Source organism: Gilvibacter sp. CC01 (assembly GCF_055755295.1).
The window spans coordinates 1611863-1727205 of sequence record NZ_CM146909.1; the positions used below are offsets into that span (position 1 = coordinate 1611863).

The window sequence follows — 115343 nt, forward strand, 5'->3', positions numbered from 1 at the left end:
TTTACGACCGCCTCAAAACGGTTTCTAAAGGATATGCTTCCTTTGATTACGCACCTATTGGAATGCGCACCTCTAATCTTGTAAAAGTAGACGTGCTTCTAAACGGAAATACTGTTGATGCCCTTTCGGCTCTCTTGCACAAAGACAACGCCTATGACATTGGGAAAAAGATGTGTGAGAAGCTTAAGGAACTTATTCCAAGACAACAATTCGACATACCAATTCAAGCCGCTATCGGAGCCAAAATCATTGCTCGTGAGACGGTGAAAGCGCTTAGAAAAGACGTTACTGCCAAATGTTATGGCGGTGATATCTCCCGTAAAAGAAAGCTTTTAGAAAAGCAGAAAAAAGGAAAGAAGCGTATGCGTCAGGTGGGTAATGTAGAAATTCCTCAGGAAGCCTTTATGGCAGTATTGAAGCTCAACGACTAGTTGCAGCTCGTTCCCTGTTGCGTTAGATTCGATAAGTAAACATCGTAATCGGTGTCGGTATCTTGACCGTTAACCGAAGCGTCTCCATTTGCCTCTCGACAAAGAGTAAAACTTTGTGTTAGTTCATTATCACAAGTTACACAGGCCACATCGTCGTCTTTACAAGATCCGAGGCTTAAGGCAGCTGCAAAAAAGAAGACGTATTTCATAACAGATGGCTTTGTGATTTGGAGCGTTAGTTTTAAAGGTTTATTTTCTGCGGATGCACTTCTGATTACTCTACCCGTTTTTAAGTACACTTTCCACATCGATGGTCTTTCCTAAATAGGCGAGTTGTGAACCTTCTTCCACCTCCATCTCAGAAGGATTAGTAATAAAGCTCAACTCTCCGTCCGGAGCTTTTAAGAACAAAGCCACCATATCTTTGTGGTCATATATATAATCTAATAAGCGCTGGAAAACAGCGGCAGAATCTATGTCTATCTCTTGAATAGAAGGAAACTCATTAGCCACTCTTGTAAGGTCCGCATAGTCATGAGTAGTAGAAAGTACTTCGCTTGGAGCACTTCCGTTTTGCAAACCGTTTTTGCGTTCTTCATCGCTCATAAGTCGGAAGGAACCATTCTCACCCAAAGTTGCGCTATACTTGTTTAGTGCATATTTATTGATCTCGTCATTCCCGGTCATGGCAATGAGATAGCCTACGTCATTAAATTCGATATTGTCGGTTAGATCGCCTTCGTAAATGTTGGCATTTAAAGAATCCAACCCAAGTTCCCGCGCCAAGTTGATATTGTTCGCGTTGGTGTCAATCAATACAACCTCGCGCTTGTTCTTTTTGAGGTATTTCCCGATCACTCGAGACGGCTTAGAGGCCCCGACTATAATAATCGAGTCCGAAGTAGTTAAAAACACCCCTACCAATCGGGCAAAGAGGCGGGCGGTTGCCGCATTGAGCAATACCGTGGCTAAAACCACAGCAAAGACAAGTGGCGTGATATATTCAGCCCCGCGAATTCCTTGTTCTACCAATTTGGTTCCAAAAAGCGAAGCGATACCCGCTGCTACAATACCACGAGGCCCTACCCATGAGATAAAGAGTTTTTCGTTGGTCTTTAAACTGCTGCCTATAGTAGACATGAAAACGCCTACCGGGCGCAACACAAAGACGATCACTGCCAAAAGGGCTGCCGTTTCCCAAGTGTATACCAACAAGAGGTCGTCCAATGAAATATTGGCTGCCAATAAAATGAATAGAATAGAGATCAGTAAAACGCTGAGTGATTCTTTAAAATAAAGCAGTTCCTTGAGGTTGGGCAAATCACTATTACCCAAGAACATTCCCATTACCACTACAGCCAATAGTCCTGATTCGTGGGCAAAAACGTCACTCTCCACAAAAATGAGCAGCACCACAGAAAGAGCCACCACATTGAGCAAGTAGTGCGGAATAAATTTCTTTTTAATGGCATAGTACAGTGCATATCCGCCAGAAATACCAAAGGCAAAACCAATGAGCACGATCTTCCCGAATTCTACCAAAGCTTGCTTGGTGTAACCGGCATCTCCTCCCACGCTAATGAACTCAAAGACCAATACAGCCACCAAGGCACCTATAGGGTCGATCAAGATTCCCTCCCATTTCAACACTGCAGAAACGTCCTTTTTTAATGGAATGTTTCTTAAGATGGGAGTGATCACTGTTGGTCCCGTAACGATAATCAGAGAAGAGAATAAAAAGCTAATGCGCCAGTCTAATCCAAAGATATAATGAGCCGCGAAACCAGCTCCCGCAAAGGTCACAATAGAGCCCAAACTTATTAGCTTTCCAATAACCGGACCTATTTTTGAAACCTCTCCGCGCTTTAAGGTCAAGCCACCTTCAAAGAGAATGATACCAATAGCCAAAGACACAAAATTGAACAAATGCTGATTGGGGAATAGCCCTTTGTCGCCATTGTAAATAGGCTGAATCCACTGGGTGCCGTCTTCGGAAATCAGGGTAGAGATCGGCCCCACAAAAAGTCCGATCAGGATCAATGGTAAAATGGCTGGAATCTTAAATTTCCAGGCCACCCATTGGGCCAAAATCCCTAAAACGATTATCCCTGCTAATTCGATCATGTGCTGCGGTTTGGTTTTTAAAAATAACAAGATTTGATCGCATTGAACCCATAAGTGCTAAAATTGTTAAAATACTTAGTTAACAATTCCAAAAATCTGGGCTTTAATCTCACAAGAGTCTTTGGCATTTAGTATTTTGCATAACTATTAATTACTGATGACCCTCTACCCTATTGAATCCGGAAATTTTAAGTTAGATGGTGGCGCTATGTTCGGCGTGGTGCCCAAGTCGCTTTGGACGCGAACCAACCCCGCCGACGCCAACAATATGATCGACATGGCCGCCCGCTGTTTACTTATCGAAGATGGCGATCGTCTTATACTTATCGATACCGGTATGGGTAATAAACAGTCGGAGAAATTCTTTGGCTATTATTATCTCTGGGGCGATTATAGTTTAGAAAAATCTTTGGCCAAGTACGGTTTTCATCCGGAGGACATTACCGATGTATTCATGACGCATTTGCACTTTGATCACTGCGGAGGTTCGGTGGTCTGGAACGCAGACAAGAGCGGATACCGACCAGCATTTAAAAATGCCAAATACTGGACCAACAGATCACATTGGGATTGGGCGGTGCATCCAAACGCAAGAGAGAAAGCCTCGTTTTTAAAGGAGAACATCATGCCGTTAGAAGAGAGCGGGCAGTTGCACTTTATAGACCCTCAAGATTTGCCTTATGCCCAGTCAAGTGAATTGGGCTTTGGAATACTTTTTGCCGATGGACATACGGAAAAGCAAATGATTCCGCACATTCAATACAAAGGAAAGACCTTGGTGTTTATGGCAGACCTCTTACCAACGGCGGGGCATGTGCCGCTACCCTATGTAATGGGTTATGACACCCGACCACTGTTGACCTTAGATGAAAAAGCGGCCTTTTTAGACAAAGCCGCAACAGAAGAATTCTATTTGTTCCTAGAACACGACCCTTATAACGAAATTATTACGGTTAAACACACCGAAAAAGGTGTGCGTTTTGACCAAGCCTATACATTTAACAATCTATTTAATTAATGATATTTATGAATATGAAGAAGATGATCCTGCCAGCACTATGTTCGTCGCTGTTTTTGGTTGCCTGTGGCGGACCTGCCCCATTGGTTTCCACTCCAATTGGAAATATCGATGCCGTGCCTTTAAAAGTGGAGCCGCTTACAGAAGCCCAAATGAAGGCTTGGGGTGCTGCTGACCTTGTTGCAGACACCATCCCTGGAATGAGCGTAGATAAAGCCTATGCAGAATTACTCAACAAGAAAAAGGGGCAAACGGTGATCGTTGCTGTGATCGATAGCGGAACCGATATTGAACACGAAGACCTGGACGATGTGATCTGGGTGAACAAAGATGAGATCCCTAACAACGGTAAGGATGACGACAACAACGGTTATGTTGACGACATTCACGGTTGGAACTTCTTAGGCGATATCATTGGCGAGAACATGGAATATGTACGCTATCTGCGCAAACTAGGCCCTAAGTTCGAAGGTAAATCCGAAGCAGCCATCAGTGCGGCAGATCGCGCCGATTATGCTATCTATCAAAAAGCCAAGGCAGAGTACGATAAAGAACTAGCCGATGTACAGGCCGGTTTGAACCAATACAATGCCATTATGGGGCAAGTAAAACCCGCTCACGAAGCTATTGCTAAGCGTTTAGGCAAAGAGGACTACAACGCTAAAGACCTTCAGGGTATTTCAAACCCGGACGCAGCAACGCAGCAGCAAATTGGCATGCTGACCCAAATGCTCAACTATGGTGATTCAGTGCCAGATGTAATTGAGCAATTGGAGGGAGGAATCGAGTATTTCTCTGGCCGTTTGGAAACGCATTTCAACATGACTGAGGATTTTAGAGTTGTTTTGGGTGATAACCCAGACGACTGGAACGACAAATCTTACGGAAATAACGATGTAGACGGTCCGTCTGAAGACAAAGAAGATGTGTCTCACGGAACGCATGTGGCTGGTATCATTGCTGCAGAGCGCAACAACGGCCTCGGGATGAACGGGGTTGCTAACAATGTTGAGATCATGGTGCTGCGCGCAGTGCCAGACGGTGACGAGTACGACAAAGACATCGCTTTAGCGATCCGCTACGCGGCAGACAATGGTGCAAAGGTGATCAACACTAGTTTTGGTAAGTACTATTCTCCACACCCAGAATGGGTTTGGGACGCCATTAAATATGCAGCTAGCAAAGATGTGTTGATCGTTAATGCAGCTGGTAATGAGGCCTTCGATCTAGATGGAATTCAAGTATACCCGAACGATCAGGAATTAGACGGTTCTGAGATCGCAGACAACTTTATCACCATTGGGGCGTTGCACCACGACTACGGAAGTGAAATGGTTGCCTCCTTTTCTAACTACGGAAATACTTCTGTTGATGTGTTTGCGCCTGGAACCAAGATCTGGTCAACTATGCCAAACAGCACTTACGAGTATCAGCAAGGAACTTCTATGGCGGCGCCAGCTGTTGCCGGAGTTGCTGCGGTTATTCGCTCCTATTACCCAAGCCTATCGGCTGCTCAAGTAAAAGATATCTTGATGAAAAGCGGTTTGAGCTCTTCACAAAATGTAGTTCTTGGAGGAGACAGCTCAAACGCTCAGGCCTTTGGAGAGATCTCCAAATCTGGGAATATGGTAAACATGTATAACGCCATTCTTATGGCAGATAAAATGGCTCGATAATGAGAAATTTAGTTTTATTGCTGCTGACTTGCTTTGCGCTAGGCAGCTATGCGCAGAACAACACTTCCTATTGGCAGCAAAAGGCCGATTATACTATGGACATCGACTTTGATGTTGAAACCCATCAGTATAAAGGAAAGCAAACCATTGAATACACTAACAATTCGCCAGACACGCTTAATCGTGTATTCTATCATTTGTACTTCAATGCGTTTCAACCAGGCAGCGAAATGGACGTTCGTTCCAGAACCATTGCCGATGCAGATCCGCGAGTAAAAGATCGTATATCTAAATTGAACCCAGAAGAGATTGGTTACATCAAACCCTTGAAACTGACTCAAAACGGTATGGACCTCAACTATGAGGTTGTGGGCACGGTTATGGAGGTTGATCTAGCAGAGGCCATCTTGCCTGGAGCCAGTACCACTTTTTATATGGAATGGGATGCGCAAGTACCTGTACAGATCCGCAGAAGTGGGCGCTATAATGCAGAAGGTGTAGCCTACTCCATGACGCAGTGGTACCCAAAATTAGCGGAATACGATTTTCAAGGCTGGCATGCTCATCCTTACATTGGACGCGAATTTCATGGTGTTTGGGGAGACTGGAAAGTCACTTTGAGTATCGATAAAGATTTCGTTGTAGGCGGTACGGGATACTTGGTCGGTGAACCTAAAACCAAGCGCGGCAAAACGACTTATGTTTTCGACGCTCCTATGGTTCATGACTTTACTTGGGCAGCAGATCCGGATTATATCCACGATACTTATCAAGGAGCTAATGGAGTAACATTGAACTTCTACTACAAGAAGACCATGAACGAACAGAGTTTAAAGAATTGGAAAGAATTGCAACCTAAAACTGCGGAGCTTTTAGAATACTTCAACACCCATATTGGAACCTATCCTTACAAGCAGTATTCTGTGATCCAAGGAGGAGACGGAGGAATGGAATACGCCATGAGCACTTTGATCACCGGAGAGCGTAAATTCGGCTCTTTAGTTGGTGTGACAGCTCACGAAATGGCGCACAGTTGGTTTCAATTCTTACTAGCAACCAACGAATCTATTCACGAATGGATGGATGAGGGCTTTACCTCTTACATTTCCAGCGAGGCGATGAACGAGATCATGGGAGAGAATTCCGAAAACCCACATTCAGGTTCGTACCGCGGTTATATTTACCTAGCCAACAGCGGGAAGGAACAACCCTTGACCACCCATGCGGATCGTTATGACATTAACATGGCTTACGGTATTGCTGCTTACAGCAAAGGTGCTGTGTTTATGGCGCAGTTGGGTTATGTGATCGGGAAGGAAAACCTGGCCAAGACCATTAAGCGTTATTACACCGATTTTGTGTTCAAGCATCCTACGCCTAACGACTTTATTCGTGTAGCCGAGAAGGTTTCTGGTTTAGAGTTAGATTGGTACTTGCAAGACTTTGGACAAACTACCAACACTATAGATTACGGTATCGAAAATGTGGTTGCTACAGACAGCGGAACACAAGTAACCCTTAAACGCACTGGGCTAATGCCAATGCCAATAGATCTAATGGTAACTTATGCCAATGGTTCTAAAGAGTCATTCTATATTCCATTGCGCATAATGCGAGGCACGAAAGACAACCCATACTCTGGGGTGAATCGCACGATATTGGAAGGCTGGGCTTGGGCGTACCCAACCTACGATTTCGAGATTCCTAACAACGGTAAGAGCATTCAGAGCATCGAGATCGATCCGTCTAAATTAATGGCGGACGTGAGTCCAGACGACAATGTGAAGAAGCTTTAATTGGCCCGCATAAAAGTTCTAAAAGTCCCGCAATGGCGGGACTTTTTTTGTTTTTAGAAATAATTGGGATTTCTGAGCCTCTTAATTGGTTACATTTAACCTATGCTAAAATTTCCTGCTTCGGAGCGATTAAAGAGCAGTAAACAGATTGAGGCCTTATTTACCGAAGGTAAAAGTGCTAAGTCGTTTCCGCTGCTGATGCGTTTTATGCCTGCTGAGCTGCAAGCGCATAAAGCGGCCTTTGCCGTTTCTAAGCGAAATTTTAAGAGCGCTGTAGACCGCAATCGTGTTAAACGCTTGATGCGAGAAGCCTATAGATTGGAGAAAAGCCAATTCCAAAAGACTTCTGCACGGTATTTGATACTCTTTGTTTACACGGGCAAGAATCTTCCAACTTTAAATGAATTACGCCTGTTAATGGTTAAACTTTTAAAACAATTGGAATGATGAAAACCTTATTTATTACCCTTTTTGGGACTTTTTTAGCCTGTTCTGACGGCGGAAATTCTTCTGCGAAATACGCCGCAGCCGATGAGGCAGGTTGGAGTGAAATGGAAGAATTTGTTGTGGAGAGCAACTACTCCGAAGATCAGGATGTGAAAACCGATGACACCAAGATCATCAAAACGGCAGACATTGAATTCGCTACGCGAGACATGGACGCTACTTATTTACGCGTTCGAAAAGCCATCGCTGCAACGGGCGGAAACTTGCAAGACGACAATACCGGAAAATCATACAACCAAGTCTATCGAAACTTGGTGATCCGCGTACCTTCGGCAAATTTTGAGACCCTAGTGGATTCTATCGGTCAAGGCGTGGATTATTTTGACACCAAACGGATCTCGCGCAGAGATATGGGCGAAGAATTTGTCGATCTCCAAGCCCGACTCAAAGCCAAACGCAAATTAGAGGAGCGCTATCTGCAACTGCTCAGCAAGGCTAAGAACGTAAAAGAAATGTTGGAGATAGAACGCGAACTGGCCAGTATCCGCGAAGAGATAGAAGCTAAACAAGGACGATTGAACTACCTGCAAAGTCAGGTGAGCATGAGCACGATTAGCCTTCGCTTTTACAAAGAGACTGTGGAGGCTCAGGCTCAGGTGTCTTTTGGCAGCAAGATCGCCAATGCTTTAAAAGGCGGGTGGAACGGACTGTTGACCTTTTTTATAGGAGTGCTATACCTCTGGCCCTTCTTATTGGTTGTTAGCCTGGTGTTCTTTATTATTAGAAGCTATTTGAAAAGATCTAAAAGATCTGCGAACTCATAAAAAATCGAGCTATGCTTAAACGCGTAAAACGTATCGGAATCCCTATGGTTTTAGGGCTGATTTTGATCAGCACCACAGCTTTTAAAAACGACTTCTTTGAAATTGCAAAACAGGTGGAGATTTTCACCACCTTGTTCAAAGAACTCAATATGAATTATGTAGACGAGACCACTCCAGCAGAACTGATGGACAAAGCCATCACCGGAATGTTGGACGACTTGGACCCATATACGGTTTACTGGAATGAACAGGAGGTAGAAGACGCGCGCATCAATAATTCTGGAGAATATACCGGAATTGGTGCTTCGGCACGCACAGCAAAAGGCAAGATCATTGTAATGGAGCCTTTTAAAGACTATCCGGCCGACAAGGCTGGACTCAAGGCTGGCGACGAAATTATTAAGATAGACAACATCTCCTTAAGTGATTTTACCGATGATGCCGGAGACCTCTTAAAAGGGGCTCCTGGCACTACGGTTTCGTTAACATATTTGCGTCAAGGTAAAGAATACACCACACAGTTGACCCGCGAAGCAGTAGGCATTAAAGCGGTGCCTTTCTCTAAATTGATTGGAGGTGATACTGGCTATATCGTGCTGAGTAAATTCAATGCTAAGACCACTATAGAAACCCATAAGGCTTTAGAAGATCTGAAAGAAGATGGGGCTAAAAAAATCATTTTGGACCTTAGGGGTAACCCTGGGGGCTTGCTCAATGAAGCCATTAATGTGGTGAACTTATTTGTCAATAAGGGAGAGGTAATTACCACAACAAAATCCGTCATTAAAAAATACAACCGCACCTATATGACCCAACAAGACCCAGTGGATACAGAGATCCCATTGGTGGTTTTGGTCAATGGTCGATCAGCCTCAGCAAGTGAGATCGTTTCTGGAGCCATTCAAGATCTGGATCGCGGGGTGGTAATTGGTGCCCGCAGTTTTGGAAAGGGCTTGGTACAGCGCCCAAAAAAACTCACTTATGGGACCCAGCTTAAGATCACTATTTCCAGATATTACACGCCAAGCGGTCGATGTATTCAAGCCTTGGATTATTGGAACAGGGACGAGAACGGAGATCCGGTTCGCGCCGAGCCAGACGAGTATAACGCCTTTAAAACGCGTGGCGGCAGAACTGTTTACGACGGAGGGGGAATTCTTCCAGACATAGTCTTAGAGTCTTCTAAGTACAGCCCTATAACCACAGCCTTGCTTAGAGATAATGCCATATTTAATTTCGCCACGGACTACTATTACAAGAAAAAGCTAGACTCTTGGGCTAATTTTGAGTTTACCGATGCAGATTTTGAGGCCTTTTTAAAGTTTCTCGACAAGGATGGATTCGAATACGAGACTGAAACGGAAAAAGCTTTTGAAGCCGCCTTTAATAAAGCAAAAAGTGACGAACTGCAGGGCAAGATTGATAAGGCCTACGGACAATTGAGAGCTGCCATAAACGAGGTTAAGCAAGACGAATTGCGCGACAAAAAGGTAGAAATCAAATCTCTTTTAGAGCAAGAGATCTTAAAGCGCTATTTCTATCGCGAAGGTTTGTACGAATATCAAGTCGTGAACAACCCGGAGATCTTAGAAGCCCTTGCGGTGCTTAATGATCCGCAGCGTTATGCTAAGATCCTAAAGTAATTTGGAGAAACACAGGCTCTCTGCCACACCCTTATAAGGGCCATAATTTTCTACCATACGTTGGTAGCCAGTTTTCTGGTAAAGCGCAATTGCCGAGTGTTGACGCACGCCAGTTTCTAAGACCAAGCGTTCAAAACCCTCTTGCTTAGCCCAAAGTTCAACCTCTTGTAAAACGGCTCTTGCAAGGCCTTTTCCACGAGCTTCTTGGGCAGTGTACATGCGTTTTACTTCAGCCGTGGCGTTATCTATGGCTTTGAAACCGCCGCACGCGGTCGCGCGATTTTCAGTATAGGCCAAAAGTAGATGCTTAATGTCTTCCAGACCATTGTACTGGTCGTAAAAGTCATGATCGTCTCCATCGGTGATCTTGAGTTCCTCATCCAACTGCTGCACCAACTTTAAAAGGTCTGGATGTTTATTATCGACTCTTTGGAGTAAGATTCTCATTAGGCTTTGATCATTGCGATATGCGGAATTCCATCTTCTAGATAAGATTCCCCAGTTGTTTTAAAACCGTGGCTGTTGTAAAAATCGATCAAATAGGTCTGCGCAGAAAGTTTAATAATATTGGTTTTGTAGTGTTCTGATATTGCAGCTACAGAGGCTTTCATGATTTGATGTCCGTAACCGTCTTTGCGAAATTCTTCTGCCACCACTACCCTACCAATGGCCGCTTCTGCAAAATAATCTCCGGGCTTAAAGCAGCGGGTATAAGCCACTATCTTTCCGTTGCGCGTACCAATAATGTGCAGCGCCTTCTGATCTTTTCCGTCCAGATCCTGATAAACACAATCTTGTTCTACCACGAAAACCTCACTGCGCAGTTGCAGCAACTCGTAGAGCTCCCTGATGTTGAGATCTTCAAAGGTTTTAATTGTAATGGTAAGATCAGTCTTGGACAATGACATCTTTGGCGTCGTTTTTATTGAATTCTGGTTGAATATTTACGTGATTGATTCCGTACTCTTTTTTAAGATACGCTTCTATTTTAAGTAAAAGTGTGTCGAACTCAGAAATTCGGATATCCTCGTGTAGATCTAAATGGGCTTCCAGATGCGTCTCGTCTTCATTGGCCTGCCATACATGTACATGATGCATGGCCTGAACACTTGGAAATTCGTTGATGGTTTTTATGATGTTCTCAATCTCTATTCCTGCCGGCGTAAACAACATTAGTACTTTGAGTGATTGTTTGAAAAGATTATATCCCATAAAGATCAGATACAAGGCAATGGCCATGGTAAGGACGCTATCTACCCACCAAAGCTGATAGTATTTCATAAGTAAACCGCCAATGAGTACCGCAACCGAGGCGGCCATATCGGTTAGTAAGTGTAAATAGGCAGAGCGCATATTCATGTTGCTGCCGGCTTCCTTCCGCAGTAAAAGAACACTTAAGCCGTTTCCAACTATAGCAATTGCAGACAGCCAGATCACTAAATTGCTTTCAATTTCTTGAGGATTTAGAAAACGCTCTACAGACTCCACAATTAAGATCACCGCTACAATGAGCAAAGTGCTGGAGTTTATAAAAGCAGCGATAATTTCGGCCCGCTTGTATCCGAATGTTTTTGTTATAGAAGCAGAACGTTTGGAAAGTCGCTCTGCGATATAACTTATAAGCAATGATAGTACATCGCTAAAATTATGTAGTGCATCAGAAAGTAAAGCAAGACTGCCGGAGATAACTCCTCCAATAACCTGAGAAGCGGTAATAATCACATTGAGCAAGATAGACACCACTAATTTGGCGCCCTTGGTATCGTGATGATGATGATTCCCGCCCATAAGATCGGTATTACATACAAGCAATTTTATTCACGCGATTAGCGTGTCTACCCCCCTCGAATTCCGTGTTTAAAAAAACATCTACCATAGCAACAGCCTGTGGTAAAGAGGTGAAACGAGCTGGAATACTAAGTACGTTTGCGTCATTATGTAATCTGGCTAGCTCTGTGATTTCTTTAGTCCAACACAAGGCAGCTCTTACTTGTTGGTGCTTATTTGCTGTCATGGCAGCTCCGTTTCCACTTCCGCAAATAATGATCCCTAAGTCTGCAGCGCCATTTTCTACATCTGTAGCAACTGGATGAATAAAGTCAGGATAATCAACACTGGAACTATCGTCGGTCCCGTGATTACTCACTTTATGACCCTGGGCTTCTAGATGCGCCTTTATAGCAGCTTTGTATTCGGTACCGGCGTGGTCGTTTCCTATGGAGATATTCATAATGTGGTGTTTAAGGTTTCGCGCTTATACTTATATCAATATTGATTCAAATACGGAGGAGTAATTAGCTATAGGCTGTAGATTATATGTTTATAAATTGTTACTGCCTATCGATAAATAAATTTGGTTTTTCAATTAAAAAAGCTCCTTATAAAATAATTGTAGCAAACCAATTTTAATTATTCCATGTTATAATGAACTTATTACAAAAATACAGGAAGTTTCTAACAGCCGTTGTGAAATTCACTTATTAAAAATTCACTTTTTATTAGAGTTATTCACAGTTGTGAACTTAAATTCTCAATCCTTTATAAATCAATCTACAAGATCTGTAATTAGTTGTTAAGAACACGTCAATAAACTACTTTTTAAACGCCTTCAAAATTTATTGAAAAGAAGTTTTACTAGTTGTCAACACCCTATAATAAGCATCAATAATTCAATTTAAAAAAAAGAAAAAAAGAGATAATTATATATGTTGTTAAAAACTGTTTAGACTATTTGAAGTCTGCCTGAGGATTTTAGATCTTCGATGATCTGGATAGCTGTTTCTTTGTCCTGCTGATGTACTTTAAGTCTGATTCCGCCTATGGCGTTGGAGTGAAAAGGAAGGACAGAGATCATGGTCTCGTTCTGAAAAACATAGCGAATAGCCTGCTGCTGAAGCAGATGCTCTAGTACAGTATATTCTGAAGGATAGGTGAATATGGCTATAGTTTCAAATCGCTCCATGAGTCTAATTTACCAAATCTTTTAGGCTTAAAAAATGCATTCTCGCTTTATTGGTCTACTTTTGTCGCTTAAAGTTTCTAATGGGGAAGAAAAAAAGAAAGAAAAAAGGAACAACTAATATTCAGCAGCTTAGCCGAAGCATACTCAGTATCCTGAAAAAAGATCCTTCCAGGAGTTTCAATTACAAACAAATTGCAGCCAAATTACAAGTTACAGATCCAAGTGGTCGCAATCAGATCATAAAAAAACTCAGACAATTACAGTCTAAAGGACAAGTGGAGGAGATCGATAGAGGGAAATTCAAGATAGTTGCTAAATCCTTCTATCACGAGGGTACTATAGATGTTACTAGCAGAGGGCAAGGCTATGTTATTGTAGAAGGCATGCAAGAAGATGTCTTTATAAAACAAAGCAATCTCAATAGAGCTTTAAACGGAGACAAAGTAGAGGTTTATATATTCAAAAGAAGAAAAGGTGGAAAATTAGAAGGGGAGATCACCAGAGTGATCGAGCGCAAACGCACAGAGTTTGTCGGAACCATTCAAATCCAAAAGAATTTCGCTTTTGTAGATACTTCTGCTTCTAAATTGTCGGTAGATATTTTTGTTCCAAAGAACAAGATCGGGAAAGCACAAGATGGTGATAAAGTACTGGTTAAGTTAGAAGACTGGCCAGAATCTGCAGACTCTCCGTTTGGTAGTATTATAAAGAGCTTTGGTCCTGAAGGTGAGCACAATACAGAGATCCATGCTATTTTAGCGCAATACGGATTACCGTATGAATTTCCTCATGAGGTGCAAGCTTTTGCAGATCAGTTAGATACTTCTATCACTCAAAAAGAGATCGAAAAAAGGCGCGATATGCGTGAGGTTTTAACCTTTACTATCGACCCTAAAGATGCTAAGGATTTTGACGATGCACTCTCTTTCCAGGTCTTGGAAAATGGCAATTATGAAATTGGTATTCACATTGCGGATGTGTCTCATTATTTACAAGAAGGAACCATTTTAGATGAAGAAGCTTTTGAGCGCGCCACCTCTGTTTATTTAGTGGATAGAGTAGTGCCTATGTTGCCGGAAGTGCTTTCTAACAATGCTTGTTCTTTACGTCCTAATGAGGAGAAGTATACCTTTTCTGCAGTATTTGAAATCAGTAAGGATGCGCAGATCCAGTCGCAGTGGTTTGGTAGAACAGTAACCTATTCTGATGCGCGTTTTGCTTATGAAGAAGCTCAAGTAGTTATAGAAGCTAAACAACAAGCTCCTTTTACTGAAGTTGAAATTCCGGAAGATATTTCTATTCGTGAAGGTGCTTACAAGGTTCCTGCTCCAATAGTTGAGGCTATTTCAACTTTAGATTTTCTAGCGAAGATCATGCGTAAAAAACGCATGCAAGCTGGAGCCATCTCTTTTGATAAAGTGGAAACCAAATTCCATCTAGATAAAGACAATAATCCAGAAGGGATCTTCTTTAAAACTTCTAAAGACGCCAACAAACTTATAGAAGAGTTTATGCTTTTAGCTAACAGAAGAGTGGCAGAATTCATAGGAAAACAAAATCCTCCAAAGACCTTTGTTTATCGAATCCACGACGAGCCTGACGATGAAAAACTGGCACAACTCGGAAACATAGCCTATCAGTTTGGACACCGTTTTTCTGTAAAAGACAGAAAGTCTACCACCGCCGCCTTGAATCAGCTTTTAAAAGATGTACAAGGAGCAAAAGAACAAAACTTGGTAGACACTTTAGCGATCAGATCCATGAGTAAAGCTATTTATAGCACGGAGAATATTGGTCACTACGGTTTGGCGTTTGATTATTATACTCACTTTACTTCACCGATTCGCCGTTATCCGGATGTTATGGTGCATCGTTTGTTGCAGCATTATTTAGACGGAGGGAAGAGTGCAGACAAAGACCAATTCGAAAGAGATTGTGGTCATTGCAGTGATATGGAATATACAGCTTCTACTGCAGAACGCGACAGCATTAAATACATGCAGGTCAAGTACATGAGTCAATACAAAGACGAGGTATTCTTAGGTGTTATTTCTGGAGTCACTGAATGGGGAATCTATGTGGAGATCATAAGTAATCGATGTGAAGGAATGGTTTCCTTAAGAGATCTTAAAGAAGACCATTTTGATTTTGACCGCGACCAAATGGCTGTAGTTGGAGTCAACACAAAAATAATGTATCAGCTTGGAGATGAAGTATATATCACTTTAAAGAATGCCGATTTGGTTAAAAAACAGTTGGATTACAACCTGCTCGGACACAAAGAAGATCACAATTATCCCAATGCACTGTAACATTTTGCGATAGTGCGACTCCTTAGTGTAGCAATCTAAAAGAAATATGAAGCAGATAATTACACTTATAGCCCTAGTCTTTACAAGTCAACTTTTTGCCCAAGAGATCAATAAAGAGGTTGGAGATTTTGATACCCTTAAGGTTTTTGACTTAATTGAGGTGAATATGATCCCTGCCGATGAGAATCGGGTAGTGGTCAAAGGCCGTGATGTAGATTACGTAAAGATTATCAATGACAATGGCAAGCTCAAGATCCGTATGGAGATTGACAAGCGTTTCAATGGCGACGATACCTTTGTAGCCGTTTACTTTAAAAGCATTGCAACTATCGATGCCAACGAGGGTTCTTATATCACTGTCAATGAAACTTTAATTCAAGACGACTTGGAGTTGAGAGCTCAAGAAGGAGGTACCATTAAAGTTGGTTTAGATGTAAAACGTCTTAAAGCACGCGCGGTTACCGGTGGAATTTTAGAAACCTCTGGCAAGACCGAGTGGCAAGAAGTAACCTTGAATACTGGAGGAATTTATGAGGGTCAAGACCTAATTACCTCTTATACTAAAGTAACAATAGCTGCCGGAGGAGAAGCAGAGATCCACGCCAAAGACAAAGCAGAGCTGAAGGTCACTGCTGGTGGCGATATCTACGTATATGGAGAACCAGCCGAACTCAAAAAGAAAACCTTTGCCGGCGGCCGAATAGAACGCATGTACTAAAGGCACAACCAAACAATTTTAAAGCTCGTAATTATTCTTAATTATGAGCTTTTTTTATGACTTCTCTGAAGCAACCAAGGTTTCTCTAATTTTGACTTTTTACCCCTGTAAATATTCGTATTTTTATGGGGTATGACAGACGGCTTATTATATGCGGCAGTTTATGGTTTCTTATTAGCTTTTGCTTTAGGGCCTGTCTTTTTTACGCTTATAGAAACCGCTATTTCTAAGGGATTTAAGGCGGCTTTATTCTTTAATATCGGAGCTTTTACTGCAGATATACTCTTTATTGTCTTTGTCTATTTCAGTACAGAAAAGATCTTAGAAAAACTGCAAAACGACCCGAATCTAATCATTTTTGGAGGTGCTATTTTAGTGATCTATGGGATCATTTCTTACATCCGCATCTCTAAATCCTTTATAAAAATTGTACGCGAACACTATTCGGTCAGTGTTAAAAAGAACCTACCTGGCTTGTTCTTAAAAGGCTTCCTTTTAAACTTTGTGAACTTTGGTGTTCTTGCCGGTTGGATGGGAACCATGATCATGGCTAATGCACTTACCTCTTCTAAAGAAGGAGTTATCCTTTTTCTAAGTACCGTCTTAATTGTCTTCTTTTCTACGGATCTAGTAAAGATCACCTTAGCTAAAAAATTGCGCTCTAAACTGACGCCGCGCTTTATTTTTAGAACCAAGCGTTGGGTGAGTATTCTTATTATAGGATTTGGCTTGATCTTACTCTACCAAGGATTCTTCCCAAACCAATCCATTAAACAGGGTATACAGGAACTACAGAGCGAACAAACTGAGACTACAGAATAAAAAAACCCGCTAAGATCTAGCGGGTTTTCTTTTGTTGAGGCATCGAGCGGATTCGAACCGCTGTACAAGCTTTTGCAGAGCTGTGCCTAGCCACTCGGCCACGATGCCATTGTGGAGGGCAAATGTAAAAAAATTCGTTGTAAATCGGGAAGTTTCCCTTGATTTTAGCGTTGGTCTTCTAAACAAACTTCTACCGAGGCTACATCGCCATCAATTGGCGGGTTGATCTTTGCCACGCAAACCTTGGTATAACTTACCATAGGCAGCTCCTCTAAAATGCGCGTATTGATCTTTTTAGCTACAACTTCTAGCAGTTTACTCGGTACCGCCATTTCTTCTTTAATGATGCGGTTTAGGTGCACGTAATCCACAGTATCGTTGAGATCGTCAGTAGCAGCGGCATTTTGAAGATCTGCCTTAACTTCTAATTGTACCAGATAATCGGAACCAATAATGGTTTCTTCTTTTAAACAGCCGTGTGAGGCGTATACTCTAACGTTATGTAAGCGAATGATTCCCACCTAAAAAAATTTTCCGCTAAGATAGATTATTCTTGGGTTTTGGTATCTTTGTCAGTCATTAAAAACAAAGGCTGTGAGCGACGATAAATCCTTGAATTTCATAGAGCGAATCATTGAAGACGATCTTTCAAAATCGTATTCAAACCAGCAACTTCGCTTTAGATTTCCACCAGAGCCCAATGGCTATTTGCACTTGGGGCACGCTTCTGCCATTTGTTTGAATTTTGGTTTGGGTCAGCGTTATAATGCACCTGTAAATTTGCGCTTTGACGACACCAATCCAGCCAAAGAAGAACAAGAATTCGTAGACGCCATTAAGCGCGATATCGAATGGTTGGGATACGAGTGGGACCGGGAATGTTATGCTTCGGATTATTTCCAGGAGTTGTATAACTGGACAGTAGAACTTATCAAAGCCGGAAAGGCCTATGTGGATTCTCAAAGCTCAGAAGCTATAGCAGAACAAAAAGGAACACCTAATGAGCCTGGTGTGGCCAGCCCATACCGCGATCGTTCTGTAGCAGAGAATTTAGAGCTTTTTGCTAAAATGAAAGCGGGCGAAATGCCAGAAGGCCAACACGTAGTGCGCGCCAAAATAGATATGAGTTCCCCGAACATGCTTATGCGCGACCCGGTCATGTATCGTGTCTTGCACAAGCATCACCACAGAACAGGATCGGACTGGAGCATATTCCCCATGTACGATTGGGCCCACGGAGAAAGCGACTACGTAGAGCAAGTCTCTCACTCGCTTTGTACTTTGGAGTTCTTACCCCACCGCGAACTATACGATTGGTTCTTAGACCAGATCCACGACCCGGCAAAATTACGCCCAAAACAGCGTGAATTTGCGCGTAGAAATATCTCACACACGGTTGTGAGTAAGCGCAAATTGGCTCAATTGGTGGCAGAAGGCGTAGTTTCTGGTTGGGATGATCCGCGTATGCCGACCATTTCTGGAATGCGCCGCAGAGGCTATACGCCCGATTCTATCAAGAATTTTGCAGACAGTGTGGGGATCGCTAAGCGTGAGAACTTAGTTGATGTTTCACACTTGGAATACTGTGTACGCGAGGACTTGAATAAAGTAGCTAATCGCGTGATGGCTGTCTTGGACCCAGTTAAACTGGTGATTACTAATTATCCTAAAGGGCAAGAGGAATGGTTGGAAACAGAAAACAATCCAGAAGATCCGAATGCCGGCAACAGAGAAATCCCTTTTTCAGGAACACTTTATATAGAGCGTGAAGACTTTAAAGAAGAAGCTGGGCGCAAATTCTTTAGGCTGACCTTAGGCGGAGAAGTTCGTTTAAAGAGCGCTTATATTATTAAGGCGGAATCTGTAGAGAAAGATGCTGCAGGCAATATCACACAGATCAACTGTAGTTATGATCCTGACAGTCTGAGCGGTAGTGGAACCGAGGCGAGTTTGCGCAAAGTTAAAGGTACTTTGCACTGGGTTTCTGCGGATCATGCCATAGAGGCAGAGGTACGTGAATACGACCGTTTGTTTTTGGATGAATCGCCAGACACGCACAAAGACAAAAGCTTTATGGAGTTTGTGAACCCAGATTCCTTAAAGATCCGCAAGGCGAGTTTAGAGCCTTCTTTGGCAGACGCAAAACCTTTAGAACATTTCCAGTTTCAACGTTTGGGCTATTTCAATGTAGACCCGGACAGTAAGCCTGGGGCTCTGGTCTTTAACAAGACCGTTGGCCTGCGCGATACTTGGGCAAAACAGAAACCCCAAGTTCCGCAGCAAAACAAACCCAAACAACAAGCTCCTGAGCGCGCTGCGATAGATCTAATTAAGCAATTAGGAAAGAAGTACACCAATCTACCAGAAGACAAGAGAAACGCCACTAGAGGCCGTATAATTGAGTTGGCAGAGAAGGTGTCTTATGAGGAATTGGAACCCTTGTTTGCAACCGCTGCAAAAAAGGCAGGTACCCGAATTGCTGCGATGTTGGTGTTAGGCGTGCTGCTTAAAAAGGATCAGGAAAATACACCTGAAGCGACAGAATTTATAAGCAAAGCTTTAGAAGACCGCAACGACTTGCTGGTCAAAGAAGCTCAAGAACTTGCATAAAAAAAGCCCCTCATACAGGGGCTTTATTTAGTTGTCTATCATTGTTCTTTCATCTGGAGGGACGTTTAATGCCGTTTTAAGATCTGGCAAGATCATCCCTATAACCGCCTCATTGTTGAGTTGTGCGCCCTCGATAAAATACCAACGGTTTAGTTCGGGTTTATAGATTCCGAACATATGAGAAATGGACTGGGTCGATTGCTCCGGGCTCATCCTTACCACCACCTTGTTCTTTATCACACAGCGATACTGGTCTTGTTCAAACGCAAAGCCTGTCATTTCAATAACTTCACTGCTGGTGATACTAAAACCTTGACTTTCCATGTTTTTCATGGTTTCGGCCATCATGCCTAAAGCGCTTTCGCGGCCGCCCATTAGTTCTAAAACCTCAGGCATAGTATAGTCAAAGAGGGTTTCATAGTCCGAATTCTCTGTGGCTTCACAAGCAATTTTGGCTTGGGCAATAGCTAGGGCTTTAAGTTCGTCTTCGGTTTGGGCCGATGTTGTAAACCCAATGCCTAAGAACAACAGGATTAGAATGGATCTCATGATTTATTCCGATTTATTTTTCCCCACACCACGAGCCGCGTTCTGCTTTTTCATCTCCTCACCGATCTGGTTACTGGCTGTGAATGAAGCGATCATATTGTTGAGCATATCACTTCCTGCTTGTGGAGAGTTAGGCAATAAGATCAAGTTGGTATTGGTCTCTTCGCCAATAGACTGTAGGGTGTCGTAATGTTGCGTTACCACAATTAAGGCAGAGGCCTCCTGAGAGTTGATACCAACATTGTTAAGCACATCTACAGACTCTTCCAGACCGCGGGCTATCTCGCGTCGCTGATCTGCAATACCTTGACCTTGTAAGCGCTTGCTTTCTGCTTCTGCACGAGCCTTGGCAACGATCTTGATACGCTCTGCTTCTGCCTCGTATTCGGCAGCAACTTTTTCACGCTCCGCAGCGTTGATTCGGTTCATTGCAGCTTTTACCTGTACGTCCGGATCAATATCGGTAACCAGGGTTTTAATAATATCGTAGCCGTAATCAAGCATAGCCTCATTGAGCTCACGCTTTACAGCAATAGCAATGTCGTCTTTACGCTCAAAAACGTAGTCAAGCTTCATTTTAGGTACTTCTGCACGCACCACATCGAACACATAACTAGTGATCTGATCGTGTGGGTTTTCTAGCTTGTAAAAGGCTTCGTATACCTTTTCTTTGATTACCTGAAACTGTACAGAGATCTTAAGACGCACAAACACGTCGTCTTTGGTTTTGGTCTCAACTATTACATCCAGCTGTTGGATTTTTAGGTTGATGCGCCCAGCAATTCTGTCGACTAAGGGAATTTTGAGTTGAATTCCGGAGTTACGAATGCCAATAAAACGTCCAAAACGCTCTATTACAGCGGCAGTCTGTTGCTTGACTATAAAGAAAGCCGACACAACGATCAGTAAACTGAACAAGAGGGCAGGACCAATAAGAATATACTCCATGGGTTGATTTTTAAGTTATAAAATGACTAAGAGAAGATAAGAAAAATGCAATACATTTGCAGCTTTCAGCTATACTATGAGGCATATATTCCCCCTAATTGTTACAGTCCTGCTCCTAAATTTTTCTGCGGCAGCACAAGGAATCGATAGAAATTACAACAAAATTGGCGTCTCCGGAGGTTATTTGTTCTCCGATATAGATACAGACGATCTCCCTTTAAGCAGCTCCAATGGCTTCACTTTAGGCCTTGAGACACGTGGGTCCTATAGCAAGACCATGGACTTTATCTATGCCGTGACCTTTTACAACCAACAAGTTGACCTGCAAACCGTTGGTATCAATGGTGACGAACTAGTGAACATGAGCCAACAATCGGTTCAATTACAGTTCCTGGCCAGTTACAATATCTTTAGACATCACCTCAGCGTGGAGGCTGGTCCGGCCATTGCAGTTCAAGGTAAATTTAAACCAGCAGAAGAGAGTCAGCAGAACAACCTAGTGGCGGGTTATACACTAACTCGAGTACAAGACCTTAGAGATCTTTCTACTATCGATTTTAGAATCGTTGGGGGCTTGACCTTCGGAATAGAACCCTTTAGAATCAGCCTGCTTTATATGCGCGGGCTAACCAATACGTTGAATGCGCTTAACGGAACCAATCCGGAGTTGAGCGATCTTAAAGGAAACAACAACCTCTTGGCTGTAAGAGGGATTATTTATTTCTAGGACATATAGGCTATAGCCACTTCAATACGTTTGATGGTTTCCGCTTTACCGAGCAGTGCGGCAATTTCAAAGACATCCGGGCCTTGCAGGGAACCTACCAAGCTCAGGCGTAAAGGCATCATTACTTTGCCAAAGCCCATTTCTTGACTTTGGATCCAGCCTTTTACAGTAGCAGCGGCATTCTCGGCAGTAAAATCTTCTATTTGATTTAGTAGCCCGACCACCTTTTGCATAATGGCTGGCGTGTCTTCTTTAAAGGCCTTTTTAGCCGCTTTTTCATCGTAAGCATCCGGAGCAACAAAAAAGAAGGAACCTAGGGTCCATAGATCTTCTGTAAAAGTGATGCGTTCTTTTAAGGAAGCCACCACAGGAGTTAGGTCCATGGCAGTGCTAATATTCTTGGCGGCTAGGAATTCTCCAAAGGCCGCGGCCAATTGCTCGTCAGAGCGTTGTTGAATATAATGGGTTTGAAACCATTTGGTTTTTTCCGGATCGAATTTAGCACCAGCTTTGTTTACGCGCCCTAAGTCAAAGGCAGCCACTAGCTCCTCCAAAGAGAAGATCTCTTGCTCGGTGCCTGGGTTCCACCCTAAAAGGGCCAACATATTTACTACTGCCTCTGGTAAATAGCCGTCTTCTCTGTAACCAGCAGAAGGGGCTCCTTCTTGTGGATTCCACTGGAGTGGGAACACCGGGAAGCCCATTTTGTCACCGTCGCGCTTAGAGAGTTTTCCTTTTCCAACAGGCTTCATAATAAGGGGTAAGTGGGCAAATTCTGGCGCATCCCAACCCATAGAGCGGTATAACAAAGAGTGTAAGGCTAAAGAAGGCAACCATTCTTCACCTCGAATTACATGTGTGATCTCCATTAAATGGTCGTCTACTATATTGGCTAAGTGATAGGTTGGCATTCCGTCGCTTTTAAAAAGTACTTTATCGTCTAGGGTGGAGGTATGCACCTTTACTTCTCCGCGGATAATATCCTTAAGTGTAAGCGTTTCGTCTGCGGGCGTTTTAAAACGGATCACAAACGGAAGACCAGATGCCAGACGTTCTTGCAATTCGGCCTCAGAAAGCCCTAAACTGTTGTCTAGGTTGTCGCGATTTGCCCAACCGTAGCTAAAGGTTTCTTTGTTGGCTTCGGCTTGCGCTCGTAAATCACTTAGTGCTTCTGGAGTGTCAAAAGCGTAATAGGCGTGTCCTGAAGCAATGAGCTGATCTGCATATTGCTTGTAGTTTGCTTTGCGTTCACTTTGTCTGTAAGGGCCAAAGCCACCATCTTTTCCTGGGCCTTCGTCAAAAGGTATATTGAGCCAGTTCAATGCCTCGATAATATAATCTTCTGCGCCCGGCACATAACGAGTTTGGTCGGTATCTTCTATGCGGAGCACAAAGGTCCCGCCGTGTTTTTTAGCGAACAAATAGTTGAATAGGGCGGTGCGGACACCTCCAATATGTAGAGGGCCTGTAGGGCTTGGTGCAAAACGTACGCGTACAGCATTACTCATAACTGGCAAAATTTGGTCGCAAATTTACGTTTAATTGCTCGAATGACTATGGCAGACTACAGTAAATCTAAACGCTTAAGCGGCTGTTTGCAGCGCCACCATTTCTTTGGGAACGCGTTTGTTCATGATGGAGAACCACAGCGGCGGAACCATAGCTAAGACCATAGAGGTTGGGTAGCCGAATGGCAACTGCGGACTTACTTCGTGATACTCCAATACTTGGTACTTTTTACTGGCTTTGTAGTGGTGGTCGCTGTGACGGGTGAGTTCATAAAGAATAACACGACCCAACACGTGGTTTGAATTCCAGGAGTGGATCTCTGACACCCTTTCGTAGCGACCGCTTTTGGTTTTGGTGCGACGCAATCCGTAATGTTCAATATAGTTGATGGTTTCTAAGAGAAGTATCCCAACGAGGGCTATAACGGCTGCCAGCAAGAGTCCCATCAACCCAAAAAAGGCAAAGCACACACCAAAATAGGCTAGCTGCAGTAGCAAATACCAGAACATATCGTTCTTGAGGCTAAAAAAGCTCAAATTGTCTGCTTTAAGCAGGCGCTTTTGAATTTGCCAAGCGTTGCGATATTGCCTTGTTGTAGAGGTGAACCAAAAAGAGTATACCGATTGGTTGTAGGCTGCAGATGCAGGATCATTTTCTGTAGCTGCATGCAGGTGATGTCCAAAATTGTGTTCTATGTAAAAGTGCATATACTGGGCCGGCAACAAGAGTATTTTACTTAAACTACGCTCCCAAGCTGTTTTTCTGTGGCCCAGCTCATGGGCTACATTAATGCCATTGGCACCCAGCACAATCCCCACAGAGAAGGTATAACCAATAATGGCAGAGGTGCTGTAGTCGGCCCAAGATAAACTCCACAAGAAATATCCGATTATTCCGTAAACGATAGGCAGGTTCAGATATAAGAGCACATCAAAGAACTTGTTCTTTAACTTGGAATCGGCGGTTTCTTTATCTAGATTTTCGGTGTTTACGGGTAGTAATAATTCCATGATAGGGATAAGCACAAAGGCAAAAACGGGTGTAAAGTAGGCCCAGCTTTCTCCCATCCAAAGAGAAAATATAGCCACTGCCGGAATAGAAAATGCAGAGAGGTATTTGAGGTCTTGTAACATAAGTTGTGGGTTTGTCTTGCTTACTGCGGATTGGGTACGGTCTTTGCAGCTTCCTTAAACGACTGTTAAATCAGATCGATCTGGCAAATAAAATCGTAATTTAGAAGTTTACAAGCCTGTAATAGCGCCTTATGAGCACCTTTGTGATCATCCAGCAAAAGCTGGAACAATTTATTAAAAAATACTACACCAATGCCCTTATAAAGGGTAGTTTGTTGTTTCTAGCGGCGGGTTTACTCTACTTGTTAGTCACACTTTTGGTGGAGCATTTCTTATGGTTGGACTCTGCGGGACGCGCTATTTTATTCTGGGCTTTTGTGGCCGTAGAGGTAATGCTTTTTGTGCGATTCATCGCAATTCCGCTAGCGCGCTTGTTTCAATTGCAAAAAGGGATCAGCCACGAAGAGGCTTCTAAGATTATCGGGAATCACTTCCCGGAGGTGAGTGATAAATTACTCAACGTGATTCAACTCAATCAAAACCAAAGGGAGTCCGAACTCCTGGCGGCGAGTATAGACCAGAAAGCGGCAGAGTTAGAACCCATACCCTTTAAACGCGCCATAAATTACGCAGGAAATTTACCTTACTTGAAATACGTTGCCATTCCCGTTTTACTCTTTTTGGTGATCAGTGTTTTGGGCGGGAAGGATCTTTTCACAGATTCTTATAAGCGCGTGGTCAATTACGATACAGCCTATGAGCCACCGGCACCCTTTGCCTTCTTTTTAGAGAACGAATCCTTAGAGGCTATACAGCACCAGCCCTTTGTGTTGCGCGTAGCGACCTCTGGCGATGTGATGCCAGAAACTGCCTATTTGACCTATAATGGCCAACGTTTTTTAATGAAACCCGTAGGCCCCGGCCTTTTTCAATACGAGTTTAAAAGACCCAATACAGACATTGAGTTTCGCCTTAGCGCAAATTCCGTGAACTCCATTCCTTTCACCTTAAAAGTGGTGGAGGTTCCCACTTTGGTTGCCATGGAGATGGCCTTGGATTATCCCGCTTACACGGGCAAGGCAGACGAGGTTTTAAATAATTCCGGGAACGCGACCGTACCAGAAGGAACTACTGTAAGTTGGAAATTACAAACGGTTAAGACAGAACAGGCCCTGCTTAAAACCAAGGACAGTACCTATGTTTTTGAGGGTGAGTCTGACGCCTTTAGCAAGGATTTACGACTGTTTGACGATTTAGATTACGCCATTACCACTTCTAACGCAAGACTCAAAGAATACGAGAATCTGAATTTCAACATAAGCGTTGTTAAGGACGAATACCCCAACATACAACTCAGCACCCAAAAAGACAGTATAGATGATCAGATCGCCTATTTTTTAGGACGTATTTCTGATGACTATGGCCTAAAGAAACTGGAATTGGTCTACTATCCCAGTGGTGAAGAAAACATGGCTGTTCGAGAGGATCTGCCTATTAACAAAGGCACATTTGACCAATTTGTAGCGACCTTTCCCGGACAATTGAATTTAGAAAAAGGCGTGGCCTACGAATATTATTTCGAGGTTTTTGACAACGATGGTTTGCGTGGAGGCAAAAGTAGCAAGAGCGGCATATATTCTTATCGTGTTTTGACAGATTCGGAGTCCGAAGACAAGCAGCTCGAACAGCAAGAAGAGACCATAGACAATCTAGACGAGACTCTTAAAGACATGAAAGAGCGCGAGGCGCTGCTCAAAGAATTGGCTAAAACCCAAAAGGAAAAGGCCAACTTGAACTGGAATGACAAGAAGAAGCTGGAGAATTTCTTTAAGCGGCAGGAGCAGCAAGACGAGCTCATGAAAAAGTTCTCGAAGCAATTGGAAAACAATCTCGAGGATTTTCAAAAGGACGAAGAAGATCCCTTTAAAGAACAGCTTAAAGAACGCCTCAAGGAAAATGAGGAGATGTTAGAGAAGAACGAAGAGCTTCTCAAGGAGCTGCAAGAGCTTCAAGACAAGATCAACAAAGAAGAACTGTCTGAAAAATTAGAGCGTTTAGCCAAGAACAATAAGAATCAGGAGAAGAATCTGGAACAGCTCTTAGAGTTGACCAAGCGTTATTACGTATCTCAGAAAGCGCAGAAAATAGCTAACGATCTGCAAGAGCTGGGTAAGAAACAAGAGGAGTTGAGCCAAGCTCCCTCCGAAGAGAACACCCAAGAGGAGCAAGAGAAACTCAACGAGGCCTTTGAAGAACTCAAAAAGCAATTAGAAGACCTCAGAAAGGAGAACGAGGAGCTTAAGGAGCCGATGCCAATTCCTCAAGATAAAACCGGAGAGAAGCAGGTACAAGAGGACCAGCAGAACGCTACAGAAGACTTAAAGAACAACGATCAGGAGCAGGCCAGTCCGAAGCAACAGAAAGCAGGGCAGAAAATGCAAGAAATGGGTCAGCAAATGCAACAGCAAATGGCGGGTGCCTCTATGGAAGGCATGGAAGAAGACATTGATATGTTGCGGCAGATCTTAGATAATTTGGTGTTGTTTTCCTTTGAACAGGAGGCCTTGATGGAAGACTTTAAACGCATTGATTACAACAGTGCTATTTTCTCCACCAAGCTTAAAATGCAGAACAATTTAAAGCAGCACTTTGAGCATATAGACGACTCTATTTTTGCCTTGGCGCTGCGACAACCCATGATAGGCAATAGCATAAATGAGTTACTTACCGATGTCTCTTTCAACATAGAAAAGTCGCTAGAGCGTTTGGCCGAGAACCGCGTAATGATGGGAGTGACTAGTCAGCAGTATACAGTTACAGGTGCTAATGACCTGGCGGTACTTTTAAGCGATGCTTTAAACAGCATGCAGAATCAGATGATGATGGGTGCAGGCTCGGGTTCGGGTAGCCAAGGAAGAGGCTTCCAATTACCTGATATTATTAAGACACAGGAAAGTCTGAATGAGCAAATGCAACAAGGCATGAAACAAGGTCAAGAAGGTGAGGGTGAAGGTGAAGGCCAGGGGCAAGGAGAAGGCGAAGGCCAAGGAGAAGGTGAAGGTCAAGGCGAAGGTCAAGGCTCTAATAATGGAAACGGAGAAAGTAATGGTAGCTCAGACGAGGACTTAAATGGTGAGTTGTTTAGAATCTATCAGGAACAACAAATGCTGCGCAAGCAGTTAGAGGATAAAATGGGAGAGGAGGGCCTGAAAGGCTCCGGAGGAGATATTCTCAAGAAAATGGAAGAGATAGAAGAGGAGCTTTTGGAAAAAGGTTTCAATGAGCGAACTTTGCAAAAAATGACAGAACTCAAGTACGAGATGCTTAAGTTAGATGAGGCGACTTTTGAGCAGGGACAGGAACAGCGCAGAGAGTCTGAGACCAATAAAAGGGATTATACAAACCCCTTGTTACCTTCTAGTCTGGATGTTAAGAAATACTTCAATACTACAGAAATTCTTAACCGAGAAGCCCTGCCGATGAAGCGCGATTATAAAAAGCGCGTACAAGAGTACTTTAAAGGAAACGATGGATAACATCAACTTTGAGAACAGAACCGACCATGAGATCCTGTCTTGGGAAAAGGTCACGTCTTGGTTAGAAGAATTGTGTGCAAAGCACGGTTATGATGCTGGTGATATTTCTTATCTATTTTGCGATGATGATTATTTACTGGAGATCAATCAGCAGTATTTGAATCATGACACCCTTACGGATATAATCACGTTCGACTACACCTTAGGTAAGAAGGTCTGCGCAGATATTCTTATATCGTTAGAGCGCATAGAGGATAATGCCAAGGATTTCAATGTTACTTATGATCAGGAATTATGCAGAGTAATGGCGCATGGAGTCCTACACTGCATTGGTTTTAAGGATAAAACAGAATCTGAAGCGAAAAAGATGCGTCTAGCTGAGGAAGAAGCCATTCAACTGTTTGAAAATCAGTAATATATAGTCTAAAATCTTACTTTTTCGGTAATCTTTTATGTAGTATCTTTGCCGCGTAGAAATTTAATGTTCCACGTGGAACAATGTAGCGCTTATGTTTGCTGAATCGTATGATGTAATTGTTGTTGGTGCAGGGCATGCCGGATCTGAGGCTGCCGCCGCTGCCGCGAATATGGGATCAAAGACTTTATTGATCACCATGAATTTGCAGAATATAGCTCAGATGAGTTGCAACCCCGCTATGGGCGGTATAGCTAAAGGGCAAATTGTTCGAGAGATAGATGCGCTTGGTGGTTACAGCGGGATTGTAAGTGATAAGACGGCGATCCAGTTTAAAATGCTCAATAAATCAAAGGGCCCTGCCATGTGGAGTCCGAGAGTTCAGAGTGATCGCATGCTGTTTGCTGCGGAATGGAGAGCGCTATTGGAACAAACCCCGAATCTGGATTTCTATCAGGAAATGGTTTCTGGGCTTATTGTCGAGGGTGATAGAATAGCTGGCGTAAAAACCAGTTTAGGAATCGAGGTGCGAGCAAAAGCGGTAGTGTTAACTAACGGTACTTTTCTCAACGGCCTAATTCATATTGGCGAGAAACAATTTGGAGGGGGTCGAGCAGGTGAACGCGCTGCAGTTGGAATAACAAAAGATCTGGTTGATCTCGGTTTCGACGCAGGTCGAATGAAGACCGGAACACCGCCTCGAGTTGACGGTCGATCTTTGGATTTTTCAAAAATGCTTGAGCAGCCAGGAGATGATGATCCAGCCAAGTTTTCTTATTTACCGGAGATCAAGCCGCTGACAAAACAACGTTCTTGCCATATGACGTACACCAGTAATTTGGTGCACGATTTGTTGCGTGAAGGCTTTGACCGCTCACCTATGTTCAATGGTAGAATAAAAAGTATTGGCCCTAGATATTGTCCGTCTATAGAAGACAAGATCCACCGATTTGCAGATAAAGATAGACACCAACTTTTTGTAGAACCAGAAGGATGGCATACGGTAGAATATTATGTAAATGGTTTCTCTACTTCCTTGCCAGAAGAAGTACAATTTAAAGCCTTGCGTTCTGTGGCTGGTTTTGAAAATGTGAAGTTCTTTAGACCAGGTTATGCCATCGAGTATGATTATTTTCCACCTACGCAATTAAAGCATACCCTAGAGACAAAATTGGTTTCAGGCTTGTTCTTTGCTGGCCAGATCAACGGAACAACTGGTTATGAAGAAGCGGGTTCACAAGGTTTAATGGCGGGTATAAATGCACACCTAAAAGTGCACGAAAAAGATCCTTTTATTCTTAAAAGAAGTGAAGCCTATATTGGTGTATTGATTGACGATTTGATCACCAAAGGAACAGAAGAGCCTTATCGTATGTTTACCTCTAGAGCAGAATACAGAACCTTGCTTAGACAAGATAATGCCGACTTTAGGCTTACTCCAAAATCATACGAGATAGGATTGGCGTCCAAAGAGCGCTTGGTGAATATGGAGAAGAAACAGGCCGAGGCAGACGCCTTTATTCATTTCTTTAAAACAACTAGCGTAAGTCCGGAATTAGCCAACCCGATCTTGGAATCTAAAGACAGTGCTACCGTTAAGCAAAGCGATAAAATGGTGCGTATGTTCTCGCGCCCTAGGATTACTATGGACGATATGAAAAAGATCCCTGCGGTCTTTGATTATATCCACGACAATCAACTTAGCGATGAGGTTTTGGAGCAAACCGAGATACAAGTAAAGTATGCAGGCTATATCGAAAAAGAGAAAAGCAATGCAGACAAACTTAATCGCTTAGAAGGAATTAGCATTCCAGATAATTTCGATTATTCTAAACTCAAGTCTTTGTCGTTTGAGGCTAAAGAAAAGCTTTCTACAATTCGCCCAACAACCATTTCTCAGGCATCTCGAATAAGCGGAGTTTCTCCGAATGATATTTCGGTTTTACTCGTTTATATGGGCCGATAATTTTAAATGTTCCACGTGGAACATCTGCACATGAACAAAAACAGATCGGACTTAAAAACCCACTTGCAAGTCAAAGATCACTTCTTAAGTGGAGAGTTATTTAGTTTGCTTTATGATGCGGAGCTGGACATGTTATATACCGATCCTATTCCGGAAGAGCTAGCAAAATATTATGAGAGCGAGGACTATATTTCGCACACTGATGCTAAAAGATCTTTTGTGGATAGGGTCTACCAAATGGTCAAATTTTGGTCTGTGCGCTCTAAGTTGAACTTAGTAGAATCTCACGTTGTTGGCAAAAAAGTGCTCTTAGATATTGGCGCCGGTACAGGAGGCTTTTTGCTGTATGCCAAAACTCGTGGTTGGTCAGTTTCAGGAATCGAAACCAATTCGGCAGCGAGAGCTTTAGCGAAAGTAAAAGATCTGGATCTTTTTAAGGAACGCCCTGACGGTTTGATACCAAAACCAACTGCAATTAGCCTGTGGCATGTTCTAGAACATTTGCCAGACCCTAAAGAATATCTCAAGTGGATTCATACCCAACTCGAAGAGCAGGGAATTTTAATAATTGCTGTTCCTAATTTTAAAAGCTGGGATGCTAAACACTACCAATCCGATTGGGCGGCTTACGATGCGCCTAGACATTTATGGCACTTTTCAAAAAAGAGCATTTTAGAATTGACCAATCAACATTTCTTTGTCGAGGATATTAAACCTATGGTCTTCGATTCATTTTATGTGAGTTTGCTTTCAGAGAAATACCGAAATGGAAAATCTAATTTGATCCGAGCTTTCTTTAATGGTTTACGCTCCAATATGTCTGCTTGGAGCAGTGGAGAGTATTCTTCTCTCATTTATGTGCTCCGAAAGCGCTAATTTACCTATAGATTGCCGCTAAATAGCTTTCGTCATTATAAATACCCATGTACTAGGCCAAAACTTAAAACGCGCTTAAAACGGCTTATTTGAGGCCATTATTTATAAGCTCGAACTATGAAGGGTTAAAAAAGCAATAAGTTTTACTTATGATGCTTTTTTGTGGATTAAACGAGTAAGAGAAATGGCCAGATCGGAAAAGATGATCTTCGGATTTCCGTTGCGCTCAATATGATATAAAGCAGAAGAAATATTGGCAATTATTTCTTGAATATTGCCTTCGTGAATAAAAGGAGCGAATTTGTGAAGATCAAAGTCGGGACTCTCCGGAATATAGTATACAATTTCTTGTGCGCCGTAATTGATCAGCATCGCATCTCTAAAGAATTCTGTGCAAAAGGCCAGAAATTGTTTTTGAGTTTCTCTACCGCTGGCTGCAACTTCTTCGCTCCAGGCAAGCAGATCATTGATGGCCATTTTATTTCCTTTTGCTTTAAAGGCTGTTCGAACCCAATACAAGAACCACCGCTCAAAAGTGACATTATCGCCGTCGTGAAGATGAAGATGTACGGCCTTGCTAAAATCACCCTCAGCGCGTTTAGCCAGAGCTTGAGCTGTAGCAGTATCAAGATCAAACTTGTTTTGTAAACCTGTTGCTATGGCTTCTTGCGGAAGTAAAGGGAAGTTCAATTTTTGACAGCGTGAACGTATGGTACCAATAATCTGTTCGTCGTTCTCGGTAATCAAGATCAGTACAGAATCTGCAGGAGGCTCTTCTACCAACTTAAGGATCTTGTTGGCACATTCCGTGTTCATCTTTTCGGCCATCCAAACGATCATAACCTTATAGCCCCCTTGGTGCGCCTTTAAAGAAAGTTTTTTGACCATATCTTGGGCTTCGTCTACGCCAATGCGCCCCTGCTTATTTTCGATCCCAATGTGTTGATACCATTCGAACAGACTGCCGTAAGGGTTCTCAGCGACAAAACTCCGCCATGAATCTAAAAACAGATCGGAAACAGGATGCTTTTTTACCTCCGCAGTAGTTGCTACAGGAAACACAAAATGCAGGTCTGGGTGCTGCAGCCGTCTAACGCGCTCAACTACAGTGTTTTGGCTGTCTAAGTTGCTCATTGACAATAACTTAGCGGCATATTCTAAAGCTATGGGCAAGACACCTACACCGCTGGGACCAACAAATAATTGGGCGTGCGGCACCCGACCTTGCTCCGCAGAAACTTGCAAATGAGAGACTAGGTGATTCTGACCCAAAACATCTTTAAAAAGCATGGCCTAAAGATAAACGTTTTGACAGGATATAAACACCTCAAAATCTGCTATATTTACAGCCGTAAAAGAGGCAATCTTCCCTATGCCTTGCCCGCGTTTCAAACTATTAATTAATCTAAAGACACAGTCCTTTTGAAAACATTAGCCGACATTAATTTTAGTAACAAAAAAGCGGTGATCCGCGTAGATTTTAACGTACCGCTAAACGATGAATTCCAAGTTACCGATACTACTCGGATAGAAGCTGCTAAACCTACCATTATTGAAATATTGGAGGCTGGTGGCAGCTGTATACTGATGTCACATTTGGGACGACCCAAAGGCCGTCAAGAAGAATTCTCATTAAAACATATAGTTGGAACTGCGAGTGATTTACTCGGAGTTAATGTAAAATTTGTTGACGATTGCGTTGGGTCTGCTGCAGAGGCCGCAGCTGCTGAGCTGCAGCCTGGAGAGATTTTGCTTTTGGAGAATTTGAGATATCACGCAGAAGAGACAGCGGGAGATGAGGCTTTTGCCAAAGCGCTTGCTGGCTTAGGAGATGTCTATGTGAACGATGCTTTCGGAACTGCGCATAGAGCGCACGCGTCCACTGCGGTAATTGCGCAATTCTTTCCAGAGCAAAAGTGCTTTGGGCATCTTTTGGCCAAGGAAATAGCCAGTGTAGACAAGGTTTTAAACAACTCAGAAAAGCCGGTAACGGCTATTTTAGGAGGGGCAAAAGTATCGTCAAAAATCACTATCATAGAAAATATTCTAGACAAGGTTGACCACCTGATCATTGGCGGAGGAATGACCTTTACTTTCATCAAGGCCCAAGGAGGTTCTATTGGGGATTCCTTGGTAGAAGACGACAAAATGGAGCTCGCTCTTGAGATCCTAAAACAAGCAGAGGCCAAAGGGGTTCATGTTCATTTGCCTACGGATGTATTAGCTGCGGATGGATTTGCGAACGACGCCAATACTCAGGTTTGTCCTATCGATCAAATACCAGACAACTGGATGGGCTTGGATGCTGGGCCCGAAACACGCGAAGCTTTTGCTAAAGTAGTGTCTCAATCTAGAACCATACTTTGGAATGGCCCGGTTGGAGTCTTTGAAATGGAAAGCTTTGCAAATGGCACTATTTCCCTTGGAGAGGCTATAGTTTCGGCGACTGAAAACGGAGCTTTTTCTCTTGTTGGCGGTGGAGATTCTGTGGCGGCAGCCAAGCAATTTGGATTGGCAGAAGGCATGAGCTACGTCTCTACTGGCGGGGGCGCAATGTTAGAAATGCTGGAAGGCAAGACCCTTCCTGGAGTTGCCGCGATTTTAGATTAACTATTTAAGCAACCTTATATTATATCTTGACACTATATAATAGTAACCAATTTTTAAAAAGATGAAAAAAGCACTACTATTTTTTTCTGCAATTGCGGCTGTAAACCTTTCAACTGCACAAGTTGAATTATTAAGTAACGGCAGTTTTGAAGATGGGACTTTGGCGCCTTGGGCCATAGATGCTGTTAATGGCGTGGATGCAGGCGCTACTTCTTGTACAGAAAACTGGCGGGTACAGTCGGATTCCGTGGACCTTTGCTGTTGTCTGGCTGAGATAGGACCGTCCGACGGTTCTTTTGCAGCCTTTTCTTCTTTCGATTCAAATATTGACAATACCGAGTGGATATTGGAGCAGGTGGTCAGTATTCCGAGCACTATTGTCGCTGCAAGCTTTTCTTTTGACTTTACTGCGGAGTTTGATTTTGGTTTAGGAAATCCAATCACTGTGCCGCGCGAATTGCGCATTGACGTTTACAGAATGGACGGCACACCCTTATCTAATATCTGGACAGACACCTTTATTGGATCTGGCTTGTTAAGTGTCAACTATTCGGAAACCATTGATGTTAGCGGATTACTCTCTGGTGTAGAGGGCATGGATGCACGCATTAGAGTTACTGCAGTAATTCCTGAACCGGGAACAGGTCCGGGAAAGACCATGATAGATAATATGTCTTTTATTGTTGACGATGGTCTTAATGTAGACGAATTCGATCTTGAAAATGGCCTAATCATAAGCCCAAATCCATCTCACGGAGAATTTACACTTGATTATCAAGGGCGTGAGCAGCTGCAATCGGCAGTAATCTATGATATAACTGGAAAGCAGGTTGCTTCTTTTGATCTATCAGGAAGTGCTGGTCCTAAAGCGTTAAGTGCCGACTTACCGTCTGGGATGTATCTACTTAAGGTAGTCTCTGATAGCAGTTCAGCTACGCGGAAACTGATTATCAGATAAACACAAAAACCTATCAAAAACCCGCCTAATTGGCGGGTTTTATATTATAGGGCAGCAAAGAAACGTTAAACAATTGTGTTTGCCAGCGCGAATACTTATTTTGCACGATGATATGAGAGCCCTTATTCTATCTTTTTTGTTGCTGATTTTGGGCGCCGATGCTAGACTGAGCGCACAAGAGAATAGCGGTGTTCAAGGCCAGTTGCCACGAGACACCATTCAAGTTGTAGACACCCTGGTAACTGCAGTGAATCAGGGAGATTTTAGTAGCGTGGAATTCGCCACGGTTACAAAAGATTCTGTTATTTTCGACCTAAAGGACGACCCTTTAGCCAGTAAAATGGACAGTCTATGGTTGAGCGAACTGTCTAACAACACGCTTTACGAAGAGCTTTATACCACCATTACCGACCTCGACTACGAACCTGTCGAATACGAAGAGCTTCCCACAGAATTACTTAAAGAACGCCTAAAGGCCATAGACGCCAAAACGCCGTTCAATGTAGAATACAATCCGCAGCTAGAGAGCGTAATCAAATACTATTTGAAGAACAGGCGCAGATCTATGGGCAAACTCATGGCGCGTAGCAATTATTACTTCCCGATGTTTGAGGAGGCACTGAATCGTCATGAAATCCCCCTAGAACTCAAGTATCTTGCCATCGTAGAATCTGCCTTAGACCCTACCGCAAAATCTCGTGTTGGAGCCACTGGCTTGTGGCAATTCATGTTCACAACCGGCAAGATTTACGGTTTAGATGTGAGTTCCTATGTAGACGAACGTTCAGATCCTTTAATGGCCACAGAAGCGGCTTGTAAATACCTGAAGAGTCTTTATAATTCCTTTGAGGATTGGGACTTGGCGCTGGCAGCGTACAATTCTGGCCCTGGTAACGTATCTAAGGCCATCCGCAGATCAGGAGGTTATACCAATTATTGGAATATCAGAAATAATTTGCCACGAGAAACTGCAGGTTATCTGCCGAGCTTTTTAGCAACAATGTATCTGTTTGAATATGCCGAAGAGCACGGATTTAAACCGACTTTGCCAAGCACGCCCTATATTGCCACAGATACTATAAAGGTGAAGCAGCTCATTACTTTGGAGCAAGTATCTCGATACACCAATGTTCCCGTGGAACAATTGCAGTTCCTAAATCCGAGCTATTTTTTAGGCATTATTCCCGTGGTAAAGGATGAAAACTACGTTTTGCGATTGCCCGTTCAGGCAGTGGGTCCATTTGTTGCGAACGAAGACGCCATTTATGGTCTAGCAACCCAAGAGATCGCTCAGAGAGAAAAGCCCTTGCCGCAATTCGTAGCACAAGATGCGAAGATCCGATATCGTGTCCGCAGCGGTGATTATTTAGGAAAAATTGCAAAAAAATACGGGGTAGGTGTTTCGCAAATAAAGCGCTGGAACAACCTTAGAGGAGATAATTTAAGGGTAGGGCAAAGACTTACCATTTACCCCAGAAACCCAGGCAGATCAAGGGCTACGTCGACCACCACTACCCAGACCAATAGTCAAGGAGCAAAGGTCTACACCGTAAAGCAAGGAGACTCGCTTTGGAGTATAGCTCAAAAATTTCCTGGCGTTAGCGTGGAAAACATAAAATCTTGGAACGATATTAGCGGTAATGCTTTAAAACCCGGAATGAAACTTAAGGTCTCCAAGGGGTAAAAAAATCAAACAATGAAAATACGATACTTTTTAGCATTAGTGGGGCTGTTGGTTTTAGCCTCTTGCACAGATTCCAATAAGGAATCAGCCCGCATATACGCAGAATCTAACGGAAATATCAACAACCTACAGATCGTGATGTCTAACGAGCTTTGGGAAGGCCGAGTAGGGGAAGCAGTACGTTCGGTATTTGCTGCACCTGTAGATGGACTCCCTCAAGATGAACCGATGTTCAACATGAATCAGATCCCACCATCTGCTTTTTCAGGTTTTGCCAAGTACAACCGCACCTTTGTGCAGTTCACGCAATCTGACAGCACTTATGTGCGCTACGCCAAAAACCCATATGCCAAGCCACAACTCGGTGTTTTTGTTGGAGCTCCGGATAAGGATGCCCTCATTGCCCAGCTCAACGAAAAATCAGGAGACATCATTGCTGCTATAAAGGCGACCGAGATCACGGAAAAGCAGCGAAGAATCAATAAATCCCTTATGAACACGGCTCCATTGCAAGAAAAGATGGGGGTTAATATGCTAATTCCTACTGCCTACCGCTTGGCCAAACAAGAAGACAATTTCTTTTGGATCCGCAAGGACATTCGAACAGGCAGTTTGAATATCATAGCATATGAAGTAGGCTTAGACGCTATAGATCCGCAGGGAGAAGTGATCAACGACATTATAAAACTGCGCGATTCAATCGGCGGCGATAATGTTACTGTAGATGAAGGCGGACGTTTTATTACCGAAGAGGCCTATTCACCTTTTATTTTCGAAGCAGAGATCGATGGCCGATTTGCCTATGAGACCAAGGGAACATGGGAAGTACGCGATAAATGGATGGCCGGACCATTTGTAAACTACGCCATTAGAGATGAAGCGAACAATCGTTATCTGATCGTTGAAGGTTTCACCTTTGCCCCCTCTATAGATAAACGAGATTACCAGTTTGAACTTGAGGCGATATTAAAGTCGCTGAAGTTTGCCGACAAGTCATAAAAAAAGCCGCTTTAAAGCGGCTTTTCTATATATTTTCTCGGGATTATTCTTCTATCTTTTTATTGGAATCGTCCTCTTTGGAGGCGTCCTTGAATTCTTTGATTCCGCTTCCTAATCCACGCATGAGTTCTGGGATCTTACGGCCACCAAAAAGCAGCAATACCACTACTGCAATCAAAACTATTTGAGGCCAACCGATTGCCATTGGAATGAAAAGTGCGTTCATAGTCTTTGTATTATTGAACAAATGTAACAAGAATTCGTTAGAAAAAACGTTTTTATACCAACTTTAGCACTGGCTAGCACTGTTTAATTATCTTTGTCGGTAAGGGTCCGATTTATGAATAAGAAAGAATCAAGAAGACAACGAATTTCGCGCAAGTTGTTGTACAAATACCGACTGGTAGTGCTCAACGACGACACCTTTGAAGAACGATTCTCTTTTAAACTGAATCGGCTAAACGTCTTTGTTTTCTCAACTTTATTTGCGGTTTTTCTCATTGGGATCACCACTTTGATCATTGCATTTACACCCTTGCGGGAGTATATTCCGGGTTATTCGTCAACCTCACTGAAGAACAAGGCGACGTCTTTGGCGTATACCACAGACTCCTTGCAACAGGTAGTTTCTATGAACCAGCAGTATATTGCTTCTATAAGACGCGTGTTGAGTGGCGATGTATCTACGGTAGATTTTAATAGGGATTCTATTATTGAAGCGGCCAAAATAGACCTCTCAGAGGTGAACTTACACGCTTCTAAGGCAGATTCACTGCTACGCGATCAAGTAGAGCAAGAAGACAAGTACAACATTTTTGAGGCAGACAACAAAAAGAACTTTGTGCTCTTCCCTCCAGTGAACGGAACCCTCACAGATGCTTATGATCCTAATGCCAAGCATTTTGCTGTAGATATCGTTGCCGCCAAAGATGCTCCTGTTAAGGCGGTTGCAGACGGCACCGTGATCTTTGCCAGTTGGACAACAGATACAGGATATGTAATGATAATCGATCACGGAAACAATTTGATCTCCGCCTATAAACACAACTCCTCTTTGAGTAAGCAGCAGGGAGACCTGGTTAGTTCTGGTGAAGTAATTGGAATAGTGGGTAATACCGGAGAACTCTCTACAGGACCGCATTTACATTTTGAACTTTGGAGTGATGGATACCCCATTGATCCTTCGCAATTCATAGACTTTGACTAAGGCCCTATGTCGCTAAAATCATTTGCAGCAAAATTACTTGCCAAAAAGGTAAAACGAGACATAAACCGATGGTCTGCGGCACCAAGGCAGTATCAAATGGAGGTTTTGAAAAACCTATTGGAAACTGCCAAGGGAACAGTTTTTGGACGCGATCACGATTTTGAGAACATAAACAATCACCGCGAATTCGCTGCCAAGGTACCCGTTAGAGACTATGAAGCCCTGCGGACTTATGTAGACCGAGTAGTGGCCGGTGAGGCAGATGTACTCTGGCCAGGGAAACCCCTCTATTTTGCCAAGACCTCTGGAACCACCTCCGGAGCAAAGTATATTCCTATTACCGAAGTCTCTATGCCCGAGCACATCAAGGCAGCAAGAAACGCCATTCTTTGTTATATCGCAGAGACCGGAAAAGCAGACTTTGTGGATGGCAAAATGATCTTTTTGCAGGGCAGCCCAGAAATGGCAACCAAGAACGGTATACAAACAGGACGACTTTCGGGCATTGTGGCCCATTATGTGCCGTCTTATTTACAAAAGAACCGCATGCCAAGCTGGGAGACCAATTGCATAGACGACTGGGAAACCAAGGTCGATGCCATAGTTGCGGAAACCCTACCCGAAGATATGCGCGTTATAAGCGGTATTCCATCTTGGGTACAGATGTATTTTGAACGTTTGATCGCTAAAGGCGGAAAGCCAGTTGGCGAGCTCTTCCCGAATTTCAAGCTCTTTATTTACGGCGGAGTAAATTTTGCTCCCTACAAGGCGCGTTTTGAAGAACTTATTGGCAGAAAAGTGCCCAGTATAGAGCTGTATCCGGCTTCGGAAGGGTTTTTTGCCTATCAGGATAGTCAAGACCAGCAGGGAATGCTGTTACTGCTAAATGCTGGGATATTCTACGAGTTTATTAAAGCGGAGGAGTTCTTCGAAGACAACCCCAAGCGCGTTCCCGTGTGGGAAGTTGAATTGGGAGTGAACTATGTGATGATTATCTCTACTACCGCTGGACTTTGGGCGTATAATTTAGGTGATACGGTACAATTCACCAGCCTTAAACCTTATCGTGTCATAGTTTCCGGACGCATCAAACACTTTATTTCGGCCTTTGGCGAACACGTTATTGGTAAAGAGGTGGAACAGGCCATGAAGGTGGCCATAGACACTTTTGGCCTTAAGATCAACGAGTTCACCGTTGCGCCACAGATCAATCCAGATTCTGGTCTGCCGTATCACGAGTGGTTGGTAGAGGCAGAATCCTTACCGGACGATCTGCAGGCCGTTGCGCGCTGTCTGGACAAAGAACTACAAGCACAGAACACCTATTATGCGGATCTTTTAGAAGGTTCAATTTTAAGAACCCTGGTTATTACTCCCTTAAAACCGGGAAGTTTTAATGCTCACATGAAGCAAGAAGGGAAATTAGGAGGTCAGAATAAGATCCCTCGCCTATCGAATGACCGTAAAATAGCAGACGCCTTATTGAGGCTGCAAGGCTAATTTCTGTATCTTTGGCCCAAAATCGGTATGGCAGTTAACCCAACGCTAGAACGTACAAGAGCCCAAGAAAGTACAGCGGCAATAGAGCGCATGTATATTACCATGCGTCACTTATTTAACCGTGGTTTCTACAAACCCATGGGCGTTTCTGGAGAAACACTTCGCGATTCCTTATTGACCTTACAACCGGAGATCTATGGCTCCATCGCAGATGAGAAAATAGAGCTCAATGGCTTGTTGTATGTTATGGATAGGCTTCCCTATGGGATAGAAGAATGTAGCTACATCAACTTAACCAGTAATGAGGGCTATGCGAACTCGCACTTTAAACCTATAGTTCCGGCAAAACGCCGCAGAAACTGTTATCGTATAGATAAAGAGCAAATGAATATCGAGGTTACTCGAGGCCGCTCAGAGATCTACGATATCTTGACGCACCTAACCTTCTTGTATATAGAATCACACAAGATCATGGAGCGCGTCCTAATTGACGATGAGGGCGAATACATCCGCGATTGGAAAAAGGTGGAAGAAGCCGTGGCTAAGAATGCAAAATTGAGCCAGGTAGATAAAGAGATAGCCATTACACATATTGCGAATATCCTTGGACGTACTTTCGAAGAGGTGAACAATATTTACAGCAGTTTTAGCTGTAAGGAGAATCCGAACAGATTCATCAGCATCATTTATCACCTCGGTAAATTGGCCTTGGACGAACATCTGAATAAAACCAAGCGCCTAATCACTTTTTCACCTGTTTTACGAGAAAGACTCGGACATCACATTCACGGAGAAAGGTGGGCAGATAATATTAAAAAAGAACTCTTTAGTCGCGATTGGCTCAAGCGTCCAATTCACATTATAAGCGCTAATATGCACTCGGTTATGAATACGCTTTACGCCAAACGTGCTTTACCTGCTGAATTCGCTAAAAAATCTGCCTTAGAGGTCTATCAGTCCCTCAGCAAAGAAGAAAGTAAAACCTCAAGGGCAAAGGTTTACAAAAAGGCACAGCAGGAAGGTATGATCTATCTTAAGGACAGCAGTGGCACCAATATCGATGTGCAGATCTTTGATCTGGAGTCTTATCCAGACTACACTCCTGCCGCGACAGACGCAACCTCAGCAGAAAAGCTGCATCCAATAATCGTGGTTATGGATTACGCCTTTGGCGAACAGGCTTACGAAACCATGGACGAGCTTCTAAAACCCTACAAATGTGAGCAAGGCAAAAAGCACTTCTTAAACGTAGAATCCGTATCCATTATGGGGAAAGCGGGGATTTTAGAAGGTGACAAAGGCGATATTATGATTCCTTCTGCACACATTTTTGAAGGAACAGCAGACAATTATCCCTTTAAAAACCGTTTAAAGAAGGCCATGTTTGCAGACGACGATGTCAAAGTATGTACCGGGGCTATGATCACAGTTTTAGGAACATCCTTGCAGAATAAAGATATTTTGCAGTTCTTTTACGAATCAACTTGGAATGTGATCGGCCTGGAAATGGAAGGTGCGCATTATCAGAAAGCCATTCAATCTGCATCTAAAATAAGAGGCAGTATAGGCAAAAAAGTAAAGGTGAATTACGCGTATTACGCTTCAGATAATCCACTAAAAACAGGAAGCACTTTGGCTTCTGGCGGTTTGGGAACAACGGGAGTAAAACCCACTTATCTGATCACAGAAAAAATATTGGAACAAATATTAAGCTAACTAACAATGAGTAACAACCAACACCTGTCTGACGAAATAGATCTGGGATATCTATTCAACGCTGTTGGAAAGTCTTATCGAAACACAGTTCGATTAGGTTTTTCGGCCATAGATTTCTTGTTGAAGTACTGGTATATTGCATTGATTTTAATTGTGGGAGGAGCCGCTGGAGGCTATTTCTGGCAACAATCTGAGGCTCGAGGGAAAACAGCGAAAGTCTTGGTACGAGTTAATTTTGACGGCGCAGGGTATTTGTACCAGACCGTTGAACTGATGCAGAAAAAGATAGACCAAAGCGATAAGGCCTTTATGGAGGCTGTGGGTCTTGATATGGAAGATCCTGAGTTAATAAGCATCGCTGTGACCCCAGTGGTCAGAATGCAAGACATAGTGAGTCGTTTCGAAGATAGCAACCGCAGCTTGGAGTCTGTTTTAAAGAATGTTGAGTTTGAAGAAGATGACGAGTTTGCACTTTACAAAACATTCGATACGGATTATCGATACCACAACCTTGAAGTTGGTTTTAAAGCGAACGGAAAAGAGCAGATCATCAGCGCTCTTCTCGCGTATATAAACAATAATCCTGCCATTGAGCAAATGCGTGAGATGTCTGTAAACAATTTGCAGGATCAATTGCGCTCTAAGCAAGAAACGGTTATGCAAATAGACACGCTGATCAAAGAGCTTAGAGACGCCACCAAGAAACAAACCTCTGGTAGCGGAACGCTGATCGTTGAAAAAGATGACGATTTTGACCAACTGATACGCTCTAAGGTGGAAATCCAAAATGAAATAAAATTGCTAAGAGAGGAGCTCATTTTAACCGAGCAGACGGTGGTGCCTATGTCTAACTTGGCGGTATATCCGGCAGATCGCAGTTTTGCTGAACGCAGAATGATCATGCTTCCAGTTGTATTGTTCGGTGGTTTTTGCTTGCTAGCATTTTTCAGATTCATGTATGTTCGATTAAGACGCATTGCCGATGCCCCAGAACAGTAAAGCCATACTGGTTACTGGTGGCGCAGGATTCATTGGGTCGAATTACATTAAAATGCTGCTCGAGACTACGGACTTAACTGTGGTCAACTTAGACAAACTAACCTATGCAGGAGATCTAAGAAACCTCGAATTTGCCGAATCTAATCCTAATTATCACTTTGTAGAAGGTGACATCTGTGATGCCACTTTGGTTGATTCCTTATTCTCAGAATACGGTTTTGCGTGGGTAGTTCATTTTGCCGCGGAGTCTCATGTAGATAACTCCATTTCTAATCCGGATGCCTTTGTACAAACCAATGTGGTAGGCACACATCGCTTGTTGCAAGTTGCTTTCAAGCATTGGATGGATGCGCCCAACAAGTTCAAGTCGGGCTGTGAGAACGCTCGTTTTTTACACGTTTCTACCGATGAGGTTTACGGAACCTTAGGCGCAGAAGGCTTGTTTACCGAACAAACACCTTACGCCCCCAACAGTCCCTACAGTGCTTCAAAAGCCGCTTCTGATATGTTGGTGCGCAGCTATTTTCACACCTATGGTTTCCCAGCGGTTACAACCAATTGTTCTAACAATTACGGACCCCATCAGCACAGTGAAAAACTCATCCCAACTATAATTCGTTCTGCTATTTCAGGGAAGAATATCCCAATCTACGGAGACGGTCAAAACATTCGCGATTGGCTTTATGTGGCGGACCATTGCAGCGGCGTACATCGGGCCTTAGAAAATGGTAGACTCGGTGAAACTTACAATATTGGCGGCAAGAACGAAAGAAACAATTTGTATATCGCCAATTATATCTGTGAACTGCTGGATCAAAAAGTTCCACGAGAGGACGGGCAGTCGTACAAATCGCAGATCAGTTTTGTGACTGACAGACCAGGACATGATTTTAGATATGCCATAGACGCCTCCAAAATAACAACAGAGTTGGGTTGGGAAGCACAAGAGCATTTTGAATCGGGTATGGACAAAACCTTGAACTGGTATTTAAACCACAAAAACAGACTTGGACTATGAAAGGGATTATATTAGCCGGAGGCTCCGGTACGCGCTTACATCCACTAACCATAGCGGTGAGTAAGCAACTTATGCCGGTTTATGACAAGCCCATGATCTACTATCCGCTGAGCACTTTGATGTACGCGGGGATTTGTGAGATTTTGATCATTTCAACTCCGAAAGACCTTCCGCTATTCAAGACCCTTTTGGGAGATGGTAAACAACTCGGTTGTTCTTTTAGTTATGCCACACAGGCGGAACCCAAAGGTTTGGCAGAAGCGTTTATAATCGGCGAACAGTTTATTGGCGATGACAAGGTAGCCCTTATTTTGGGTGATAACATATTTTACGGCAGCGGCCTTAAAGAACTCTTACAGGCCAATAATGATCCGCAGGGAGGAATTATATACGCCTATCACGTGAACGATCCGCAGCGTTACGGAGTGGTCGATTTTGATGTAGCTGGCAAAGCTGTGAGCATAGAAGAAAAACCGGCAAAACCTAAATCTAACTACGCCGTTCCTGGAATCTATTTCTACGATAATCGCGTGGTAGAAATTGCAAAGAATATTCAGCCAAGTGCGCGCGGCGAATTGGAGATCACAGACGTGAACAATGTGTATTTACAAGATGGGCAATTGCAAGTTGCGGTATTGGACAAAGGAACCGCTTGGTTAGATACTGGAACCTTCGAATCGCTTATGCAGGCAAGTCAGTTCGTTGAGGTTATTGAACAGCGACAAGGCCTTAAAATTGGGGCCATAGAAGAGGCGGCTTACCAGATGAAATACATCGATAAGGCGCAATTGCAAAAATTGGCCGAACCCTTGGTAAAAAGTGGTTACGGAAATTATCTAATGCAGCTGGACTAGAATGAAAGTTGATAAGACTCCAATAAAAGACTGTTTTTTGATCACTCCTGAGGTTTATGAGGATGAGCGCGGTTATTTCTGCGAAACCTTTCACCAAGAGAAATTTCAGGCCCAAACAGGGATTCAAACCTCCTTTGTACAAGACAATCAATCACGATCTACTAAGGGTGTGCTGCGTGGATTGCATTTTCAAAATGCTCCCCATCAGCAAGCCAAATTGGTACGCGTTGTCAAAGGCCAAGTATTAGATGTTGTGGTAGATCTGCGCAAAGACTCGCCGAGTTTTGGACAGCATTACAGTGCAATTCTGGATCAAGAAAACAAGCAACAGCTTTATATCCCACGAGGCTGTGCTCATGGGTTCATTACCTTATCAGATAGCTCGATATTTGCCTATAAGTGCGATGCCTTTTACAATCGTGAAGCAGATTCAGGAATTCGATATGATGACGCAACCTTAGGCATAGATTGGCGTCTACCCAAAGACGAAATGATCATTTCTGAGAAAGATCAGAATTTGCCTTATTTCGACCCGACTAACTTCTAATTCCAAAATGACAGCAAAGCGCATACTTGTTACTGGAGCTTCTGGTCAACTTGGCCGATGTTTACAGGCCACTGTGACAAAGGATTTGGCTTCTAAAGTGCTGTGGACGGATCGCGACCAGCTTGACCTTACAAAATCCGAAGAGATAGCGAAGCTTTTCAAACAGCATAAATTTGATTACTGCATTAATACAGCAGCTTACACGGCGGTAGATAAAGCCGAATCCGAACGGGATGCTGCCTTTGCAGTGAACGCCTTTGCTGTGGCTAAACTGGGAGAAATTTGTGCCGCACATAACACAACGCTAATACATCCTTCTACGGACTATGTTTTTGGGGGAACCGCTTCGGCACCTTATCGAGAAGATCAGTCGGTAGCACCCATCAATGTTTATGGGGCTTCTAAAGAAGCAGGCGAATCTGCTATTCGTTCAAAATTACCAGAGCATTTTATAGTCAGAACCTCTTGGCTTTACAGCCCTTATGGACATAACTTTTACCGATCTATTAGACAAAAACTAGAGGACGGACAAACCTTAAGCATAACCACAGATCAAACAGGGACTCCGACCAACGGTTTAGACTTTGCAGGTTTTATCTGGACCTTAATTAGCGAGAATCACAAGCAATACGGAACTTATCATTACAGCAATACCGGTCAGGCCACCTGGTATGAATTTGCCTCGGCTATCGCTGCCGGCTTATCAAAAAAGCACGAGAATCAAGTTGGGGCAACGGCGCATTATGCTACATTTGCAGCGCGCCCAGCCTACAGCGTTTTAAGCAAGGAAAAGATCAAAGAGGTCTTTGGCGTGAATCCCCCGGAGTGGAAAGCCAGTCTGCATCAACTAATGAACCATGACTAAAAGCCGTCATTTAATTGTTTTTGGAACCCGTCCGGAGGCCATAAAAATGGCTCCCTTGGTACACCACGCCCTTGGCCAGACCAATTGGGAGGTAAAAGTGTGCGTGACAGGACAACACCGCGAGATGTTAGATCAGGTACTTGACTTCTTTGCTATAAGCCCTGATTTTGACCTGAACCTAATGCGCCCGAATCAGAATTTGTATAGCCTTACTGCGGATATAATCACGAGTTTAAAACCGGTTTTGGAAAAGTTTAATCCGGATTACGTTTACGTACACGGTGATACAACAACATCAACGGCTGCAGGAATAGCAGCCTTTTACAGTGGGGCTAAAGTTTGTCACGTGGAAGCAGGCCTGAGAACCTTTAACAGGCAATATCCTTTTCCAGAGGAGTTCAACAGGACCCTAACAGGCAAGATTGCAGATTATCATTTTGCGCCTACACCAACCTCTGCAGCAAACTTAAAAAGAGAAAACACAGCCGAATCTGCCATTTGTATTACCGGAAATACGGTGATAGACGCTTTGTTCAAAGGTTTGGAAATTGTGGAACAACCCAATTATTCCAACTCGGAAATTGAACAGCTTAAAGGGCTGCTGGATCCGCAGAAACGCTTGATACTGATCACTGGCCACCGTAGAGAAAATCACGGAGATGGTCTGGAGGCCATTTGTAAATCCTTAAGTCAGATCGCTTCGGCCAATGCGGATGTAGAGCTGATCTATCCGGTACATTTGAACCCGAACGTAAAAGGCCCTGTTAATGAATACCTCCAAGATATTTCTAATATTCATTTGGTAGATCCTTTGGCATATCCTGCCTTTATTTGGCTGATGAAGCGTTCGCATATCATCATTACCGACAGCGGAGGAATCCAAGAAGAGGCCCCGAGTTTGGGCAAACCGGTCTTAGTGACTCGCACCACAACCGAACGCCCTGAGGCTGTAGAGGCTGGTACGGTATTGTTGGTCGGTACCGATGTGAATCTTATCGTTGCTGAAACGCAGAAGCTCTTAGACGATCCGCAGCAATACAAGAAGTTAAGCCAATTGCACAACCCTTACGGAGACGGAAAGGCCTGTGAAAGAATTGTTAGTTTTATGAACCAAATATAACATGGCACATAAACCAAAAGTAGTAATGATGGGCTTGGGCTATATTGGCCTGCCTACCGCCGCACTAATTGCCAGCCGAGGCTTGGAAGTGATAGGCGTAGATATACATCAGCACGTGGTAGACACCATTAACCGCGGGCAGATTCATATTGTAGAACCAGACCTAGACGGTTTGGTGCATCATGTAGTGCACAAAGGACATTTGCGTGCTACAACCCAACCAGAAGAGGCAGATGTCTATTTAATTGCCGTTCCTACGCCATTTAAAGACGATCACGTGCCCGATCTTAGTTTTGTGACCGCTGCCACCGAAAAGATAATTCCAACGCTTAAAAAGGGCGCTCTAGTGATTTTAGAGTCTACTTCTCCGGTTGGAACCACGGAGAAGATGCGAGCCTTGATCCATGACAGACGTCCGGAACTAAATGGCGATGTCTATATGGCCTATTGTCCGGAGCGTGTATTACCTGGAAATGTTTTACACGAACTCAAGCACAACGACCGCGCAATTGGCGGAATTGACGAGCAGTCTACCCAAAAGGCAATTGCCTTTTACAAACACTTTGTGGTAGGAGACCTGCACCCGACCAATGCCAAGACCGCAGAGATGGTTAAGTTGGTGGAGAATGCCTCTAGGGATAACCAGATCGCTTTTGCCAATGAACTTTCTATGATCTGTGATAAGGCTGGGATTGATGTTTGGGAGATGATCGCTTTGGCAAATAAACACCCAAGGGTGAACATTTTACGCCCAGGAACGGGAGTAGGAGGGCACTGTATTGCTGTAGACCCTTGGTTTATTGTTTCGGAATTCCCAGAGGAGAGTAAGATAATTCGCAAGTCTCGCGAGGTGAATAATTACAAGACTGAGTGGGTTATTGAGAAAATAAAGAACAAAGCGCTCGCCTTTAAAATTGAGCATAAACGCGAACCAGTCATTGCCTGTATGGGCTTGGCTTTTAAACCCGATATTGACGATCTAAGAGAGTCGCCCGCACTTTATGTGACCGATACACTTATAGCCGAAGGTCACCAGGTCTTACAAGTAGAACCGAATTTGCAAAACAGTCATGGGCGTGAGCTCACTGAAGCATCTGATGCAGTCAAGCAAGCCGATATTATTGTTTTCTTGGTTGGGCATAAAGGGTTTCGATCTCTGCAAATTGTAGATAAAAAGCAGAAACTAGACTTTGTAGGCATGCTCTAAAATTTACCAGCGCCCGTGTTATTCAATTCAATTGACTTTGCCATTTTCTTTCCAGTATTCTTTGTGCTGTACTGGTTGGTCGCCAAGCAATTGACCTTGAGAAATATCTTGATCCTCGGAGCCAGCTATCTCTTTTACGGCTGGTGGGATTGGCGCTTTTTGTTCCTGATCATTTTTAGCTCTTTTGTCGATTTTTTTGTTGGCAAAGCCCTGGGTGAATCCGTAAAAAAACCCAAAAGAAAAGCCCTGCTCTTAGTTAGTTTGGTCTCTAACTTAGGACTGCTGGTCTACTTCAAGTACGCCAATTTCTTTATCGATTCTTTTGTGCAGAGCTTTCGCTTTTTTGGAGGCGAGATTCAAGCGACAACCCTAGACATAATTTTACCGGTTGGTATAAGTTTCTACACCTTTCAAACCCTGAGCTACACCATCGACATCTATTACGGGAAGATCAAACCGACGCGGAACATATTGGCTTTCTTCTCTTTTGTGGCCTTCTTTCCACAATTGGTGGCCGGGCCTATTGAACGTGCAAAACACCTGTTGCCACAATTTTTTGTGACCCATAAATTCAATTATAAATATGCGCGCACTGGCCTACTATTGATGGCTTTCGGACTGTTCAAAAAAATGGTCATTGCAGATCGTTTGGGTATTTTGGTAAATCAGGTTTATAATGATCCGGAGAGCTATGGTGGAGGCGCATTAGTAGTGGCCACTATAGCTTTTGCATTTCAGATCTACTGCGATTTCTCTGGTTACAGTGATATTGCAATTGGAGCAGCGCGCACGCTAGGTTTTGATTTAATGAAGAACTTTGACGCCCCATATTTTTCTAAATCGATCACAGAATTCTGGAGGCGTTGGCACATTTCACTTTCGACATGGTTTAGAGACTATGTTTACATTCCGCTAGGCGGAAGTCGTAAGAAAGAGTTGCGTGTGTACACCAATTTATTCATAGTGTTTTTGGTCAGTGGACTTTGGCACGGAGCAGCTATTACTTTTATTATCTGGGGAGCTATTCACGGACTCTTCATTGTTTTGGAAAAGGCCATGAGTAATCACGGCTTAAAGCTAAGTCGCAAGGGCATTGTTGGCACCTTAGTGTTCATTCCACTCACTTTTGTAATAGCCACCTTTGCCTGGATATTCTTTAGGGCCAACAGCACGGCGGATGCGCTTTATGTGGCTGGGGGAATCTTCGACTGGTCCAAGGAGACCAATTATTTTGACTTAGGGTTGATAAAGCCTGAATTTTATGCTGGCCTTATAGCGATTGTGTTACTGTTGATTTTCGATGCTGTCCATCGCAGATTTAACGCAGTCAAGATCTTAGACAAGCTGCCATTTTTTATTCGTCCTGTTTTCTACGCCATAGTTGTGTTTGTCATATTGATTTTTGGGATTTACGGGGAAGACGGAGTATCTGAATTCATCTATTTTCAGTTCTGATGGGAGTTAGATCTATAATAAATAGCGCCATTTTTATTATCCTACTATGTGTAGGGTTTAGGTATTTGGATCAGGTTTTTGCTTCTAAACATAAGTTGAATAATACCGCAGAAGCATTTGAATCATTTTCAAAGAACAGCGAAATAGATTTACTTTTCGTTGGTAGCTCTCATGTTTTTACCTCTACAATACCCGCAGTAGTTGACAAGCAAACCAAGAGCCGAAGTTTTAGTTTTGGTAGTGATGGTCTTCGCCTTGAACTATCTAGCATTATCATAGAAGAAGCACTTAAGTCTTGCAAACCAAAGCTCGTAGCTGTCGAGATTTTTCGCGGGTCGGTTGCAAAGATTGAGACTGATATTTCCAAAGGCTTTCAATTACGAGCTTTGGACTTTGCATCCCATGCTTCTTTGCAAAAACTCAAGCGAGTCCGAGAAATCTATTCGAGTGAGGAGATCTTGGGAGTGTATTCTACACTTATCAGAAATCACAAGAATTGGCCTACTCTAAATTATAAAAGTTTGTATAGGGGATTGGAGATAGATCCTAGGAAAAACTTCTTTGATCGTGGTTATATGGGAGTTTATAGCTCAATCCATGATAGTTTGGCTGAGGATTTTAAATTTTTTAGAGATGTGCTTCCTCAATCAAGTAAGGCAGACCCATATTTCAGGGCAATTCACATCGAGGAGATCAAATACTTAAAAGAACTGTCCGAAAATCATGATTTTGAATTGCTTTTTTACACGGCTCCAGATCTGTGGTATCCGTGGGTTAATAAGCAGTTATATTTAGAACTAGATAGCCTGGTGAATCAATATAATATTCCTTACCTAAATGAGAACGAGTATTATGAGCAAATGGATTTAAAGATTCAAGACTTTAAGGATGCTAGTCACTTGAATTTTTACGGGGCTATCAAATCATCGAAATTATTGGGGGATTTTATTTATGAGAACTTTGATTTGCCAGACCGTTCAGCAGATTCGGAGTGGCAGCATATACAGCGGGATTTTACGAACCGTAAGCTACAGGCGATAGAGGGTAAGTTAATGCTTAGGGACTCGGCTATGAGATACCTTTTGCCTGAACTGAGTTTTAGTAATTTTGAGGTAAGACAAATTCTAGGCAGACTTCAATTTAGCTTTCATTTTAATGATAACAGCTCTAAGTATAATGGAAAATACAATTTGGGAATTCAAGTTTTTCCAAAGAAAGGGTATGAGTATCAACGCGCTCTACAAAGTAAAGGAAAGAATAGAGGGTTCGATAATTTCTCCTTTGAGCTTAAAAATATAACTAGACCGTTTGTAAAGGTCTTAAATTCTGAAATTTCTCAGATTGAACGTGTGAGAATTTTTCTGTTCGATGCCAACGGATACAACGGAGTAATTGGAAATCCAGTGATCATCGATGATTTCTGAAATTATTGATAGGAAAATGGACACATCAAACACCAACTTTGTCGCCTTGCAATATTAATTACCTTCACCTAATGAAATAATGGGTAAACAGTCCAAAATCAATGTCTTCATTTTAATTTTTTTACTCTGCGGAGGCTTTTGGTATTTCAATAAGATTTTCATAACAGTAATTGATTACATGAACACCAGGCAGGAGTTTGAATGGGTTAGCTCTAGAACAAATGTTGATATTCTCTTATTGGGTAGTTCTCATATGTACGCAAGCATCAATCCTGCGGTCTTAGACAGCCTTACCAATACCGTGTCCTTTAATAAGGGAACTGCATTAATGAAGTTTGATTTTACTTCCATGGCACTAGATCACGCTTTGAAAAGCACTAGTCCAAAATTAGTGGTGGTTGAACTCTACAGAGGCTCTTTTTCTGAATTGAACACGAAAGAGAAAGGGTTGCAATTGCGACTAATGGATGAACAAACCATTTTTTCCTCACAAAAATTAAAAAAAGCACTTTCCACCTATTCTATAAGGGAGTTGCCCAGCGTATATTCTCCTTTAATCAGAAATCATCAGGATTGGTTCACCTTTGATTATTTATCGCTTAACAGAACAAGAGGTACTATCCCCAATAGGGCTTTTAGGTATAATGGTTACGTAGGTGCTTTAGAATCATTGCCAGAAGAACAGGCTAAAAAGTATGTGAATTTTAAAACCTTGACCCCACCGTTAGACACCACAAAGGTGTTTTTTGAGCAAAGGCATCTCAAGGAGCTAGAGCAAATCCTGGAAATGTCAGAAAAGCACGATTTTGAGCTATTGATCATCACGGCTCCAGATTTACCTGCTAGCCGACGCAATTATCAGGTACACCGAGAAATTCAAAGGTATTGCGAGAAATACGGAGTTAACTATTTGAATTTCAATGATCTGTATGATACTTTGAAACTTGATGTACATGACTTTAAGGACCCCTATCATTTAACATTGTCCGGGGGAATAAAAGTCACTGAGTATCTGGCTTCATACATTAATAAAAATTATGACCTGCCTGATAGGTCAAAGGATGAATTCTGGGTTAGCCAAAGGGATTCCGTAAAGTATTTTAAGGCCGATTATCTTTACGGGAGTGATTTGTTGCCACTCAAGCGACGAGATTCGCTTTTTGAGGAAATTGTAATTAATAATATAGCCACTAGGAAATTTGAAGGCCGGTTTGAATTCACAATAATCTTCGACAGTATAGCCCACCCAAAAGTTAATGGTAAATACAAGTTGGCTGTTCAGATTTTTCCAAAACCCAGCTCTAAACACCAATTGTCCAATGTGAGTAAGTCAAAAAAGAGATCATTTGATACGTACGCTAAAGTTATAGATGATATAAATTTACCTTTTGATATGGTATTCAGGACCAGAATTGATAATATAGAAAGGATACGATTCTTTCTTGTCAGCAATGGCGAGTATTCTGGAACAATTGGAAATTCGGTTAGCATTGATGGCAGCGCATTTGAGCTCAATAACAGATAAATCCCTTGTAAACATGGAATACTCATGCTGCATTTAACCAGTTAAAAATGACTTACATTTCAGTCAAACATATTGTCATCAAAGCTTCTGTCTTTATTTTTTTGGCCCATTGTCAGATCGGTTATGCGCAAGACACCTTAACCTTTAAAAAGACAGCTGATGGGGAGGCCTTAAGAATATTAAGTATGAAGGTAAATGACCGAATCCCCAAAAAAGAAAAGGCGCCGGCGTTTGTGTTGCTTTGCGGGGGCGGATGGATTGACTTTACCTGGTTTCAATTAAAAGACCTCGCCCGTGATTTGTCTTCCTCTGGGGCTCAAGCCTACGTGGTTGAATACCGCACTTCTAAAACATTTCCGGGTGCCAGCCCAATGGATGCCCTTGATGATGTTCACGATGCTATTTACTATTTAAGGGAACATGCCAATGAACTCCATCTAGACCCGGATCAAATTGTGGTGATAGGCAATTCTGTAGGGGGCCAAATGGCATTTGCCTCCACTCTGGCCAATCCTAGGAAATTGGCACCGTTTTCAAAATACAGACCCAACTATATCGTTGCCTATTCTCCGGTACTTCGCAATGACAGTCTGGGCTATGGTTTTGATAGAATAGGGGCCGAGAATGCCGAGTGGTTCTCGCCTTGGAATGTCTACACGGAAACTCCTGCTCGTATGGTTCCTAGCTTGATCTTTTCCGGAGACCAAGACCATCATATAAAAATTGACGATCTAAAAACTTTTGAGGCAAAAGCGAGAGAGAAAGGAGATGATATAGCGTTGGTGGTGATCCCAGATGTGGGTCATTCCATGATCAAACAACGCCCAGATATTTATGAGTATACTGCGCCTCAGATATTGAGCTTTTTAGAGCAACAAAAAATGCAGTTTAGCCCTCTTAAAAGATCTATGCTATATTTTATTCTTGGGATAGTCATAGGAATTGGCATGTTTATTTATTTGGTTAGAAGAAGACGAATTAATGCAAGAAGATCATGAAAAGAAAAGTAACAAATTGTCTGTTGTCCATTCTGGTTTTGACTTGCGTATTAGCTTGTAAGAACGACCAATTGGAAGATGTTCAATTAAACTACAGTCCGGAAAGTAATTATCCGGAGTATCTGCGAGAAGACTCCTTTGAAAATGATTTTGCAGGCTTCTGGCGATTCCAGAAAGCAGCTCCTGAGCGAATTGCAATTTCTGCAGATCCCACAAATCCAAATAACCAAGTTCTCCGTGTGGAACTCCACCCTGACGAACGTACCCATGGTGGGAACCGAACCGAGCTGGTCATTGCAGGGCACGATTCCTTGGGATACAGAAGCACCTATGGATTTAAATTCATGCTACCAGATTCGTTCTTTAAAGCAGAGGATTCTAATATTTGGTTCTTGATCCACCAATGGCATGATGAGCCACAAGCAGGTTACAATTGGAAGACCAATAAGCACAAAACCAAACCGCCAGCCTCTTTAATTGTTCAATATACAAAGGACCAAGGGTATCAGCTGGTCTACGTTACTGGTTTACAAACAGGCGATCTTAAAGAGGCAAAGATTCTCAGATCACCAATTCAATTAGAACCTAATCTCTGGTACGAATTTGCCAATGAAATCCTCTGGAGTGTATATGATATAGACGGATATTCAAAACCTAGCATAAATGGTGAGGTATTCCTAAAAGACGATGAACCCACTGTCTATGCCAGAGGTAGGAATATGTATAATACCGAGGGTAGTTATTATAAATTTGGACTGTATAGTTCCGGACAACAAAAAAATAGCAGAACGCTCTATTTTGACGATTTTTACATTCGCTCAAAAAGGGTAGGCTATGCACCTATTAAATTAGATTAACTCCATCAAGAACATCAAATTAAATACAGACTATAAAGAGATCCTGGCCAAAGGTGGCAAGGCCTTGGCAATTCGAATGCTTGGGTTTTTGAGTGGTTATCTTTTCATATACTTTGTTGTTAAGTATTTTGGGGCTGAGACTCAAGGGCGCTTGTCGCTCAGTTTTTCGGTCATGATTTTGAGCTCCCTAGTATGTCGCCTGGGAATAGACACCCATTTTGTCAAAGTATTTGCCTTAGCAGACAATATCAACAATGCAAGAGGCATATATTTCAAGCTTTTACCCTATCTCTTTCTAGCAACCTTGTTGGTAAGTGCAGGGATCTTTTTTACTGCGGATTTAATAAGTGTGGCGATTTTCAATGATCCCGAACTAACACCTTTTCTAAAATGGACTGCGCCCTGCGTGATGTTGTTTTCGTTTGTGCTTTTACACGCTGCTATTTTTCGAGGCCTGCGCATGAACAGTCTGTATGCCTTCTTGTTTAATGGTGGCCGTTTTCTGTTCAGCCTGATCTTCTTTTTTGCGCTTCTTTGGGCGGTTGATATAAACGAACCCATAGCAGCTGCTATGGCTCATACTGCTGCTGTATTGGCTCTAGTACTCATAAGTCTTGCGTATTTGAGAAAGACGGTGTTTCCGGTTGTTAAAGAGAGTATTTACAGAACACGACACTTTGTTAAACAGTCCTTGCCCATGTTGCTTAGCGCCTCCTTGATTGTGTTCTTAGGGTGGGCAGATAGTATCATATTGGGAATCTTTAAAGACAGTGCTGAGGTAGGTATTTACAGCGTGCTTATCAAAGTAGCTGCTGTTGTGAGCTTCGCCATGCAAGCTACAGATTCTATTTTGGCGCCTAAAATCGCCGCAGCCTACGCCACCAATCAGATCGCATTATTCAAAAAAATGATTCGCTTTACTGTAGTTGTGAACACTGTTGTGGCTTCGGGCCTGTTTTTAGGAATATTCTTGTTTAAAAACTTCATTTTAGGCCTTTTTGGAGAAGAATTCATTCCCTTTGCCTGGGCCTTGATCATTCTAGCCGCAGGGCAATTGGTTAATGCTATACTTGGGCCAGTCAGTGCAATGTTCCAAATGACAGGTTATCAAGTTTACTGGCAAAACATACTTTTCATTGCCTTTGTGGTCAATGTTATATTGAATCTGAGTTTGGTTCAGTCTTATGGAATATATGGAGTGGCTACCGCAACAGCTGTAAGCGTTGTCTTGTCTAAATTGATCGGGGCCTATTATATTCGTAAAAAAGTGTGGCAACCCTAAGGGAATTTTTGCATCTTATAGTCGATCATGAGCGAAAGCCGACCAAAAATCATAAGAATAGATCACACCTTGGTAAAAACCTTGGTGATCTTGCTGGTGCTTAAACTGATTTTCTCTTATTTGCTGGTTGAGGTTGGTTGGTGGCAACGCCATTTAACACCCAACGATATAAAATTCAACCCGCTAGGGATTCCCAAAGAAATCGGCCGAATGCTGGAGTATTTGATGCTCCCGCTTATGCTGCTATATTTAGCAAAGAACTTAAAGTACGCCAGAGGACTTTTGCTTAGCTTGGGTCTAATAGGGGCCATGCTGCTTTTCAATATTGCCACGGCTATCTACAACGGCGTCGGGCTTTTGGACAGCATGGAGTATACCTTAAAACTCGCCGCTCCGGTCTTGTTCTTTTGCGTGTTAATGGTTCAGCATCGCAAACACGGCTATAATCTCAAAACATTATTGCTGGGCCTGTGTTGGCTTTGTGTTGCCCTTACCCTAGTTGGCATTGCTTTGTTTGACCCTTCATACAATCACTGGCGCAATTGGCTTCCGGTATACTTTACAGGATTACACACTCACAATTATCTATTAGTAGGGGTCTTTATAGGGTTCAGTTATTGGTTGTACCTAAAACGGCAGTATCTCTCTGTGATAGCCCTTCTCACCGGCGGATTCTTGTTTTTGAACTTCGGATACCAGATTCGTTCGGCCTTGGTATTTCTATTGGTTTTTATGGGAGCGATGCTGTTTAGCATGCACAAAACCTTTCAGCGCTTAATACTCCGCTTGGTAATACTTATCCCTTTCGGATTATTGGCCTTTGTAACACTATCTCCAAGCTTCGATTGGAACAAATACTCCTCTGGCCGTATAACAATGTACGAGGAGAAATACGAGATGTTGCAGGACTACACAGTAGCCGATTTTGCCTTTGGTAAAGGGAAGGGAGCCGACTTTATTACTACACGCGATTGGTGGTACGACGAAAAGAACTCCCATAACGATCTACTTACCTTTTTGGTCGAAAACGGACTGCCTTACACCCTACTTTTTTTAGGGCTTCTACTGTCGTTAGTCATACAACAGCGCCGACCCAGGATGCTGGTTATCGGCGTGGTTCTGGGGTATTTGGCAACTTCGCTGCTCAGTAATGGGATAACCCTACGGCCATTGGCTGGCTATATAGTCTTTACGGCCTTGGCCTTTATTCAAGCTTACCCTACTTTAGAAACAGTTCCCAAATCTGGACGGATAAGATTTGTTATTTCCAAACGCAAGCTGAGTCCAAGCAATGAGTAAACGAAAGGTCCTTATCGTATCCAATATGTACCCGAGTGCTACTAAGAAGTATTCGGGCATCTTTGTTAAGAATCAGTACGAAGCCTTGACGAATATGGCTGGAGATGATCTGGAATTTGAACTCTATACTATGAAGCGCTCCATGACTGGGCCTTTAGGTTCTGCCTGGAAATACCTTAAGTTCTTTGTTGGCTTTGTTCCGTTCTTATTTCGGTCTTATAAGGTTGTTCACCTGCATTATTTTGTCCCTTTGATCGGCATGGTCTGGCTTTATAAGATATTCCATCCCAAGACTAAGTTGATGGTAACCTTCCATGGAGGAGATATTAACGCAGATGTAACTGCAAAGAACCAATGGCTGTATCGGCCATTGGCTAGAAAAGTAGATCTTGCTATTCCCGTGGGGCAGCATGTGGCGAAGAAAGTAAAAGGAAAATTGCAGATTGAGAATCAACTCGTACTTCCCGTAGGTGTTGACAATAGGGTGTTTTACCCAGAACCAGACGCACAGCGTATCTATGATTTTATATATGTCGGCTCGTTTTTTCATGTAAAAGGGATAGACATCTTTTTCCAGGCCTTGCAAAAGCTAGGCAAGGAGCTGCGTTTTTGTGTAGTGGGAAAGGGGGAGCAGTATCAAAAAGAATTTGAGTCTTTAGTTGCAGAAGGATATCAAATTGACCTCAAAATAGACCAAAGTCACACACAACTTAGGGGGCTTTACAATCAAGCTCGATTTTTAGTCTTACCTTCAAGGTCAGAGGGCTTTCCAACAGTAACCGTTGAGGCTATGTTTTGCGGAACTCCAGTGATCACTAGTGACATCCCACAATTTTTGGAACAGGTAAGGGATACTGAGAACGGCTTTGTTTTCCCTCTGGATCAACCTGAAAAACTGGTTGGGGTTATGCAGAAAGCCATAGCAATATCGCCAGCCCAATATAAGAACATGCAAGAAGCAGCGATAAATTCGTTTAAAGATTTGGCCCTAGATCATGTTTGTCAACGCTTGATAAAAGAATACCAATGCTGAGAAAAATCTTCTTTTTTATCTACGTAGTGTTTTTTAAGAACACGCCAGAAGACTACCGCCCTTATGCCTTGTTCTTTCCGGCTTTGAGGGCTTTTTTGGTGCGCAATTATCTAAAGAGTTGCGGTAAAAAATTACGCGTAAAAACGGGCGCAGAGATTTCGCCCAACAGCAGTGTGGGTTATGATTCGGAGTTGGGAACTCGCAGCATGATACAGGCCAATGTTACTATTGGAGACCATGTGATTATGGGGCCCGATATCAAGATCTATTCTAGAAACCACAAAGATGACCGCCTGGATATTCCGATACAAAAACAGGGCAAGCACTATTTAAGCACCCAGATCGGAAACGACGTTTGGATAGGTGCCAACGCGATAGTAACAGCGGGTGTAAAAGTTGGAAACCATGTGATCATTGCCGCAGGAGCCGTTGTGACCAAAGATGTGGCAGATTACAGTGTGGTTGGAGGCGTGCCAGCTAAAGTTATTCGAATGCGCAACTAAATACACAATACCCGAACTTTTGGCATTTACAATTGATAATAAACCCTTTTTTGAGCGCTTAACGGCCGGTTCAATGTTGCTCTTGGGAATCACACTGCCTTTCCAAGATCAGTTCAGTACAATTGCTATGGTACTAGTTCTTGCCTGCGGATTATTGCAATACTTTTTTGGAGCTGCTCCTGTGCAAAAAAAACAGCTCGGCTCTTTATTGTTGGTGGCCTTTTTGATAGTGTTACCGCGCATAACGGGACTTTTCTACGGACAATGGGACAACGCTACCAAGGAATTGCTCAGATCGGTTCCCTTACTGATCATGCCACTGGCGTTTTTACTACTGAGCGGGCATAAGCAAGTACATAAATTACGATGCTGGTTCTTTTGGGGCTTAGTTGGCGGAATTACGCTTTTGGCAATTGTCTGTTATTATCCGGTTATAAAGACGATGATTGCCGAAAAACAACCATTGAGCTATCTGCTGCGTTGGCGCTATATGAATTTTAATTTCACCACACCTTTAGAAGATGGACACCCTGCATATCTCGGTTTACTGATCTGCTGGATCATAGGCCATGTCTTTTTCACAGATTTTATAAGAGCAAAATGGCGATTATTAATTGGGCTCTTATTCACAGTACTGCTGTTCCAATTAGTGGCCAGAAATGCCTTAATTGTTGCCGGAATTTTATGGCTGATCTATATAGTAAAAAGCAACTTACGCTGGTTACAACTCGGTGCCGCTGCAGTTCTACTTATTGTGGTAGGTCTTGTGATTTTTCATCCTTCAAAGTATTTACAAGACAAGTTCTTTTATGTATTTTCTCAGGAGGCTAAAGAGCGTGAGAACACCAGATTTGAACGATTAGAGGCTTCTTATGAGGTGTTCAAACAAGCACCTTTATTTGGCCCAGGCCCAGGAGAAGATAACGAGCTACGTATGCAGGCTTATAAGCAAATGGGTGAAGAGGTTGCCTTTAGAAACAATTATAACGCCCACAATCAATACATGGAATTTTTAAGCACTTTTGGCTTATATGGTGCGCTCTGTTTTATTCTGGCAATACTCCTGGTTACGCGTATGCTTTTAAGGTCTTCCAAGCGTGTTGATCTGTTTTTGTGGGGCGGATTTTTACTGGCTATGATCACCGAAAGTATGCTGGAACGCTCGCTTGGTGTGAAATACATGAGTATCTTGCTAGCCTTTATTTTGTTGAACCAATTAATCTCCAGGCGTGAAGATAATCTACCTGATGGGCGCAGGCCGTAGCGGAACAACTTTGCTAGCCACCTTACTTGGCAATGCTGAAGGCATTACCACCTTGGGAGAGATGCATCAATTTTTAGATTATTATCTCGACAAGAAGCCTTGTAGCTGCGGAGCTGATCTGGACCAGTGCGAGTTCTGGTCTAAAGTGATTAAGCGTTTGGAGCAGAACTACAGCTGTCAAGAACTAATCGAGATGAATCAACTTCGAGACCGCGTAGAAGGCCACGGACATATCATAAAGTCGCTGTTTGGCTCTAATAGGGTATACCAAGACTTTCAGAAACAACTATTTGAACACGTCGTGGCAGCGCATCCCAATGAAGCACTTTTAGATTCTGCCAAGTATATCTCCCGCGGCTTGCAATTGGCCCGACTCAAAGAAACTGAGGTTAAAGTAGTTTATGTAGTACGCGATGTTAGAGGGGTAATCTTTTCATTTGGTAAAAAGGTTCAGACGCAGAAATCGCCATTGTCTGCAATGATCTATTATAAGCTTATCAATTTTTTTGGATTACTCGCACAGTGGACTTTGGGGAAAGAAAAGGTAATGCGTTTGCGTTATGAATCGCTGGTGGCATCGCCAGAGAGAAGCTTGTCCGATCTCAAAACATTTTTAGATCACGATTTGAGCGCGGTAAATAGTAAGCTCAAAGAAAAAGAACCCTTTCAAATGCCTCATATTATTGCAGGTAATCGCTTGGTGTCTGCGAAACAGATTGAGCTAAAACCAGATTTCGCCTGGAAACAGGTTCAGCCTAGAGCTATGCAGATCCTGTATTATTTGCTTAATTTACCCCTGCAATTAATCTTTAAATATCGCATCTAGTGAACATTTACATTACGCTCGACTACGAACTATTTTTCGGAAAACAAACCGGAACAGTATCCCAATGCGTTATCGAGCCTACAAGACAATTGCTAGCAATTCTAGACCCTTTGTCGATTAAAGCAACTTTCTATGTCGATGCGGGGTATTTAATGGCTTTACAGCGTCAAAAAGATGACGTTCCACAATTGCAGTCAGATTATGATCTCATTGCCGGACAGATTCGAGAACTGGCACAAGCGGGTCACGCCATCCAATTACACATACACCCACATTGGGAAGATTCCTTTTTTAAAGACAGTAGCTGGCACATCGACACTTCCAGATATAGGCTTGCTGATTTTTCAGAAGCCGAGGTTATGGAGCTTGTGACACGTTATCACGAGGTATTGAGGGGTATTAGCGGTGTAGCTTGCAGTTCTTACAGGGCGGGTGGTTGGAGTGCCCAACCCTTTGAAGCTATTGGGAAAGCGCTATTGGCCAATAATATACAACGCGACAGCACTGCATTTCCCGGAGGCTATTACAATTCAGACGATCAGTTCTACGATTTTAGGTCGATCCAAGACTTTACAACGTACTACCGCTTTACTGAAGATCCGAATCAACCCGAGAAAGAAGGGGTGTTTGAAGAGATACCCATTAGCGCCCATAGGGTTTCACCTTTGTTTTTCTGGCGATTCGTTTGGGTAAAGTTATTCGGGGGAAAAAGTCATGAGGCTTATGGAGATGGGCAAGCGATCACGAAAGAAAAATCGGATGTATTGCGCCTGCTTACTAGATATTCTCGCTCTGTTGTTAGTATGGATGGATATAAAGCCAGCTATTTGCGAGAGGCGTTTAATCGCTATGCAAAACACGCTGATCATGCTACAAACTTTGTGATAATTGGTCATCCAAAAGCCTTTACGCCCTATTCCTTAAAGCAATTAAAAGGGTTTATATCCAGAACTGATCCGGTTCAATACCAACTGCTCTAATGATGGAGGGTCCTAGTACATTTAATACCAGATTAACCAAAGGCCTTGAGACCTATTTGGCTCCGATTTTACTCCTGGTGTTTTTGGCAATAGAGTTTTACGCCAAGTTCCAACGGTATGCAGCGGAGACCACAAACCTCCAACAAATTATAAAAGGGATTGCGTTTATAGGACTTGGGTCATTGCTGCTCTTGCATTTTAAAAGGACCAAAAAACTACTTTTCGCAGTACTACTGTTAGCTGTGATTTTTGTTATTGGACAGTTGAGCTTAGATCCTAAATTCAGTAAAGAGAATCTAGTAGTTTTTAGTCGTTTCCTTTTTCCTCTTGTTCTGTTCGGATGCTTTAATGTTTACAAACCTAATGCGCGAGGAAGAGCGCTACTTTTTAGTTGCTTTGAAGGGTTCTTGCTGGTTAATTTTGTGCTTCTTCTATTGGGTTTGTTTACGCAAACATATGTACTGAAAACCTATCTGGGAGATCGCTTTGGCTTTAATGGTCTTTTGGTCACTTCTGCAACCAGCACCTACGTTTACCTTTGTGCGCTAGGTTACTTCTATTTTAAAAATCCAGACTCTTTTTACAAAAAGCTTCTTTTTTGGGTTATAGTCTGCAGTTGCCTAATAGTGGGGACTAAAACACTGTATTTGGGAGTCTTGCTGTTCTCCTTATTGGTATTTGTAAACGGAAGATTTCGTTATAAGAGACCACTTACCCTCGTTGGGATCTCGGCTTTGGTCGTTGGCGTTTATTTTCTTTTCTACAAGGTTCCAATATTTCGCGAAATTCAAGAGCAAGAGGGCCTTATGACCGCGGCACTCTCGTACCGAGATCAGCTATTGTTGAATCAGACGTTTCCCTACATTCAAGAGAATTGGAGCTTTCTAAACTACCTCTTTGGCGGCACCTCAGATTTTAGTCTTCGCTCTCAAATGGACCTATTTGATGTACTTTACTTTTGGGGAATCGTAGGTGCGCTGCTGTATTTTTGGTGTTACTATAGAGCTTATTTTACCTTTAGAGTAAATCGCAGCACTTTATTTTTCCTGCTTCTTTTTGCCTTTGCTGTATTGCTCTCTGGAAATTTTTTCACCTATACCAGTATCCCGATTTATTTGGTCATTTTAAGAGAAGCCCTTATTAGTCAGCGACTTGATTGATAGAATTTTTCTAACTTAGTATGGATAGCTACCATTGTGTGGGTTTATTTTTCAAGTCATCACTAAGGTTTTCTCTATGGGCGCCAAACATATCACTCTAATCGATCTAAATAATTTCTCCTACTACCCGACCATTTCTATGGGTTTGGTGGCTCGATATATTCGCGATGCTGGATTTTCACTAAATGTGATCAGCCCGCTTAGTAATGGTATCAAAAGCAGGAGTAGAGAAAAGGTAGAAGGTAAAATAGATTATTACCGCAGCCGTATTGTATTCAGCCAATCTAGAGCTGTGCGTAGTATGATTCAGCAGGCAGAAAAATTGCCTTATATCAAAGAGCGATTTTTAAAAAAGCGCAAACTAGCTTCAACGGTGATCAATTCCATTCCGGCCGAGACGGATCTGGTGCTTATTTCTACCTATACCGAAAATTACACTATTTGTAAACGGGTTGTATCTCATTTGAAGTCTCTTGGAGTGCCGGTCATAATTGGTGGCCCGGCTTTTAACGATCTCAATCATGTTGCTCAGTTCGTGGCGATTGATGGTGTAAATTATGTTGTTGGAAGCGAGATCGACGCGTATTTAGGAGACTTACTAAAGGATTTTTTTGCGAGAGAGGATGTGTTCAAATACCCCGGAGTTTACAGCAAAGACAAACACAATACAGTGAATGAATACATCTTTAAAAAGATGGATGAATTGCCGGTGCCTGATTATTCTGATTTTCCATGGGACAAATACCCAAACCGCATCATTCCATACATGACTGGTAGAGGTTGTAGCTGGGGCAAATGTAATTTTTGTACCGATGTGGTCCTTGTAAACGGGCGTTCATATCGTTCTCAATCCAAAGAAAAAGTACTGTCCGACCTCAAAGCACTTTCAGAACAAGTCAAAACATACATATTTGCATTTACAGATTTAAAACTCAACAGCAATGTTGAGGTTTGGAACAGTATTATCGACGGTTTACCCAGAATAGTTGACAATCCTATTTGGTTCTGTGCGGTTCATGTTGATAATCGCAAGCGAAATGGTCTGGATAGAGAAACTTTAATTCGGGCAAAACAAGCAGGTTTAACACGAATCTCATTTGGGTTGGAAACAGCATCTCAGCGTCTTTTAGACGATATGCAGAAAGGTACAACCGTTGCGCGTTTGGACCAATTTGTAAACGATGTTAAAGCTGCTGGGATTAGTCTTAGGGCAACCATGTTTATCGGTTATCGTGACGAGAATGCAGATGATCTGCGTCAAACACATGAATTTTTGCTAAAGAATCAGGACTGTTTCGAGCGAATCAAATTGTGCCGTTTTCAGATTTACGACTTAACGCCGATCAAATCAGAATTGAGTCCGCAGGAACAACAGAACCTGCATGCTCGGCAAATAAATCACAAATATTTGAACAGTGACTACCTCCGCGAAAAGAAAAACATACTGCGTATTGTCAATAAAATCAATTCCAAAAGACTCAATGAGGACGCCCGAGCCTTCGATGGCGTAATGTAGTCTTTAAAAGGCTAAACAAGCCGTTAAACTAAGGTTTTGCCATGCTCTTGCGCCCTATCTACAACTCCTTCTGATTTATACCGCTCAGCTACCGCTGTTTTCGTATTTTTGCCGGCGAGCCCACAAGAGAACTGCATGACTGCCAGAAAAATCCACATGCTTAATACGCAGATCCACGATCTGGATATGGACCAGACCATTGCCTTGGTGGATGAGGCTATCAGTGCTCAGAAACAGATTCATCATGTGGCCGTGAACGCAGGTAAGATCGTAAAGATGCAATCCGACCCTGAACTGCGGGAGAGTGTGAATAATTCAGATCTTATCAATGCAGATGGACAGGCGGTAATTTGGGCTTCCAAGTTCCTGAACCAACCGCTAAAAGAGCGAGTAGCGGGTATAGATCTAATGGCAAATCTAGTGGCTCTGGCCCATCAGAAGCAATACAAGATATATCTCTTTGGAGCCAAAGAAGAAGTGGTAAGTAAGGTAGCTGCTATTTATAAGCAACAGTATGGCGAAAGTCTGGTAGCAGGTTATAGAAATGGGTATTTTACTAAAGATGAGGAGGCTCAAATTGCAAAAGATATTGCGGCAAGTGGAGCACAGATCTTATTTGTGGCCATTACTTCTCCGATCAAGGAAAATTTCTTATACCAGAACCGCGAAGCTTTGGCTAATGTGAATATGATCATGGGTGTTGGAGGTAGTTTTGATGTTGTTGCCGGGATAACCAAGCGAGCGCCACTTTGGATGCAAAGATCTGGCCTAGAATGGTTCTATAGATTTTTGCAAGAACCAGGCCGGATGTGGAAACGTTATCTGCTAGGTAATTTTAAGTTTATTGTATTAGTTTTAACCGAAAAATTCAAGGCCCCCCAAAAAAATAAATAATTAAATGAAGATAGCTGTAGTTGGAACAGGATATGTAGGATTGGTTACCGGAACTTGTTTGGCAGAGACCGGAAACGATGTTTTTTGCGTGGATATCGATGTGGATAAGGTAAATCGTATGCGCAACGGAGAGGTTCCTATCTATGAACCACATTTGGATGTGATCTTTGACAGAAACATTAAAGCTGGACGCTTGCGTTTTACTACAGAACTCAGCGAAGGTCTTGATTATGCAGATATAGTATTTTTAGCTTTGCCTACTCCTGAAGACGAAGACGGTTCAGCCGATCTTTCTTATGTTTTACGCGTTGCGGAAGATATTGGAAAACAGCTTAAGTCTTATAAGATCATAGTTGATAAAAGCACGGTGCCGGTAGGTACTGCAGAATTGGTTGAGAAAACAATCGCCGCCCAAACAGAAATTCCTTTTGCGGTTGTTTCTAATCCTGAGTTCTTAAGAGAAGGTTTTGCGGTTGACGATTTCATGAAGCCAGAACGTATTGTTGTTGGTGTGACAGATGAAACAGCAATAAAAGAAATGAAGCGCTTGTATGCTCCTTTTGTGCGTTCGGGTAATCCGATTATTGTGATGGACGAGAAGTCAGCAGAGTTGACCAAGTACGCGGCAAACTCCTTTTTGGCAACCAAGATCACTTTTATGAATGAGGTGGCAAATTATTGTGAGCTAGTTGGTGCTGATGTAGACAAGGTCCGCGCCGGAATGGGATCAGATTCTCGTATTGGAAATCGCTTCCTTTTCCCGGGTATAGGCTATGGTGGTTCTTGTTTCCCTAAAGATGTTAAGGCACTTCATAAAGCGGGTAAAGACGCTGGCTACAACTTTGAGATACTTGAGGCCGTGATCGGCGTGAACAATGCACAAAAGGTGTCTATGGTACCTAAGATCAAGCGCTATTTTAAGGATCAAGTGGCTGGAAAACACTTTGCTTTCTGGGGCTTAGCTTTTAAACCAGAGACCGACGATATTCGAGAAGCTCCATCTTTATATATGATAGAGGCGCTTTTGGAATTGGGCGCAACAATTACTGCTTACGATCCGGAGGCGATGCCGAATGTAAAAGCTAAAGTAGGCGACAGCATTAATTTTGCTAGATCCATGTATGAGGCTACAGAAAATGCTGATGCTCTTGTGATCAATACGGAGTGGAGTATTTTTAGAACGCCCAACTTAGAAACCCTAAAAACCAATCTCAATCAAGCAGTGATCTTTGACGGACGCAATTTGTACGATGTCAATGAAATGGCTCTTGAAGGATTTCACTATATTTCGGTGGGCCGAAAAGAAATCAGTTAATGGCGAAACGCGTTTTAATTACTGGCGCTGCCGGGTTTATAGGTTCCCATCTGTGCGACCGCTTTATAGCAGAAGGTTATAGAGTAGTAGCCATGGATAATCTTATAACCGGCGACCTCAAGAACATAGAACACCTCTTTGGTAAGGAACGTTTTGAGTTCTACCATCACGATGTGACCACCTTTGTTTATGTGCCAGGACAATTGGATTACATTCTGCATTTTGCTTCTCCAGCTAGTCCGATTGATTATCTTAAGATCCCTATTCAAACCTTGAAAGTTGGATCTTTAGGGACTCACAATCTATTGGGATTGGCCAAAGAGAAGAATGCCCGCATCCTCATCGCTTCGACCAGTGAAGTGTATGGAGATCCCTTAGTACATCCGCAATCAGAAGAATATTACGGCAACGTAAATACCATCGGACCAAGAGGCGTTTACGACGAGGCCAAGCGCTTTCAGGAATCTATCACTATGGCCTACCACCGCTTTCACGGCTTAGAAACTAGAATCGCTCGCATATTCAACACCTATGGTCCTCGAATGCGACTCAATGACGGGCGCGTGATTCCCGCATTCATAGGTCAGGCCTTGCGCGGAGAAGACCTCACAGTCTTCGGCGACGGTCACCAAACGCGTTCGTTTTGTTATGTGAACGATCAGGTCGAAGGTCTGTATCGCCTTTTACTCAGCGATTTCAGCTTGCCCGTGAATATTGGTAACCCTGATGAGATCAGTATTCTTGACTTTGCCCAAGAGATCATCAAGCTAACGGGTACCGAGCAAAAAATTGTTTTTAAGCCGCTACCTAAGGACGATCCCTTACAACGACAGCCAGACATTTCCAGAGCTCGTGAAATACTGGGATGGGAGCCCAAAATAGATCGTGCCACTGGCATGGCTAAGACCTATGAATATTTTAAGAACTTAAGTCCGGAAGAATTGCTGAAAAGCGAACACAAAGACTTCTCAAAGCACATTCGCAAGTAATGGTATTTGCAAAACGCGGACGATATTCCGGTTACATAAGACCCATACAGTATGCTATAGATCTGGCAACAATCCATTTCTTGGCACAGGGATTCTTTTCAGTTAATTCTGCCTACTATTCGTATATCATATTTGTATCCCTCGCCTGGATAGTACTCTCGGTAAAATCAAATTTCTATGAGATCTACCGCTTTACCAAAGTGGTAAAGATCTTATCCTTGATAGGACTGCAATCCATTCTATTTACCTTACTTGTATTTGCCTTTTTTGGAATCTACAACGAAATGGATCAAGACCCTGTAGAAGTACTGGTCTATATCGCCAAGGTATTTGGAGTGATTGGGGCTTTTAAGCTTGCGATCTACTACTTGCTTAAGCGATACCGACTAGTAGGAGGTAACTACAGGAACGTGATCATTTTAGGGCTTAACCAAAAAACAGAACAGCTGCGCAAGTTCTTTACCGATAATCCGGAATACGGTTATCAGCTTATTAAGACCTATGATTTCAGCGCCAGAGAAGAACTAGAAATGCAAGAGGTTTTCGATTTCGTTCTGGCCAACAATATCGATGAGATCTACTCTTCTATTGCAGAATTAGACAACGACCAGTTGGGCAGTTTGGTCGATTTTGCAGATAACAACCTCAAGATCTTAAAGTTTGTTCCAGATAATAAAGAGATTTATTCCAGACGCTTGGAGTACAATTACTACGGATATTTGCCAGTGCTTTCCTTAAGACGAATCCCAATCTTAGAGCCGTTCAATCTGTTCATCAAGCGTAGCTTTGACATCATATTGGCCTTAATTATCATTGTTGGATTGCTGAGCTGGCTTACCCCGCTACTGGCAATTATTATCAAGCTAGAATCCAAAGGCCCTGTTTTCTTTAAGCAAAAACGCAATGGCTTAGATTACAAAGAATTCTTCTGTTATAAGTTCCGCTCCATGCGTCCAAATCCTATGGCGGATTTGCACCAGGTCACCCGTGGAGATCAGCGTATTACTCGTGTAGGACGCATCATTAGAAAAACCAGTATAGACGAACTACCGCAATTCATCAATGTGTTAAAAGGTGAAATGTCTGTTGTTGGCCCTAGACCACATATGGTTAGTCATACCCATATGTATGCTGAGCGTATCGATAAATTCATGGTACGCCATTTCATTAAACCAGGAATCACAGGTTTAGCTCAGGTAACTGGTTACCGCGGAGAAGTTGAGACAGACGAAGACATCATCAATCGGGTAAAATTCGACATTTTCTACTTGGAGAATTGGTCCATGCTTTTAGACCTTAAGATCATCGTACAAACGGTCTACAATGCCATCCGCGGAGACGAAAAAGCCTACTGATCTAAAAGGGCTACCAATCGTTCCATTTGTGGCTCTGGAACAAAATTTTCACGTGCAGTTTGCTGTAATTCCTCTGGTTTAGGCCATTGACTTTTGTCGCCGTCTAATTCCAGAATTAGCGCGTTCATCGCATTCCAATCGGAACCAGGAACACTCCAACCGAGCTTGTATTGTTGTACCACCTGCGCTCCTTCTCCAGCACCTAGATAGAGGACCGGCAAGCCAAAATGAGGCAGTTCGAACAATTTAGACGGTACAGAGCCATAAATACGTGTTTTAAGCGGTGCCAGGGCCAGGTGATAATCAGAAAGCTTGCCGTGCAGCTCTTCTTTGGTTAGCGAACCCGTATAAATGATAGATTTTGAGTTGGCGTTCAGGTAAGATACTATAGCTTCTTGTTCGTTCCCCTGTCCGTAAATATGGAATTCCCAATTAGCAGGTAATTCGATCTGTTTGCACAATTCTAAGATCCCTTGAGCGGCACCTAGCAAGCCTGCATAGACCACTTTCACATCTTTTCCGGGCGTTTTACACAAAGAAGCTGTATTCGCCCTCGGATAGTTTCTGTAAAGCAAGAGCGGTGCTGTAGCGCCCTCTTTTTGCACATGGGTAAGTATTTCTTCGGATTGGCCCAGTATGGCGTCTGCATGGCGGTAAATGAATTTTTCCATCTTACGCATCCAAGCGTAAATGAGTCCCTTGCGCATGGCTCCGAGCTCCACTGCTGCAAGCGGCCAAATGTCAGAGATATTTATCACTGCTTTTAACCCTAACTTTTTCGCAGTTCTAAGACTGTGATAACCCACAAGCAAAGGCGAACACTGTATGATCACTGTATCGTAGGGATGCTGCTGCCGCAATTGCTTGCTCACACTTTTTGCAAAGGCACCCATGGCCTTAAAGCGTAACCAAGGCTTGGTTGATTTGGTTGCGAAAGTGCTCAATCGAATGGTCTGGATACCGTTTATTTGCTCGGTGTAGGGCCCAGTTTTAGGGTAGCCCTCAAACAGTTCTCCAAAAGGGTAATTGGGCAGCGGACAAAGCACGGTAACCTGCATCCCTTTGGCCTGTAGCGATTCGGCTAATATCTGGATACGATTAGCTGCAGCCCCCATTTCTGGAGGATAATAATTACTTACTATACAGATGTGTTTAGCCATTGTATTCGCTGCTGAATTGTTTTAGTTTCCCTCGAGCCGATCGGACTATGGTCTGGCAGTGTTCAAATTCTAAGATCAGGCCGGGCTCTAAATAGGTTTCTAGCGCCTTTTCCATGGTTTTCTTTTCTGCTTCGGATAGTGGCTGGGGGCTTACATATCGTATTTTAAAGCGGTTGAGGTCTTGTTGCACTACCACAAATTCCTTGACCTTGCCAGAATCTTCAATAACGCTCTTGGTTACATAATAGAAGGTGAGCCCTGGGACCGTTTTCCCGCTTGGTAAGTGCGCAATATCATTAGTGCGACCAATAAGCTCTTTGAGATAAGGTTGCCCGTTATCATCGGCAGCAATCACGCCCAGATCACCAATATCATAACGAATAAAGGGGTGTGCCTTGTTGTAAAGCGAAGTAATTATTAGCCGACCGGGAATTCCCATAGGAACAGCTTTGTCGTTATCGTCCACCACTTCTACATACAGGGTGTCCGTGTTTAAACCAAAATTGCCATCGGGAGTAGTAAAGGCAATAAGGTCTAATTCTGAGGCACCATATTCGTTGACTACAGGAACCCCAAACTGCTTTTCCATTAAGGCTTTGTCAGATTTGAAAAGCATTTCTGAGGTAACCATACAAAGCCGTAGACTCGGACAAACCGAGGTGAGCACTATGTCTTTGGCTTTAAGGTATTTTGCAAAAAGCACTATTGAGCTGGTATACCCATTGATATACTCGAAGCGCTTGTTTTTAAAGTGTTTTAGGATCTTATCCAACTCCTTCTCTTGGAGGTCGAATATCGGAAAGCGATAGCGCTTGCTGAGCAGATCTTTGAGCCGCTCTTTGTGATAACCCGGAAATTTAAGCGGAATGCCATAGAATCGGGCCTGATACGAACGGTTGAAATCGAGCTGGTATAAACCAAAACGATCTATGATATAGGCCCAAGTCAGGGCGTGGCAAAATTTGTCTTTCGCAAAAATGAACGGATGCCCGCTAGATCCAGACGTTTTGTTTATGTAAACATTCTTGGTCTTGTATTGACTGCTGAGACGATCTGCTAAAGGCTGTTGCAGATCTGACTTTGTGAGCAAGGGTAAATTGCTAAAATCCACTACGGAATCCTTACCAACTAACGCCTTGTAAAACGGAGTGTTTGCCAGGTGATAATTTGCGATCTCCAAACACTTTTGGGCTTGGTAATCTGCTTTTACGTCAATTGGGATCGATTGAATTTGCTGCAAGCTTTTACGAGCTTTCTCTAGCGGAAAACCTTTGATTTTTAGTGTAAAATCGAACAAATTCAAATCGAAAAATTAGTAGGTCAATTTACAAACAATTATTTTTGTCCCTCGGTCAAAATCAGCAAAAATGAACATCCTTATCATCGGATCCGGAGGTAGAGAACACGCCTTAGCCCACAAGATAGTCCAAAGTCCAAAATGCGAACACTTGTTTGTGGCACCCGGAAATGCCGGAACCGCGACAATTGCAACCAATGTAGCTTTAGGTGTCAGCGACTTTGAAGGTATCAAAGCCTTGGTTTTAAAAGAAGGCATTGGCTTAGTGGTTGTGGGCCCAGAAGCACCTTTGGTAGATGGGATTTACGATTTTTTCAAAGCCGATGAGCAGTTAAAAGAGGTAGCCGTCGTAGGGCCGTCTCAAGAAGCTGCACAATTAGAAGGCAGTAAGGACTACGCGAAACGATTTATGGCACGTCACAACATACCAACGGCTGCCTATAAGAGTTTTAACGCAGATACCCTGGAAGCCGGAAAGCAGTTCTTAGAGACCCTAAATGCACCTTATGTGCTGAAGGCAGACGGATTGGCCGCCGGAAAGGGTGTTTTGATTTTAGAAGACTTAGACGAAGCCAAGCGAGAATTGGAAAATATGTTGGCCAATCAAAAATTTGGTGCGGCTAGCAGTACTGTGGTCATCGAAGAGTTCTTAGATGGAATTGAGCTTAGTGTTTTTGTCCTGACCGATGGAAAAGACTACAAGATCTTACCCAACGCCAAAGACTATAAGCGTATAGGCGAAGGCGACACCGGCCTGAATACTGGAGGGATGGGAGCCGTGTCTCCTGTACCATTTGCAGACGATGCTTTTCTTAAGAAGGTAGAGCAGCAGGTGGTGATTCCAACCGTTAATGGCCTAAAGGAAGAAGGTTTGACCTATCGTGGTTTTATTTTCTTAGGATTGATCAAAGTTGGCGATTCCCCAAAAGTGATTGAATACAATGTACGCATGGGCGATCCGGAGACCGAAGTGGTTATTCCAAGAATTCAATCGGATCTGGTGGACTTACTAGTAGCGACAGATAAACAAACTTTAGGCACTACTGCTTTTGAAGTGAATCCGCAGGCAGCTACTACAGTGATGTTGGTTTCAGGAGGATATCCGGAAGCCTATGAAAAAGGAAAGACCATTACAGGTATAGAGTCGGTAGAAGATGCGATAGTGTTTCACGCAGGGACAGCAGAAAAAGACGGGCAAGTGGTGACCAATGGAGGCCGTGTTATCGCAGTAACAGCCTTGGCAGATGATTACAAACAGGCACTAAAAAAATCGTACCAAAATGCAGCTAAGCTACAGTTTGATACGATGTATTATAGAACCGATATCGGTTTTGACTTATCCTAAGAATGAGTGAGAAACCTGGCTGCGGTCTTCTTCGTTGTTCTGATTGAAGATCTGCAATTGCTTCATCCAGTAGAAGAAAGCAACAAATCCTACCAAAATGAATAGCCAAGTAACTGTATTGGCTAACCACCAGTTTTCAAGCTCTAAAGCGCGCAACCATTCGTACGGTGCAAACGCTACGTTTTCAAAAAATGATTGAATTCCTTCAAAAAAACCTCTCCAACTCATATTTTTATATTTACTTGACAAAATTACAAATTCTCTAGATGCTCACAAGGATTTTCGCAACTTCTAAACCGTTAAATTTTCTGTGGGTTTCACTGTATTTACTGCTGATTTTTACCTTGGATTGGTTCTATACCTGTAATCGGGGTTATGACGTCTGGGCTATTTTGGAATTCTTGGGAATGTCCGGATTGCTGATATTCAGTGTTTTACTTGTCGATTTTATCGTCAGAAAGAACGAATTATCTAAGAAGAATTCCTTTGTAGTTCTTGGCTACGTATGTTTATTATCCATGCTGGCTATATCGAAGCTCGAACTCACGGGAGTGATCGCATATGTGCTTGTTTTAATGGCAATTCGACGCTTGATCAGCCTGCAAAGTCAAAAATCGGTCAAGAAAAAGCTCTTCGATGCCGCCTTTTGGATAGCCATTGCTTCATTGGCCTGGTATGGGGCAGGAGGCAACTTGCTTTTGGTATTTTTAAGTGTTTTGCTCTTTGACGCTTCAGATTACCGCAATTGGTTGGTTCCTTTTTTCGCTCTTTTGACCGTTGGGATGATCTATTTAGCAGGCTTCTTGTTGGTGAACGATCAATTTCCGCAGTATTTCCAATTACAAGATTGGCGTTTTGACCTTTCGGAGTGGAGGAATATGCAAACTGCCTGGCCTACGGTTTATTTGCTGATTTTGACAGTTATTATGATTCCAGTTTATTGGCTTGGTTATCGAAAGATAATGCTTATCCGCAAAAAGAGACCCTTGTTTATCGTTCTGGCTGCAGCAGTTGCTTGGATCATTGCTTTAGGTGTACAGCCGGCCACCAACAATTCAGTAGTGTTCTTAGTTTTTCCGTTAGCAGTAGCTTTGGCTAGTCTCACAGAACGCAATCAGCAGCGACCTATCACAGAAATCCTGTTATGGGCTTTTCTTTTGCTGCCCATTGCAGCTAGAATGGTCATTTAGTGTATCTTTGTCGCCATAAAATTAAACTATGTTTTCTGCCAAGGCCAATCCTATTTTTCAAGAAGTAATCAAGCAGTATCACGTGTTAGATAATGTGGACCAAGAATTCCACAATCCTTACGATGAAAAAGATGATCTACTGGCTCATTTGCTCTACCATAAATGCTGGATAGACACTGTTCAGTGGCACTACGAAGACATAATTCGCGATCCGAATATCGACCCTGTTGCGGCCTTGGAGCTCAAGCGTAAGATCGATGCCTCTAACCAAGACAGAACCGATATGGTGGAGTACATAGACAGCTATTTTTTGGACAAGTACAAGGAGGTAGACCCTAAGCCCGATGCGCGTATCAACACAGAGAGTCCGGCTTGGGGAGTTGATAGACTTTCTATTTTGGCCTTAAAGATCTATCATATGAACGAGGAGGCCGAACGCGTAGACGCCTCGGCAGAACACCGAGCTGCCTGTCAAAAGAAGCTAGACGTTTTACTGGAGCAACGCGTTGACCTTTCAACGGCGATTGACCAGTTGCTAGAAGATATCGCTGCAGGAGACAAGTACATGAAAGTCTACAAACAGATGAAAATGTACAACGACGACGAACTCAATCCGGTTCTTCGCGGACAGAAGTAAGCTTCAATTCACTTTTTTGGAAAAGAACATGCATATCGCCATTATTCGCCTTTCGGCTATGGGAGATGTAGCCATGTTGGTTCCCGCGCTGCAAGTTTTACGGCAAACCTATCCAAATGTGCAGATCACGGTTGTCTCTAAGGCATTTCACCAACCTATTTTTAATGGGATAGCGGAAGTAAATTTTAAAGCTGCCGAAGTAAAAGGTAGCCATAAAGGGGTGCTCGGCATGCGCCGATTGGCTTCTGAGCTTAAAGGGCTAGGAGTAACCCACCTTGCCGATTGTCACAATGTTTTACGCTCCAAATTACTACGGACTTTTTTGAGTTTCAGCGCAGTTGCACTCGCAGCCATAGATAAAGATCGCACTGCAAAGAAAGCCCTTTGTAAGCCCACAAATAAGACTTGGACACAATTAAAGACATCGCAACAGCGCTATGCTGATGTTTTTAACGCCTTAGGATTTCCAGTATCGCTAGAGGACTTTTCTTCTTTAGATCGCTTACCCATGCCCAAGCCCCCTCTAGAATTGCTGGCGATATGGAAAGGAAAGATCGTTGGGGTGGCTCCCTTTGCGGCCTTTGCGGCAAAGACCTATAGTTCTGACCAAATGCGCGAAGTCTTGTCAGGGCTAAATGCTACGGGCAAAAGCAAAATATTACTTTTTGGGGCTCCCAATGAGCGAGATTTTCTATTGGAATTAGCTTCTGGTTTGGAACATGTTTTAGTAGTTGCAGGTCTCTTGAAATTTCGAGATGAACTGGCACTGATATCTAATTTAGATCTAATGCTAGCCATGGATAGTGGCAACGGACATTTGGCAGCAAATTATGGGGTTCCAGTGGTCACGCTCTGGGGAGTAACGCATCCGTATTTAGGCTTTGCTCCTTTTGGTCAAAGTGATGCGCATAGTCTGCTTCCAGATCTGGAAAAGTTCCCGGCAATTCCAACCTCAGTTTATGGAAAAACTCATCCTGCTGGCTACGAAAATGCCATAAACTCTATTCCCGCAACGGCTGTGGTAGACTTAATCAACAAAGTTATTTAAACAACTAATAATCAATTGGTTGTGTTATTTCGGAATGTTTGTTCCGAGCAAATTAATTACGGAACAATCGTTCCATAATGCCTGTTTTCTAAGCAGATTCCGGAAGTTTTGCCTTCATCTTACATCGCTGTTTGCCAACAAGGTTAAATAACAGAAAATCAGCAAGTTAAAATTAATTGGAACAAATGTTCCGATAAATTACTACCTTTGAAATACCGCTAAAAACCCCCGTTTTTCAAGCAACGCATTCGCAAATGGCGAGAACCAAACAATTTGAGGTAGAAAATGTACTGGATGCAGCCGTTGGGCTTTTCTGGAAGAAGGGATATCACGCCACTTCCGCCAACGATCTTGTGGAACATTTAGGGGTGAGCAGATCGAGTTTGTATGACACCTTCGGTGACAAGCGCAATTTGTATTTAAAAGCCTTGCATCAATACCGAAAAAGAGTGATTGGCAGACAACTCGATCTGATAGAAACTGCAGCCGATATCAAAGAGACCTTGGAAGCTATTTTTTCATTGATAATTGAGCAAGATATAGATGATTTTCACCCCAGGGGATGCATGCTGGTGAATGCTGCAACAGAAATGGCTGCCGTAGATGAAGATGTTGCTGCCATAGTGAGAGGGAATCAATGGGATCTGCAAAAGGCATGGGAAATGGCCATTAAAAAAGCGCAATACCAGAACGAGTTACGCGCTGATCTGAATCCAAAAGCAACAGCAGCTGCAATTTACAATGCCTTAATTGGAATGCGTGTAGCCTTAAAGACCGAACAGGAACAAGAAACTTTGGACGCTATTGTGCGCCAGACCTTGAGGCTATTGGACTAAACGTCGTCGTAATCGACAGTTAATTGAGCAGAGGTTGCATGCGCCTGACAGGTAAGGATCAAACCTTCGGCAACTTCACTATCGGTCAAGATTTGGTTTTTGCGCATTTCTGCAGAACCAGAAGTCACTCGAGCAATACACGAACTACAGATTCCTCCTTGACAAGAATAAGGAGCATCCAGATCATTTTTTAGAGCCACATCAAGTACGGAGATCGAATTTGGTGCTGTAATGGTGTTGCTTTCGTCGTCAATAACGAAAGTGATGGCCGCATTTCCATCTGGAACTTCGGTAGTGGTAGCTTCTTTATCATCCGCAGAAACGGTAAAGCGCTCAAAGTGAATTTTTTCTTGTGGCATGCCGAAATCTGCTAAAGCTTCAATTACAGTATCGATCATGTCGCCAGGTCCGCAAACAAAGGCTTCATCGAATTTTTGGTCTTGATATTTGTTGTTCATCACATAACCAACCTTACTGCGATCTATGCGTCCAAAGTGGAAACTGTCTCCATCTTGGCGGCTGTATATCCATTCGATCTGCAGCCTTTCGGGAAATTGAGCTTGTAAGTTTTCTAGTTCAGCCTTGAAGATAGTACCGTCTTGATTTCTATTACCGTAAACCAGCACCAGCTTGGTGTTTGGACGATTTTGCAAGCAATCAGTTATCATAGAAAGCACTGGTGTGATTCCACTTCCTGCGGCTACAAATAAATAGTGACCCGATTCGGCCTGAGGAAGCACGAATCTACCTTCTGGTGTAGCCACTTTTAAGAGATCTCCGGCCTGAAGCTCCTCATTGGCGAAGCTAGAGAACACCCCATTTTCAACTTTCTTGACCAGCACTGTCAAATCTCCGCTACTGGGAGCACTACAAATGGAATAGGCGCGTCTAACCTCTTTTCCGTTGATCACGGCACTTAGGTTAACGTACTGACCTGCAACAAATTGATAAGCTTCACTTAAAGTGCTGGGTACTTGAAATTTTAGACTTACTGCCGTGCTTGTTTGTGGTTCAACGGCCGCTATTTTGAGTTCGTGAAAGTCTGCCATGGCAAATTTTTTTGCAAAAGTACGAACGATTCTGCCAAAATGAAACATCGAAATCTGTGGAAATGCCTCATTTTTTAAGGCTAAGCCCCCAATAATTGAAAAAGAAATGTATTTTTACCTTTCTCTGGAAAAACGCATACTAAAACAGGCTTTTTTCAGTTTAGTTGATATAAAATTACACAATGCTCAAACGGGGATTCTACGGGGCCTGCGCGTTACTCATCTGCAGCTTATGCATTATTAGCTGTTCTACAAAGAAAGACGGTTTTGTAAACCGCAACCTGAACGCTGTTGCCGCGGAATACAACAAACTATACAACGGACAAGTGGCCTTTGACGAAGGCCGCCAATCGCTTGCCGATACTTATCGCGATAATTACTGGGAAATTCTTCCCGTAGAACGCTTGGAGATTTTGGAAGATGTGAGCCTACCAGGGCAGTCAAAGAATCCGAATTTCGAAAAGGCCGAAGAAAAGGCCGCCAAAGCGATCCAGAAGAACTCCATGTACATAGACGGGAAGGAGCGCAATCCGCAGATGGATGAAGCTTTTATTCTTTTGGGAAAGGCCAGATATTTCGATCAGCGATTCATTCCCGCATTGGAAGCCTTTAACTATGTGCTTTCAAAATATCCTACCGGAGACAAGATCAACATTGCTAAGATCTGGAAAGCAAAGGCAAACATCAGACTAAATAACGAAGAGATCGCCATAGATGATCTGAACCGCATGATCAAACGCGGCGAAATAGAAGACGAAGAATTGGCTGAAGCCTCGGCCATGATCGGGCAGGCGTATATAAACCTAGACACCTTAGAAGCAGCACTGCCGTACATTAAGACTGCTGCGGATTATACCCGAGATAATGACAACAAAGGGCGTTTGCTTTACATAAAAGGGCAAATCTATAATCGCTTGCAATTTGCAGATAGTGCTAATATGGCTTTTGATGAGGTTATTGCGCTAAATCGTAAGACACCAAGAGTTTACATGATCAATGCCTATATAGAAAAGGCGAAGAACTTTGATTACGAGAACGGCGACAAAACGCTCTTTTTAGAAATGCTGACCGATTTGGCAGAGAATCGAGAGAACCGTCCGTTTTTGGATAAGATATATCATCAGATAGGGGTTTACCATCAGAGCAATGACAGTATCGCCACAGCGATGGAGTATTACAATAAGTCCATCAAAGCCAACCAACAAGACGATTATTTGCAGGCGCGCAACTACGTAACTTTAGGAACTATTTTCTTTGATCGAGCAAAGTATCAAACTGCCGGGGCATATTACGACAGCACCTTGGTAAAAATGCGTCCCAACACACTAGAGTACAGACGCCTTAAGAAAAAACGAGATAATCTAGATGACGTAATTGCCTACGAACTTACCGCAACCACCAACGACAGTATTTTGCGATTGGTAGCCATGAGCCCGGATGAGCGTTTAGCATATTTTACCGAATACACAGATGCCTTGAAAGCACGTGCTATTCAAGACTCCATAGATAGAGCCAAGAGTGGTGGCGATGAATTCAAGGACAACGAATTCTTTGAAGGCAGTAAAGAAGACAATTCTAAAGCTGGAGCCTTCTACTTCTACAACACCACAACTGTAGCCTATGGAAAACAGGAGTTTAGAAGACGTTGGGGAGATAGAGCACTGGAAGACGATTGGAGAAGATCTGATAAAAATACCGTTGGCGGTGTAGATACAGAAGAGATCGTTTCTGCAGGGCTTTCTATAGGAGAAGATCCACGCTTTAAGCCAGAAACGTATCTAGCTGAGATTCCGACAGACCAAGGAAAGATCGACACCTTGACCACAGACAGGAATTTTGCCTACTATCAGTTGGGATTGATCTATAAGGAAAAGTTTAAGGAGTATCCTTTAGCAGCCGAACGCCTAGAGACCTTGCTGACCAAGAATCCAGAAGAACGTTTGGTATTGCCATCTAAATACAATTTGTACAAGATCTACAACGAAATTGGCAATGCAAGCCGGAGAGATTATTACAAGAACGATATCACAGCCAATTATTCTGATTCTCGTTATGCAGAGATCATCAACAACCCAGATGCAGCTTTAGCTACAGACGAGTCGAGTCCGGAGTACAAATACAATCAGCTTTTCAAGGCATTTGAAGCCTCTAAGTACGAAGAGGTGATTTCGGGTTGTGATACTTATATCACAGTCTACAACGGGAATGAGATAGTTCCAAAGCTAGAACTACTTAAAGCAACCGCTTTGGGTAGAAGAGATGGTTTTGAAGCCTATAAAAAGGCCTTGAATTTTGTCGCGCTAAACTATCCCAACAGCGAAGAAGGTAAAAAAGCGCAGTTCATCTATTCTACGACCATACCCAGGTTAGCGGACAGCTCATTTATTGACGCTGATGCGAGCAATTCCTTTAAGTTGGTCTACAGCTTTGATGTAAACGACAATGAGGCTGCCCAGGCAGTTCATGACACGATCAGTTCGGCCATTAACTATCTGAATTACCGTCAGATGAGTGTTTCCAGAGATTATTACACTCCGGAGCAACAATTGGTAGTGGTACACGGGTTGGACAGCAAATTAGGCGCTTTAGGTTTTGGTGAACTCCTAAAGGACAACAAGCGATACAAATTAAAGCCGGCCTACTTTAGCATCAGCAGAGACAACTACAAAATCATACAAATACACAAGAATCTTGCGGCTTATTTGGAGCAAGAATCTGAGAATCCTGATAACCCCCAAAACTAAATCTTATGTTTTCTGACAAAAAATCACGCCCAGGAATGGAAACACGTACCAATCAGAACAAGATCAGCGAAGGCACGCATTTGGTTGGTGACATCAAATCAAAAGGCGGCTTCAGGCTCGAAGGTACCGTAGAAGGCAATTTGACAACTCCGTCTAAGGTGGTTGTCGGTAAAACAGGATCTTTAAAAGGAGCGCTACACTGTGAAAATGCGGATGTAGAAGGTAAGATCTCCGGAACACTAACGGTTGCGGGTACTTTGACCTTACGCGCTACGGCTGTTATAGAGGGAGAGGTATTTGCCAACAAACTGGCTGTAGAACCAGGAGCTAACTTCAATGCTACCTGTGTAATGGGCGGCTTGACCAAAGATGCTATAGAAGATGCTTTGAGTGCTTCCGCCGCAGTGGCCGGGGTGCGCACATCTAAAAAGGGTCAGGACGTTTCTGTATCTAATTAATACTAGCGAGGTCTAAAAGGCCAAGACTACCATGTATTAAAGTTCGCTCTTACCATATCTATGGTAATTTATATCTGAATAAGAATGCCAAAAGAAAAGGGAAACGGAGCACTTAAGAACTGGGCAGTTTTTTCAAGTATCGGCTTGCAGATGGGTTTGATCATCTGGTTGGGGAATTTACTTGGAACCTGGCTCGATTCTAAATTTAATACCTCTTTCTTAGAAACCACCATCACTTTAGTTGCTATTTTTGCGTCGATGTTTTCTGTTATACATCGTGTAAATCGCTTTAATAAAGACAAATAAATGAGCAAAAAACTAGGATTTTTATCCGTAGTCTTCATAGCTATACTTTTTGGTGGACTTTTTTTGCATAAGAATATTATAGCCGTTTCAGGTAATGAATTGCCATTTCCACTCAGTGAAATTTATCTTTTTAACGGTATTTTTTCAGTGGTGCTGTGTTTCGGTTTGCGTTGGATAGGCGCAAGCCAAAAATTTGCCGATCAGCTGGGATTCCTTTACCTAGCTAGCGTTGTGCTCAAGGCCTTTGTGTTTTTGATCGTCTTTAACACCTATTTGTTTAACGGAGAATCCTTTACAAATTCAGAAGCGATAAGTTTGCTTAGTCCGCTCTTTATCGCATTAATTTTTGAAGTGTTTTTTCTTTCGATCTTGCTCAGTCAAAAAAGAGTTGCAAAAAATGAAGAATGATGCTGTTTTAAACAGAAAATAAAGCCTACCTTTGCGCCAAAATTTGGGAGTTGTTATAATAACTTCAAAAAGGAAGCAATTTAGAATGAAGCTAGTATCAAAAACAGTAACGACCTTTAGTCTTGTTTTTCTTATTTCGTTAACTGCATTTGCCAAGGGTGACCCAAAAACTCAAAATGGCGGACATGGAGACCCAGTTAACACCCCAGAAGAGATCGAAGAGTACATTGTACACCACACCAAAGATTCACACGATTTCCATTTATTCACACATTTTCCTGATGGCGAAGAGAGTCACGTAGGATTCCCACTTCCTGTAATCCTTTGGGGAGAAAACGGATTGACTGCGTTTATGTCTTCTGCTTTCCACCACGACGATGAAGGAAAAGAGATCGTAGAAAAGGGTGGAAGCCGTTTTGTGAAGATCCACGGAAAGATCTACGAGCTGAATGCTGGTGCCACCGCTGTGGAGTTTGACGATGCGCATCACCCAACCAATGCAACTACTCCGTTTGACCTTTCGATCACCAAGAGTGTTTTGGGTATCCTTTTGATCGGTTTATTAATGTTATTCTTATTTGGTCGTTTGGCCAAACAATATAAAACTCAAAAGATCCCAACTGGTTTCGCTCGTGTATTGGAGCCATTAGTGATCTATGTAAGAGACGAAATTGCAAAACCAAACATCGGTGCTAAATACCGCAATTTTACTGGTTACCTATTAACCGTATTCTTCTTTGTTTGGATTTTGAACCTATTGGGACTTGCTCCTTTTGGATTTAACGTAACAGGACAATTAGCAGTAACTGCTGCCCTAGCCATCTTTACCTTGGTGATTTACTTGGCAAGCAGTAACAAGCATTTCTGGAGCCACCAATTGTGGATGCCAGGAGTACCTTATTTGCTACGTCCGCTATTGGCTGTAATTGAATTGGCGGGAACGCTGATCATTAAGCCATTCTCGCTAATGGTTCGTTTGTTTGCGAACATTACAGCGGGACACATTGTGGTAATGAGTTTGATTGCCATCGGGATCAATATGCAGAACGATATGACAGCGGTAGGGTCAACAACCTTGTCTTTAGTATTGTCGATGTTCATCACATTGATCGAGGTGCTTGTTGCTTTTCTTCAGGCCTACATCTTTACAATGCTTTCGGCTTTGTTCATCGGGATGGCGGTAGAAGAGCACGATCACCACTAAGAGAGAATTTTATTTGTTTAATTATATATTTCAATTATGTCTTTAGCAATTCTTCAAGAAGCTACTTCATTGGTTCCTAACCTTGTAGGTGCTGGTTTAATCGTAATCGGTGCTGGTATTGGTCTAGGTCAAATCGGTAGAGGTGCAATGGAAGGTATCGCTCGTCAGCCAGAAGCTACTAACAAGATCCAAACTGCGATGATTATTATCGCGGCTCTTTTAGAAGGTTTGGCATTCGCGGCTATTTTCTTAGGAAAATAAGAACCTTAAGAACTACACTTTTCCTGCAACGGTTGGTTGCAGGAAAGTGTTTGTTAACGCACAGTTTTAAAGCACTATAAAGTATTATGGAACAATTATTAGAAAATTTTTCGCTCGACCTATTCGTTAAGCAGACTGTTTTATTCTTACTGTTGATTTTCTTGATGGTAAAGTTTGCATGGAAACCTATCCTTAACGCATTGAACGAGCGCGAAGACAATATTCAAGGAGCCCTTGACGCTGCCGAGAAAGCCAAGTTGGAGATGGAGAATCTTCAGGCAGACAACAAGAAATTGTTGAACGAGGCACGTGCAGAGCGTGACGCCATGCTTAAAGAAGCTCGTGATATGAAAGCTAAAATGATCGCTGATGCGAAGGACGAGGCTAAAGTTGCTGCAGATCAAATGATCGCACAAGCGCAGGCCGCCATCGAAAGCGAAAAGAAAGCTGCCGTTGCCGATCTTAAAAACCAGGTAGCCTCACTTTCTGTAGATATCGCAGAAAAAGTGGTACGCGCCGAATTGGCCGATGCTGGTAAGCAACAAAAATTAGTTGAGAACCTTCTAGGTGACGCTAAACTAAACTAGAGCTATGAAAAGCAGCAAAGTAGGATTGCGATATGCAAAAGCTGCCCTGCAGCAAGCTATAGAAGATAACAACGTCAAGGCTGTCTTTGAGGATATGCAAGGCGTTCATGCTACTGTAGCAGAGAGCAAAGAGCTGCGATTGGCGCTTCAAAGCCCAGTAATTAAAAGCAGTGATAAAGAAGCCGTTTTATTGGAGTTGTTCAAGGGTACTCAAAAGACAACTCAAAACCTGATCAAAGTAATGGCCGCCAACGAGCGTACACAGTACTTAGGCGATGTAGCCGCAGGTTTCATTGGGCTTTATAACGACACACAGGGTGTAAAGGTGGTAAAAGTTACTACTGCCGTGGCCTTGGATGGTGCCTTGAAAGAACAGGTGTTAGCCAAAGCAAAGACCCTAACAGGTAGCGATAATGTTAGCCTGGAGAACGAGATCGACCCAGAGATCATTGGCGGTTTCGTGTTGCGTGTTGGAGATATGCAGTACAATGCAAGTATCTCTAACCAATTGAGTACACTTAGAAAAGAATTTAGTAATAGCATATAATAATTACGCTTTCGGAGCGGTGCTCCGGTAATAAACAGTGATATGGCACAAGTAAATCCAGCTGAAGTTTCAGCGATCTTAAAAAAACAACTATCCGGCTTCGAGGCTACTGCTTCGTTAGACGAAGTTGGAACCGTTCTTACCGTGGGTGATGGTATTGCCCGCGTATACGGATTGTCTAATTCTCAATATGGGGAATTAGTAGAATTCGAAAACGGACTAGAAGGAATTGTACTGAATCTGGAAGAAGACAACGTAGGGGTTGTACTTTTAGGACCATCAAAAGGTATTAAAGAAGGAGCTACTGTAAAACGTACGCAGCGAATCGCTTCTATCAACGTAGGAGAAGGAATCGTTGGCCGTGTGGTGAACACTTTGGGTGAACCAATTGACGGTAAGGGTGAAATTGCAGGCGAGACCTTTGAGATGCCGCTAGAGCGCAAAGCTCCTGGGGTAATCTTCCGTCAGCCGGTAAACGAGCCGCTTCAAACCGGGATAAAAGCTGTTGATGCCATGATCCCAGTAGGACGTGGACAGCGTGAATTGGTGATTGGTGACCGTCAGACTGGTAAGACTACAGTGTGTATCGATACCATCATCAACCAAAAAGAATTTTACGATGCAGGCGAGCCTGTATTCTGTATCTATGTTGCCGTTGGACAAAAGGCATCTACAGTAGCGAACATTGCTCGTACGCTAGAAGAAAAAGGAGCTCTTGCCTATACGGCTATCGTAGCGGCTAATGCATCTGACCCTGCTGCAATGCAGGTATATGCACCATTTGCCGGAGCAGCGATTGGAGAGTATTTCCGCGATACAGGACGTCCAGCGCTTATCGTTTATGATGATCTTTCTAAGCAAGCGGTAGCTTACCGTGAGGTATCTCTTTTGCTACGTCGTCCACCAGGACGTGAGGCATATCCTGGAGACGTTTTCTACCTACACTCACGTCTACTAGAGCGTGCTGCTAAGGTGATCAACGATGACGATATTGCTAAGAATATGAACGATCTTCCTGCTTCTTTGAAAGACAAGGTAAAAGGTGGTGGCTCCCTAACAGCATTGCCAATTATCGAAACCCAAGCGGGTGACGTATCTGCCTATATCCCAACTAACGTGATCTCGATTACTGACGGACAGATCTTCTTGGAGTCTGACCTCTTTAACTCGGGTGTACGTCCGGCGATTAACGTAGGTATCTCTGTATCTCGTGTGGGTGGATCTGCACAGATCAAATCCATGAAGAAGGTAGCAGGTACTTTGAAGCTTGACCAAGCGCAGTTCCGCGAACTAGAAGCTTTTGCTAAGTTCGGATCTGACTTGGATGCGGCTACTTTGAACGTAATTGAAAAAGGTAAGCGTAACGTAGAGATCTTAAAGCAAGCTCAAAATGACCCTTATACTGTTGAGGATCAGGTTGCGATCATCTACGCAGGTTCTAAGAACTTGTTACGCGAAGTTCCTGTAGAGAAAGTAAAAGAATTCGAGCGCGATTATATCGAATACTTGAACACCAAGCACCGCGGTACTTTGGATACGCTTAAAGCAGGAAAATTGACAGACGAGGTTATCGATACTTTGACAACTGCTGCCAAAGAGATCTCGGCTAAATATCAAGCATAATCAGGGTCGGCATCTCTTTTTAAGGGATGCCAACCTTCAATGAATAAAGCAACATGGCAAACTTAAAAGAAATACGCAACAGGATCTCCTCAGTATCTTCTACGATGCAGATTACCAGTGCCATGAAAATGGTATCTGCAGCCAAGTTGAAGAAAGCTCAGGATGCGATCACGGCTATGCGTCCTTATGCGGATAAGCTTACTGAATTGCTTCAGAATCTGAGCGCTAGTTTAGAAGGCGACAGCGGAAGCGCATTCGCAGAGCAACGCGAGGTAAACAAAGTGTTGGTAGTTGCTATTACTTCCAACAGAGGTTTGGCCGGAGCCTTTAACAGTAATATTGTTAAGGCGTGTAAGGAGTTGAAAGAGACTACTTATGCCGGGAAAGAGATCGCCTTTATGACCATCGGTAAAAAGGGGAACGATATTCTTAGTAAAACCGAGAAGGTTGTCGATTTCAACAGCGAGATCTTTGACGAACTCAACTTTGAAAACAGTGCGGCTATTGCACAGCAATTGATGGACATCTTCACCAATGGAGATTTCGATCAGATTGTGTTGGTGTATAACAAGTTCAAGAATGCTGCAACACAAATTGTGATGCACGAGCAATTCTTGCCTATCCAACAAGCGTCTGACGATGCTTCTAGTGGAGCTGCCGATTATATCTTTGAACCAAACAAAGAGTATATCGTTGAGCAGTTGATCCCAAAGAGTTTGAAAACGCAATTGTTCAAAGCCATTCGCGATTCTGTAGCCAGTGAGCACGGAGCACGTATGACTGCGATGCACAAAGCGACAGACAACGCTGGAGAGCTTAAGGCTTCGCTTACCTTGGAATACAACAAAGCCCGTCAGGCTGCAATTACCGCAGAGATCTTGGAGATCGTTGGTGGTGCAGAGGCCTTGAACGGATAATCACTGATAAAGCTATTATAACAAAGGCTTCTCGGAAACGGGAAGCCTTTTTTGTAAGCGGTAAGTTTATAAAATCTTATTTTTATGGCAAGACTTTTGAAGTCTTGTCTCAAAACCACATTATGAATCATCTACGAACTTTTGGAATTTGGCTCTTAGCCTTAGTATTTATGGCGAATTCAGACTGTAGCAACAAGAAATTAGAGAGCGATCCTCCCTTTACCGTAACGGATGCTTACACTCAGAAATGGGTTGCCGGAGTGGAGATGGGTGGCTCAGGAGTTAACTTGGTAATTCCAGTTAGTGCTATGCAAAGCGGCGTACAGATAGATTCGGTTTACTTTAGAGGACAACATCTATCCTTGGCTACCAAACCAGGCGACGACAAGACCTATGTGGCTCATTGGGTGAATCCTCAGAAACCTGATATGAATATGAGCGATGCTCCTAACGGAGAATACGGAAACCCTGTTCCGGAGCTCAGCGATAAATTCAAACTAGCTCCTGAGGAATGTGTAATTCAGTATAGTTTGGATGGAAATACCTATTATACCAAACTAAGCGATATCCCTGAGCGCGATATGGTGGCTTATCCGAGTGCACCAAATCCAGACAACGGAAACTAAAGCGAACAACAGTTAACCTCAATTAAACCTATGGTTTCAGTTAAGATCATCAATAAATCGGCCCATGAGTTGCCTGCTTATGAGACCAGCGGTTCTGCAGGTATGGACCTCAGAGCCAACCTAGAATCGCCTATAAATTTACAACCCATGCAGCGCACCATAGTGCCCACAGGGCTCTTTATGGAATTGCCAGAAGGCTATGAAGCTCAAGTGCGCCCACGGAGTGGTTTAGCTGCCAAGCACGGGATTACTGTTTTGAATGCTCCCGGCACTATCGATGCGGATTACAGAGGAGAGATCGGTGTAATTTTGATCAACCTTTCTGAACAAGACTTTAAGATCACCAATGGAGAGCGCGTGGCTCAATTGGTCATCGCCAAATGCGAGCAAGCCGTCTGGAATACCGGAGAATCACTTTCAGAAACTGCTCGTGGTGCCGGAGGATTCGGCTCAACAGGCAAACAATAGCCTCAATAAAATAAATTAGAATTAATCAGCCTCAATTATGAAGATCATTGTCCCTATGGCGGGAAGAGGTTCTCGCCTAAGACCACATACACTAACAGTTCCAAAACCTTTAGTTCCTGTTGCAGGAATGCCCATAGTGCACCGATTGGTGCGCGATATTGTGGCCATTTTAAAACAACCTATCGATGAGGTAGCTTTTGTTATTGGAGATCCTGCTTTTTTTGGCCCTGAGGTTGAACAAAGCCTTACAGAGCTGGCCGAAAGTCTTGGAGCAAAAGGCACTATTTACAGACAAGATAAACCTTTGGGAACGGGTCACGCAATCATGTGTGCGGAACCCTCACTAAGCGGTCCAGCGGTTATCGCATATGCAGACACTTTGATTCGTGCGAGCTTTGAGCTCGATCCAGAAGCTGATAGTGTGATCTGGACCAAGAAGGTAGCCAACCCAGAAGCTTACGGAGTGGTTAAGCTCAATCAAGAAAATAACATCGTGGAGTTGGTTGAGAAGCCAGAGGAATTTGTGAGCGATCAGGCGGTTATTGGGATCTATTACTTCAAGAACGTCGATGAGTTACGCCAGGAGCTGCAATACGTATTGGAGAACGCCATTATCAATGGTGGAGAGTATCAGATCAATGACGGCATAAAACGAATGATGGCCAAAGGGAAGGTCTTTAAGACTGGTACTGTAGATCACTGGATGGATTGTGGGAACAAGACCATCACGGTAGAGACCAATGCCAAAATGCTCAACTTTTTGCACCAAGAAGGAGAAAGCTTGGTTGCCACAGACATCACTTTAGAGAATGCCGAGATAATTCCTCCGTGTAGCATTGCCTCCGGAGTAGTTCTAAAAAACACCACAGTGGGCCCTCATGTGAGTATAGGAGCTAATACTACCTTGGAGAATTCCAACGTTAAAAATAGTATAATACAATCCGAGACGACCATTAAAAACGCTACTTTAGAAGAGGCTATGATTGGTAATAAGGTGCATTTTGACGGGGCTTTTAAAAAGGTAAGTCTGGGCGATTATTCCGAATTAAAATAATGTGAAGTGAAATCTATTGGGCAAATCTTGCTTTGTTTTTTGTTGATCTGCGGATCGGCACTGGCTGGTTATGCCCAAGACGAGGACATTTTAACGGACGACCTGGGTAATGTCTCTGACGCCTTTCAGGAGCGCTTTTTTGAGGGTTTAAAGCAGAAGGGGATACAGAACTACGAAAAAGCACTAGAAGCGCTTAGCGAGGCCTTAAATGCCGCTGGCGACGACAAAGAGCAACAAGCAGTGGTTCATTTTGAAATGGCGAAGAATCATTTGGAGCTTCAACAGTATGAAGCGGCAGAATCTGCCTTGCTGCAAAGTATTGGCATAATTCCAGGGCGTTTAGACACCAATGAATTGCTCTATGAGGTCTATCACCGGACGCAAGATTACGAAAAAGCGATTCCTGTGGTGAATAGACTCATTGCGTTTGACGCCGTGTATAAAGAAGATTTGGCAAACTTATTGGTGTTGACTGCACAGTTCGACCAAGCCATGGCATTGATTAACGAGCTCGACGCGGCAGTTGGGCGTAATGCTAAGCGCGACGAATTGCGCAAGCGTATCATTAGCATAACAGGCGATGTTTCTTCGGAGATAAATCGTCTGGAGGGAATAACCAATAGCGATGCCGCAACAGAGAAAGACTATCTGGAACTTATTTACCGCTACAGTACAGAAGGAGATCTAAACAAGGCTAAAGAAGCAGCGAATGTGTTATTAGAGCGTTTTCCGGAATCGGAATTGGTGCATTTGGCCTTGTACAAGTTTGCCCTACAAGATGGTGATAAACAAGCTGCTGTGGCTTCTATGCAAGAGGTTATAGACGCGCGAAATATCGATGCGTCTAGCAAGTACAAGGTGTTGGCAGACTTTATGGATTTTGTGGCCGATAACCCGGACTACGAACCGGAATTAGAAGCTGCAATCGCGAGTTTTTCAACTACGGCAAACAGTGCGGCACTTTGGCAGCAATTAGGAGATTTCTTCTTAAAACAAGACCAAAGGAGTAAGGCGCTGGAATTTTACAAAAAAGCAGTTGCCACAAACAATACGGACTATAACCTACTTAAGAATACCATTTTACTCCAGATAGAAAACAACGCCTATCAAGATGCTTTGGAGCTCAGTGAGACAGCCTTAGAGATATATCCGGCCCAGTCTTTGCTTTATTTGTTACAAGGAGTTAGTCTTTTAGGTCTTAATCAGGCGGATAAGGCCATCGCAGTGATGGAAGAGGGCGTTGACTATGTGATAGACAACCCTGCTATGGAAAGCGATTTTTACGATCAACTCAGCAAGGCATATAATCAAAAAGGCAATGCGGCCAAAGCTGCAGAATACGCTAAAAAAGCCCAAGATCTTCAACTGCCCTAAACCATGCATAAATTGAGAATACATACAATCCTCGCCTTTGTTTTTCTGCTGAGTTCCTGCGGAAGCGCTAAGCTCATCAATGGTTCCAGAGATGCCAATCCCGGCTTCTCAGTAAAAGATATTATAAAGACGCATCAGGCGGCAGCCCCACAATTTGAAACCTTGGCAGCTCGTGTCAATGTGGATTATGAGGATGCGAAATCATCCCAGAACATTACGGTTTCACTGCGGATGGAAAAGAACAAGACCATTTGGATCAAGGCTTCCCTACTGGGAATAACCTTGTCCAAGGCCATGCTCACTCCAGATCGTGTGCAATATTACGAGCGCATCAGCAATACCTATTTCGATGGAGATTTTGCGCTAATAAGTGATTGGTTAGGTACTGAGATCGATTTTGAGAAGGCTCAGAATATACTACTAGGCCAATCTATATTCCTTTTGGAATCTCAGGCCTATAACAAGAGTGTAGAGAACAACCAATACAAGCTGGCTCCGAAGCAAGAATTGCCTTTGTTCACACATTTTCTTGCCTTGAACCCGGATTTCTTTAAAATCGCAAGCCAAGGGATCGACCAGGAGTCTAAAGGACGACAGCTCAGAATGTATTACCCTGATTATCAAAAGGTAGGAGATCAGGTTTTGCCTAAAAAGGTAGTGATAAAAGCCTCTGAAAATGATGCGATCACCACTTTAGAGATCGACTTTCGATCTGTAGATTTAAATATTCCGATCCGTTTTCCGTTTACTATGCCAGACGGACTGACCGAAATTCAATTGGATTAATGACCTTAAGACTGCTATGTATTGGCCTGTTGACTTTTTTGCTTTCGAGCAATGCGGTCTGGGCTCAAAAAGACGAGCGCACTGTTTTAGAACAGAAACGCAGAGAGATCTTGCAAGAGATCAAGCAGATCAATTCCCTTTTATTCGACACCCAAAAGAAAGAGCGTTCTGTACTTTCTGAGGTAGAAGACATAGACAAACGCATCCGCGCACAAGAAAACCTGATCAGAATCACCAATAGACAGGCCAACTTACTCACGCGAGAAATCAACGTCAACCTAAAAAAGATAGAGCAACTTCGAGAAGAATTGGCACAGATCAAAGAAGATTACGCCCAAATGGTAGTGAAGAGCTACAAGAGCAAATCGCGCAAAAGCCGGATCATGTTTCTCTTGTCTTCTCAGGATTTTCTGCAGGCATACAAGCGTGTCCAGTATATGAATCAATACGCCAAGTATCGCAAAGAGCAAGGCGAAAGTATTCAACGTAAAACAGTCGAGCTACAAGAGCTCAATAAATCTTTACTGGAACAGCAAAAAGAGAAACAGGCCTTGATCGCTGAGAATAAAAAGACCAAAGAGGCTTTGCGCAAAGAGAAGCAGCAGCAAGAAGCCCTAGTTGCGGAACTCAAGAAAGACGAGTCTAAGTTTGCTAGACAGATAAGAAGCAAGCAGCGTGAGGCCGATGAGATCGACAAGCAGATCGATGCGCTGATCCGTGCAGCTATTGCCAAGTCCAACTCAAATTCTGGGGCGAAAACCACAGGTGGAAGTTCTACTACTTTTGCACTTACTGCGGAGGCAAAAGCCTTGGGAAATAGCTTTACCAGTAATAAAGGCAAACTGCCTTGGCCAGTTACCAATGGGGTAGTTGTAAAGCGTTTTGGAAAACAACGCCATCCGCAGCTACCAAATATCGAGACTTTTTGCAGTGGTGTAGAGATAGCGACTACGAACAATGCTGAAGCGCGTTCTATTTTCGATGGAGTGGTTTTAGATGTAAAACAAATCAAAGGTGCCAACAAGCTGGTTCAGATCCAACACGGAAGTTATATCAGTGTTTATTTCAATTTAGGATCGGTAACGGTGAGCCCTGGGCAGAAAGTAACTACCAAGCAGCAAGTAGGAACTGTAGCTAAAAATCCCGCAAGCGGAAAGACCATTATCAAGTTAATGATCTACAAGAATACTACGAAACTCAACCCCGCAGATTGGATCTTTAAGATGTAAAACAAAAAACCCCGCAGATCGCGGGGTTTTCTTTTGTTTATGTGGAGTGCTATTAGCGTACAACTAACTTCTTAACGGTTTGTTTGCCGCCTGCGCTTAGACGTACAAAATAAACTCCGCTGCCCAAACCTGAAACATCCACAGTAGCACTGTTTCCGCTACCCAATTCTAAGTTGTTTTGCGTCATGACGATCTGCCCTAGCGTATTGCTTATGGTCATATCCATGGTCTCAAAGGTATTAGAACTGGCAATGGTGAACACGCCTTGCGTTGGGTTCGGATACATGCTGATACCGGTCAATGCGTTATCGGCAGTTCCTAAATAATTATTCAGTACAAAGACGTTATCTATGAAAGTACGGTTGCTGTTACCAGCAATGTTTACAAATCGCAACTGGATCTGCTCTCCTATAAAGGCAGAAAGATCGATCTGTTCGTTACGCCAGTCGCTGGCCGCAGTCGGTATCCATGGCGTAGTTCTGAATCCTGGAATAGTCGATAGGTCCGAACCGAACTTCTCATAAACATTTACCCAAGTGGTTCCACAATCTATTGAGACATCTACGCGAAGGCCGTCTCCATCTCCTGCTACGCGCTGCGCTTTTGCAAGATCGAACAAGACTCCTGGAACATCCGCACCGGTCAGATCGTAAACTTCTGTTACCACAGCATCCAATTGGCCAATGGCGTCATAGATGAAGTTGTCTACAAACCCCACACGTGTGGTCTCTCCATCACTTCCAACAGTGAAGCTGTTGATCTGCCAAGTTCTGTCTCCATCTGGGTTGTCAATATACCATCCTTCCGATGGGAAACCAGTGGTCTGGAAGTCTTCAAAATCACTAATTGGGCTCGCCTCGGTAGCTACAAAATAAGTATTGGTCTGATTGTCGTTAGAGCTGTCTTCGTCAGTCACTAAATTCACCGTTACACTTATATCATGATTGCCTGCATCTGCAATGCTGAGTGGGGTGGCAAAACTGAATTGAGCGATAGCTCCCGGCTCAATGGTTCCTGTAAACGTCTCTGTAACTGGAGTATCACTATCTAACTGATAGCTAACTTCAAATCCACTTTGAGGATTCATTGAGGAATTGAAGATGGTCGTTTTAACTGTAATCGGACTAGCATCACAAACAAAGTTGAACTCACTACCGCTATTGTCAATGCTCAACACCGCTAGATCGTTCGCGAAGTCACAGTTTAGTGAGCCATCTGTTTTTATAGCGGTGGTGCGCAAATTAGCCCAGCCATCTGTATCATTCTTGGCCGCCACGGCGATCCAGTTGTCATCGGTAGCACTGGTAATTGGAATAGAAGCCCAATTTTCAGTCACATTGGTAACTACTTCCATATATTTTTCACCCAATAGGTAAACGTCGTAGTTTTCAGCGCCCTGAACGGCATCCCATGTAATAGACATAGAGGTATCACAAACTTGCAAGATCTCTACACCTGTAACTTGAGGCGCGATAGAGAAATTATTATCGCTCTCATCGCTAAAAGTACCGCTGGTTATTCTAACACGTGCACTTCCGGTCAACTCTTCTGGTACTGTCCAGCTGTAGTTGGTTGTGGTGGCAGATACCGTTGTGATTGGAGTCCAGGTTGCACCGTCGTCTACCGTATATTCTAAGTCGAAAGCTGCGGTAGTATTGATAGCATCCCAGTGGATCACAGAAACTTCTCCAGGAACTAAGGTCTCCGTAAAGTTCGGATAAACCATTGTCAGGTTCTCTTGAATGAACTCATAAAGGATAAAATACTCTTGTGGCCCGAATGGTACGTCAAATCCACTTACCTCTACTGTGTAATCACCAGCAGCCGGATCGTTGATCAATACCTGTTCCATATTGTTGAGGTGGTCTGCTCCATTGGTAGCAGGCAAGTCCAGAGTCACAGGATCTGGAGTTGGATCCAATACCCAAGGCAAATACGAAGTGTCAGAAGGGTCTTTAACCACTAAATCCAAGTCGTTGATAAGCGCTGTTGACGCCCCAGCAGCTGCAGCCGGATCTGTCCAATAGATCATTATTCGCATTTGCGTGGTTCCTGCTGGAACAGTAAGCGTATTGGTGTTAAGCTCGCCATTGCTGATCGATTCAACGATAAAACGATCTTCGCTAAGCAATTTACCGGCGCGAAGTCCATTCACTATTCCCCATCCGAATTTAAAGTCAGGTCCAACGTTACCAGCATCATTCGCGGTATTCAATAAGGCTCCCTTTACAAGTCCGGATTTTGGCATTACTCCTCCATGCGTATCGGCGTATAGCTCATACAACTGAGCAGAAACTCCAGCGATTCCCGGAGAAGCACCAGAGGTTCCTCCAAAGGCACTGTAAGTGTTATTTGCTCCGGTTGAGATATGTCCTTGGCCGTGTGCAGTAATATCTGGTTTAATACGACCGTCACGAGCTGGCCCATGGCTACTACTTCCTACAAGTGTTCCGTCAAAGAATACGTTGGCCGTAGCAATTACATTCTTTCCTTGCTTGTGACCTCCAGTAATATTACCCCATTGGGTACCGGCACCATAACCACAATCTAATCCGTTAGAATTTCCACATGAGAAAACGTGTAACACGCTTTCAAAATCGTTGGTCTGCTGATCTACAGTACGGGCGTTCAAAGTGTATCCTCCATTACAACCATCTCCATAAGAAGAGTTGGTGATCATTACAGTTCCGTCACTGATCAAGCTGGTTGTTGGACTATCTAAGAAAGAGGCGAAGTAGTTCGAAACATACATGTCTGAACCAGCTGCCATTCCGCGGTAACGCGGGTTGAGATTTCCGGCACCTGCAAAGATACCAGCTACGCCATCTCCGTGAGATCCACCAGAGGTAGCAGGTATGTTATCTATACGGCCTTGAAAATCGATGTGAGGGCCTATAAGACCATCATCGCGTACTAGAACTCCCACACCGGCTCCGGTATAGTTCCATCCGCCGACCATTTGAGTATCCAAACCGTTAGAACGGTGTAAGCTTTTTCCTTGCACATCTTCCTTAACAGGAGGAGCTGGGACAAGTCCAACATAACTCACATACGCAGAATTAGACAAGGTTTCCAAACAATTATCAGGAATGATCAGATCCATATAATTGGCGCTGTCGTATACCTGAACAACTTCGATATGTTGCGAGCGAAGGTCGTCTAAAATAAAGTCCTTGTTTACAATGTCGTGATACTCTAAGGTCACTAAAATGCGATCTCCGCTCAGGGCATAATCCGGAATTTCGTTGTTTAGAATTTCTGGCGCCATTTTAAAACGACCATCTACCGGAGCTATGGCGCGCACTTTGCGCTCTGCCAATACACTGATAGGTGTAGTTTCTGCCATGTAGAACAGATAGGTCCCAGTACCAACATAATCTAGCAAGCGCAGATCATTGGTTTCAAAATAATCTTGAATTTGTTGATTGGGCGTTTGCTCGAATTGGATCCAGCCAAAATAACCACCTCCAAGTTTAGAGGTTTCTGGCATTTGATCCCATGAAAAGGTCTGGATGTTTTCTTCCAAGGTCACATACTCGCCATTAAAAATAAAAGCATACGGATTTTGGGCAAAACTCGTAAGCGCGAAAAGCGCCACAACAGCTGTTGCTAATAACTTCTTCGTGCTAACGAGAAAAGGTGTAGTTTTTCTCATGTTGCTTAGTTTGATTAAATAGGGAAGGGGCGTAGTACGCCCTAACAGATTGTTTCTCATACCCCGAATGTTGCAATTTTTTTAAGTTGCTCTTTTAAAAGCACTTAAAAATAAGGCAAAGTTTTTAAAATCCAAGTTCGGGTAAGGAATCTCTACGGTTATTCCGTAAACAGAGCTTTGAGCTCAGTTGCTTCGGAGGGTTTTATTTTTCCGGCAAGTACTAAACTCAACTGTCGTCGTCTTAAAGCTGCGTCGAAACGCTGCTTTTCCAAGTCAGTCTCTGGCTTTACAGGAGGAACTGGCACCGGATTTCCAGTGTCGTCTACCGCTACAAAGGTATAGATGGCTTCGTTTGCTTTAGAACGCAAGCCACTTTCGCGGTCTTCTATCCAAACATCCAAGAAGATTTCCATAGAACTCCTAAAAGAGCGGGAGATTCGAGCCTCTACAGTAACTACACTTCCCAAGGGGATGGTTCTGTTAAAAGCAACGTGATTCACGGAGGCGGTTACCACTATTCTGCGGCTGTGTCTTCGGGCAGCGATACTTGCAGCACGGTCCATACGCGCTAGTAGCTCCCCTCCAAACATGTTTCCAAGCGGATTGGTTTCACTAGGCAAAACCAGATCGGTAATAATTGTGCAAGAATCTTTAGGTGTCTTGGCCTCCATAACTAAAATTTTGGCAAAGTTACATCCTATTTAGATGTTGGGAAAATAGAAAGCTTGAAACTAGTTGAATTGTTTTACCAACAACCAGGCGTCTTTGTTATTGTTATTCTTGATATTACGCAAGGCCTTTAGCGCTGCAGATCTCTCGCTGTGGCTCTCATAGCTCACTTGGTGCAGGCCATACTTGTTCTTGCCTAATAAGCGCGACTCGAAGCCTTGTGCTTGAAGCTGAGCAATTTTTTTGTGTGCGTTAGCTTCTTCACGGAATGCCCCAGCAATAATGTGGTAGCGACCTTGGTACTTCGGAAGATTTACCTCTAAGCTCGGCAACGGATTGCTAATTACAAAAGTTGCCTCTTGAATACTGTTTTGAACGCGGTCTTTAGCGTCCTGAGACTGCACATAGTTGTGTTGTTTAACTCCAGATTCATAAATCTTAAGACCTCCGAAGCTGCTTAAACCAATCGCAATAAGCCCTATTGCAGCATATTTTAAATAAACCGGACGCTGTTCTTGTGTAGGGGTAAACAGCAGTGGCTCTGCCTCTAAAGCAATGGCCTCTTCAGATGAACGACTCATTGCAGGTTGCACAAAATGAGAAAGTCCAAAAGAAGCTGTGAGGTAATTATTCTCAGCGCTCGGCTCGAAAGTGATCTTTCCGGCTTCCATAGCCAGTGACCCTACAGCCTCGATAATGATGTTTTTCCCTGCTTCGAGCTCGTGCTCCAAAAAGCGCGTATAGCTCCGTATAGCAGTTAAAGCGTCGGCATAACTGATGTCTTTAGACTTTGCAATATGATCTGCAAGCAAGCCATCATTAGATTGCAATTGTCTGTTGAAGGACAACAATTTGCTCGGTGGATAAAAAGCATCTGTAGATTTATGAATTCTAGCTGGTTGATACTGCGTTAGAAACGCTCCAAAACCAGGTAGAATCACACATTCGTATCGGTAAAGTAAATCGCTGATGTAACTGTCAAGGCGCATGAAAACAAATTTAATATTTTTTGAATCCAGAGCACAAGTGCGGGTAAGAACTTATCAACAGGCTGAATTTTGTTGTATTTTTAAATCACTCTCCTGCAATTTTAGCGATTTTGAATACTATTGAGCTGCAAGCACTTTTGGCCTTGCACTATAAGCCAGGTATCAGTAATGCCGTGGCAAAAAAACTCCTTACGCACTTTAAAGAGCCTCATGCTGTCTTGGCTGCTTCTAAAAAAGCCATACAAGAATTGTCATGGGTTCCCCAGCACGCTCTAAACAATTGGAAATGGGACGAAGCTCTGGCTGCTGCCGCAGATCAGCAAGCGTTAATGTCCGAGAATCATGTAAATGCGTTAGCATATTATGAACCCGACTACCCTAAAATTCTAACACATTGCACAGACGGTCCTTTAATTCTATTTTACAAAGGAAATATACCTTGGCAACAGCAGCGATGGATATCTGTAGTCGGTACACGAAGGATGACCTCCTACGGACAACAACAATGTCGCGCATTGATCCGAGAACTGAGACCCTACAATCCTGTTGTGGTCTCTGGATTGGCTTTTGGGGTTGATATAACTGCACATATGGCGGCCATAGAGTTTGGCTTGCCAACGGTTGCTTGTTTGGCACAAGGCCTGAATGAGGTTTATCCAAAAGCACACAAAAAAATTGCCCAACAACTTTTAGAGCAAGGTGGTCTGGTTTCTGAAACTTGGATCGACAGCGGTTTTCACAATCGTTTTTTTATCCGCAGAAACAGGATCATTGCAGGATTATCAGAAGCCACAATTGTTGTCGAATCTGCCCATAAAGGAGGTAGCCTAAGTACTGCAGAAATGGCCTTTTCATACAATAGGGAGGTCTATGCGATACCAGGGAGAAGGTCGGATCCACAAAGTGCAGGTTGCCATGGCCTGATCGAAAGGCAGCTTGCACAGATCTATACCGATGTTCCTAAAATCGTCGCTAATTTGGGTTGGGATAAGCAGCATCCGCAGCAAACTCGCCTAGATTTTGAAAGCTTAATTAAGCTGGATATGCAGGAGCAAGCAGTATATAAGTTGTTGCCTACAGATCAAGCAGTGCATATAGAAAAACTGAGGGCAAATTGGGATGCCTCCGTAGGCAACCTACCTGCGCTTTTGTTGTCTTTAGAACTAAAAGGTTGGATAAGACCTTTGCCAGGCCAACTGTTTATTCGCGCTTAATAGCCGGTCTTTTGACGTACGCGTCCAATTACCTCATTGGCTACTGCACTTGCCTTTGCAGCTCCAACGGCCAAGGCAGCATCGATCTCTTCCAAATTATCCATATAGTAATCGAAGCGTTCTCGGATGGTTGCAAATTTGGTTTGAATCAATTCAAAAAGGGCTTGCTTTGCATGTCCGTATCCGAAGCCGCCTGCCCGATACTTCTCAGCCATGGCTGCGGTTTCTTCTTCACTAGCCATTAAGCTGTAAAGGGCAAAGACATTGCAAGTGTCTGGGTCTTTCGGCTCCTCTAAAGGCGTGCTGTCCGTTTGTATACCCATGATTTGTTTGCGTAGTTTCTTGTCTGGCAAAAAGATATTGATGGTATTCTCTCGAGACTTGCTCATTTTATTTCCATCGGTTCCGGGCACGTACATGGTGTCTTTCTGCAGTTCGGTTTCTGGCAAAACAAAACACTCGCCCATCTTGGCGTGGAATCTGCTGGCAACATCTCTGGTAAACTCCAAGTGCTGTTGCTGGTCTTTACCCACAGGAACGATCTCGGCATCGTAAGCCAAAATATCTGCAGCCATCAGCATAGGATAGGTGAAGATCCCAGCATTGACGTCTTCCAAACGGTCTGCCTTGTCTTTAAAGGAGTGTGCAAGTGTTAAACGTTGATAAGGAAAAAAACAACCCAAGTACCAGGCCAGTTCGGTTACTTGTGGCACATCACTTTGTCTGTAAAATACGGTCTTCTCTATATCAAGACCACATGCCAGCCATGCTGCGGCTGTGCGATAGGTATTGTCTCTTAAAGTAGTCGCATCTTTGATCTGCGTTAGCGAGTGCATATCGGCAATAAAAAGAAAAGACTCATTTTCTGGCGATTCCGCCATTTGAATAGCCGGTAAGATCGCACCTAGCAGATTCCCTAAATGCGGGGTTCCTGTGCTTTGTACTCCGGTTAATATTCTAGCCATATCGTTGTTTTTGGCAAAGTTACTTTTTTTACAAAGTTTGCTCTAATGAATTGGAACTGAATTGGAATTTTTATTTTTGGTCTTCATGCAATGGATCAGCGCACCTTTTAAGCTCCTATGGCGGATTTGGTTCTACCTACTCGTGGCTCTGCCCATTGTACTACTATTTCCGGTATTACTCGTTTTGATCTCCCGCGATTCTTGGTATCCGCTGTATTTTAAAATTGCCCGAGGCTGGGGTCGTTTTGTCTTATGGGGGATGGGTTTTGTGCCCACAGTGAAACGCTTGGAGAAATACGACCCGAAGCAAAGCTATATGTTTGTGGCCAACCACCAGTCTATGACCGATATAATGCTGATGCTGCATGCGGTCCAGCGGCCCTTTGTATTTGTGGGGAAGAAAGAACTGGCGTCTATTCCTGTTTTTGGCTTCTTTTATAAGCGCACCTGTATCTTGGTGGACAGAAACAATGCCCAGAGCCGAAAGGCTGTTTTTCAGCAAGCTCAGGAGCGACTCAATAACGGCCTAAGCGTTTGTATATTCCCAGAAGGTGGAGTACCAGATGATGAATCAGTACTGTTAGACAGTTTTAAAGATGGCGCGTTTAGACTGGCTATAGAGCATCAGATTCCTATTGCACCTTTAGTCTTTTACGACAATAAAAAGCGCTTTCCTTTTCGTTTCTTTGGAGGGAATCCAGGCCAAATGCGCGCCTCGGTATTGCCGAGTATTCCAACAACAAATATGGAACTTCGAGACAAACAGGCATTGAGAAATAAAACACGAGAAATTATTCTTGGCGAGCTAGAGAGTAAAGAATTGCTCAAAAAAAAGCCGCTCTCCTAGCAGAGAGCGACTTTCAAGGTATTATTGCTTTTGCAATAACTAACCTAACCAACTAAAAAACTAACCTAAAATTTGAATCTCAAACCGCTGTAAACTCCCATATAATATGGTTGTGACCCTATACTAGAGTCCGCATACGGATTGAGTTGATATTTAAAGACAGGCTCTACATTAATTGCAAAGCGCTTGCTGATGTCGTATTGTAACCCTAAACCAACATTGGTGGTAAAGCTCAAACTGTTCAAGTTTCCAACACTACCCAATTCGGTTTCGCGCTGCCCACTGATAGCAGTGATAGAGTTGTCCTGAAGGAAAAGCGTACTAAATCCACCAAAGACGTTAACTTTAAATCGGTTATTCAAGACTGCATAGGACAGTTCTACGGGAACTTCCCAATATTCGAATTGCTGATTGAGTAAACCTTCAAAGGCATTTACTTCTGGCAAATCCAAACCTTCGGTAGGAGCCGCTTGAGCGAATCTGTTGATCAAGGTTCCCTTATCGCCAACGGTGTAAGCAATGTTGCCATTGACAAATTTAGACCCAACGTCAAATGCGGCCGGAGCAACAGCGAACTCTATATCGTTAGTGTTCACACTTAAGTTGACTCGGTTCACTCCAGAACGAACCGCCAATCGGTTATTCACTTGGTATTGCACTTGAACTCCATAGCTCAAGTTGGCATCAGATGAAGTGCGATTGTCGGCAAATTCAGCTCCAACAGTAGAGCCTTCGCCAAAGCTTCCGTAAACCACTGGAGCTACCTGAGGAGCAACACTCCAACGATTATCTATCGGATCTTGTTGGTCCAATAGTGTAGCTGTTTCTATGTCTTTTTGTTCTTCAATCGCGTCGAAAATAGAGATCTTCCCGTCTTCATCCTTTTGGGCTTCAGGGTCTGTTTTGTTCTCACTATTGTATGTGGAAGCAGTAGTGGCAGCTGTGTTTGTTTGCGTCTCTAGAAGCGCATCGGCGGTTTTGTCATTTACAACTGTATTCTCGGTGTTGTCTGTAGCAGTTATCGCTGTGGTTTCTGAATTGGAAGTTGCTGTCTTGTCTTGCTCGGTCGAGCTATCATTGCTAGTCAATGCAGTTGTCACTGTATTGAGTGATTTATCTACAGCGGACTTGTCAATAAGGGTCTTGCTTTTGTTTGTATTGTCCGCTACCGCGTCTCTTTGTTTGCTGTTACCAATTTTGGCGTCCGCAGCAGAGGGCTTTTCCGAAGAGTTAATTTGTTGGTCATCGCTTTGCTGCTCAGCAATTGCATCTGCCTCATTTTCCTTGACCATTTCTTCAATTGTTTTCTGATCTTTGATCTGATCTTGAGTATCGATCTGCTGCATTTGATCGGTCGCTTCATTAGAAAACGAATTGTTCTGATCCGAATCCGGCCAAAAAACACCACCTACAGTTAGTAGCAGGGCTAAGAGTGCAGCCACACCACCAACACGCCACCAGATCGGGATGATCTTGCGGTCGTCTTTTTCTTCTTTCTTCAACGCAGCCTGGATGTTGTCCCATACTTCTGCAGGAGGGTTTGCTTCAAAATCTTTGAAGCCCTCTTGAAAAATTCGGTCTATGTGCTTTTTATCGCTCATTGTCTAATAACCTTCGGCCGAACTATTATTGTTGTAAGCCGTAATCTTTGTTTTTAAAATCATCCTGGCACGCGCCAAGTTTGATTTTGAGGTTCCTGCAGAAATGTTGAGCATTTCTGCAATTTCGTTGTGCGAGTAGCCGTCCATGGCGTAAAGGTTAAACACTAACCGATACCTATCAGGGAGTTCCTGAATGATCTTTAACAAAAAATCCAAGGGAACGGAAGTATTCTCAACTACAACGTCTTCTGCTTCTATCTGCTGCTCATTGACCAGGTCAAAAACTCGCTGTTTGCGATATTTTTGCAGTACGGTATTCACAGTAACACGCTTTAACCAACCTTCAAAAGAACCTTTGTGTTTAAACTGACCAATGGTCTTAAAAATGGTAATGAAAGCGTCTTGCAGATTGTCTTGTGCCTCGGTATAATTTCGCGAGTATTTTAAACAAACTGAAAACAATTTGGCAGAATACAATTGGTAAAGCTCACCTTGAGCTTTTGCCTCATTGTTTTTACATCTGTCTATCAGTGCTTCCAGAGCCACTTTGATCCGCGAATTTTATTACTAACACGCCAGCTTGGTGCAACTTTGTTACTTAAAACTTGCTGCACAGTTAGCAACCACAGTCCCGGAGTTGTTGTGTAGATGATAAAACTCCGCTAGGGTTGCGTATGAAAGTATAAAATTTTATTCATTGATGATGGCGATGGCCTCCTTGATTTTGGCCTCTAGCTCATCCATCAGGTCTGGATTGTCTTTAAGAAGTGTTTTTACTGCGTCACGGCCTTGTCCCAATTTGGTGCCGTCATAACTAAACCAAGAACCACTTTTCTTGATGATCTCATAGTCTACACCAAGGTCAATAACCTCTCCAGCCTTAGAAACTCCAGTGCCGTACATGATATCGAACTCTGCAGTTCTAAATGGTGGAGCAACCTTGTTTTTCACCACTTTTACGCGCGTCTTGTTTCCGATAACTGCGCTGTTAGAATCTTTGATCTGTGTAGATCTGCGGATGTCTATTCGTACAGAAGAGTAGAACTTAAGGGCGTTTCCTCCCGTGGTAGTTTCTGGATTACCAAACATAACACCGATCTTCTCGCGCAGCTGATTGATAAAGATCACGGTACAATTGGTCTTACTGATCGATCCGGTTAGTTTTCTGAGCGCTTGAGACATCAATCGGGCGTGCAAACCAACTTTAGAATCTCCCATTTCCCCTTCTATCTCGCTTTTTGGAGTCAAAGCCGCCACCGAGTCAATAACAATTATATCGATGGCTCCGGAACGGATCAAATTGTCGGCAATCTCAAGGGCTTGTTCTCCATTATCCGGTTGTGAGATGATCAGGTTCTCGATATCTACTCCAAGCTTTTCTGCGTAATAACGATCAAAGGCGTGTTCCGCATCGATAAAAGCAGCAATTCCACCTTCTTTTTGAGCTTCCGCTATAGCGTGTAGGGTAAGGGTTGTCTTACCAGAAGATTCTGGCCCGTAGATCTCAATGATACGACCTTTGGGCAAACCGCCAACACCGAGCGCCAGATCTAGCCCCAATGAACCCGTAGAAATGGCGTCAACTTGTTGAACAGCAGCGTCTCCCATTTTCATGACCGTACCTTTCCCATAGGTCTTATCGAGCTTGTCTAATGTTAGTTTTAAGGCTTTTAATTTGGCGTCTTTTTCGTTACTCATATCGGCAGTATAATGTGATTGAAGATAGAAGGCTAAAATACTATTTCTTTTGCTTTATTTCAATCAAATCACGCAACCATTTATGAATTTACAGTCTATCAGATACAAAGGGAAAATTCATTGCTGTGAAATACATGAATCAAACCAAAATGGTTAACAAAAAAGGACTGGCAGTTACCCTAGTAGTCATTTTTAACTGCCGCCTCGATGGTGGCTAGCTACTCCTTCTGTCACTCTTAAAAAACAATAAGTATTAACGAATTAGCCATTCGAAAAAAACACCAAATATTCCACTTTGGTGTTTTTTTTGTGGGTTTTGTTTAAGCATTTAAATAATCTACCTTTGCGGCCAAATACTTTTTCTTTCAACTTAAACGCAAGTATAGCATGCAACTGTACAACAAATTAAGTGCGAAGGAGAGGGCTGAGTTACTTGAACAAGCGGGAGAAGACCGTTTGACCCTTTCTTTCTATCAATACGCCAAGATCGGCAACCCCGAACTTTTTAGAAATCATTTGTTTATCGCTTGGAACGAGATGGAGGTCCTTGGACGCATCTATGTCGCTAATGAGGGCATCAATGCCCAGCTTTCAGTTCCTGCAAAACGCTTTGAGGAATTCAAGGCCTTTTTAGATGGGATCTACTTTTTAGAAGGCTGCCGCCTGAATATCGCGGTAGAACAAGACCTGAAATCTTTCCTAAAATTAAAGGTCAAGGTGCGTCACAAGATCGTAGCAGATGGTCTTAACGATGAAACTTTTGATGTTACCAATAAAGGAGTCCACGTAGACGCAAAGACCTTCAATGAACTTTTAGAAGATCCCAATGCGGTAGTGGTCGATATGCGTAACCATTACGAAAGTGAGATCGGACATTTTAAAGGGGCAGTAACTCCAGATGTAGACACTTTTAGAGATTCTCTAGACATTATTGAAGAGGATCTTAAAGACAATAAAGAAGACAAGAAGCTAGTGATGTATTGCACCGGTGGTATTCGTTGCGAAAAGGCTAGTGCGTATTACAAACACAAGGGATTCCAGCAGGTCTATCAACTAGAAGGTGGAATCATAGAATACACGCGTCAGGTCAAGGCCCAGGAGTTAGAGAACAAATTCCTCGGCAAGAACTTTGTGTTCGATCACCGCAGAGGTGAGCGCATAAGCGAAGATGTGATCGCCAATTGTCATCAATGCGGAAAACCATGTGATACCCACGTGAACTGTGCCAATGAGGCTTGTCACTTGCTCTTTATTCAGTGCGAGGATTGTGCCGAAAAGATGGAAAATTGTTGTAGCCAAGAGTGTCAAGAGATCACGCATTTGCCTTATGAGGAGCAAAAGCAATTGCGTTCTGGCCAGCACAACAGCAACAAGATTTTCAAAAAAGGACGTTCCGAAAAGCTGAAGTTCAAAAAGTAGGTTGCCGCTGTTTTTGCGGGTAGCAGATACGTTATTATTGCCTATCTTTAGGGTCGAAATCAAGTATTAACTTCCGACTCAAAAAGGTGACTTTTTGAGCAATATATATCTCTCTATGGCCTGTACTTCATGTGCCTCCGCTGCGGATGGCCTGCCCAAAGGCTGTAAAAATAACGGTACTTGCGGCACAGATGGCTGCAACAAACTCACGGTCTTTGACTGGTTGGGCAATATGGCCTTGCCGGCAGAGGTAAGTCCTTTTAATGTCGTTGAGGTCCGTTTTAAGAACGGTCGTAAGAACTACTACAAGAACGCAGATGGAGTGACCCTATCCATTGGCGATATTGTCGCTACAGAAGCCAGCCCCGGACACGATATTGGTCAAGTTACCCTTACCGGAGAATTGGTGCGTGTTCAAATGAAGAAAAAGCGGATCAAGGAAGCCGTAGACGAACTCCCAAAGATCTATCGCAAAGCAGGACAGCGAGACATTGACATTTGGCATAAGGCGCGTGCAAGAGAAGAAGCTATTAAAAAAGAATCTCGAGAGATAGCCATTCGATTGGGCTTACAAATGAAGATCTCCGATGTGGAGTTTCAGGGAGATGGTTCTAAAGCAATTTTCTACTATACGGCAGAAGACCGTGTGGACTTTAGACAACTTATCAAAGATTTCGCCCGTGCGTTCAATACTCGCATTGAGATGAAGCAAGTTGGGTTCCGTCAGGAAGCTGCTCGTTTGGGTGGGATTGGTTCCTGCGGACGTGAACTGTGCTGTTCTACTTGGCTTACGGACTTTAGATCTGTAAATACGGCCGCCGCGCGATACCAACAGCTGTCGCTAAATCCGCAGAAATTAGCCGGACAATGCGGAAAGTTGAAATGCTGTCTCAATTACGAATTGGACACTTATTTGGATGCCTTAGAGAATTTTCCAAAGAGCGATGTGCGCTTACAGACCGAGAAGGGAACTGGAGTTTGTCAAAAAATAGACATCTTTAAAGAACGTCTTTGGTACGCCTACGACGGCGACTGGATGCAGTGGTATGAACTTTCTGCCGAACAAGTGCGCGAGATCATTAGCATCAACAAAAAGGGCAAGAAAGCGAGCAGTTTAGAAGACTACAAGGTCGAGGTGAACTTGAGCACTTTCGAATTTAACGACGGCGCAGGTCAAGATAGCCTGACCCGATTCGATCAGCCTAAAAAACGCAGAAAGAAACGCAGAAATAAGAGTCGCAATCAGAAGCGCAAGCCTCAACCGCAGGCCAAATCAAAACAAAAGTGAAGCAATTAGCAGTTTTTAGTGTATTGATGACACTGCTTATGGGCAGTTGCACCGGCGATGCTGTTTTTAGTACGAACACCTCTTTTTCCGATGGCTGGTCGGTTACAGATACTGTCCAAGCTACACTGCCACAATTGGACTCCACCGCGGCATACAATATGTTTATCAATGTGCGCAATACGAACGATTATCCGTTCAATAATTTGTTTCTAATAGCGATCATGGAATTTCCGCAAGGAAAGGTCATTACAGACACATTAGAATACCGAATGGCCAACCCAGACGGAACCTGGATGGGCAGCGGTTTGGGCAGCGTTAAAGAAAACAAGCTCTGGTATAAGCAAGGCGTTCGTTTTACCGAGCAAGGCGAATATAAATTGAGCATAGTACATGCTGTCCGCAATAATGGAGCGGTAGATGGCGTTGAACGATTAACAGGCATAACGGATGTGGGAATCAGTGCAGAGCTTCCCCAAACAGACTAACTATGGCAAAACAAGTAACAAAGAAACAAGCTATGGAAAAGTCGCAGCTTAGAAAGTACATCTTTCTATTTTGGAAGTTGGTAGCTGGTGGCTTTTTATTCATTATCCTGATGTTCCTTTTAGCCTCTTGGGGCGTTTTTGGACAATTGCCGGATGAAACTGCACTGGAAAATCCAGAAAAGGATCTCGCGACAGAGATCATCTCCTCAGACGGAAAGACCATTGGAAAATTCTACAAGGAGAACAGAACTCCTATTACTTTTGATGAGCTTCCGCCGCATTTGGTAGAGGCATTGATCGCAACAGAAGACGCGCGTTTTTACGATCACTCCGGAATTGACGCTCGAGGATTCTTACGTGCAGCTATCTTTCTCGGTAAACGCGGTGGCGCCAGTACCATAACCCAACAGTTGGCCAAACTATTCTTTACCGACGATGTAGCGAGTAATACGGTAGAGCGGGTAATCCAGAAGATGAAAGAATGGATCATTGCGGTTCGTTTGGAGAAGCGTTACACCAAAGAGGAGATTGTCGCTATGTATCTGAACGAGATGGATTTTATTTTCCAAGCTGTGGGGATCAGATCGGCCTCGAACATCTACTTTGGCAAAGAACCTATGGATCTCACCGTAGAAGAAAGCGCCATTTTGGTGGGAATGTTAAAAAATCCGCGACAGTACAACCCTAAGCGCGAGATATCTAAAGCCAAATCCTTGGCACGTCGTAATGTGGTAATTAGCCAGATGGCGAAATACGATTACATTGACGAGCAAACCAGAGATTCTCTTATTGCCTTGCCGCTCAAGATCAACTATATGCCGCAAGGACATGATGAAGGGATCGGGACCTACTTCAGAGAGTACGTAAGAAACTACATGAAGCAGTGGGCCAAGGACAATCCTAAGTCAGACGGCACGAATTACGATATCGATCGCGACGGGCTTAAGGTTTATGTCACTATAGATTCCCGCATGCAAGAATATGCAGAATTGGCTGTGGACATGCATATGGCTCAATTACAAGCAGAATTCGACAAGCAAAACAAAAAGAACAAAACGGCTCCGTTTAGAGATATTACTCCGGATGAGGTAGACGGTATAATGAATGCAGCTATGCGCCGCTCAGATCGCTGGCGAATTTTAAAAAGACAAGGCAAGTCAGAAAAGGAGATCATTACTAGCTTTAATGAAAAGACCGAGATGCGAATCTTCTCTTGGGGAGGAGATATCGATACTACGATGACTCCAATGGATTCCATTCGTTATTACAAAGGATTTTTGAGAGCGTCTTTGCTTTCTATGACGCCACAAACCGGCGAGATCAAGGCTTGGGTGGGTGGAATTGACTACAAGCATTTTAAGTACGACATGGTAAAGACCGGCCAGCGACAAATCGGTTCTACCTTTAAACCCTTTGTGTACGCTACGGCTATAGATCAGATGCATATGTCGCCCTGTGACACCTTACCCAATACTCCTTATTGTATTCCACAAGGAAAACACGGTAATATGAAAGAGTGGTGCCCAAAGAATTCTGATGGCGATTATGGAGGTACACTTACCTTGCGTGATGCTTTGGGTAAATCGGTGAACACGGTAACCGCCAGACTTATTGACCGAGTAGGGCCAAAACCCGTAATTGAATTGGTGGCCCGTATGGGGGTAGATCCAGAAGATATACCAGAAGTGCCTTCTATTGCTTTAGGTACTCCAGATGTGACCTTATATGAAATGGTTGGTGCCTATGGCACCTTTGCTAATCAGGGAGTTTACATCAAGCCGATCTTGATCACGCGTATTGAAGATAAAAACGGAACCGTATTGGATCAGGCCACTCCTGAGGCAAAAGATGTTATATCGCAAGAAACAGCTTATGTCACTTTAAGTTTGATGGAAGGGGTTACTCAGGCGGGCTCCGGTAGACGACTGCGCGGTACTTGGGCTACCAATACCCCAGTTTACAAAAATGCTGTGACCGGTTATCCTTACGATTTTAAAAACCCAATTGCGGGTAAAACAGGAACCACACAGAACAACAGTGATGGTTGGTTTATGGGGATAGTTCCAAATTTAGTGACCGGTGTTTGGGTTGGGGGAGACGATCGTGCTACGCATTTCGCCTCGACTGCTTATGGACAAGGCGCTACCATGGCGCTGCCGATTTGGGGTATTTATATGAAAAAGTGTTATGAAGAAGAGGGTCTCGACATTTCAACAGGAAAGTTTGAAAAACCAGACGAGTTGACCATTGAGACCGATTGCGAGAAGTGGGCAGAGAACAATACTCCGACAGAGGAAGTGCCCAACGAATTTGAGTTTTAAACAAAACCTATGATCAATAAAACTGTTGCCAACGTAGAAGAGGCCTGCAAGGGTGTCTCTTCAGACATGATGTTCATGTTTGGAGGATTTGGCCTGAGTGGAATCCCTGAAAACGCTATTGGCTATTTGTCTAAACAGGATATTTATGGCCTTACCTGTGTGTCTAACAATGCGGGAGTAGATGACTTCGGATTGGGACTCTTGCTGCAACGCAAACAGATCAAAAAAATGATCTCTTCTTATGTAGGGGAGAACGCGGAGTTTGAAAGACAAATGCTCAGTGGAGAGTTGGAGGTGGAATTGATCCCTCAAGGAACTTTGGCCGAGCGCTGCCGAGCCGCCCAAGCTGGTTTTCCAGCCTTTTACACCCCCGCAGGTTATGGCACCGAGGTGGCAGAAGGCAAGGAGGTTCGAGAGTTTAATGGCAAGATGCACATATTAGAGTATGCTTTCAATGCCGACTTTGGCTTTGTAAAAGCATGGAAGGGCGATACTGCGGGTAACCTTATATTCAAAGGTACAGCCAGGAACTTCAACCCGAATATTTGTGGAGCTGCTAAGATCACAGTTGCCGAAGTGGAGGAGTTGGTTCCAGCCGGTGAATTGGATCCGAATCAAATACACATTCCTGGAATATTTGTACAGCGTATTTTCCAAGGAGCGGTATACGAGAAACGCATTGAACAACGAACTGTAAGACCAAGAACATAATGGCACTAGATAAAAACGGAATTGCGAAACGCATCGCTAAAGAAGTCAAAGACGGCTATTATGTGAATTTGGGAATTGGTATCCCGACTTTGGTAGCAAACTATGTTCGCAACGATATCAGCGTTGAATTCCAGAGTGAGAATGGAGTTCTTGGAATGGGACCTTTCCCTATAGAAGGAGAAGAAGACCCGGATGTGATCAATGCCGGAAAACAAACTATTACAACCTTACCCGGAGCCTCCTTCTTTGATTCTGCCATGAGCTTTTCCATGATCAGAGGAAAACACGTACACCTGACCATACTCGGAGCTATGGAAGTGGCAGAGAACGGAGATATAGCGAACTGGAAAATTCCAGGCAAGATGGTCAAAGGAATGGGTGGTGCAATGGATCTGGTCGCCAGTGCAGAGAATATAATAGTCGCTATGATGCACACCAACAAGCGCGGAGAATCTAAATTACTTGAGCGCTGCTCTTTACCGATTACCGGTGTGGGCTGTGTTAAGAAAGTAGTAACTAATCTCGCTGTTCTCGATATTACTTCAGATGGTTTTGTTCTCAGAGAACGCGCCCCCGGGGTCAGCGTAGAAGAAATAGCTCAAGCCACAGCCGGAAAACTTCATATTCCGGATGATGTTCCCGAGATGGACATTTAATATTTTACACTGCTCCTTGTAAGAAATTACGCATGTGATTGTTAAAATGTTAAAATAAAGTGCATTTCATCTAATAAAAAGGGACTTTATCCCGCATTTTAAATTTTTGCTGCATCTTAGCAGTCCCTAATTAAAGTAACATAACCTACTATGCTAATGGCAATTAGAAATACACTTCGGTTAAAAACGACCTTCTTGTATTTGGCTAAAAAAGTTTTTTTGTTAATGTAAAATACAAACCCCAAATCTGTGCAACGATCAGATATAAGGTTTTACCCGTTCTTTGTGAGGTTAGGACGGGTTTTTTTATGCCTTTTTTATCCCTTTTGGGATGGCTTTAATAAGGCGTTTAGTATAATCTTTTCGGGGGTTGGCATAGATCTCATCGGCATCCCCAATCTCTTCGATCAAACCAGAATTCATCACCACCAATTGATCTGCCATGTATTTTACCACGGCCAGATCATGCGAGATAAATATATAGGTAAAGCCGTATTCTTCCTTTAAGGTATTGAGCAGATTCAATACTTGAGCCTGAACACTGATATCTAAGGCAGAGACCGATTCATCACAGATAAGCAACTTCGGTTTTAGGGCAATGGCCCTTGCAATACCGATCCGTTGGCGTTGACCTCCGGAGAGTTGATGAGGATACCTGTTGTAAAACGTACTGTCCAGACCAACTGCTTCAAGAAGCTCTAATACTTCTTGCTTGCGTTTTCCTGCTGAATAACTGTGGTGTACGGCCAAAGGTTCTGCTATGGCCTCTCCAATGGTAATTCTCGGATTAAGAGAAGCAAAAGGATCTTGAAAAACGATCTGGATCTTCTTGCGCAATTGCTTTCGCTCCGTTTTGTTGAGGTGGGTAATGTCGCGACCTCGAAATTTGATCTGACCTGCGGTGGCCTCCTCGATCTGCATGATGGTTTTCCCCAGCGTGGACTTCCCGCAGCCGGATTCGCCCACTAAGCCCAAGGTTTCTCCTTCAAAGACGGTAAAATTAACTCCCTTAACTGCTTCGACCGCTTTGGGTTTACCAAACAAAGCAGCCTTTCCAAAGTAGGTCTTTTTTAGGTCTATGATCTCTAGAAGTGGGGCTTGCGTATATAATTCTTTGTGCTTTGCAGCTCGCTGAATGGGTTGTATTTCTTCGGATTCAAAACGTTCAGCAGACAGATCCTCTACGGTTGGCAAACGTTTAAGACGTTGGTCCAGATCCGGGCGACTTCCTAATAAAGCTTTGGTGTAAGCATGCTTCGGATTTTCAAAAAGAGATTTTGTTTGGGCAACTTCGAGCAATTCACCGCGAAACATAACAGCTACACGATCTGCAATCTCGGAGACCAGGGCCAGGTCGTGAGAGATAAAAAGCACACTCATACTGTTTTGTTGTTGTAAGCTTTTAAGCAGTTCTATGATCTCTTTTTGTACGGTTACGTCTAAGGCAGTAGTTGGCTCATCTGCAATGAGAATCTTGGGTTTACACGCCAAGGCCATGGCTATCATGACACGTTGCATCTGTCCGCCGGAGAGTTGATGCGGATAACTGCTATAAACTTCATTAACACGTGGAAGTTTGACTTGCTCAAAGAGATGTAGCACTTCTTTTTTGGCCTCCCGTTCACTTTGTTTCTTGTGTATTCGAAGCACCTCTGCCACTTGAGGACCACAGCGCAGTGCTGGGTTTAAAGCGCTCATCGGCTCCTGAAAGATCATGGCAATTTCATTGCCGCGGATATGCCGCAGCTCCTTTTTTGAAAGTTCAGCCAAATTCTTGCCCATGTAATGGATGGCTCCACTGAGTTTGGCGGTTTTTGGTAAGAGCCCAAGTATAGCCAAACTGCTCACAGATTTTCCCGATCCTGATTCTCCGACCAAGCCTAGGATTTCATTGGAGAACAATTTTAGATCAATATCCTTTAGAACAGGATCTGCTTTTCCAAATCGGAGATTGAGCTTATCGATCTTTAATAAAGGTGCTGTTTGCATCGCTTTAAAGATAAGCCGATTTTCTGTTGTTTTTAGCCCTAAAATCTGCCCTAAATTCAGGCATTGTGACAGTTCATTTCAGTTTCGAAAATCTAGCGAAAATTTTCGCGAAAACACGCTGCGGTTTTCGCGTAGTAAATGGAGGGTTAAAGTTCGATAAAACAATCAATTTTGGCCAGAATGTTTAGCCAATTTTTTCAATAAATAAACAAGTATTTTCAAATCGTGCACTTTATCGATTTTTCAGCATTTTTAGAGAAGTGATGAATTATTGTCATTACCTTAACAAAGGATTAACAATAATCTGAAAAATTCACTAACTAACAATTACTATTAACAATGAAGAAAAATTCATTTAGGTCCTTGCTCCTCGCAATGGCCGCTATGCTGTTTTCTACTATGAGTTTTGCTCAAGAAAGTCAGCCCAAACCCATTAAAAAACTCAAGGTTTTTAATGAGACTCAGCAAAAGGCATTTGCTGCTCCCCAAAGCATTTTTACCGAAGAATTCAAGCTCTCTACAGACAACACTTTCAGTGCTGTGTCTGAGCGTACCGACGAACTTGGTTTTACCCACCAGAAATTCCAGCAGTTTTACAAGGGAATCAAGGTAGAGTTCGGTCAAACCACTTTGCATGCAAAAGAAGGGAAAGTAGTATCAATGTCTAACAGTGTTTTTAGGCTTGACGAGCTTACCATCACTCCAGGACTTTCTGCAAATGCGGCACTTAATCGTGCAACTGCGCATATTGGAGCAGAGAAATATTTGTGGCAACAAGCAGACGATGCTGCAATGATCGGTTATGAAAGACCGGAAGGCGAATTGGTGATCTTCCCGGTTATCGACCAGATCACTACAGAAGCGCGTTTGGCTTATAAGTTTGACATTTACGCTTCGGCTCCTGTATATCGCGCCGATGTTTATGTAGATGCGCAGACAGGAGTTGTATTGTTCGAGAACAAGCGTATTCACCACGCAGATACTCCTGCAACAGGGGTAAGTCTTTACAATGGAACAGTAAGTTTCACTGCAGACAGTTACACAGGTGGATACAGACTACGCCAGGCTGCCGATGGTGGTGGGATCCGTACTTTTGACATGAACAACGGAACCAACTACAGTGGAGCATCTGACATTACCAGTGCAGATACTTCCTTTCCATCTTCTACAGCAACTGGGGTTCAGGCTCACTTTGGTGCAGAACAAACCCACAAGTACTTTATGGGCAAGCACAACAGAAACTCCTTCAATGGAGCTGGTGCTATCATCAATTCATATGTTAGCTATTCTAGCAACTATGTGAATGCTTTCTGGGATGGTTCTCGTATGACATACGGAGACGGAGACGGTGTAAACTACGGACCACTAGTATCTCTGGATATTGTTGGGCACGAGATCACTCACGGAGTTACTGAGTTTACCGCAAACCTTATATACAGCTACCAATCAGGAGCTCTTAACGAGTCTTTTTCTGATATTTTCGGAGAGTCCATTGAGCACTATGCACAAGGAACTAACGACTGGTTGATGGGTGACGCCATTGGAGCAGGAGGTAGCGGCGGAGCCTTGCGCTCTATGAGCAACCCGAATGCATTCAACGATCCAGATACTTATTTAGGAACTTACTGGTGGACTTCTTCTGGAGACAACGGAGGAGTGCACATCAACTCTGGGGTTCAGAATTACTGGTTCTACCTTTTGGTTAACGGAGGTTCTGGAACCAACGATGTTGGAGACGTTTTCAACGTTAGCGCTATCGGATGGGACAAGGCAGAAGCTATTGCCTACCGCAACCTTGCTGTATACTTGACACAAAGCTCTCAGTTTACAGATGCTCGTGCAGGTGCGATCCAGGCTGCTATTGATCTTTACGGAGCAGGTAGCCCAGAAGAGATCGCAGTGACCAATGCTTGGTATGCAGTAAACGTAGGTGATGCCTATGGCGGAACACCTCCACCACCAGATTGTGTTACTGGAGATGTATTCTTGTCTATCACTTTAGATAACTACCCAGAAGAAACAGCTTGGACCTTAAAAGATGCTTCTGGTGCAACTATCGACTCAGCTAGTTATTCTACTGCGAACCCAGATGGTTCTACAGTAACCGCTACTTGGTCTGGATTGGCAGCTGGAGATTATACCTTTACTATCACAGATTCATATGGGGACGGTATTTGCTGTTCTTACGGATCAGGTTCTTATACAGTTTCTAGCAGTGCTGGAACAATGTTCAGCGGAGGATCTTTTGGTAGCTCAGCCTCTCATACTTTCTGTATAGAAGGTGGTGGCGGCGGAGCCGATACCGAAGCCCCAAGCACACCAACAGGATTGGCTGCTAGTGCGATTACTGAAACTACAGCTACCTTGACTTGGAATGCTTCTACAGACAATGTTGGCGTAGAAGGTTACGAGATCTTACAAGGAGGTTCTTCTTTAGGAACTACTGCGAGTACTTCTGCTAACATTACAGGAATGACTGCAGGTACTACTTATACTTTCGATGTTCGCGCTTACGATGCAGCCGGAAATAACTCCGGAACGGCAAGTGTGACCTTTACAACTGAATCTGCCGGAGGCGGAGGAGGTGGAGGTCCTGTGGTGCTTCACCAAGGGAACTTCGAGACTGGCTGGGATGGCTGGATCGACGGAGGATCTGACTCTTACCGTTATGCTGGTTCACGTTCTTACGAGGGGTCATACTCAATTCGTTTGAGAGACAACACAAGTTCTTCTACCATGAC

103 protein-coding genes, 1 tRNA gene and 1 pseudogene (2 of these 105 running past the window's edge) are annotated in these 115343 nt (G+C 43.3%); 78 read left to right on the plus strand and 27 right to left on the minus strand.

The window, feature by feature from the left end:
* A protein-coding gene (gene lepA / locus AC0J2F_RS07625; protein WP_473007128.1) for a translation elongation factor 4 crosses the window boundary here: on the plus strand, nucleotides 1-431 show its 3' end. 1366 nt of this gene lie to the left of the window's left edge; 431 of the gene's 1797 nt are visible here — the last part of the coding sequence; the start codon falls outside the window, past its left edge; its stop codon occupies nucleotides 429-431.
* Here the strand turns inward: lepA and AC0J2F_RS07630 are convergent.
* Both AC0J2F_RS07630 and AC0J2F_RS07635 read right to left on the minus strand, forming a co-directional pair.
* On the minus strand, nucleotides 428-640 hold the full coding sequence (locus tag AC0J2F_RS07630; RefSeq protein ID WP_473007129.1) for a hypothetical protein: 213 nt from the start codon (nucleotides 638-640) through the stop codon (nucleotides 428-430). The two genes, lepA and AC0J2F_RS07630, sit on opposite strands and share 4 nt — an antisense overlap.
* A 70-nt stretch (nucleotides 641-710) precedes the next feature.
* Nucleotides 711-2555 (minus strand): cation:proton antiporter, encoded by a 1845-nt coding sequence (locus AC0J2F_RS07635; RefSeq protein WP_473007130.1) that lies wholly within the window; start codon nucleotides 2553-2555, stop codon nucleotides 711-713.
* A 157-nt stretch (nucleotides 2556-2712) separates the two neighbouring features.
* Here AC0J2F_RS07635 and AC0J2F_RS07640 point away from each other — a divergent pair, with 157 nt between their 5' ends.
* From AC0J2F_RS07640 to AC0J2F_RS07665, 6 genes are all read left to right on the plus strand, one after another.
* Nucleotides 2713-3573, plus strand: coding sequence for an MBL fold metallo-hydrolase (locus AC0J2F_RS07640; protein ID WP_473007131.1), 861 nt, complete (start codon nucleotides 2713-2715; stop codon nucleotides 3571-3573).
* Between the two features lie 8 nt (nucleotides 3574-3581).
* Nucleotides 3582-5249, plus strand: coding sequence for a S8 family peptidase (locus AC0J2F_RS07645; protein ID WP_473007132.1), 1668 nt, complete (start codon nucleotides 3582-3584; stop codon nucleotides 5247-5249).
* Nucleotides 5249-7045, plus strand: coding sequence for a M1 family metallopeptidase (locus tag AC0J2F_RS07650; RefSeq protein WP_473007133.1), 1797 nt, complete (start codon nucleotides 5249-5251; stop codon nucleotides 7043-7045). Before AC0J2F_RS07645 ends, AC0J2F_RS07650 begins: the two co-directional genes overlap by 1 nt.
* Before the next feature lie 102 nt (nucleotides 7046-7147).
* Nucleotides 7148-7492: a ribonuclease P protein component gene (gene rnpA, locus AC0J2F_RS07655; protein WP_473007134.1), complete on the plus strand. Its 345-nt coding sequence runs from the start codon at nucleotides 7148-7150 to the stop codon at nucleotides 7490-7492.
* Nucleotides 7489-8316 (plus strand): DUF4349 domain-containing protein, encoded by an 828-nt coding sequence (locus AC0J2F_RS07660; protein ID WP_473007135.1) that lies wholly within the window; start codon nucleotides 7489-7491, stop codon nucleotides 8314-8316. Before rnpA ends, AC0J2F_RS07660 begins: the two co-directional genes overlap by 4 nt.
* 11 nt (nucleotides 8317-8327) lie before the next feature.
* Entirely contained in the window at nucleotides 8328-9959 is a 1632-nt protein-coding gene (locus tag AC0J2F_RS07665; protein ID WP_473007136.1) for a S41 family peptidase, read from the plus strand.
* On the opposite strand, the gene AC0J2F_RS07670 is transcribed toward AC0J2F_RS07665, so the two are convergent.
* The 5 genes from AC0J2F_RS07670 to AC0J2F_RS07690 all read right to left on the minus strand — a co-directional run bounded on the left by AC0J2F_RS07670 (nucleotide 9951) and on the right by AC0J2F_RS07690 (nucleotide 12921).
* Nucleotides 9951-10406 (minus strand): GNAT family N-acetyltransferase, encoded by a 456-nt coding sequence (locus tag AC0J2F_RS07670; protein ID WP_473007137.1) that lies wholly within the window; start codon nucleotides 10404-10406, stop codon nucleotides 9951-9953. The genes AC0J2F_RS07665 and AC0J2F_RS07670 overlap by 9 nt on opposite strands.
* On the minus strand, nucleotides 10406-10867 hold the full coding sequence (locus tag AC0J2F_RS07675; protein ID WP_473007138.1) for a GNAT family N-acetyltransferase: 462 nt from the start codon (nucleotides 10865-10867) through the stop codon (nucleotides 10406-10408). The genes AC0J2F_RS07670 and AC0J2F_RS07675 overlap by 1 nt, the downstream gene beginning before the upstream one ends.
* A complete protein-coding gene (locus AC0J2F_RS07680) occupies nucleotides 10848-11747 on the minus strand; it encodes a cation diffusion facilitator family transporter (RefSeq protein WP_473007139.1) in 900 nt (299 codons plus the stop codon). The genes AC0J2F_RS07675 and AC0J2F_RS07680 overlap by 20 nt, the downstream gene beginning before the upstream one ends.
* Nucleotides 11748-11757: 10 nt before the next feature.
* Nucleotides 11758-12189, minus strand: coding sequence for a ribose 5-phosphate isomerase B (gene rpiB / locus AC0J2F_RS07685; protein ID WP_473007140.1), 432 nt, complete (start codon nucleotides 12187-12189; stop codon nucleotides 11758-11760).
* Nucleotides 12190-12681: 492 nt separating this feature from the next.
* The gene (locus AC0J2F_RS07690) at nucleotides 12682-12921 is read right to left on the minus strand and encodes a DUF2007 domain-containing protein (RefSeq protein ID WP_473007141.1); all 240 of its coding nucleotides are present in this window, start codon (nucleotides 12919-12921) and stop codon (nucleotides 12682-12684) included.
* Between the two features lie 80 nt (nucleotides 12922-13001).
* On the opposite strand from AC0J2F_RS07690, the gene rnr reads away from it, so the two are divergent.
* The 3 genes from rnr to AC0J2F_RS07705 all read left to right on the plus strand — a co-directional run bounded on the left by rnr (nucleotide 13002) and on the right by AC0J2F_RS07705 (nucleotide 16773).
* Nucleotides 13002-15233, plus strand: coding sequence for a ribonuclease R (gene rnr / locus AC0J2F_RS07695; RefSeq protein WP_473007142.1), 2232 nt, complete (start codon nucleotides 13002-13004; stop codon nucleotides 15231-15233).
* A gap of 46 nt (nucleotides 15234-15279) precedes the next feature.
* Nucleotides 15280-15951 (plus strand): head GIN domain-containing protein, encoded by a 672-nt coding sequence (locus AC0J2F_RS07700; protein ID WP_473007143.1) that lies wholly within the window; start codon nucleotides 15280-15282, stop codon nucleotides 15949-15951.
* A 132-nt stretch (nucleotides 15952-16083) separates the two neighbouring features.
* Entirely contained in the window at nucleotides 16084-16773 is a 690-nt protein-coding gene (locus AC0J2F_RS07705; protein ID WP_473007144.1) for a LysE family translocator, read from the plus strand.
* 37 nt (nucleotides 16774-16810) lie between these two features.
* On the opposite strand, the gene AC0J2F_RS07710 is transcribed toward AC0J2F_RS07705, so the two are convergent.
* Together AC0J2F_RS07710 and folB are read right to left on the minus strand one after the other, a co-directional pair.
* Nucleotides 16811-16881: transfer RNA gene (locus AC0J2F_RS07710), tRNA-Cys, on the minus strand.
* Nucleotides 16882-16937: 56 nt separating this feature from the next.
* Nucleotides 16938-17294, minus strand: coding sequence for a dihydroneopterin aldolase (folB, locus tag AC0J2F_RS07715; RefSeq protein WP_473007145.1), 357 nt, complete (start codon nucleotides 17292-17294; stop codon nucleotides 16938-16940).
* A 73-nt stretch (nucleotides 17295-17367) separates the two neighbouring features.
* On the opposite strand from folB, the gene AC0J2F_RS07720 reads away from it, so the two are divergent.
* Nucleotides 17368-19383: a glutamine--tRNA ligase/YqeY domain fusion protein gene (locus AC0J2F_RS07720; protein ID WP_473007146.1), complete on the plus strand. Its 2016-nt coding sequence runs from the start codon at nucleotides 17368-17370 to the stop codon at nucleotides 19381-19383.
* A 27-nt stretch (nucleotides 19384-19410) separates the two neighbouring features.
* Here AC0J2F_RS07720 and AC0J2F_RS07725 read toward each other — a convergent pair whose 3' ends face one another.
* Nucleotides 19411-19932, minus strand: coding sequence for a hypothetical protein (locus tag AC0J2F_RS07725; protein WP_473007147.1), 522 nt, complete (start codon nucleotides 19930-19932; stop codon nucleotides 19411-19413).
* Nucleotides 19933-19935: 3 nt separating this feature from the next.
* Entirely contained in the window at nucleotides 19936-20880 is a 945-nt protein-coding gene (locus tag AC0J2F_RS07730) for an SPFH domain-containing protein (protein WP_473007148.1), read from the minus strand.
* Between the two features lie 76 nt (nucleotides 20881-20956).
* Here AC0J2F_RS07730 and AC0J2F_RS07735 point away from each other — a divergent pair, with 76 nt between their 5' ends.
* Nucleotides 20957-21607 (plus strand): hypothetical protein, encoded by a 651-nt coding sequence (locus AC0J2F_RS07735; RefSeq protein ID WP_473007149.1) that lies wholly within the window; start codon nucleotides 20957-20959, stop codon nucleotides 21605-21607.
* On the opposite strand, the gene gltX is transcribed toward AC0J2F_RS07735, so the two are convergent.
* Both gltX and AC0J2F_RS07745 read right to left on the minus strand, forming a co-directional pair.
* Complete coding sequence (gene gltX / locus AC0J2F_RS07740) at nucleotides 21604-23115, minus strand: glutamate--tRNA ligase (protein ID WP_473007150.1); 1512 nt, start codon at nucleotides 23113-23115, stop codon at nucleotides 21604-21606. The two genes, AC0J2F_RS07735 and gltX, sit on opposite strands and share 4 nt — an antisense overlap.
* Before the next feature lie 75 nt (nucleotides 23116-23190).
* On the minus strand, nucleotides 23191-24249 hold the full coding sequence (locus tag AC0J2F_RS07745; protein WP_473007151.1) for an alkane 1-monooxygenase: 1059 nt from the start codon (nucleotides 24247-24249) through the stop codon (nucleotides 23191-23193).
* Nucleotides 24250-24380: 131 nt separating this feature from the next.
* Between AC0J2F_RS07745 and AC0J2F_RS07750 the strand changes: the two genes are divergently transcribed.
* The 4 genes from AC0J2F_RS07750 to AC0J2F_RS07765 all read left to right on the plus strand — a co-directional run bounded on the left by AC0J2F_RS07750 (nucleotide 24381) and on the right by AC0J2F_RS07765 (nucleotide 30982).
* Nucleotides 24381-27725: a hypothetical protein gene (locus AC0J2F_RS07750; protein ID WP_473007152.1), complete on the plus strand. Its 3345-nt coding sequence runs from the start codon at nucleotides 24381-24383 to the stop codon at nucleotides 27723-27725.
* Nucleotides 27718-28140 carry an rRNA maturation RNase YbeY gene (gene ybeY / locus AC0J2F_RS07755; RefSeq protein ID WP_473007153.1) on the plus strand — a complete coding sequence of 141 codons (423 nt, stop codon included), beginning with the start codon at nucleotides 27718-27720 and terminating at the stop codon, nucleotides 28138-28140. The genes AC0J2F_RS07750 and ybeY overlap by 8 nt, the downstream gene beginning before the upstream one ends.
* A gap of 94 nt (nucleotides 28141-28234) precedes the next feature.
* Complete coding sequence (mnmG, locus tag AC0J2F_RS07760; RefSeq protein WP_473007154.1) at nucleotides 28235-30106, plus strand: tRNA uridine-5-carboxymethylaminomethyl(34) synthesis enzyme MnmG; 1872 nt, start codon at nucleotides 28235-28237, stop codon at nucleotides 30104-30106.
* 30 nt (nucleotides 30107-30136) lie between these two features.
* On the plus strand, nucleotides 30137-30982 hold the full coding sequence (locus AC0J2F_RS07765; protein ID WP_473007155.1) for a class I SAM-dependent methyltransferase: 846 nt from the start codon (nucleotides 30137-30139) through the stop codon (nucleotides 30980-30982).
* A gap of 147 nt (nucleotides 30983-31129) precedes the next feature.
* Here the strand turns inward: AC0J2F_RS07765 and AC0J2F_RS07770 are convergent, their stop codons facing one another.
* A complete protein-coding gene (locus AC0J2F_RS07770) occupies nucleotides 31130-32272 on the minus strand; it encodes a DNA polymerase III subunit (RefSeq protein WP_473007156.1) in 1143 nt (380 codons plus the stop codon).
* Between the two features lie 132 nt (nucleotides 32273-32404).
* Between AC0J2F_RS07770 and AC0J2F_RS07775 the strand changes: the two genes are divergently transcribed.
* The 4 genes from AC0J2F_RS07775 (at nucleotide 32405) to AC0J2F_RS07790 (ending at nucleotide 37233) form a co-directional block, all read left to right on the plus strand.
* On the plus strand, nucleotides 32405-33592 hold the full coding sequence (locus tag AC0J2F_RS07775) for a phosphoglycerate kinase (RefSeq protein WP_473007157.1): 1188 nt from the start codon (nucleotides 32405-32407) through the stop codon (nucleotides 33590-33592).
* Nucleotides 33593-33653: 61 nt separating this feature from the next.
* Complete coding sequence (locus AC0J2F_RS07780; protein WP_473007158.1) at nucleotides 33654-34550, plus strand: T9SS type A sorting domain-containing protein; 897 nt, start codon at nucleotides 33654-33656, stop codon at nucleotides 34548-34550.
* A 112-nt stretch (nucleotides 34551-34662) separates the two neighbouring features.
* Nucleotides 34663-36234: a LysM peptidoglycan-binding domain-containing protein gene (locus tag AC0J2F_RS07785; RefSeq protein WP_473007159.1), complete on the plus strand. Its 1572-nt coding sequence runs from the start codon at nucleotides 34663-34665 to the stop codon at nucleotides 36232-36234.
* Between the two features lie 12 nt (nucleotides 36235-36246).
* A complete protein-coding gene (locus AC0J2F_RS07790) occupies nucleotides 36247-37233 on the plus strand; it encodes a DUF4837 family protein (RefSeq protein WP_473007160.1) in 987 nt (328 codons plus the stop codon).
* Nucleotides 37234-37276: 43 nt separating this feature from the next.
* On the opposite strand, the gene tatA is transcribed toward AC0J2F_RS07790, so the two are convergent.
* Complete coding sequence (tatA, locus tag AC0J2F_RS07795) at nucleotides 37277-37459, minus strand: twin-arginine translocase TatA/TatE family subunit (protein WP_087523836.1); 183 nt, start codon at nucleotides 37457-37459, stop codon at nucleotides 37277-37279.
* 114 nt (nucleotides 37460-37573) lie between these two features.
* Here tatA and AC0J2F_RS07800 point away from each other — a divergent pair, with 114 nt between their 5' ends.
* From AC0J2F_RS07800 to AC0J2F_RS07935, 28 genes and pseudogenes are all read left to right on the plus strand, one after another.
* A complete protein-coding gene (locus tag AC0J2F_RS07800) occupies nucleotides 37574-38440 on the plus strand; it encodes a M23 family metallopeptidase (RefSeq protein WP_473007161.1) in 867 nt (288 codons plus the stop codon).
* Nucleotides 38441-38446: 6 nt separating this feature from the next.
* Entirely contained in the window at nucleotides 38447-39940 is a 1494-nt protein-coding gene (locus AC0J2F_RS07805; RefSeq protein ID WP_473007162.1) for a GH3 auxin-responsive promoter family protein, read from the plus strand.
* A gap of 27 nt (nucleotides 39941-39967) precedes the next feature.
* A complete protein-coding gene (locus AC0J2F_RS07810) occupies nucleotides 39968-41656 on the plus strand; it encodes a DUF6909 family protein (RefSeq protein ID WP_473007163.1) in 1689 nt (562 codons plus the stop codon).
* Between the two features lie 6 nt (nucleotides 41657-41662).
* On the plus strand, nucleotides 41663-42655 hold the full coding sequence (locus AC0J2F_RS07815) for a hypothetical protein (protein ID WP_473007164.1): 993 nt from the start codon (nucleotides 41663-41665) through the stop codon (nucleotides 42653-42655).
* Nucleotides 42639-43673 carry a dTDP-glucose 4,6-dehydratase gene (rfbB, locus tag AC0J2F_RS07820; protein ID WP_473007165.1) on the plus strand — a complete coding sequence of 345 codons (1035 nt, stop codon included), beginning with the start codon at nucleotides 42639-42641 and terminating at the stop codon, nucleotides 43671-43673. The genes AC0J2F_RS07815 and rfbB overlap by 17 nt, the downstream gene beginning before the upstream one ends.
* Nucleotides 43670-44527: a glucose-1-phosphate thymidylyltransferase RfbA gene (gene rfbA, locus AC0J2F_RS07825; protein WP_473007166.1), complete on the plus strand. Its 858-nt coding sequence runs from the start codon at nucleotides 43670-43672 to the stop codon at nucleotides 44525-44527. Before rfbB ends, rfbA begins: the two co-directional genes overlap by 4 nt.
* 1 nt (nucleotide 44528) lies before the next feature.
* On the plus strand, nucleotides 44529-45074 hold the full coding sequence (gene rfbC / locus AC0J2F_RS07830) for a dTDP-4-dehydrorhamnose 3,5-epimerase (RefSeq protein WP_473007167.1): 546 nt from the start codon (nucleotides 44529-44531) through the stop codon (nucleotides 45072-45074).
* Nucleotides 45075-45081: 7 nt separating this feature from the next.
* Nucleotides 45082-45939 carry a dTDP-4-dehydrorhamnose reductase gene (gene rfbD / locus AC0J2F_RS07835; RefSeq protein ID WP_473007168.1) on the plus strand — a complete coding sequence of 286 codons (858 nt, stop codon included), beginning with the start codon at nucleotides 45082-45084 and terminating at the stop codon, nucleotides 45937-45939.
* A complete protein-coding gene (wecB, locus tag AC0J2F_RS07840; RefSeq protein ID WP_473007169.1) occupies nucleotides 45932-47059 on the plus strand; it encodes a non-hydrolyzing UDP-N-acetylglucosamine 2-epimerase in 1128 nt (375 codons plus the stop codon). Before rfbD ends, wecB begins: the two co-directional genes overlap by 8 nt.
* 1 nt (nucleotide 47060) lies before the next feature.
* Nucleotides 47061-48266, plus strand: coding sequence for a UDP-N-acetyl-D-mannosamine dehydrogenase (wecC, locus tag AC0J2F_RS07845; RefSeq protein WP_473007170.1), 1206 nt, complete (start codon nucleotides 47061-47063; stop codon nucleotides 48264-48266).
* A 15-nt stretch (nucleotides 48267-48281) separates the two neighbouring features.
* A complete protein-coding gene (locus AC0J2F_RS07850; RefSeq protein ID WP_473007171.1) occupies nucleotides 48282-49721 on the plus strand; it encodes an MBOAT family O-acyltransferase in 1440 nt (479 codons plus the stop codon).
* 95 nt (nucleotides 49722-49816) lie between these two features.
* Nucleotides 49817-51145 (plus strand): hypothetical protein, encoded by a 1329-nt coding sequence (locus AC0J2F_RS07855; protein WP_473007172.1) that lies wholly within the window; start codon nucleotides 49817-49819, stop codon nucleotides 51143-51145.
* A 79-nt stretch (nucleotides 51146-51224) separates the two neighbouring features.
* Nucleotides 51225-52670 carry a hypothetical protein gene (locus AC0J2F_RS07860; protein WP_473007173.1) on the plus strand — a complete coding sequence of 482 codons (1446 nt, stop codon included), beginning with the start codon at nucleotides 51225-51227 and terminating at the stop codon, nucleotides 52668-52670.
* Nucleotides 52671-52717: 47 nt separating this feature from the next.
* A complete protein-coding gene (locus tag AC0J2F_RS07865) occupies nucleotides 52718-53668 on the plus strand; it encodes an alpha/beta hydrolase (protein ID WP_473007174.1) in 951 nt (316 codons plus the stop codon).
* A complete protein-coding gene (locus tag AC0J2F_RS07870) occupies nucleotides 53665-54525 on the plus strand; it encodes a heparin lyase I family protein (protein ID WP_473007175.1) in 861 nt (286 codons plus the stop codon). The genes AC0J2F_RS07865 and AC0J2F_RS07870 overlap by 4 nt, the downstream gene beginning before the upstream one ends.
* Nucleotides 54526-54601: 76 nt before the next feature.
* Nucleotides 54602-55807: an oligosaccharide flippase family protein gene (locus AC0J2F_RS07875; RefSeq protein ID WP_473009377.1), complete on the plus strand. Its 1206-nt coding sequence runs from the start codon at nucleotides 54602-54604 to the stop codon at nucleotides 55805-55807.
* Between the two features lie 27 nt (nucleotides 55808-55834).
* Nucleotides 55835-57106 carry a hypothetical protein gene (locus AC0J2F_RS07880; protein ID WP_473007176.1) on the plus strand — a complete coding sequence of 424 codons (1272 nt, stop codon included), beginning with the start codon at nucleotides 55835-55837 and terminating at the stop codon, nucleotides 57104-57106.
* On the plus strand, nucleotides 57099-58139 hold the full coding sequence (locus AC0J2F_RS07885) for a glycosyltransferase family 4 protein (RefSeq protein WP_473007177.1): 1041 nt from the start codon (nucleotides 57099-57101) through the stop codon (nucleotides 58137-58139). The genes AC0J2F_RS07880 and AC0J2F_RS07885 overlap by 8 nt, the downstream gene beginning before the upstream one ends.
* A 338-nt stretch (nucleotides 58140-58477) precedes the next feature.
* Nucleotides 58478-58636 (plus strand): annotated as a pseudogene (locus tag AC0J2F_RS07890) (DapH/DapD/GlmU-related protein); the annotation flags it as partial.
* Between the two features lie 25 nt (nucleotides 58637-58661).
* The gene (locus AC0J2F_RS07895; protein ID WP_473007178.1) at nucleotides 58662-59906 is read left to right on the plus strand and encodes an O-antigen ligase family protein; all 1245 of its coding nucleotides are present in this window, start codon (nucleotides 58662-58664) and stop codon (nucleotides 59904-59906) included.
* On the plus strand, nucleotides 59872-60732 hold the full coding sequence (locus AC0J2F_RS07900) for a sulfotransferase (RefSeq protein WP_473007179.1): 861 nt from the start codon (nucleotides 59872-59874) through the stop codon (nucleotides 60730-60732). Before AC0J2F_RS07895 ends, AC0J2F_RS07900 begins: the two co-directional genes overlap by 35 nt.
* Entirely contained in the window at nucleotides 60732-61712 is a 981-nt protein-coding gene (locus AC0J2F_RS07905; protein ID WP_473007180.1) for a polysaccharide deacetylase family protein, read from the plus strand. The genes AC0J2F_RS07900 and AC0J2F_RS07905 overlap by 1 nt, the downstream gene beginning before the upstream one ends.
* Nucleotides 61712-62872, plus strand: coding sequence for a hypothetical protein (locus tag AC0J2F_RS07910; protein ID WP_473007181.1), 1161 nt, complete (start codon nucleotides 61712-61714; stop codon nucleotides 62870-62872). The genes AC0J2F_RS07905 and AC0J2F_RS07910 overlap by 1 nt, the downstream gene beginning before the upstream one ends.
* Before the next feature lie 76 nt (nucleotides 62873-62948).
* Nucleotides 62949-64388, plus strand: coding sequence for a B12-binding domain-containing radical SAM protein (locus AC0J2F_RS07915; RefSeq protein ID WP_473007182.1), 1440 nt, complete (start codon nucleotides 62949-62951; stop codon nucleotides 64386-64388).
* Between the two features lie 135 nt (nucleotides 64389-64523).
* Nucleotides 64524-65282, plus strand: coding sequence for a WecB/TagA/CpsF family glycosyltransferase (locus tag AC0J2F_RS07920; RefSeq protein WP_473007183.1), 759 nt, complete (start codon nucleotides 64524-64526; stop codon nucleotides 65280-65282).
* A 4-nt stretch (nucleotides 65283-65286) separates the two neighbouring features.
* On the plus strand, nucleotides 65287-66597 hold the full coding sequence (locus AC0J2F_RS07925) for a UDP-glucose dehydrogenase family protein (RefSeq protein ID WP_473007184.1): 1311 nt from the start codon (nucleotides 65287-65289) through the stop codon (nucleotides 66595-66597).
* A complete protein-coding gene (locus AC0J2F_RS07930) occupies nucleotides 66597-67586 on the plus strand; it encodes a UDP-glucuronic acid decarboxylase family protein (protein WP_473007185.1) in 990 nt (329 codons plus the stop codon). The genes AC0J2F_RS07925 and AC0J2F_RS07930 overlap by 1 nt, the downstream gene beginning before the upstream one ends.
* Nucleotides 67586-68941: an undecaprenyl-phosphate glucose phosphotransferase gene (locus AC0J2F_RS07935; protein ID WP_473007186.1), complete on the plus strand. Its 1356-nt coding sequence runs from the start codon at nucleotides 67586-67588 to the stop codon at nucleotides 68939-68941. The genes AC0J2F_RS07930 and AC0J2F_RS07935 overlap by 1 nt, the downstream gene beginning before the upstream one ends.
* Here AC0J2F_RS07935 and AC0J2F_RS07940 read toward each other — a convergent pair.
* Together AC0J2F_RS07940 and AC0J2F_RS07945 are read right to left on the minus strand one after the other, a co-directional pair.
* Complete coding sequence (locus AC0J2F_RS07940; RefSeq protein ID WP_473007187.1) at nucleotides 68935-70101, minus strand: glycosyltransferase family 4 protein; 1167 nt, start codon at nucleotides 70099-70101, stop codon at nucleotides 68935-68937. The two genes, AC0J2F_RS07935 and AC0J2F_RS07940, sit on opposite strands and share 7 nt — an antisense overlap.
* The gene (locus AC0J2F_RS07945; RefSeq protein WP_473007188.1) at nucleotides 70094-71404 is read right to left on the minus strand and encodes a phenylacetate--CoA ligase family protein; all 1311 of its coding nucleotides are present in this window, start codon (nucleotides 71402-71404) and stop codon (nucleotides 70094-70096) included. The genes AC0J2F_RS07940 and AC0J2F_RS07945 overlap by 8 nt, the downstream gene beginning before the upstream one ends.
* Nucleotides 71405-71468: 64 nt before the next feature.
* Between AC0J2F_RS07945 and purD the strand changes: the two genes are divergently transcribed.
* Complete coding sequence (gene purD, locus AC0J2F_RS07950; protein WP_473007189.1) at nucleotides 71469-72743, plus strand: phosphoribosylamine--glycine ligase; 1275 nt, start codon at nucleotides 71469-71471, stop codon at nucleotides 72741-72743.
* On the opposite strand, the gene AC0J2F_RS07955 is transcribed toward purD, so the two are convergent.
* Nucleotides 72735-72971 carry a DUF6341 family protein gene (locus AC0J2F_RS07955; RefSeq protein WP_087523806.1) on the minus strand — a complete coding sequence of 79 codons (237 nt, stop codon included), beginning with the start codon at nucleotides 72969-72971 and terminating at the stop codon, nucleotides 72735-72737. The genes purD and AC0J2F_RS07955 overlap by 9 nt on opposite strands.
* Before the next feature lie 38 nt (nucleotides 72972-73009).
* Between AC0J2F_RS07955 and AC0J2F_RS07960 the strand changes: the two genes are divergently transcribed.
* The 4 genes from AC0J2F_RS07960 (at nucleotide 73010) to AC0J2F_RS07975 (ending at nucleotide 76454) form a co-directional block, all read left to right on the plus strand.
* The gene (locus AC0J2F_RS07960; protein ID WP_473007190.1) at nucleotides 73010-73933 is read left to right on the plus strand and encodes a hypothetical protein; all 924 of its coding nucleotides are present in this window, start codon (nucleotides 73010-73012) and stop codon (nucleotides 73931-73933) included.
* Between the two features lie 28 nt (nucleotides 73934-73961).
* A complete protein-coding gene (locus AC0J2F_RS07965; RefSeq protein WP_473007191.1) occupies nucleotides 73962-74570 on the plus strand; it encodes a DUF4254 domain-containing protein in 609 nt (202 codons plus the stop codon).
* Nucleotides 74571-74586: 16 nt separating this feature from the next.
* Nucleotides 74587-75618, plus strand: coding sequence for a glycosyltransferase family 9 protein (locus AC0J2F_RS07970; protein WP_473007192.1), 1032 nt, complete (start codon nucleotides 74587-74589; stop codon nucleotides 75616-75618).
* A gap of 254 nt (nucleotides 75619-75872) precedes the next feature.
* Entirely contained in the window at nucleotides 75873-76454 is a 582-nt protein-coding gene (locus AC0J2F_RS07975; protein WP_473007193.1) for a TetR/AcrR family transcriptional regulator, read from the plus strand.
* Here the strand turns inward: AC0J2F_RS07975 and AC0J2F_RS07980 are convergent.
* The gene (locus AC0J2F_RS07980) at nucleotides 76451-77503 is read right to left on the minus strand and encodes a 2Fe-2S iron-sulfur cluster-binding protein (RefSeq protein WP_473007194.1); all 1053 of its coding nucleotides are present in this window, start codon (nucleotides 77501-77503) and stop codon (nucleotides 76451-76453) included. The two genes, AC0J2F_RS07975 and AC0J2F_RS07980, sit on opposite strands and share 4 nt — an antisense overlap.
* Before the next feature lie 182 nt (nucleotides 77504-77685).
* On the opposite strand from AC0J2F_RS07980, the gene porW reads away from it, so the two are divergent.
* The 16 genes from porW to AC0J2F_RS08060 all read left to right on the plus strand — a co-directional run bounded on the left by porW (nucleotide 77686) and on the right by AC0J2F_RS08060 (nucleotide 92095).
* Nucleotides 77686-80247 carry a type IX secretion system periplasmic lipoprotein PorW/SprE gene (gene porW, locus AC0J2F_RS07985; RefSeq protein ID WP_473007195.1) on the plus strand — a complete coding sequence of 854 codons (2562 nt, stop codon included), beginning with the start codon at nucleotides 77686-77688 and terminating at the stop codon, nucleotides 80245-80247.
* A gap of 5 nt (nucleotides 80248-80252) precedes the next feature.
* A complete protein-coding gene (locus tag AC0J2F_RS07990) occupies nucleotides 80253-80705 on the plus strand; it encodes a bactofilin family protein (protein WP_473007196.1) in 453 nt (150 codons plus the stop codon).
* 84 nt (nucleotides 80706-80789) lie between these two features.
* Entirely contained in the window at nucleotides 80790-81011 is a 222-nt protein-coding gene (locus AC0J2F_RS07995; protein ID WP_087523799.1) for an AtpZ/AtpI family protein, read from the plus strand.
* The gene (locus tag AC0J2F_RS08000; protein WP_473007197.1) at nucleotides 81012-81419 is read left to right on the plus strand and encodes a DUF6168 family protein; all 408 of its coding nucleotides are present in this window, start codon (nucleotides 81012-81014) and stop codon (nucleotides 81417-81419) included.
* Between the two features lie 85 nt (nucleotides 81420-81504).
* A complete protein-coding gene (gene atpB, locus AC0J2F_RS08005) occupies nucleotides 81505-82623 on the plus strand; it encodes a F0F1 ATP synthase subunit A (protein WP_087523797.1) in 1119 nt (372 codons plus the stop codon).
* 36 nt (nucleotides 82624-82659) lie between these two features.
* Nucleotides 82660-82884: an ATP synthase F0 subunit C gene (gene atpE, locus AC0J2F_RS08010; RefSeq protein ID WP_087523796.1), complete on the plus strand. Its 225-nt coding sequence runs from the start codon at nucleotides 82660-82662 to the stop codon at nucleotides 82882-82884.
* Between the two features lie 86 nt (nucleotides 82885-82970).
* Nucleotides 82971-83471 (plus strand): F0F1 ATP synthase subunit B, encoded by a 501-nt coding sequence (locus tag AC0J2F_RS08015; RefSeq protein ID WP_087523795.1) that lies wholly within the window; start codon nucleotides 82971-82973, stop codon nucleotides 83469-83471.
* Nucleotides 83472-83475: 4 nt separating this feature from the next.
* Nucleotides 83476-84018, plus strand: a complete 543-nt coding sequence (gene atpH / locus AC0J2F_RS08020) for an ATP synthase F1 subunit delta (RefSeq protein WP_087523794.1) — start codon at nucleotides 83476-83478, stop codon at nucleotides 84016-84018.
* A 42-nt stretch (nucleotides 84019-84060) separates the two neighbouring features.
* Nucleotides 84061-85641 (plus strand): F0F1 ATP synthase subunit alpha, encoded by a 1581-nt coding sequence (gene atpA, locus AC0J2F_RS08025; protein ID WP_473007198.1) that lies wholly within the window; start codon nucleotides 84061-84063, stop codon nucleotides 85639-85641.
* Between the two features lie 53 nt (nucleotides 85642-85694).
* On the plus strand, nucleotides 85695-86558 hold the full coding sequence (atpG, locus tag AC0J2F_RS08030; protein ID WP_087523792.1) for an ATP synthase F1 subunit gamma: 864 nt from the start codon (nucleotides 85695-85697) through the stop codon (nucleotides 86556-86558).
* A gap of 122 nt (nucleotides 86559-86680) precedes the next feature.
* Nucleotides 86681-87184: a hypothetical protein gene (locus tag AC0J2F_RS08035; protein ID WP_473007199.1), complete on the plus strand. Its 504-nt coding sequence runs from the start codon at nucleotides 86681-86683 to the stop codon at nucleotides 87182-87184.
* Between the two features lie 30 nt (nucleotides 87185-87214).
* Complete coding sequence (gene dut / locus AC0J2F_RS08040; RefSeq protein WP_087523790.1) at nucleotides 87215-87652, plus strand: dUTP diphosphatase; 438 nt, start codon at nucleotides 87215-87217, stop codon at nucleotides 87650-87652.
* A 37-nt stretch (nucleotides 87653-87689) separates the two neighbouring features.
* Nucleotides 87690-88706: a sugar nucleotidyltransferase gene (locus tag AC0J2F_RS08045; protein WP_473007200.1), complete on the plus strand. Its 1017-nt coding sequence runs from the start codon at nucleotides 87690-87692 to the stop codon at nucleotides 88704-88706.
* Nucleotides 88707-88712: 6 nt separating this feature from the next.
* On the plus strand, nucleotides 88713-90080 hold the full coding sequence (locus AC0J2F_RS08050; RefSeq protein WP_473007201.1) for a tetratricopeptide repeat protein: 1368 nt from the start codon (nucleotides 88713-88715) through the stop codon (nucleotides 90078-90080).
* Nucleotides 90081-90092: 12 nt separating this feature from the next.
* On the plus strand, nucleotides 90093-90866 hold the full coding sequence (gene lolB1 / locus AC0J2F_RS08055; protein ID WP_473007202.1) for a lipoprotein insertase outer membrane protein LolB1: 774 nt from the start codon (nucleotides 90093-90095) through the stop codon (nucleotides 90864-90866).
* Complete coding sequence (locus tag AC0J2F_RS08060; RefSeq protein WP_473007203.1) at nucleotides 90866-92095, plus strand: murein hydrolase activator EnvC family protein; 1230 nt, start codon at nucleotides 90866-90868, stop codon at nucleotides 92093-92095. The genes lolB1 and AC0J2F_RS08060 overlap by 1 nt, the downstream gene beginning before the upstream one ends.
* Nucleotides 92096-92147: 52 nt before the next feature.
* Here the strand turns inward: AC0J2F_RS08060 and AC0J2F_RS08065 are convergent, their stop codons facing one another.
* The 3 genes from AC0J2F_RS08065 to AC0J2F_RS08075 all read right to left on the minus strand — a co-directional run bounded on the left by AC0J2F_RS08065 (nucleotide 92148) and on the right by AC0J2F_RS08075 (nucleotide 97408).
* Nucleotides 92148-95750 carry a S8 family serine peptidase gene (locus AC0J2F_RS08065; protein ID WP_473007204.1) on the minus strand — a complete coding sequence of 1201 codons (3603 nt, stop codon included), beginning with the start codon at nucleotides 95748-95750 and terminating at the stop codon, nucleotides 92148-92150.
* 158 nt (nucleotides 95751-95908) lie between these two features.
* The gene (locus AC0J2F_RS08070) at nucleotides 95909-96421 is read right to left on the minus strand and encodes an acyl-CoA thioesterase (protein ID WP_420378544.1); all 513 of its coding nucleotides are present in this window, start codon (nucleotides 96419-96421) and stop codon (nucleotides 95909-95911) included.
* A gap of 60 nt (nucleotides 96422-96481) precedes the next feature.
* Nucleotides 96482-97408 (minus strand): HU domain-containing protein, encoded by a 927-nt coding sequence (locus AC0J2F_RS08075; protein WP_473007205.1) that lies wholly within the window; start codon nucleotides 97406-97408, stop codon nucleotides 96482-96484.
* Nucleotides 97409-97518: 110 nt separating this feature from the next.
* On the opposite strand from AC0J2F_RS08075, the gene dprA reads away from it, so the two are divergent.
* Complete coding sequence (gene dprA / locus AC0J2F_RS08080; protein ID WP_473007206.1) at nucleotides 97519-98622, plus strand: DNA-processing protein DprA; 1104 nt, start codon at nucleotides 97519-97521, stop codon at nucleotides 98620-98622.
* Here dprA and trpS read toward each other — a convergent pair.
* A complete protein-coding gene (gene trpS / locus AC0J2F_RS08085; protein ID WP_087523781.1) occupies nucleotides 98619-99587 on the minus strand; it encodes a tryptophan--tRNA ligase in 969 nt (322 codons plus the stop codon). The genes dprA and trpS overlap by 4 nt on opposite strands.
* A gap of 85 nt (nucleotides 99588-99672) precedes the next feature.
* Here trpS and AC0J2F_RS08090 point away from each other — a divergent pair, with 85 nt between their 5' ends.
* The gene (locus tag AC0J2F_RS08090) at nucleotides 99673-100434 is read left to right on the plus strand and encodes a lysophospholipid acyltransferase family protein (protein ID WP_473007207.1); all 762 of its coding nucleotides are present in this window, start codon (nucleotides 99673-99675) and stop codon (nucleotides 100432-100434) included.
* Between the two features lie 65 nt (nucleotides 100435-100499).
* On the opposite strand, the gene AC0J2F_RS08095 is transcribed toward AC0J2F_RS08090, so the two are convergent.
* From AC0J2F_RS08095 to recA, 3 genes are all read right to left on the minus strand, one after another.
* Nucleotides 100500-102035 carry an outer membrane beta-barrel protein gene (locus tag AC0J2F_RS08095; protein ID WP_473007208.1) on the minus strand — a complete coding sequence of 512 codons (1536 nt, stop codon included), beginning with the start codon at nucleotides 102033-102035 and terminating at the stop codon, nucleotides 100500-100502.
* Nucleotides 102036-102038: 3 nt separating this feature from the next.
* Nucleotides 102039-102581 carry an RNA polymerase sigma factor gene (locus AC0J2F_RS08100; RefSeq protein WP_473007209.1) on the minus strand — a complete coding sequence of 181 codons (543 nt, stop codon included), beginning with the start codon at nucleotides 102579-102581 and terminating at the stop codon, nucleotides 102039-102041.
* Nucleotides 102582-102725: 144 nt separating this feature from the next.
* Nucleotides 102726-103733: a recombinase RecA gene (gene recA / locus AC0J2F_RS08105; protein WP_087523778.1), complete on the minus strand. Its 1008-nt coding sequence runs from the start codon at nucleotides 103731-103733 to the stop codon at nucleotides 102726-102728.
* Between the two features lie 387 nt (nucleotides 103734-104120).
* Between recA and trhO the strand changes: the two genes are divergently transcribed.
* The 6 genes from trhO to AC0J2F_RS08135 all read left to right on the plus strand — a co-directional run bounded on the left by trhO (nucleotide 104121) and on the right by AC0J2F_RS08135 (nucleotide 110613).
* Nucleotides 104121-105152 carry an oxygen-dependent tRNA uridine(34) hydroxylase TrhO gene (trhO, locus tag AC0J2F_RS08110; RefSeq protein WP_473007210.1) on the plus strand — a complete coding sequence of 344 codons (1032 nt, stop codon included), beginning with the start codon at nucleotides 104121-104123 and terminating at the stop codon, nucleotides 105150-105152.
* A 115-nt stretch (nucleotides 105153-105267) separates the two neighbouring features.
* Nucleotides 105268-106440, plus strand: a complete 1173-nt coding sequence (locus AC0J2F_RS08115) for a PSP1 domain-containing protein (protein WP_473009378.1) — start codon at nucleotides 105268-105270, stop codon at nucleotides 106438-106440.
* Entirely contained in the window at nucleotides 106437-106925 is a 489-nt protein-coding gene (locus AC0J2F_RS08120) for a gliding motility lipoprotein GldH (protein ID WP_473007211.1), read from the plus strand. The genes AC0J2F_RS08115 and AC0J2F_RS08120 overlap by 4 nt, the downstream gene beginning before the upstream one ends.
* 2 nt (nucleotides 106926-106927) lie before the next feature.
* Nucleotides 106928-109246, plus strand: a complete 2319-nt coding sequence (locus AC0J2F_RS08125) for a penicillin-binding protein 1A (RefSeq protein WP_473007212.1) — start codon at nucleotides 106928-106930, stop codon at nucleotides 109244-109246.
* Between the two features lie 9 nt (nucleotides 109247-109255).
* Nucleotides 109256-109957: a CoA transferase subunit A gene (locus tag AC0J2F_RS08130; RefSeq protein ID WP_374957851.1), complete on the plus strand. Its 702-nt coding sequence runs from the start codon at nucleotides 109256-109258 to the stop codon at nucleotides 109955-109957.
* On the plus strand, nucleotides 109957-110613 hold the full coding sequence (locus tag AC0J2F_RS08135; RefSeq protein ID WP_473007213.1) for a 3-oxoacid CoA-transferase subunit B: 657 nt from the start codon (nucleotides 109957-109959) through the stop codon (nucleotides 110611-110613). Before AC0J2F_RS08130 ends, AC0J2F_RS08135 begins: the two co-directional genes overlap by 1 nt.
* Nucleotides 110614-110919: 306 nt before the next feature.
* Here the strand turns inward: AC0J2F_RS08135 and AC0J2F_RS08140 are convergent, their stop codons facing one another.
* The gene (locus AC0J2F_RS08140; RefSeq protein ID WP_473007214.1) at nucleotides 110920-112602 is read right to left on the minus strand and encodes an ABC transporter ATP-binding protein; all 1683 of its coding nucleotides are present in this window, start codon (nucleotides 112600-112602) and stop codon (nucleotides 110920-110922) included.
* 339 nt (nucleotides 112603-112941) lie between these two features.
* Here AC0J2F_RS08140 and AC0J2F_RS08145 point away from each other — a divergent pair, with 339 nt between their 5' ends.
* Nucleotides 112942-115343 carry the 5' portion of a M4 family metallopeptidase gene (locus tag AC0J2F_RS08145; protein WP_473007215.1) on the plus strand. Its footprint extends 607 nt past the window's final position, so only the first 2402 of its 3009 coding nucleotides appear in the window; the start codon lies at nucleotides 112942-112944; its stop codon lies off the right edge, out of view.

What these genes read in the sequence shown, in the direction of transcription:
- AC0J2F_RS07630 (WP_473007129.1), bottom strand. Translation starts at nt 640, where the DNA reads ATGAAATACGTCTTCTTTTTTGCAGCTGCCTTAAGCCTCGGATCTTGT.
- AC0J2F_RS07635 (WP_473007130.1), bottom strand. Translation starts at nt 2,555, where the DNA reads ATGATCGAATTAGCAGGGATAATCGTTTTAGGGATTTTGGCCCAATGG.
- AC0J2F_RS07640 (WP_473007131.1), top strand. Translation starts at nt 2,713, where the DNA reads ATGACCCTCTACCCTATTGAATCCGGAAATTTTAAGTTAGATGGTGGC.
- AC0J2F_RS07645 (WP_473007132.1), top strand. Translation starts at nt 3,582, where the DNA reads ATGAATATGAAGAAGATGATCCTGCCAGCACTATGTTCGTCGCTGTTT.
- AC0J2F_RS07650 (WP_473007133.1), top strand. Translation starts at nt 5,249, where the DNA reads ATGAGAAATTTAGTTTTATTGCTGCTGACTTGCTTTGCGCTAGGCAGC.
- rnpA (WP_473007134.1), top strand. Translation starts at nt 7,148, where the DNA reads ATGCTAAAATTTCCTGCTTCGGAGCGATTAAAGAGCAGTAAACAGATT.
- AC0J2F_RS07660 (WP_473007135.1), top strand. Translation starts at nt 7,489, where the DNA reads ATGATGAAAACCTTATTTATTACCCTTTTTGGGACTTTTTTAGCCTGT.
- AC0J2F_RS07665 (WP_473007136.1), top strand. Translation starts at nt 8,328, where the DNA reads ATGCTTAAACGCGTAAAACGTATCGGAATCCCTATGGTTTTAGGGCTG.
- AC0J2F_RS07670 (WP_473007137.1), bottom strand. Translation starts at nt 10,406, where the DNA reads ATGAGAATCTTACTCCAAAGAGTCGATAATAAACATCCAGACCTTTTA.
- AC0J2F_RS07675 (WP_473007138.1), bottom strand. Translation starts at nt 10,867, where the DNA reads ATGTCATTGTCCAAGACTGATCTTACCATTACAATTAAAACCTTTGAA.
- AC0J2F_RS07680 (WP_473007139.1), bottom strand. Translation starts at nt 11,747, where the DNA reads ATGGGCGGGAATCATCATCATCACGATACCAAGGGCGCCAAATTAGTG.
- rpiB (WP_473007140.1), bottom strand. Translation starts at nt 12,189, where the DNA reads ATGAATATCTCCATAGGAAACGACCACGCCGGTACCGAATACAAAGCT.
- AC0J2F_RS07690 (WP_473007141.1), bottom strand. Translation starts at nt 12,921, where the DNA reads ATGGAGCGATTTGAAACTATAGCCATATTCACCTATCCTTCAGAATAT.
- rnr (WP_473007142.1), top strand. Translation starts at nt 13,002, where the DNA reads ATGGGGAAGAAAAAAAGAAAGAAAAAAGGAACAACTAATATTCAGCAG.
- AC0J2F_RS07700 (WP_473007143.1), top strand. Translation starts at nt 15,280, where the DNA reads ATGAAGCAGATAATTACACTTATAGCCCTAGTCTTTACAAGTCAACTT.
- AC0J2F_RS07705 (WP_473007144.1), top strand. Translation starts at nt 16,084, where the DNA reads ATGACAGACGGCTTATTATATGCGGCAGTTTATGGTTTCTTATTAGCT.
- AC0J2F_RS07725 (WP_473007147.1), bottom strand. Translation starts at nt 19,932, where the DNA reads ATGAGATCCATTCTAATCCTGTTGTTCTTAGGCATTGGGTTTACAACA.
- AC0J2F_RS07730 (WP_473007148.1), bottom strand. Translation starts at nt 20,880, where the DNA reads ATGGAGTATATTCTTATTGGTCCTGCCCTCTTGTTCAGTTTACTGATC.
- AC0J2F_RS07735 (WP_473007149.1), top strand. Translation starts at nt 20,957, where the DNA reads ATGAGGCATATATTCCCCCTAATTGTTACAGTCCTGCTCCTAAATTTT.
- gltX (WP_473007150.1), bottom strand. Translation starts at nt 23,115, where the DNA reads ATGAGTAATGCTGTACGCGTACGTTTTGCACCAAGCCCTACAGGCCCT.
- AC0J2F_RS07745 (WP_473007151.1), bottom strand. Translation starts at nt 24,249, where the DNA reads ATGTTACAAGACCTCAAATACCTCTCTGCATTTTCTATTCCGGCAGTG.
- AC0J2F_RS07750 (WP_473007152.1), top strand. Translation starts at nt 24,381, where the DNA reads ATGAGCACCTTTGTGATCATCCAGCAAAAGCTGGAACAATTTATTAAA.
- ybeY (WP_473007153.1), top strand. Translation starts at nt 27,718, where the DNA reads ATGGATAACATCAACTTTGAGAACAGAACCGACCATGAGATCCTGTCT.
- mnmG (WP_473007154.1), top strand. Translation starts at nt 28,235, where the DNA reads ATGTTTGCTGAATCGTATGATGTAATTGTTGTTGGTGCAGGGCATGCC.
- AC0J2F_RS07765 (WP_473007155.1), top strand. Translation starts at nt 30,137, where the DNA reads ATGAACAAAAACAGATCGGACTTAAAAACCCACTTGCAAGTCAAAGAT.
- AC0J2F_RS07770 (WP_473007156.1), bottom strand. Translation starts at nt 32,272, where the DNA reads ATGCTTTTTAAAGATGTTTTGGGTCAGAATCACCTAGTCTCTCATTTG.
- AC0J2F_RS07780 (WP_473007158.1), top strand. Translation starts at nt 33,654, where the DNA reads ATGAAAAAAGCACTACTATTTTTTTCTGCAATTGCGGCTGTAAACCTT.
- AC0J2F_RS07785 (WP_473007159.1), top strand. Translation starts at nt 34,663, where the DNA reads ATGAGAGCCCTTATTCTATCTTTTTTGTTGCTGATTTTGGGCGCCGAT.
- AC0J2F_RS07790 (WP_473007160.1), top strand. Translation starts at nt 36,247, where the DNA reads ATGAAAATACGATACTTTTTAGCATTAGTGGGGCTGTTGGTTTTAGCC.
- tatA (WP_087523836.1), bottom strand. Translation starts at nt 37,459, where the DNA reads ATGAACGCACTTTTCATTCCAATGGCAATCGGTTGGCCTCAAATAGTT.
- AC0J2F_RS07800 (WP_473007161.1), top strand. Translation starts at nt 37,574, where the DNA reads ATGAATAAGAAAGAATCAAGAAGACAACGAATTTCGCGCAAGTTGTTG.
- AC0J2F_RS07805 (WP_473007162.1), top strand. Translation starts at nt 38,447, where the DNA reads ATGTCGCTAAAATCATTTGCAGCAAAATTACTTGCCAAAAAGGTAAAA.
- AC0J2F_RS07810 (WP_473007163.1), top strand. Translation starts at nt 39,968, where the DNA reads ATGGCAGTTAACCCAACGCTAGAACGTACAAGAGCCCAAGAAAGTACA.
- AC0J2F_RS07815 (WP_473007164.1), top strand. Translation starts at nt 41,663, where the DNA reads ATGAGTAACAACCAACACCTGTCTGACGAAATAGATCTGGGATATCTA.
- rfbB (WP_473007165.1), top strand. Translation starts at nt 42,639, where the DNA reads ATGCCCCAGAACAGTAAAGCCATACTGGTTACTGGTGGCGCAGGATTC.
- rfbA (WP_473007166.1), top strand. Translation starts at nt 43,670, where the DNA reads ATGAAAGGGATTATATTAGCCGGAGGCTCCGGTACGCGCTTACATCCA.
- rfbC (WP_473007167.1), top strand. Translation starts at nt 44,529, where the DNA reads ATGAAAGTTGATAAGACTCCAATAAAAGACTGTTTTTTGATCACTCCT.
- rfbD (WP_473007168.1), top strand. Translation starts at nt 45,082, where the DNA reads ATGACAGCAAAGCGCATACTTGTTACTGGAGCTTCTGGTCAACTTGGC.
- wecB (WP_473007169.1), top strand. Translation starts at nt 45,932, where the DNA reads ATGACTAAAAGCCGTCATTTAATTGTTTTTGGAACCCGTCCGGAGGCC.
- wecC (WP_473007170.1), top strand. Translation starts at nt 47,061, where the DNA reads ATGGCACATAAACCAAAAGTAGTAATGATGGGCTTGGGCTATATTGGC.
- AC0J2F_RS07860 (WP_473007173.1), top strand. Translation starts at nt 51,225, where the DNA reads ATGGGTAAACAGTCCAAAATCAATGTCTTCATTTTAATTTTTTTACTC.
- AC0J2F_RS07865 (WP_473007174.1), top strand. Translation starts at nt 52,718, where the DNA reads ATGACTTACATTTCAGTCAAACATATTGTCATCAAAGCTTCTGTCTTT.
- AC0J2F_RS07870 (WP_473007175.1), top strand. Translation starts at nt 53,665, where the DNA reads ATGAAAAGAAAAGTAACAAATTGTCTGTTGTCCATTCTGGTTTTGACT.
- AC0J2F_RS07875 (WP_473009377.1), top strand. Translation starts at nt 54,602, where the DNA reads ATGCTTGGGTTTTTGAGTGGTTATCTTTTCATATACTTTGTTGTTAAG.
- AC0J2F_RS07880 (WP_473007176.1), top strand. Translation starts at nt 55,835, where the DNA reads ATGAGCGAAAGCCGACCAAAAATCATAAGAATAGATCACACCTTGGTA.
- AC0J2F_RS07885 (WP_473007177.1), top strand. Translation starts at nt 57,099, where the DNA reads ATGAGTAAACGAAAGGTCCTTATCGTATCCAATATGTACCCGAGTGCT.
- AC0J2F_RS07910 (WP_473007181.1), top strand. Translation starts at nt 61,712, where the DNA reads ATGATGGAGGGTCCTAGTACATTTAATACCAGATTAACCAAAGGCCTT.
- AC0J2F_RS07915 (WP_473007182.1), top strand. Translation starts at nt 62,949, where the DNA reads ATGGGCGCCAAACATATCACTCTAATCGATCTAAATAATTTCTCCTAC.
- AC0J2F_RS07920 (WP_473007183.1), top strand. Translation starts at nt 64,524, where the DNA reads ATGACTGCCAGAAAAATCCACATGCTTAATACGCAGATCCACGATCTG.
- AC0J2F_RS07925 (WP_473007184.1), top strand. Translation starts at nt 65,287, where the DNA reads ATGAAGATAGCTGTAGTTGGAACAGGATATGTAGGATTGGTTACCGGA.
- AC0J2F_RS07930 (WP_473007185.1), top strand. Translation starts at nt 66,597, where the DNA reads ATGGCGAAACGCGTTTTAATTACTGGCGCTGCCGGGTTTATAGGTTCC.
- AC0J2F_RS07935 (WP_473007186.1), top strand. Translation starts at nt 67,586, where the DNA reads ATGGTATTTGCAAAACGCGGACGATATTCCGGTTACATAAGACCCATA.
- AC0J2F_RS07940 (WP_473007187.1), bottom strand. Translation starts at nt 70,101, where the DNA reads ATGGCTAAACACATCTGTATAGTAAGTAATTATTATCCTCCAGAAATG.
- purD (WP_473007189.1), top strand. Translation starts at nt 71,469, where the DNA reads ATGAACATCCTTATCATCGGATCCGGAGGTAGAGAACACGCCTTAGCC.
- AC0J2F_RS07955 (WP_087523806.1), bottom strand. Translation starts at nt 72,971, where the DNA reads ATGAGTTGGAGAGGTTTTTTTGAAGGAATTCAATCATTTTTTGAAAAC.
- AC0J2F_RS07960 (WP_473007190.1), top strand. Translation starts at nt 73,010, where the DNA reads ATGCTCACAAGGATTTTCGCAACTTCTAAACCGTTAAATTTTCTGTGG.
- AC0J2F_RS07965 (WP_473007191.1), top strand. Translation starts at nt 73,962, where the DNA reads ATGTTTTCTGCCAAGGCCAATCCTATTTTTCAAGAAGTAATCAAGCAG.
- AC0J2F_RS07975 (WP_473007193.1), top strand. Translation starts at nt 75,873, where the DNA reads ATGGCGAGAACCAAACAATTTGAGGTAGAAAATGTACTGGATGCAGCC.
- AC0J2F_RS07980 (WP_473007194.1), bottom strand. Translation starts at nt 77,503, where the DNA reads ATGGCAGACTTTCACGAACTCAAAATAGCGGCCGTTGAACCACAAACA.
- porW (WP_473007195.1), top strand. Translation starts at nt 77,686, where the DNA reads ATGCTCAAACGGGGATTCTACGGGGCCTGCGCGTTACTCATCTGCAGC.
- AC0J2F_RS07990 (WP_473007196.1), top strand. Translation starts at nt 80,253, where the DNA reads ATGTTTTCTGACAAAAAATCACGCCCAGGAATGGAAACACGTACCAAT.
- AC0J2F_RS07995 (WP_087523799.1), top strand. Translation starts at nt 80,790, where the DNA reads ATGCCAAAAGAAAAGGGAAACGGAGCACTTAAGAACTGGGCAGTTTTT.
- AC0J2F_RS08000 (WP_473007197.1), top strand. Translation starts at nt 81,012, where the DNA reads ATGAGCAAAAAACTAGGATTTTTATCCGTAGTCTTCATAGCTATACTT.
- atpB (WP_087523797.1), top strand. Translation starts at nt 81,505, where the DNA reads ATGAAGCTAGTATCAAAAACAGTAACGACCTTTAGTCTTGTTTTTCTT.
- atpE (WP_087523796.1), top strand. Translation starts at nt 82,660, where the DNA reads ATGTCTTTAGCAATTCTTCAAGAAGCTACTTCATTGGTTCCTAACCTT.
- AC0J2F_RS08015 (WP_087523795.1), top strand. Translation starts at nt 82,971, where the DNA reads ATGGAACAATTATTAGAAAATTTTTCGCTCGACCTATTCGTTAAGCAG.
- atpH (WP_087523794.1), top strand. Translation starts at nt 83,476, where the DNA reads ATGAAAAGCAGCAAAGTAGGATTGCGATATGCAAAAGCTGCCCTGCAG.
- atpA (WP_473007198.1), top strand. Translation starts at nt 84,061, where the DNA reads ATGGCACAAGTAAATCCAGCTGAAGTTTCAGCGATCTTAAAAAAACAA.
- atpG (WP_087523792.1), top strand. Translation starts at nt 85,695, where the DNA reads ATGGCAAACTTAAAAGAAATACGCAACAGGATCTCCTCAGTATCTTCT.
- AC0J2F_RS08035 (WP_473007199.1), top strand. Translation starts at nt 86,681, where the DNA reads ATGAATCATCTACGAACTTTTGGAATTTGGCTCTTAGCCTTAGTATTT.
- dut (WP_087523790.1), top strand. Translation starts at nt 87,215, where the DNA reads ATGGTTTCAGTTAAGATCATCAATAAATCGGCCCATGAGTTGCCTGCT.
- AC0J2F_RS08045 (WP_473007200.1), top strand. Translation starts at nt 87,690, where the DNA reads ATGAAGATCATTGTCCCTATGGCGGGAAGAGGTTCTCGCCTAAGACCA.
- AC0J2F_RS08060 (WP_473007203.1), top strand. Translation starts at nt 90,866, where the DNA reads ATGACCTTAAGACTGCTATGTATTGGCCTGTTGACTTTTTTGCTTTCG.
- AC0J2F_RS08065 (WP_473007204.1), bottom strand. Translation starts at nt 95,750, where the DNA reads ATGAGAAAAACTACACCTTTTCTCGTTAGCACGAAGAAGTTATTAGCA.
- AC0J2F_RS08070 (WP_420378544.1), bottom strand. Translation starts at nt 96,421, where the DNA reads ATGGAGGCCAAGACACCTAAAGATTCTTGCACAATTATTACCGATCTG.
- AC0J2F_RS08075 (WP_473007205.1), bottom strand. Translation starts at nt 97,408, where the DNA reads ATGCGCCTTGACAGTTACATCAGCGATTTACTTTACCGATACGAATGT.
- trpS (WP_087523781.1), bottom strand. Translation starts at nt 99,587, where the DNA reads ATGGCTAGAATATTAACCGGAGTACAAAGCACAGGAACCCCGCATTTA.
- AC0J2F_RS08090 (WP_473007207.1), top strand. Translation starts at nt 99,673, where the DNA reads ATGCAATGGATCAGCGCACCTTTTAAGCTCCTATGGCGGATTTGGTTC.
- AC0J2F_RS08095 (WP_473007208.1), bottom strand. Translation starts at nt 102,035, where the DNA reads ATGAGCGATAAAAAGCACATAGACCGAATTTTTCAAGAGGGCTTCAAA.
- recA (WP_087523778.1), bottom strand. Translation starts at nt 103,733, where the DNA reads ATGAGTAACGAAAAAGACGCCAAATTAAAAGCCTTAAAACTAACATTA.
- trhO (WP_473007210.1), top strand. Translation starts at nt 104,121, where the DNA reads ATGCAACTGTACAACAAATTAAGTGCGAAGGAGAGGGCTGAGTTACTT.
- AC0J2F_RS08115 (WP_473009378.1), top strand. Translation starts at nt 105,268, where the DNA reads ATGGCCTGTACTTCATGTGCCTCCGCTGCGGATGGCCTGCCCAAAGGC.
- AC0J2F_RS08125 (WP_473007212.1), top strand. Translation starts at nt 106,928, where the DNA reads ATGGCAAAACAAGTAACAAAGAAACAAGCTATGGAAAAGTCGCAGCTT.
- AC0J2F_RS08130 (WP_374957851.1), top strand. Translation starts at nt 109,256, where the DNA reads ATGATCAATAAAACTGTTGCCAACGTAGAAGAGGCCTGCAAGGGTGTC.
- AC0J2F_RS08135 (WP_473007213.1), top strand. Translation starts at nt 109,957, where the DNA reads ATGGCACTAGATAAAAACGGAATTGCGAAACGCATCGCTAAAGAAGTC.
- AC0J2F_RS08140 (WP_473007214.1), bottom strand. Translation starts at nt 112,602, where the DNA reads ATGCAAACAGCACCTTTATTAAAGATCGATAAGCTCAATCTCCGATTT.